This is a genomic window from Pedobacter sp. AC464, from assembly GCF_979253075.1.
Map to the genome: position 1 here is coordinate 785,164 of NZ_CEEDBV010000002.1, position 115,343 is coordinate 900,506.

General features: G+C 39.0%; 104 protein-coding genes, 1 tRNA gene and 1 riboswitch (1 of these 106 running past the window's edge). Of the genes, 42 read left to right on the forward strand and 63 right to left on the reverse strand.

All coding sequences use genetic code 11. From position 1 onward, the window contains the following. Window positions 1-292 precede the first annotated feature (292 nt). On the forward strand, window positions 293-1,405 hold the full coding sequence (locus AC0IWT_RS14145; RefSeq protein WP_471797645.1) for a sensor histidine kinase: 1,113 nt from the start codon (window positions 293-295) through the stop codon (window positions 1,403-1,405). A gap of 9 nt (window positions 1,406-1,414) precedes the next feature. On the opposite strand, the gene AC0IWT_RS14150 is transcribed toward AC0IWT_RS14145, so the two are convergent. From AC0IWT_RS14150 to AC0IWT_RS14250, 21 genes are all read right to left on the reverse strand, one after another. After that, window positions 1,415-4,204: a lantibiotic dehydratase gene (locus AC0IWT_RS14150; RefSeq protein WP_471797646.1), complete on the reverse strand. Its 2,790-nt coding sequence runs from the start codon at window positions 4,202-4,204 to the stop codon at window positions 1,415-1,417. Between the two features lie 149 nt (window positions 4,205-4,353). Then, a complete protein-coding gene (locus tag AC0IWT_RS14155; protein ID WP_471797647.1) occupies window positions 4,354-5,193 on the reverse strand; it encodes an OmpA/MotB family protein in 840 nt (279 codons plus the stop codon). A gap of 25 nt (window positions 5,194-5,218) precedes the next feature. Next, on the reverse strand, window positions 5,219-5,881 hold the full coding sequence (locus AC0IWT_RS14160) for a DUF2461 domain-containing protein (RefSeq protein ID WP_471797648.1): 663 nt from the start codon (window positions 5,879-5,881) through the stop codon (window positions 5,219-5,221). A 44-nt stretch (window positions 5,882-5,925) separates the two neighbouring features. Next, window positions 5,926-6,321, reverse strand: coding sequence for a hypothetical protein (locus tag AC0IWT_RS14165; RefSeq protein WP_056869634.1), 396 nt, complete (start codon window positions 6,319-6,321; stop codon window positions 5,926-5,928). A 1-nt stretch (window position 6,322) separates the two neighbouring features. Further along, window positions 6,323-6,595, reverse strand: a complete 273-nt coding sequence (locus tag AC0IWT_RS14170) for a hypothetical protein (protein ID WP_056869633.1) — start codon at window positions 6,593-6,595, stop codon at window positions 6,323-6,325. A 92-nt stretch (window positions 6,596-6,687) separates the two neighbouring features. Then, window positions 6,688-7,230, reverse strand: a complete 543-nt coding sequence (locus AC0IWT_RS14175) for a DUF420 domain-containing protein (protein WP_471797649.1) — start codon at window positions 7,228-7,230, stop codon at window positions 6,688-6,690. A gap of 38 nt (window positions 7,231-7,268) precedes the next feature. Continuing rightward, window positions 7,269-7,967: an SCO family protein gene (locus AC0IWT_RS14180; protein WP_056869631.1), complete on the reverse strand. Its 699-nt coding sequence runs from the start codon at window positions 7,965-7,967 to the stop codon at window positions 7,269-7,271. Further along, complete coding sequence (locus AC0IWT_RS14185; RefSeq protein WP_056869630.1) at window positions 7,964-8,320, reverse strand: cytochrome C oxidase subunit IV family protein; 357 nt, start codon at window positions 8,318-8,320, stop codon at window positions 7,964-7,966. The genes AC0IWT_RS14180 and AC0IWT_RS14185 overlap by 4 nt, the downstream gene beginning before the upstream one ends. A 23-nt stretch (window positions 8,321-8,343) precedes the next feature. After that, window positions 8,344-9,051: a cytochrome c oxidase subunit 3 gene (locus AC0IWT_RS14190; protein WP_056869629.1), complete on the reverse strand. Its 708-nt coding sequence runs from the start codon at window positions 9,049-9,051 to the stop codon at window positions 8,344-8,346. Window positions 9,052-9,082: 31 nt separating this feature from the next. Then, entirely contained in the window at window positions 9,083-9,649 is a 567-nt protein-coding gene (locus AC0IWT_RS14195; protein WP_082491398.1) for a cytochrome c oxidase subunit 3, read from the reverse strand. Between the two features lie 18 nt (window positions 9,650-9,667). Further along, window positions 9,668-10,576: a heme o synthase gene (cyoE, locus tag AC0IWT_RS14200; protein ID WP_471797650.1), complete on the reverse strand. Its 909-nt coding sequence runs from the start codon at window positions 10,574-10,576 to the stop codon at window positions 9,668-9,670. Window positions 10,577-10,587: 11 nt separating this feature from the next. Then, a complete protein-coding gene (locus tag AC0IWT_RS14205; RefSeq protein WP_471797651.1) occupies window positions 10,588-11,646 on the reverse strand; it encodes a COX15/CtaA family protein in 1,059 nt (352 codons plus the stop codon). An 81-nt stretch (window positions 11,647-11,727) separates the two neighbouring features. Next, the gene (locus tag AC0IWT_RS14210) at window positions 11,728-13,608 is read right to left on the reverse strand and encodes a cytochrome c oxidase subunit I (RefSeq protein WP_200940307.1); all 1,881 of its coding nucleotides are present in this window, start codon (window positions 13,606-13,608) and stop codon (window positions 11,728-11,730) included. A 23-nt stretch (window positions 13,609-13,631) separates the two neighbouring features. Then, window positions 13,632-14,864: a cytochrome c oxidase subunit II transmembrane domain-containing protein gene (locus AC0IWT_RS14215; RefSeq protein WP_471797652.1), complete on the reverse strand. Its 1,233-nt coding sequence runs from the start codon at window positions 14,862-14,864 to the stop codon at window positions 13,632-13,634. A gap of 67 nt (window positions 14,865-14,931) precedes the next feature. After that, window positions 14,932-16,185, reverse strand: a complete 1,254-nt coding sequence (locus AC0IWT_RS14220) for a hypothetical protein (RefSeq protein WP_056869623.1) — start codon at window positions 16,183-16,185, stop codon at window positions 14,932-14,934. A gap of 16 nt (window positions 16,186-16,201) precedes the next feature. Further along, complete coding sequence (locus tag AC0IWT_RS14225) at window positions 16,202-16,807, reverse strand: c-type cytochrome (protein ID WP_056869622.1); 606 nt, start codon at window positions 16,805-16,807, stop codon at window positions 16,202-16,204. Beyond that, window positions 16,779-17,315 (reverse strand): DUF3341 domain-containing protein, encoded by a 537-nt coding sequence (locus AC0IWT_RS14230; RefSeq protein ID WP_056869621.1) that lies wholly within the window; start codon window positions 17,313-17,315, stop codon window positions 16,779-16,781. The genes AC0IWT_RS14225 and AC0IWT_RS14230 overlap by 29 nt, the downstream gene beginning before the upstream one ends. Window positions 17,316-17,317: 2 nt before the next feature. After that, on the reverse strand, window positions 17,318-18,790 hold the full coding sequence (gene nrfD, locus AC0IWT_RS14235; protein ID WP_056869620.1) for an NrfD/PsrC family molybdoenzyme membrane anchor subunit: 1,473 nt from the start codon (window positions 18,788-18,790) through the stop codon (window positions 17,318-17,320). Between the two features lie 26 nt (window positions 18,791-18,816). Then, the gene (locus AC0IWT_RS14240) at window positions 18,817-21,852 is read right to left on the reverse strand and encodes a TAT-variant-translocated molybdopterin oxidoreductase (RefSeq protein ID WP_471797653.1); all 3,036 of its coding nucleotides are present in this window, start codon (window positions 21,850-21,852) and stop codon (window positions 18,817-18,819) included. A gap of 48 nt (window positions 21,853-21,900) precedes the next feature. Next, entirely contained in the window at window positions 21,901-23,202 is a 1,302-nt protein-coding gene (locus AC0IWT_RS14245) for a c-type cytochrome (RefSeq protein ID WP_056869618.1), read from the reverse strand. Between the two features lie 253 nt (window positions 23,203-23,455). After that, on the reverse strand, window positions 23,456-24,436 hold the full coding sequence (locus AC0IWT_RS14250; RefSeq protein WP_056869617.1) for a deoxyhypusine synthase family protein: 981 nt from the start codon (window positions 24,434-24,436) through the stop codon (window positions 23,456-23,458). 138 nt (window positions 24,437-24,574) lie between these two features. Between AC0IWT_RS14250 and AC0IWT_RS14255 the strand changes: the two genes are divergently transcribed. Continuing rightward, entirely contained in the window at window positions 24,575-25,705 is a 1,131-nt protein-coding gene (locus AC0IWT_RS14255; protein ID WP_471797654.1) for a BamA/TamA family outer membrane protein, read from the forward strand. 7 nt (window positions 25,706-25,712) lie between these two features. Here the strand turns inward: AC0IWT_RS14255 and AC0IWT_RS14260 are convergent, their stop codons facing one another. From AC0IWT_RS14260 to AC0IWT_RS14280, 5 genes are all read right to left on the reverse strand, one after another. Then, complete coding sequence (locus AC0IWT_RS14260) at window positions 25,713-28,088, reverse strand: TonB-dependent receptor domain-containing protein (RefSeq protein WP_471797655.1); 2,376 nt, start codon at window positions 28,086-28,088, stop codon at window positions 25,713-25,715. A 77-nt stretch (window positions 28,089-28,165) separates the two neighbouring features. Continuing rightward, a complete protein-coding gene (locus AC0IWT_RS14265; protein ID WP_471797656.1) occupies window positions 28,166-29,833 on the reverse strand; it encodes an N-acetylmuramoyl-L-alanine amidase in 1,668 nt (555 codons plus the stop codon). Beyond that, window positions 29,830-30,198, reverse strand: coding sequence for a BlaI/MecI/CopY family transcriptional regulator (locus tag AC0IWT_RS14270; RefSeq protein WP_471797657.1), 369 nt, complete (start codon window positions 30,196-30,198; stop codon window positions 29,830-29,832). The genes AC0IWT_RS14265 and AC0IWT_RS14270 overlap by 4 nt, the downstream gene beginning before the upstream one ends. A 115-nt stretch (window positions 30,199-30,313) precedes the next feature. Continuing rightward, window positions 30,314-30,970 (reverse strand): DUF1345 domain-containing protein, encoded by a 657-nt coding sequence (locus AC0IWT_RS14275; RefSeq protein WP_056869612.1) that lies wholly within the window; start codon window positions 30,968-30,970, stop codon window positions 30,314-30,316. Beyond that, a complete protein-coding gene (locus tag AC0IWT_RS14280) occupies window positions 30,970-31,758 on the reverse strand; it encodes an O-methyltransferase (protein WP_471797658.1) in 789 nt (262 codons plus the stop codon). The genes AC0IWT_RS14275 and AC0IWT_RS14280 overlap by 1 nt, the downstream gene beginning before the upstream one ends. Window positions 31,759-31,803: 45 nt before the next feature. On the opposite strand from AC0IWT_RS14280, the gene AC0IWT_RS14285 reads away from it, so the two are divergent. Beyond that, complete coding sequence (locus AC0IWT_RS14285; RefSeq protein WP_056869610.1) at window positions 31,804-32,679, forward strand: transglutaminase-like domain-containing protein; 876 nt, start codon at window positions 31,804-31,806, stop codon at window positions 32,677-32,679. 4 nt (window positions 32,680-32,683) lie between these two features. Continuing rightward, a complete protein-coding gene (locus AC0IWT_RS14290; protein WP_471797659.1) occupies window positions 32,684-33,808 on the forward strand; it encodes a glycoside hydrolase family 18 protein in 1,125 nt (374 codons plus the stop codon). 6 nt (window positions 33,809-33,814) lie between these two features. On the opposite strand, the gene AC0IWT_RS14295 is transcribed toward AC0IWT_RS14290, so the two are convergent. The 4 genes from AC0IWT_RS14295 to AC0IWT_RS14310 form a co-directional block, all read right to left on the reverse strand. Continuing rightward, a complete protein-coding gene (locus AC0IWT_RS14295; protein ID WP_471797660.1) occupies window positions 33,815-34,693 on the reverse strand; it encodes an alpha/beta hydrolase in 879 nt (292 codons plus the stop codon). A 46-nt stretch (window positions 34,694-34,739) separates the two neighbouring features. Further along, window positions 34,740-35,814 (reverse strand): peptide chain release factor 2 gene (gene prfB / locus AC0IWT_RS14300; RefSeq protein ID WP_157274816.1). Its coding sequence is split into 2 segments (ribosomal slippage): window positions 34,740-35,753 and window positions 35,755-35,814, totalling 1,074 coding nucleotides; the frame shifts between segments, so codons are not numbered across the junction. Between the two features lie 74 nt (window positions 35,815-35,888). Beyond that, window positions 35,889-37,193: an amidohydrolase gene (locus AC0IWT_RS14305; protein WP_471797661.1), complete on the reverse strand. Its 1,305-nt coding sequence runs from the start codon at window positions 37,191-37,193 to the stop codon at window positions 35,889-35,891. Between the two features lie 63 nt (window positions 37,194-37,256). Next, the gene (locus tag AC0IWT_RS14310; RefSeq protein WP_471797662.1) at window positions 37,257-37,769 is read right to left on the reverse strand and encodes a hypothetical protein; all 513 of its coding nucleotides are present in this window, start codon (window positions 37,767-37,769) and stop codon (window positions 37,257-37,259) included. Between the two features lie 157 nt (window positions 37,770-37,926). Between AC0IWT_RS14310 and pgi the strand changes: the two genes are divergently transcribed. The 7 genes from pgi (at window position 37,927) to AC0IWT_RS14345 (ending at window position 46,043) form a co-directional block, all read left to right on the forward strand. Beyond that, on the forward strand, window positions 37,927-39,573 hold the full coding sequence (gene pgi, locus AC0IWT_RS14315; protein WP_471797663.1) for a glucose-6-phosphate isomerase: 1,647 nt from the start codon (window positions 37,927-37,929) through the stop codon (window positions 39,571-39,573). A gap of 164 nt (window positions 39,574-39,737) precedes the next feature. Next, on the forward strand, window positions 39,738-41,051 hold the full coding sequence (locus tag AC0IWT_RS14320) for a M16 family metallopeptidase (RefSeq protein ID WP_471797664.1): 1,314 nt from the start codon (window positions 39,738-39,740) through the stop codon (window positions 41,049-41,051). Between the two features lie 30 nt (window positions 41,052-41,081). Continuing rightward, window positions 41,082-43,166 carry a M16 family metallopeptidase gene (locus tag AC0IWT_RS14325; protein ID WP_471797665.1) on the forward strand — a complete coding sequence of 695 codons (2,085 nt, stop codon included), beginning with the start codon at window positions 41,082-41,084 and terminating at the stop codon, window positions 43,164-43,166. 215 nt (window positions 43,167-43,381) lie between these two features. Further along, window positions 43,382-43,942 (forward strand): YceI family protein, encoded by a 561-nt coding sequence (locus AC0IWT_RS14330; protein ID WP_471797666.1) that lies wholly within the window; start codon window positions 43,382-43,384, stop codon window positions 43,940-43,942. Between the two features lie 4 nt (window positions 43,943-43,946). Beyond that, a complete protein-coding gene (locus AC0IWT_RS14335) occupies window positions 43,947-44,885 on the forward strand; it encodes a DUF5777 family beta-barrel protein (RefSeq protein ID WP_471797667.1) in 939 nt (312 codons plus the stop codon). Window positions 44,886-44,903: 18 nt separating this feature from the next. Then, entirely contained in the window at window positions 44,904-45,356 is a 453-nt protein-coding gene (locus tag AC0IWT_RS14340; RefSeq protein ID WP_471797668.1) for a QcrA and Rieske domain-containing protein, read from the forward strand. A 162-nt stretch (window positions 45,357-45,518) separates the two neighbouring features. After that, a complete protein-coding gene (locus tag AC0IWT_RS14345; protein ID WP_056869600.1) occupies window positions 45,519-46,043 on the forward strand; it encodes a DUF4251 domain-containing protein in 525 nt (174 codons plus the stop codon). Between the two features lie 90 nt (window positions 46,044-46,133). Here the strand turns inward: AC0IWT_RS14345 and AC0IWT_RS14350 are convergent, their stop codons facing one another. The 10 genes from AC0IWT_RS14350 to AC0IWT_RS14395 form a co-directional block, all read right to left on the reverse strand. After that, window positions 46,134-47,213 carry a glutaminyl-peptide cyclotransferase gene (locus AC0IWT_RS14350; protein WP_471797669.1) on the reverse strand — a complete coding sequence of 360 codons (1,080 nt, stop codon included), beginning with the start codon at window positions 47,211-47,213 and terminating at the stop codon, window positions 46,134-46,136. Further along, window positions 47,191-47,415: a YraN family protein gene (locus AC0IWT_RS14355; protein ID WP_471797670.1), complete on the reverse strand. Its 225-nt coding sequence runs from the start codon at window positions 47,413-47,415 to the stop codon at window positions 47,191-47,193. Before AC0IWT_RS14355 ends, AC0IWT_RS14350 begins: the two co-directional genes overlap by 23 nt. Further along, the gene (locus tag AC0IWT_RS14360; RefSeq protein WP_471797671.1) at window positions 47,415-47,555 is read right to left on the reverse strand and encodes a YraN family protein; all 141 of its coding nucleotides are present in this window, start codon (window positions 47,553-47,555) and stop codon (window positions 47,415-47,417) included. Before AC0IWT_RS14360 ends, AC0IWT_RS14355 begins: the two co-directional genes overlap by 1 nt. A gap of 102 nt (window positions 47,556-47,657) precedes the next feature. Then, window positions 47,658-49,628 carry a DNA primase gene (dnaG, locus tag AC0IWT_RS14365; protein ID WP_471797672.1) on the reverse strand — a complete coding sequence of 657 codons (1,971 nt, stop codon included), beginning with the start codon at window positions 49,626-49,628 and terminating at the stop codon, window positions 47,658-47,660. A gap of 129 nt (window positions 49,629-49,757) precedes the next feature. After that, window positions 49,758-50,417: an SGNH/GDSL hydrolase family protein gene (locus tag AC0IWT_RS14370; RefSeq protein ID WP_471797673.1), complete on the reverse strand. Its 660-nt coding sequence runs from the start codon at window positions 50,415-50,417 to the stop codon at window positions 49,758-49,760. A gap of 4 nt (window positions 50,418-50,421) precedes the next feature. After that, window positions 50,422-51,987 carry a serine hydrolase gene (locus tag AC0IWT_RS14375; RefSeq protein WP_471797674.1) on the reverse strand — a complete coding sequence of 522 codons (1,566 nt, stop codon included), beginning with the start codon at window positions 51,985-51,987 and terminating at the stop codon, window positions 50,422-50,424. Between the two features lie 56 nt (window positions 51,988-52,043). Next, window positions 52,044-52,985: a hypothetical protein gene (locus AC0IWT_RS14380; protein ID WP_056869594.1), complete on the reverse strand. Its 942-nt coding sequence runs from the start codon at window positions 52,983-52,985 to the stop codon at window positions 52,044-52,046. A 90-nt stretch (window positions 52,986-53,075) separates the two neighbouring features. After that, the gene (locus tag AC0IWT_RS14385; protein ID WP_471797675.1) at window positions 53,076-54,260 is read right to left on the reverse strand and encodes a M20 metallopeptidase family protein; all 1,185 of its coding nucleotides are present in this window, start codon (window positions 54,258-54,260) and stop codon (window positions 53,076-53,078) included. Then, window positions 54,247-54,693, reverse strand: coding sequence for an SPOR domain-containing protein (locus AC0IWT_RS14390; protein WP_056870219.1), 447 nt, complete (start codon window positions 54,691-54,693; stop codon window positions 54,247-54,249). The genes AC0IWT_RS14385 and AC0IWT_RS14390 overlap by 14 nt, the downstream gene beginning before the upstream one ends. A 144-nt stretch (window positions 54,694-54,837) precedes the next feature. Next, complete coding sequence (locus AC0IWT_RS14395; RefSeq protein WP_471797676.1) at window positions 54,838-56,538, reverse strand: glycoside hydrolase family 3 protein; 1,701 nt, start codon at window positions 56,536-56,538, stop codon at window positions 54,838-54,840. Between the two features lie 367 nt (window positions 56,539-56,905). Between AC0IWT_RS14395 and AC0IWT_RS14400 the strand changes: the two genes are divergently transcribed. Next, window positions 56,906-57,085, forward strand: a complete 180-nt coding sequence (locus AC0IWT_RS14400; protein WP_056869591.1) for a hypothetical protein — start codon at window positions 56,906-56,908, stop codon at window positions 57,083-57,085. Window positions 57,086-57,183: 98 nt separating this feature from the next. Here the strand turns inward: AC0IWT_RS14400 and AC0IWT_RS14405 are convergent, their stop codons facing one another. From AC0IWT_RS14405 to AC0IWT_RS14430, 6 genes are all read right to left on the reverse strand, one after another. Further along, window positions 57,184-57,861 carry a Rossmann-fold NAD(P)-binding domain-containing protein gene (locus tag AC0IWT_RS14405; RefSeq protein ID WP_471797677.1) on the reverse strand — a complete coding sequence of 226 codons (678 nt, stop codon included), beginning with the start codon at window positions 57,859-57,861 and terminating at the stop codon, window positions 57,184-57,186. A gap of 34 nt (window positions 57,862-57,895) precedes the next feature. Continuing rightward, a complete protein-coding gene (locus tag AC0IWT_RS14410) occupies window positions 57,896-58,648 on the reverse strand; it encodes a hypothetical protein (protein WP_471797678.1) in 753 nt (250 codons plus the stop codon). 138 nt (window positions 58,649-58,786) lie between these two features. Then, entirely contained in the window at window positions 58,787-60,928 is a 2,142-nt protein-coding gene (locus tag AC0IWT_RS14415) for a S9 family peptidase (RefSeq protein WP_471797679.1), read from the reverse strand. A 166-nt stretch (window positions 60,929-61,094) separates the two neighbouring features. Beyond that, window positions 61,095-61,179 (reverse strand) — tRNA-Ser (locus AC0IWT_RS14420). A gap of 88 nt (window positions 61,180-61,267) precedes the next feature. After that, window positions 61,268-62,698 carry a pyruvate kinase gene (gene pyk / locus AC0IWT_RS14425; protein WP_056869587.1) on the reverse strand — a complete coding sequence of 477 codons (1,431 nt, stop codon included), beginning with the start codon at window positions 62,696-62,698 and terminating at the stop codon, window positions 61,268-61,270. A 147-nt stretch (window positions 62,699-62,845) separates the two neighbouring features. After that, window positions 62,846-63,265 (reverse strand): IPExxxVDY family protein, encoded by a 420-nt coding sequence (locus tag AC0IWT_RS14430; protein WP_056869586.1) that lies wholly within the window; start codon window positions 63,263-63,265, stop codon window positions 62,846-62,848. A 157-nt stretch (window positions 63,266-63,422) separates the two neighbouring features. On the opposite strand from AC0IWT_RS14430, the gene AC0IWT_RS14435 reads away from it, so the two are divergent. From AC0IWT_RS14435 to rnc, 3 genes are all read left to right on the forward strand, one after another. After that, window positions 63,423-63,659, forward strand: coding sequence for an acyl carrier protein (locus tag AC0IWT_RS14435; protein WP_008508386.1), 237 nt, complete (start codon window positions 63,423-63,425; stop codon window positions 63,657-63,659). A 21-nt stretch (window positions 63,660-63,680) separates the two neighbouring features. After that, entirely contained in the window at window positions 63,681-64,934 is a 1,254-nt protein-coding gene (fabF, locus tag AC0IWT_RS14440; protein ID WP_471797680.1) for a beta-ketoacyl-ACP synthase II, read from the forward strand. A 92-nt stretch (window positions 64,935-65,026) separates the two neighbouring features. Beyond that, window positions 65,027-65,755: a ribonuclease III gene (gene rnc / locus AC0IWT_RS14445; RefSeq protein WP_056869584.1), complete on the forward strand. Its 729-nt coding sequence runs from the start codon at window positions 65,027-65,029 to the stop codon at window positions 65,753-65,755. A gap of 60 nt (window positions 65,756-65,815) precedes the next feature. Here rnc and AC0IWT_RS14450 read toward each other — a convergent pair whose 3' ends face one another. Next, complete coding sequence (locus AC0IWT_RS14450) at window positions 65,816-66,529, reverse strand: peptidase associated/transthyretin-like domain-containing protein (protein ID WP_471797681.1); 714 nt, start codon at window positions 66,527-66,529, stop codon at window positions 65,816-65,818. A 203-nt stretch (window positions 66,530-66,732) separates the two neighbouring features. Here AC0IWT_RS14450 and AC0IWT_RS14455 point away from each other — a divergent pair, with 203 nt between their 5' ends. From AC0IWT_RS14455 to nadD, 3 genes are all read left to right on the forward strand, one after another. Further along, window positions 66,733-67,596: a YicC/YloC family endoribonuclease gene (locus tag AC0IWT_RS14455; RefSeq protein ID WP_471797682.1), complete on the forward strand. Its 864-nt coding sequence runs from the start codon at window positions 66,733-66,735 to the stop codon at window positions 67,594-67,596. 67 nt (window positions 67,597-67,663) lie between these two features. Further along, a complete protein-coding gene (gene gmk / locus AC0IWT_RS14460) occupies window positions 67,664-68,233 on the forward strand; it encodes a guanylate kinase (protein ID WP_056869581.1) in 570 nt (189 codons plus the stop codon). An 11-nt stretch (window positions 68,234-68,244) separates the two neighbouring features. Continuing rightward, entirely contained in the window at window positions 68,245-68,817 is a 573-nt protein-coding gene (nadD, locus tag AC0IWT_RS14465; RefSeq protein WP_471797683.1) for a nicotinate (nicotinamide) nucleotide adenylyltransferase, read from the forward strand. Window positions 68,818-68,927: 110 nt separating this feature from the next. Here nadD and AC0IWT_RS14470 read toward each other — a convergent pair whose 3' ends face one another. Further along, window positions 68,928-69,629, reverse strand: a complete 702-nt coding sequence (locus AC0IWT_RS14470) for an SAM-dependent methyltransferase (RefSeq protein ID WP_056869579.1) — start codon at window positions 69,627-69,629, stop codon at window positions 68,928-68,930. A 280-nt stretch (window positions 69,630-69,909) separates the two neighbouring features. Here AC0IWT_RS14470 and AC0IWT_RS14475 point away from each other — a divergent pair, with 280 nt between their 5' ends. Beyond that, entirely contained in the window at window positions 69,910-71,469 is a 1,560-nt protein-coding gene (locus tag AC0IWT_RS14475) for a DUF6600 domain-containing protein (protein WP_471797684.1), read from the forward strand. 51 nt (window positions 71,470-71,520) lie between these two features. Here the strand turns inward: AC0IWT_RS14475 and AC0IWT_RS14480 are convergent, their stop codons facing one another. Beyond that, window positions 71,521-72,153 carry an HAD family hydrolase gene (locus AC0IWT_RS14480; RefSeq protein WP_471797685.1) on the reverse strand — a complete coding sequence of 211 codons (633 nt, stop codon included), beginning with the start codon at window positions 72,151-72,153 and terminating at the stop codon, window positions 71,521-71,523. 80 nt (window positions 72,154-72,233) lie between these two features. Between AC0IWT_RS14480 and AC0IWT_RS14485 the strand changes: the two genes are divergently transcribed. The 3 genes from AC0IWT_RS14485 (at window position 72,234) to AC0IWT_RS14495 (ending at window position 74,738) form a co-directional block, all read left to right on the forward strand. After that, window positions 72,234-72,461: a YtxH domain-containing protein gene (locus tag AC0IWT_RS14485; RefSeq protein ID WP_471797686.1), complete on the forward strand. Its 228-nt coding sequence runs from the start codon at window positions 72,234-72,236 to the stop codon at window positions 72,459-72,461. 62 nt (window positions 72,462-72,523) lie between these two features. Continuing rightward, window positions 72,524-73,924 carry an MBL fold metallo-hydrolase RNA specificity domain-containing protein gene (locus AC0IWT_RS14490; RefSeq protein ID WP_471797687.1) on the forward strand — a complete coding sequence of 467 codons (1,401 nt, stop codon included), beginning with the start codon at window positions 72,524-72,526 and terminating at the stop codon, window positions 73,922-73,924. 73 nt (window positions 73,925-73,997) lie between these two features. Continuing rightward, window positions 73,998-74,738 (forward strand): class I SAM-dependent methyltransferase, encoded by a 741-nt coding sequence (locus AC0IWT_RS14495; protein ID WP_471797688.1) that lies wholly within the window; start codon window positions 73,998-74,000, stop codon window positions 74,736-74,738. A 136-nt stretch (window positions 74,739-74,874) separates the two neighbouring features. On the opposite strand, the gene AC0IWT_RS14500 is transcribed toward AC0IWT_RS14495, so the two are convergent. The 6 genes from AC0IWT_RS14500 to AC0IWT_RS14525 all read right to left on the reverse strand — a co-directional run bounded on the left by AC0IWT_RS14500 (window position 74,875) and on the right by AC0IWT_RS14525 (window position 82,833). Beyond that, window positions 74,875-75,951 (reverse strand): DUF5694 domain-containing protein, encoded by a 1,077-nt coding sequence (locus AC0IWT_RS14500; protein WP_471797689.1) that lies wholly within the window; start codon window positions 75,949-75,951, stop codon window positions 74,875-74,877. Between the two features lie 171 nt (window positions 75,952-76,122). After that, window positions 76,123-77,280: a M28 family metallopeptidase gene (locus AC0IWT_RS14505; RefSeq protein WP_471797690.1), complete on the reverse strand. Its 1,158-nt coding sequence runs from the start codon at window positions 77,278-77,280 to the stop codon at window positions 76,123-76,125. A 95-nt stretch (window positions 77,281-77,375) separates the two neighbouring features. Next, window positions 77,376-78,293 carry a DUF6607 family protein gene (locus tag AC0IWT_RS14510; RefSeq protein ID WP_471797691.1) on the reverse strand — a complete coding sequence of 306 codons (918 nt, stop codon included), beginning with the start codon at window positions 78,291-78,293 and terminating at the stop codon, window positions 77,376-77,378. 6 nt (window positions 78,294-78,299) lie between these two features. After that, a complete protein-coding gene (locus AC0IWT_RS14515; RefSeq protein ID WP_471797692.1) occupies window positions 78,300-79,460 on the reverse strand; it encodes a PepSY-associated TM helix domain-containing protein in 1,161 nt (386 codons plus the stop codon). A gap of 9 nt (window positions 79,461-79,469) precedes the next feature. Then, window positions 79,470-81,857, reverse strand: coding sequence for a TonB-dependent siderophore receptor (locus AC0IWT_RS14520; RefSeq protein ID WP_471797693.1), 2,388 nt, complete (start codon window positions 81,855-81,857; stop codon window positions 79,470-79,472). Between the two features lie 265 nt (window positions 81,858-82,122). Next, window positions 82,123-82,833 (reverse strand): DUF4397 domain-containing protein, encoded by a 711-nt coding sequence (locus tag AC0IWT_RS14525; protein ID WP_471797694.1) that lies wholly within the window; start codon window positions 82,831-82,833, stop codon window positions 82,123-82,125. Window positions 82,834-83,092: 259 nt separating this feature from the next. Between AC0IWT_RS14525 and AC0IWT_RS14530 the strand changes: the two genes are divergently transcribed. The 18 genes from AC0IWT_RS14530 to AC0IWT_RS14615 all read left to right on the forward strand — a co-directional run bounded on the left by AC0IWT_RS14530 (window position 83,093) and on the right by AC0IWT_RS14615 (window position 102,998). After that, window positions 83,093-83,635: a hypothetical protein gene (locus AC0IWT_RS14530; RefSeq protein WP_471797695.1), complete on the forward strand. Its 543-nt coding sequence runs from the start codon at window positions 83,093-83,095 to the stop codon at window positions 83,633-83,635. A gap of 363 nt (window positions 83,636-83,998) precedes the next feature. Continuing rightward, on the forward strand, window positions 83,999-84,700 hold the full coding sequence (locus AC0IWT_RS14535) for an N-acetyltransferase (RefSeq protein WP_056869567.1): 702 nt from the start codon (window positions 83,999-84,001) through the stop codon (window positions 84,698-84,700). Window positions 84,701-84,784: 84 nt separating this feature from the next. Further along, window positions 84,785-85,981, forward strand: a complete 1,197-nt coding sequence (gene argG, locus AC0IWT_RS14540; RefSeq protein ID WP_471797696.1) for an argininosuccinate synthase — start codon at window positions 84,785-84,787, stop codon at window positions 85,979-85,981. Between the two features lie 63 nt (window positions 85,982-86,044). Continuing rightward, entirely contained in the window at window positions 86,045-86,395 is a 351-nt protein-coding gene (locus tag AC0IWT_RS14545) for a cupin domain-containing protein (protein WP_471797697.1), read from the forward strand. Beyond that, on the forward strand, window positions 86,373-86,849 hold the full coding sequence (locus AC0IWT_RS14550) for a GNAT family N-acetyltransferase (protein WP_471797698.1): 477 nt from the start codon (window positions 86,373-86,375) through the stop codon (window positions 86,847-86,849). The genes AC0IWT_RS14545 and AC0IWT_RS14550 overlap by 23 nt, the downstream gene beginning before the upstream one ends. A 2-nt stretch (window positions 86,850-86,851) precedes the next feature. Further along, entirely contained in the window at window positions 86,852-87,835 is a 984-nt protein-coding gene (argC, locus tag AC0IWT_RS14555; protein ID WP_471797699.1) for an N-acetyl-gamma-glutamyl-phosphate reductase, read from the forward strand. 31 nt (window positions 87,836-87,866) lie between these two features. Then, entirely contained in the window at window positions 87,867-88,244 is a 378-nt protein-coding gene (locus tag AC0IWT_RS14560) for a four helix bundle protein (RefSeq protein ID WP_471797700.1), read from the forward strand. A 26-nt stretch (window positions 88,245-88,270) separates the two neighbouring features. Then, entirely contained in the window at window positions 88,271-89,401 is a 1,131-nt protein-coding gene (locus tag AC0IWT_RS14565; RefSeq protein WP_471797701.1) for an aspartate aminotransferase family protein, read from the forward strand. Between the two features lie 116 nt (window positions 89,402-89,517). After that, complete coding sequence (locus AC0IWT_RS14570; protein ID WP_471797702.1) at window positions 89,518-90,489, forward strand: Rossmann-fold NAD(P)-binding domain-containing protein; 972 nt, start codon at window positions 89,518-89,520, stop codon at window positions 90,487-90,489. A gap of 234 nt (window positions 90,490-90,723) precedes the next feature. Continuing rightward, window positions 90,724-91,545 (forward strand): acetylglutamate kinase, encoded by an 822-nt coding sequence (gene argB / locus AC0IWT_RS14575; protein ID WP_471797703.1) that lies wholly within the window; start codon window positions 90,724-90,726, stop codon window positions 91,543-91,545. A 322-nt stretch (window positions 91,546-91,867) separates the two neighbouring features. After that, on the forward strand, window positions 91,868-92,677 hold the full coding sequence (gene proC / locus AC0IWT_RS14580) for a pyrroline-5-carboxylate reductase (protein ID WP_056869559.1): 810 nt from the start codon (window positions 91,868-91,870) through the stop codon (window positions 92,675-92,677). Window positions 92,678-92,740: 63 nt separating this feature from the next. Further along, window positions 92,741-93,805, forward strand: coding sequence for a M20 family metallo-hydrolase (locus AC0IWT_RS14585; RefSeq protein ID WP_471797704.1), 1,065 nt, complete (start codon window positions 92,741-92,743; stop codon window positions 93,803-93,805). A gap of 113 nt (window positions 93,806-93,918) precedes the next feature. Then, window positions 93,919-95,250 (forward strand): argininosuccinate lyase, encoded by a 1,332-nt coding sequence (gene argH, locus AC0IWT_RS14590; protein ID WP_471797705.1) that lies wholly within the window; start codon window positions 93,919-93,921, stop codon window positions 95,248-95,250. A 103-nt stretch (window positions 95,251-95,353) separates the two neighbouring features. Continuing rightward, entirely contained in the window at window positions 95,354-96,607 is a 1,254-nt protein-coding gene (locus AC0IWT_RS14595; RefSeq protein WP_471797706.1) for a pyridoxal phosphate-dependent aminotransferase, read from the forward strand. A 495-nt stretch (window positions 96,608-97,102) separates the two neighbouring features. Next, entirely contained in the window at window positions 97,103-99,553 is a 2,451-nt protein-coding gene (gene thrA, locus AC0IWT_RS14600) for a bifunctional aspartate kinase/homoserine dehydrogenase I (protein WP_471797707.1), read from the forward strand. Between the two features lie 86 nt (window positions 99,554-99,639). After that, window positions 99,640-100,647 (forward strand): homoserine kinase, encoded by a 1,008-nt coding sequence (locus tag AC0IWT_RS14605; RefSeq protein ID WP_471797708.1) that lies wholly within the window; start codon window positions 99,640-99,642, stop codon window positions 100,645-100,647. A gap of 55 nt (window positions 100,648-100,702) precedes the next feature. After that, on the forward strand, window positions 100,703-102,013 hold the full coding sequence (gene thrC / locus AC0IWT_RS14610) for a threonine synthase (protein WP_471797709.1): 1,311 nt from the start codon (window positions 100,703-100,705) through the stop codon (window positions 102,011-102,013). A 127-nt stretch (window positions 102,014-102,140) separates the two neighbouring features. Next, window positions 102,141-102,998: a cupin-like domain-containing protein gene (locus AC0IWT_RS14615; RefSeq protein WP_471797710.1), complete on the forward strand. Its 858-nt coding sequence runs from the start codon at window positions 102,141-102,143 to the stop codon at window positions 102,996-102,998. 66 nt (window positions 102,999-103,064) lie between these two features. On the opposite strand, the gene AC0IWT_RS14620 is transcribed toward AC0IWT_RS14615, so the two are convergent. The 8 genes from AC0IWT_RS14620 to murQ all read right to left on the reverse strand — a co-directional run bounded on the left by AC0IWT_RS14620 (window position 103,065) and on the right by murQ (window position 113,249). Further along, window positions 103,065-104,588: a glycoside hydrolase family 10-like protein gene (locus tag AC0IWT_RS14620; RefSeq protein WP_471797711.1), complete on the reverse strand. Its 1,524-nt coding sequence runs from the start codon at window positions 104,586-104,588 to the stop codon at window positions 103,065-103,067. Window positions 104,589-104,706: 118 nt separating this feature from the next. Next, entirely contained in the window at window positions 104,707-105,126 is a 420-nt protein-coding gene (locus tag AC0IWT_RS14625; RefSeq protein ID WP_471797712.1) for a tail fiber domain-containing protein, read from the reverse strand. Between the two features lie 64 nt (window positions 105,127-105,190). Next, on the reverse strand, window positions 105,191-105,502 hold the full coding sequence (locus AC0IWT_RS14630; protein ID WP_471797713.1) for a hypothetical protein: 312 nt from the start codon (window positions 105,500-105,502) through the stop codon (window positions 105,191-105,193). A gap of 119 nt (window positions 105,503-105,621) precedes the next feature. Next, the gene (locus tag AC0IWT_RS14635; protein ID WP_471797714.1) at window positions 105,622-106,575 is read right to left on the reverse strand and encodes a methylenetetrahydrofolate reductase; all 954 of its coding nucleotides are present in this window, start codon (window positions 106,573-106,575) and stop codon (window positions 105,622-105,624) included. A gap of 262 nt (window positions 106,576-106,837) precedes the next feature. Next, window positions 106,838-110,536 carry a methionine synthase gene (gene metH / locus AC0IWT_RS14640; protein ID WP_471797715.1) on the reverse strand — a complete coding sequence of 1,233 codons (3,699 nt, stop codon included), beginning with the start codon at window positions 110,534-110,536 and terminating at the stop codon, window positions 106,838-106,840. Window positions 110,537-110,699: 163 nt separating this feature from the next. Continuing rightward, a riboswitch (SAM riboswitch) is annotated at window positions 110,700-110,803 on the reverse strand. Window positions 110,804-110,917: 114 nt separating this feature from the next. Continuing rightward, the gene (locus tag AC0IWT_RS14645; RefSeq protein ID WP_471797716.1) at window positions 110,918-111,673 is read right to left on the reverse strand and encodes a Bax inhibitor-1/YccA family protein; all 756 of its coding nucleotides are present in this window, start codon (window positions 111,671-111,673) and stop codon (window positions 110,918-110,920) included. A 39-nt stretch (window positions 111,674-111,712) separates the two neighbouring features. Next, complete coding sequence (locus AC0IWT_RS14650; protein WP_471797717.1) at window positions 111,713-112,279, reverse strand: hypothetical protein; 567 nt, start codon at window positions 112,277-112,279, stop codon at window positions 111,713-111,715. Between the two features lie 163 nt (window positions 112,280-112,442). Beyond that, a complete protein-coding gene (gene murQ / locus AC0IWT_RS14655; protein WP_471797718.1) occupies window positions 112,443-113,249 on the reverse strand; it encodes an N-acetylmuramic acid 6-phosphate etherase in 807 nt (268 codons plus the stop codon). A 177-nt stretch (window positions 113,250-113,426) separates the two neighbouring features. Between murQ and AC0IWT_RS14660 the strand changes: the two genes are divergently transcribed. Together AC0IWT_RS14660 and AC0IWT_RS14665 are read left to right on the forward strand one after the other, a co-directional pair. Further along, complete coding sequence (locus tag AC0IWT_RS14660; protein ID WP_471797719.1) at window positions 113,427-115,034, forward strand: S41 family peptidase; 1,608 nt, start codon at window positions 113,427-113,429, stop codon at window positions 115,032-115,034. A 90-nt stretch (window positions 115,035-115,124) separates the two neighbouring features. Next, on the forward strand, window positions 115,125-115,343 hold the beginning of the coding sequence (locus AC0IWT_RS14665) for a GNAT family N-acetyltransferase (RefSeq protein ID WP_471797720.1). 288 nt of this gene lie beyond the right edge of the window; the window shows 219 of its 507 coding nt (coding positions 1-219); its start codon is at window positions 115,125-115,127; the stop codon falls past the right edge of the window.

Sequence of the window (115,343 nt, forward strand, 5' to 3'; positions counted from 1 at the left end):
GCGAAAATGTTAGACATTGAAGAGTTAGTCATTAAGATTGTGTTTGCAGTTGGGTCGGTGCTGAAGTTGTTTTGACCCTTTACATTTTTATAAACAAATGCAGTATTCTTTTTTAATTTTGTTGTGTTTTGCGCTTTCATATTATATATTTTATTGCTCTATTAACTAAATTGTTGTTGTTTTGATTAACTGTTGTAAAGGTGCGGCGAAAAAGGAGGCACTCCGAAATTTTTACACAAACCCGCTATTTTAACAGATAAAACCCCTGTTTTAGTAGATAAAACCCATTTAAATGAACATTCTTAAAATAAAAAACTGGTATAACCGAAATCACATCCATGTAAAAGCATGGGCTTTTTTTATCATTTATGAAGTTTCGATAACCAGTATTGTGAACAAAGGCCTCGGTGATGTTGGTACCTGGCTCTTTCACTACTCACTCAACATTATATTATTTTATGTTAATGCTGTAGTATTAAGAAGAGTGATGAATTTGAATAGTAATTGGAAAAATTGGTTATATGCGCCTATCGTAATAATTGAAATTCTTCTTTGTATGGCTATTGCTTACCCAATTGATTACATTCTGTCTACAACGATATATTACAATGCACTTAGACCTAAGTTAGAGTTCAATGACATTTACATGATTAGAACAACTTGGAGGTCTTTGTACTTTATTGGCTTCAGTACGGGTTATGTATTCTTGCTAAATTCCATTAAAGAACGTCGCCGGGTTCAGAAACTTGAGCGCCAAAATCTTGTTAATACCATCGAAAAGCAGGCTTTAGAGAATGATCTCGTTCAATCTCAAAACAATTTTCTGCGAAGCCAGATTAATCCTCATTTCCTGTTTAATACGCTTAACTTTATTTATAACGATGCAAGGAAAAAAGCACCGTTAGCGGCAGATGCCATTATGAATCTTTCAGAAATGATGCGCTATGCTTTGAAAAGACCTGAGGCATCAGAATTGGTACCTTTAAGTGAAGAGGTTGAGCAGATAGAACACTTGATTAACCTGCATAAATTGCGTACTGCAAATACAATTAATTTCGATTTAATTATAAATGGCGACTTGTTCGGGCTTCGTTTTCCGCCGCTGATTTTGCTTACCCTGGTAGAAAATATGTTCAAACATGGAAACATTGCACACTCTACGCAACCATCAATCGTTCAAATTGATTATGACAGGAAAAGCTTAACGCTTACAACCATCAACATGATTAATGAAGTGAAAAAGAAGGAATCTGAAAGTCATCACGTTGGATTAGAAAATATTGATAAGCGACTGAATAATTTCTATAAAGATAAATACGCTTTCAAATTTTATAAAGATCCACTTAATAGATACTTTACTGAAATTAAAGTTGATATAGACAATCCGATGGCTGGCCTTAATTAGTATTTTATGCTAGCCCACTGCATTTCTTCGTTGTACATCTTTTAATAAAAAATAGTAGATAACCATTTCGTGGGTGCGCTGGTCTTTATTAAAAAGGCGGTTTACATGCATGTGCAATAAATCACTAAACAACTGCACCTTTCTACCAGCACTGCAGATTTTTAGAATATTTGCGAATGAATTGGAGAATAACGTAAATTTTGCCAGCTGCATTTCGTTTAGTTCGACGTAGGCACATTTACGATAAACCTGATATTGAGCATTAATCTTCTTAAAATCAGTAGGCTCAAGATTATGTTCCAAATTGAAGGAATCCGACATCATTTTAATAGTCTCTGCCAGTTCTTTATCGTCGAATATTGCAGCTTGTTGGATATTTTCAATCAGCGCTGCGCAATAACTGTATCTACTTAAAGCATCCGGATTAGTGTCAAACAGAGATAACACAAACTGACTGTCAACCGAAAAATGTTCTTCCACCCGCTCAATCAGTTCATTTCCATATCGCTGAGTTTCCCGCTTGTATGTTCGAAGTTGTAAATCAGAAACCAGGCCGGCTGCTAAATCTTCTTCGAGGTAGCTTGAAAATGCTGCTGTCAACTCTTGTCCTCGGCTTGCATCCACAAGCAGAATTCTTAATCTTAAATGATATCCATTTTCATTGTAACGAATGAAGAACCAAGATTTTATGTGCGATTGATAAGCGTTCAAAAAATGGGCGATTGGGCCTCCTAAAAGCAAATCAGACCTTTGTTGGTGGCAGTAAATCTCAAAATAAAGCCACTCGGTTCCGGGCGCAAATACCTGTTTTACGGCACTTTCATGGATTTCCAGTTTGCTGTAGCCATTATAAATTTTATCTTGATGGTAAATATTCAAAATAAACTGGGCAAAATATGGCTTACCCTCTTCATCAACAACTACACTTTCATCAGGAACAATTACTTCCTCCAGATAAACTTTATCCTGCTTTTGCATGTACTGGATAAAAGCAGTCATATCCAGGTCTGCATTTTTATCGAAACAAAGCGTTTGGTCTGAAAGTCCTGCTTTAAAATAATTAGAAACGCCTAATTGATCCAAAAAAACCCTTAATTCATGTAAACTTAAGAATGAAACATCTGCCTTTTTAACTTGCCATTTTTGTTGAGCTAAAACGATATTTTGATATTGAAGCCTTGGATAGTAAGGCAATTCCGGATAGAGGTTTTCTAAAAAGAGTGTTAAATTCGTTTGGATATTCTGATGCTGTAGATCACACAAAAGCCTGAAAACTGACAAATCAGACCTCGAATAGTTATATGCAGAAGCCATCCTGGGAATGATGCGCCTATTCAACTTTTTAGAACGTAAAATTACTTCCCCAGCATACACAGAAATCATAATATCATCCAGCGTAAGCGGGTTTTCAGATGTATCGAAATTAAGAATAGAAAGCTGACGCTCGTAAACTAGCTTTCTCCGGTTAATGTTATCTACATTGGTTTCAACCATGTAAGCAACATCAAAAAATAACACGTCAGGGTTTGCAGCCTTTTCAATTTGGCCGATGTTTTTGCAATGCTGAAAAACATTTTCATTTGCAATGGTAAAGCGACCACTTAATGCATTTGCGGTGCTACCGCCAGTTTGATCTACACAAATCATATCATCAGCAACTGACATAAGCATGCTGAATGAATTTGGTATTGTTGCCGGCTTATCACTTAAAGATAGACCAAGCTGCTCTAAGCGAATTGTATCTCTAGAACTAAAAGATTCATGATGAATTAATTTTTTGAAATCTTGTTTTAGTTTATCCGTTAAATCTTCCGGTTTCCTACTCTGTTTTCCATGAAACTGTGCAATAAAGTCGTCTCCCAAACCCGCTTGCTCCAATTCATCGTAACCAACGCCCATTTCGGGGTCCAAAGCAACAGATAAAGGGATTTCCTTCTGTTCAAATTTTCGCTGAAATTTATTTACGAACTGCTTTAAAGCATCACGACCATCAACAGGCAAAATTCGCTGCATCATATTGATAAGGCCCGGAACTGCATGAAACATTCGCTCATCTAAACCGCCAGAAACCGCTTTCCGCTCAGATATCAGGTATTTTGGAGTATCGTGAGCAGACTTTACATTTATGCGGTTAAAATAATCTTCGCCAATAATGTTAGGGTCGGTGTCGCTTAACAAAAGCTGTAAAGAGAGCATGTCTTCGAGTAAAGAAAGCACCTCGTCTTTTCTTGCAGCCTCAATTCCAAGGCGCACAATTAAATCGTTCACGCTAACAGGTTTAGAACAAGTTTGCAAAATTTGCACCACAAACTCGTCGGTATCAATCTCGGCCAACTCGAATAATCCTTCGGTACAGGCAATGTACCTTATACTGCCATTGGTAAAATAGTAACTGCTATTTGCAAACAACATGCAATTATTGCCAAGCAATTCTGCAATTGAAAATTTGAGGCTGTTTCTAAAAGGCCAATCGATAAATTCATGAACAGTTTGCTTTTCCTCAATTGTAATCTTGTTTTCCGTTGAGCTCAAGGCACTTTTCAACATACTAAAACCTGCAAAAGTTCCATAGGGTGTTGACCTGAATTTAGCCCTATTGTAGTATTTCCAAATCGTGAATAGCACTTTAGGATTCAGCTTTTCAAGTTCCGCTGCTTGTACATCCTTTATTGTTTGATAAAAGGTATCAGAAGAAATTGCAATAGAAGCTTTTAACGCTTCCCAGCAATCTGCCAATCCAGATTGGTAAGAAAGCCTTGGTGTACGGAAAATTACGTCTTGATGGATAGCTACTTTCATGAAGGTATTTAGTGCATGAAAATTACAAACATTTTAGTTAAAGTGGGGATTAATGCAAAAATTAAAATTATCGTAAAACCCGGATAAGTTAGACAAACAAAAAAGCCCTGCGAATTTAAATTCACAGGGCTTAGGCAATTACGTTTCACTTATTTTATTAGGTTGTACAACTCGTCTAACTTCGGCGAAAGTACAATTTCAATTCTTCGGTTTTTACTCCGCCCATCAGCACCTGTATTGGGGCCAAGTGGCTGAAATTCACCTTTACCGGTGGCAGTCATTCTTACGCTTTCTACTTTTTCAATATCTGTTAAGTACCTAACAACAGAAGTAGATCTTAGCACGCTCAAATCCCAATTGTCTTTAATCTGACCTAAATTGTTAACTTTCTGATTGTCAGTATGTCCTTCAACTGCAATGTTAATCTCTGGCTGTTCTTTTAAAACCTTAGCTAGCTGAGCAAGTGCTTTCTTACCATTTTCATCTATTATTATACTGCCAGATGGAAATAAAAGTTTATCCATAAGGGACACATAAACCTTACCGTTTTTAATTTCTACAGTTAAACCGCTTTTAGTAAAACCAAGCAATGCTTGCTGCAATTTTTCTTTTAGCTGGTTTGTGGCTTCGTCGCGTTTTCGCAGAACTTCTTCCACTTCTTTTAAACGTTTCTCTCTGGCGGCAAGATTCTCCGACAACTTGGATATTTCGGTCGAACTATTGTTTTTCAGTTTGTTGAAACTTGCATTCACATCATTAAATCTGGTCTGTAAATCGCGTAAATCCTCTCCCAAAAGTGATGTATCTTTCCTTAATTTTTTGGCTTCGTCTTCCAAATTTTCAACCTTAACCTGACTTTCATTAAAGGCAGTGTATAAAGAATCTTTACTTCCTAAAAGGGCTTTATATTTTTTAGGCGATAAAATAACGCATGATGTAACCGACGTGGCAAAAAGCAAAATTGCAAAGGCAAAAAAAATATTTTTCATGTTTAAACTGAGTTTTATGAGCTAACTATGCTTCTAAAGCATTTCGTAAAAATGCAACTAATGGATTAACAGTTCTAAAAGAACTTATCAACTTATTAACGAGGGTAGGCTTAAAAAACTCTTCATCATCCAGTTGCATCGAAGCCTCAAAGCTTTTCAATTTCAAATATTCTATATTCGGATCGGCCGGATCATATCCTTTTGGGGCATTTTTCAACGCTGATGCCATGCCAAGTTTAAAACTCTTTTTAAAATCCCTGTCATCAATAATCGCTTTAAAATCGCCGATATTGTAATCTATTTCCTGTCGGATGACTTTAACGTGGGCGGGTTCGGGCATCCAATAACCACCAGCAATAAAACTTTTACCTGGCTGGATGTGTAAATAATAACCCGGTTCATTGCCACCTTTGCTTTTAGCAGAAAACCACATTCCAAAGTTATTTTTATAAGGATCTTTATTTTTACTGAAGCGAACGTCGCGGTAAATTCGCATCAGGCATTTTTTCGGATCGAGCTCCGGAGATATTAATGGATCTATCTTTGCCAGTTCGGGAATTAAAAAGGTTACAAGTTCGAGCACATCCGCCCTGGCCTCTTCATATTTATGTTTATTATCTGCAAACCATTCTCTGTTATTATTTTCAGCAACGTTTTTAATAAAAACGAGGGTGTCTTTTTTCAGCATATTTGGAATTTGTAATTTGGTGTGCGCTACCTGAGTTAAACAGATTATTTATCGTAATACGATTTATACTTAATATTGGGCGATAACACATGGAGCAATATTAGCCTCGAATACCTATAATTAATAGGATAGAACAAAAAACAGCCGGCAAAAATTACAATCAGGTAGGTCCAAAAAGTGTTGTCTTCTAATGGCCCCACAATTTGGAAGGTGATGAACGTGGCCAACAGCATTTCCAGCACGTTCATGGCATAACTTACGTACATAGCCGCGTAAAAGTAGCCAGGTTCAATTTCAACACGCTGCCCGCAGTAATTGCAAATCTCCTTTGTGTGTTGTATGTTCCACCCATACATGCTTCCTGTAAAAATATCTCCCCGACGGCAATGCGGACATTTAGCATGTAAGATTGCATAAAACTTGGAAGTTTTTCCAGGCATGCTAGTTCAAATTTATGCGATCTGATTTCATATCGAGGTGCACATTTTTTTTACGATATTTTTTATACCAGATAATGCCAACAGCAGTTGCCAGGATGTAAGGAATGACCAAAAGATAAATAACACCAGTATTTAACCCTGCAGCCTGAGTGTTTCCATTTTTTACCCCCTGCTCTGCATTTATGGTACACATGGCGCATTGTGCCATCACCTTTGGTGGCATAGTGAAAGCAAAAAGGAATAAAATTAAGATTAAAAATGCCTTGTTTTTCATTATAACAAATATACAGATAAACGAATGCAGAGCGTTAAAAATTGTGTCATAAAAAAAGGTTCAACTTTTCTGGTGAACCTCAATTTGTAGGGTTAGTACTGGTAGTAGGGCGATATCATTAAATAAACAACTACGCCGGTAATTGCCACATAAAGCCAAAGCGGAAATGTGATTCTGGCAATCTTTCTATGTTTATCAAACTTTTCTGCCAGTGCCCTAACATAGGTAACCAGCACCAATGGAATGATTATTATAGAAAGTAGAATGTGTGTAAGCAAAATAAAGAAATAAACGTATTTTATGGTGCCTTCTCCCCCGAACTTTGTTGAGGGCGTCGTCATATGATAGGCGATATACATGACCAAAAATAGTAATGAACAACCAATTGCAGCTTTCATTAAGTTCTGGTGCAATTGTACCTTCCCATTTTTTATGGCCCTAACCGCAATAACCAGAAGTATGGCCGTTATGCCATTTATCGTTGCGTAGATTGGGGGTAAAAATGGCAGCGGACTAACATCTATACCTAAATCTTTCAACTTAACCATAAATAAAACAGCAACTGCTACCGGTATAACAATCGATAAAATGATTATCCAAATGTTATATTTTTTTTCTATTGAATTATTTTCCATTACACTAAATACCTTTCGGAGTTGACTTGTTTTCTAGCTTACCTTCCGTCTTTGAGGTTTCTTAAATCCTCCGCAACCAAAACCTTAATTTCATCGTCGAGCTTAGCTAATGCATCTGCGTTTGTTGCTTCGTAATACCCACGTATCCTATGCATATTATCAAGCAAGATAATCTGGTTTCCGTAAATAAATTTCGCTTTGCCGTTCTCTTCGTGATGGATTATATCAAGCAGTAACCCTTTTCTGATAAAAGGATAAACCTGTAAAGTATCACCACTTAAAAAATCCCACTTTCCCGCTTTAGCACCGAGCGCATCTGTTAGAGCTTTTAAATTGTAAGGATAATCTTGAGGATCTACCGAGAGGCTTAAAAATCTGATTAGCGGATTTTTTTCATAGCCTTCAGCAATCTTTTTAACATTGATGTTAACCTCCTTAATTGGGCTGGCTTTATAAAATAGATTTATCACCACTATTTTGCCTTTCAAAGCAGACCAGTTGAGGGTTTCATTAACCTGATTAACAAAACTAAAATCCGGAACCGTGTGGTAAATGGTATCTGGAATTTTTTTCCCTTTTACTGAATGGAAAGTTGTGGCAACAATCTTTTCGCCAAAAATTGGAAGACTTTTATACCGGTTCTTGGCGAAGTGTGGCAATAAGTAAAAAAACAAAAATCCTGGTATAGCCAATATGCTTACCAGGATTAAAGATTTCTTTATCGAGAATGATCTCATGAATGCGTTGCCATGTGCAGATGTAAAAATCCGCCTTCGATAAGCATTAATACTATAAAGTAGATGATGAAAATGAACGATACCGTTAGTGCCAATTGTAGACCTAATTTTTCGAACTTTAAGTGCATAAAATAAGCAACGATGTAAAATGCTTTAACCAATGTTAGTGCAATGTAGATGTAATTGCCTATATGCTGAGGAATATGACCTCCGGGAATTGCCCATAACGCTATGATGAATTCGATACCGGTGATTAAAGATAAAATTCCAGCAACTTTCCAGATTTTAGCTTTATTCATTCCTGCATGGTCATCGTGTTCGTGACCTTCGGCTGTATGTGAATGTTCTGACATGTTAAATATTTTTATTGATTAAATTAAACTAAATAGAAGAAGGTAAATACAAATACCCAAACTAAATCCACGAAGTGCCAGTATAAACCAACTTTCTCAACCATTAGGTAATGACCTCTTCTCTCAAATGTACCATTTATCGTCATCACTAAAATGATGATATTAATCATAACACCACTAAAAACGTGGAAACCATGAAAACCAGTGATTGTAAAGAACAAATTAGCAAACTGCTGGGCCGCCACTAAAGAAACATCACCAACAAACAGATGTTTTAATTCTTCAGTACTTGGAATCTGACCCCACCAAAAACCTTCGTGGTGTAAGTGACTCCATTCTAAAGCCTGACAGCCTAAAAACATGAATCCACCGATAATAGTTGCTATCATCCATCCAATAACTTCTTTTTTTGCACGGCGGTGACCAGCTTCTACTGCCATAACCATGGTTACAGAGCTCAAAATTAGGATAAAGGTCATAATCCCCACAAAAACCAATGGAGCGCCACTATCCTTTAATCCTGGAATTGATTGGAAAACCAAATCCGGATCAGGCCAGGCTGATTTAGAAAAGCGCTGAGCGCCATAATAGATCAACAAAGATGAAAATGTGAAAGCATCTGATAAAAGGAAAAACCACATCATGATTTTACCATATTCTACCGACCAGGGAGAACGACCACCATTCCATGGTCCGGTTTTAACTTGATCTAATTGTGATACTGAATTCATTTGGAAATAGTATAATAGTTTGTTAACAAATTTAACGGTTCAAAAGTAAAAAAACATACAGATATATCCATAATATATCTATAAAATGCCAAAAAATAGAGGTTATTTCCATACGGAACTTATTTTTTGCAATGGTAATTTTTTTGTAGCTACCAACTAAGCTGCTGGTTATAAAGCCTAACCCGGCAATAATGTGGAATAAGTGCATTAACGGAACCACATATATAAAAGAAATTGCGGCATTGTTACCTACAAGGGTTGCACCGGTTTTAACCATGCTGCCCCATGCTACAAACTGCATAAAACCAAACCCGAATGCCAAAATGATGGTTGCCCAAAGCATTTTACGTTGCAAACTAAAATTTAGTTTTCTTAGCGCCCTTGATGCCAGTGTTAATGTTACGCTACTGGCAATTATTAATAATGTACTATAAATAAAAGCATCGGGTAAAACCAACCCATGCCCCTTACCTTTCGATGCCGCAAAAACCAGATAGTAACTGGTAAAACCGCCAAACATAATGGTAGATGATACAACAAAAAGCCATACTATAAACTTCTTAGGCTTTGGGTCGAATATATCTTGTGTATTTTCCATTGTTAAAACCATAAATAATTATTTTGCTATAAAATCAAACATTAATACCAACTGTACTGCTGGTATGTAAAAAAAAGAGCAGAACATCACCTTTTTCGCATCGATGAGTTCGCGGTTTTTCAATAATTTAAAAGCTAACCAGCTAAATATTACACCTGCAATAATGGATAAGGCGCCTATGTAATAACCTCCAAAACCGTAAAATGTTGGAAGCAAACTAACGGGTATCAAAATCAGGGTTGCAACAAAAGTGAACAACGCTGAAGTTTTATCTTTCTTTTTTGTTGGCAACAGCCTGAAACCTGCCTTTTTATAATCCTCGTCCAATACCCAGGCTATGGCCCAGAAATGTGGAAATTGCCAAACAAATTGTATCAGGAATAATATTACTGCAATTTTGTAATCAATATCTAAAAACAAATCCGACTTTAAACTGCCAAATGCAGCCAAATAACCGATTAATGGTGGTAAAGCGCCAGGTATTGCGCCAACAAAAACAGCAATCGGCGATTTTCTTTTTAATGGCGTATATGCAAATGCATATAGCAAAATAGAGAAAACCGAAAGCAATCCTGTCTCAAGATTTAACTGTCCTAAAAGCCAGGTTCCAAGAAAAGCCATAAACACGCCAAGAACCAATCCTTGCCCTGTTGTCATCCTGCCAGCTGGCATCGGCCGGTCTTTAGTTCTGGTCATCAATTTATCCAAATCGACTTCTATGATTTCATTAAAGCAATTCGCTGCAGCCGTAACCAAAAAGCCACCTGCTATCAAAATAAGCCAATTTCCCCAATCTATTGAAGGTATGTGCCCTCTTCCAACCTGCATCTTCTGACCAATCAAAAATGAAATCGATGCAGAAAACACGACCGTAAAAGACAGCCTGAACTTAACTAGTTTAGAAAAATCTGAAAAAAAGTGTTTCAATTCTCTTATTATTATTGTCTGTATGTTCTTGTTCTGTAAACGAGCAAGTACAAGTAAAACTGTAAACTAAATAGCATTGTCGAAAATAAAATATGCAATGCCTGTGCAACCGGTGGCAAGGAAAGATAAGCCAATGCAAAGCCACTAATGAGTTGTATAAATAACGTTAGCAAAATAAATCTTGCGGTTAATAATGGGGCAGCCTTACCGCTAAATCTATCGATAACCATTTTATAAATAATACCGTTACAAATGATTACCAAAATGGCCATATCTCTGTGGTAACTAAAAACCTCGCCGATTCTTGATACCCAAGTTGCCCTGTTTCCAAAAGACAGGGACTTGGCAATCACATCAATGGCTTCCCTTACCTCCGTACCCAACACAATTTGTGCAATGCTAACGATAAGCGTAAAAAATAAAAATCCTTTCAGCCATAAAATCCGGTACATAATTACCGAAGGTTCCTTATGCAGCTGTTTAGCATAGTTATAGGTGTAAATTGAGATCACCAATATAACAAGCGCAAGGAGCATATGTACGGTTACTACCCACTGCGCTAAATTTGTTGATACAACAATAGAACCTAACCATGCCTGATAACCAACAACGAGTATATTTAAAATACTTAAAATAATTATTCTTTTGGCTGTTTTCCGATAAGTGAAAGAGAAAACAGCGGTTAACAGTAAAAATATTCCTGCTAAAACGCCCGCTAACCTATTCAAATATTCAGTCCAGGTTTTTGCAGGGTTAAACTCCTCAGGAACGGTAATGCTTTTATCGTTTCTGATACTATCTGCCAAAGCCTTTTTTCCCATACTTTCGAGGTATCGGGCAAATTTTTCATTTTTCTTAAGCCTGCTGGCAACATATTTTTGCTGGTAGCCTGGAGGCAGCTGAGAGACATGAGTCGGCGGTATGTACCTGTCGAAACATTTTGGCCAATCAGGACAACCCATCCCGGAGCCTGTACTGCGAACAATACCGCCTGCAAGTATAACTAATAGCGTAACTATTATTGTTATAAGGTTAATGCTGATAAAACGTTTCTCTGATCTGCTGATCATATATCTATTAAGATGAAAAGGGTATCCGGATAAGCAGAAACTTAATCAGATACCCCTTTAAAATTTGTTAAAGCTATGTAACTAGCCCTTATTTTCTGTCACAGGATTGGCGATTTCCCAATCTTGTTGAATTTTTTCCGCTTCAGCATTTCCTTCAAAATCATGAGGCAAGTTAGAACTCATTGTTTGTGAGAATGGAACAGTTTGTGGAATAAAGTCGGCATCATGGCCTGGTTTGCTATAGTCATATGGCCATCTGTATACTGTAGGAATTTCGCCCGGCCAGTTTCCATGTAAGTGCTCAACAGGTGCAGTCCATTCCAGGGTATTCGATTCCCATGGGTTTTGCGGTGCCTTTTTCCCTTTGTAGATAGAATAAAAGAAGTTGAACAAGAATGCTACCTGCGCTAAAGCGGCCATGATGGCAGCCCAGGTTACAAACACATTTACAGTTAACCACTTTTTCATGAATTCGAATTCAGTAAAAGCATAGTAACGACGCGGAACGCCATCCAAACCTAAAAAGTGTAATGGGAAGAAAACCAGGTAAGCGGCAATAAATGTTAGCCAAAAATGCAGATAACCTAATTTAGCGTTCATCATGCGTCCGAACATTTTAGGATACCAGTGATAAACACCGGCAAGCATTCCGAAAATGGCTGCAGAGCCCATTACCAGGTGAAAGTGAGCAACAACGAAATATGTATCGTGTAAGTTAATATCTAATGATGCATTTCCTAAAAATATACCGGTTAAACCACCAGAAATGAAGAATGAAACTAAACCAATAGCAAACAACATAGCAGGGGTGAAACGAATGTTACCTCTCCAAAGCGTTGCCAGATAGTTAAATGTTTTCACGGCCGACGGAACTGCGATAATCAACGTGGTAATCATAAATACACCACCTAATAAAGGATTCATACCCGTTACAAACATATGGTGACCCCACACGATGAACGAAAGTACTGTAATACCAATTAAAGAGTAAACCATGGCGTGGTAACCAAAAATTGGTTTGCGGGAATTTACAGATATTACTTCTGATGAAATACCCAACGCCGGCATAATTACAATGTAAACCTCAGGGTGACCCAAGAACCAGAATAAGTGTTGCCAAAGAATCGGCGAACCACCTTCATTAGGTAAAATATTGGTACCCATTACGATATCAGACAAGTAGAAACTCGTTCCGAAACTTCTATCAAATACTAATAAAACCACACCAGCTACCAAAACCGGGAACGATAAAATACCTAAAATAGCGGTTAAGAAGAAAGCCCATATTGTTAAAGGCATTTTCCAAAGGTCCATACCTTTTGTACGCATGTTTAAAATAGTACTCACATAGTTAATACCACCCATTAATGATGAAGCAACAAAAAGCACCATACTGATTAACCAAAGGGTCATACCCATACCAGAACCAGGAATTGCTGTTGGCAATGCCGATAACGGAGGATAAACTGTCCAACCACCAGATGCAGGACCTGTTTGGATGAAAAATGAGGCCATCATTACCACACAGGCGGTAAAGAAGAACCAGTAAGAAAGCATATTCAAAAACGGCGATGCCATATCTCGAGCTCCGATCTGCAACGGAATCAGAAGATTACTAAAAGTACCACTCAGCCCTGCTGTCAATACGAAAAATACCATGATGGTACCGTGAATAGTAACCAATGCAAGGTAAAAGTCAGATTTAATACGACCACCTTCAGCCCATTTTCCTAAAAAGGTTTCTAAGAAAGGGAAATTCTTGTCGGGCCATGCCAGCTGGATACGGAATAAAATTGATAGACCCATTGCAATAACCGCCATAATGATACCGGTTATCAAAAATTGCTTCGCAATCATTTTGTGGTCCATGCTGAAGATGTACTTTGAAATCAAAGTCTCCTTATGGTGCCCGTGATCAGCGTGATCGTGATTGTGTTCGTCGTGTAATGCTATTGTTGACATAATTCTTTTCGCTCTTCGGTATATTATTTATTTAAAGCCATTTGGTTTGTTTTTACAGCTGCAGAATCTGTAGCTGCTGAGTCTGTTCCTGATTGTGCAGGCGCAGGTGCCACTGGCAAATTAAATTGTTTTCTTAAATCGTCGTTTAAGTAGGTTTTTTGTTCGGCTAACCAGGTTTTGTATTCTTCCATCGAAACAACCCGAACTACTTTTTGCATGTTGTAGTGACCAGAACCACAGATTTTAGCACAGTAAAAAAGATACTTAAAATTAGGATCGTTGGTTTTTTGCTGCATCTCTGCAGTTGTAATGGTTGGTGTAAACTCAAATATGGTTTGCATACCAGGTACAGTATTCAATTGTACTCTAAAGTGTGGCATGTAAAAACTGTGGATTACATCTTTACTTGTTAGTATCAATTTAACCGGCTTTCCAACAGGGAGAACCATTTCATCCGCCATTTGATCATCACGAGATTTCAAATCTTTAAAGTCGATACCCAAAGTATTTGAAGCAGTTGTTAACTTGTAGTTTTTATGACCTACAACACCATCGGCTCCAGGATAACGTATAGACCATTTGAACTGCTCTGAAGTTACCTCGATTTGAATTGGCATATTTTTAGGATCATCTACTTTGAAGAATATTGATCTCCAGGTTAAGAATCCCATTAATACCAAAACTGTAAGAACCAAGGCTGGTAAAATAGTCCAGATCTTTTCTATTAAATTGTTATGAGGATAGTAGTAAGCTTTTCTTTTTGCCGAATATCTGTAAATGTAAGAAAAACCGAACAATAAGATGTGTGTTACAACGAAAACGATAGTGGTAATGATTAACGTAAGGTTGAACATCTCATCGATACGCTTTCCATGCACCGAAGCTGCATCAGGCAGTAACATTGCTCCGTGAACCGTGTATTCCCAATAAACACCATATAAACCTAAAACCAGGAACAAAGCAAATAAACTTGCATGTACCCTGTTCCAGTTAATGCCAACTGGTTTACCTTGTGCTTCGCGGCTTAACTCATATACCCTTATGGCTTTACCCACAATAGCAATGAATAAACATATTGCGAGAAATACCAGAATATAAAATATTACTGATTTATAAACCTCGCCCATATCAACTTTCGTTGCCGCGGCAGCACCTGCAGCTGCATCTTGTGCAAATACGCTCGTGTTTGCAAAAACAGTAAGTATTACTGCTAAAGCTGCGGTCGTTTTATTCGTGATAAACTTTCTTAAACTCATTTTCTTAAAAGTAGTACGCTGTACTTCTATAATAATAATTAAATATTTGCCTTTATAAAAACATCAATTAAAGTTGATGATGCAAACTTTCTTGTAATAAAGGGTGATTTTTCGCTATTAAAGGCTTTTTACTTAAAGCACCTAAAACGGTAAAGGTAAACAATCCTACAAAACCCGCTGCAATTCCTATTTCGATAAAGCTAAACCCATTGGTGCCTTCTTCTACCGCTCCTGGCATAATCATTTGATAATAATCTACCCAGTGACCTAACAATACAACAACAGAAACAAACAATAACCTAACATCTGTTCTTTTGTTATCTCTATCCATTAACAATAACACTGGTGCCAGGAAGTTCATTGCTAAGTTAAGGAAGAACCAAAACTTATAGTATTCAAAGCGTTTGTAGAAATAAACGGTTTCCTCTGGCATGTTAGCATAGTAAATCAATAAGAACTGTGCAAACCATACGTAAGTCCAGAAGATAGAGAAACCAAAAATAAACTGACCTAAGTTATGTAAGTGGCTATTGTTAACCCATTGCATGTAACCAGCTCTTCTTAATAAGATAATGATGATTGCAATTGTTGCTAAACTACTAACCCACATTGCTGCAAAGTTATACCAGCCAAACATTGTTGAAAACCAGTGCGCTTCTAATGACATGATTGTATCGAAGGCGAAAATCGGTGTAGTGAAACCGTAAATTACAAGGAAGATACAAGCGTTCTTGAAGCTTTTTCTGTATGAATTTAAACCACCAGCCAAATCTTCATTGTATGAAAACTTAACAAACATCATTGCGAAGATACTGTAAACACCTAAAAACAATAACTGACGGCCTAAAAAGAAAGGCTTGTTTAAGAAGACAGATTTCCCTGCGATGATTGCATCATAATGTTCAGACCCTTGTTCCGCTAAACCATGAGTTGCCCAGTGTTTATAAAGATACGGAACGCTAACGCTCTGCCCGTGTTCGATAATGGTATGTTCCATAAACAAACCAGCAGAAACAATTGCGATAAGTATTACAGCGGCAATTGGCAACGTTTTGGCCATTGCCTGCGGTACGCGTAAAATTGATGCAGACCAGCCTGCCTGTGCCACAAATTGAACAGCTAAGAAAAACATTCCCGACATACATACGCATGCAAAGTAATATCCCATAAGCAACAGGTTGGCAAAAGTGCGCTCTTGGTGGCCACTTAAAAAACCGTAAACAATTGCTGCAATACCTATTACGATACCAACTATGCTTAAAGTTTTTACTTTTCCTGTAAACTCAAATTGTTCACTAAAATTAATATTGTGAGTTCCCATTTATATTCTGCTTTACTTATTGTCCTTTTTGTAATTGTTGAACATACATCACAATTTTCCAACGATCGATTGGTAAAATTTGCGAAGCATGCGAGCCCATGTTATTTACACCATACGTAATGGTATGATAGATTTTTCCAGGAGTCAAATCTGCCATATTACCACCTCTGGATGAAGCGCCGCTTGAGTATGATGGAACACCTGTAAACTTTTCAATTTTAACCAAGTGACCTTGACCATCTCCTTTTTCACCATGACATGGTGCGCAGAACACAACAAATGAATGTTTTCCCTGTTCTAGGTTTACGCTGTCAGCAGGTAATGGATTTACCATTTTTGCACCGGCTTCATTATATCCTTCTAAAGTATTAGGATAGTCATCATATTCTTCAAAACCTACTGGTTTTGTATTTGCTGGAGGTAACTGCGCAGTTTTACCATCCTTAAAGTTTTTATTTGGCTGGTCAGGGTTGTAAGCAATCGGATCATACATGTTCCTTGCATACTCTAGTCCTGTACTGCGTTTATCTCTACAAGCCGAAAAAGTAGCTGCAAAAGCGATAGCTAAAAACGCGGCATAAACAATCTTATTCTTATTCATAGCTAATGTACTTCCTTTCATTATACTTTACTTCTAAAGCACCGGCATCTTTTAATAATCCATCAATTACGGTGTGTGCTGCATTTTCGTGCGCATCTACCGCGATAACAAAACGATCATCTGTAGCACGAAGATCCATTACGCGTGGTGCTCTTCCCGGAAATAAATGCGTTGAAGCATAATAGGTTAAAACCATACCGAAAGCACAGAAAAGAACTGTTAATTCGAACATTATCGGAATAAAATCCGGCAATGCAAATGATGGTTTACCACCGATGTTTACCCGCCAATCAATAACTGCGCAAAAATAAATCAAAGCGAAAGCTGCGCAGGTACCTGTAATACCGAAGCAAAATGCTGCGATGTCTATTCTTGATCTTTTAATGCCTAATTTGGCTTCTATCCCGTGTATAGGCATCGGCGTATATACATCAAAAATACTGATGTTATTTTCCTGAAGTTTTTCGATGCCATGCATCATTTCATCAGGGTCACCAAAGCTGCCTAAAATATATTTGATATCACTCATTGTTATATTTTTGCGTATTCTTCTTGTTTAACACTATCAAATTTCTCTAAAGATTCTATGTATTCAGCTACATACTCTTTATTCTCATGTCCTTCTTTAATCTGTTTTAGTTTCGCTTGCTCACTCGCAGATTTTAATAATAATTTAACCTCTGCTATCGCGATGGATGGCAATACTCTTAAGAATAATAAGAATAAAGTAAAGAACAATCCGATTGAACCTACGAATACACTTACATCAACCCAGGTAGGATAAAACATTGCCCAACTTGATGGAATATAATCGCGGTGTAATGAAGTAACAATAATTACGAAACGTTCAAACCACATACCTACGTTTACCACGATTGATAAAATCCAGGTCGCTTTAATACTTAAACGAATCTTTTTGAACCACAACAGCTGTGGTGAGATCACATTACAGGTCATCATCATCCAGTAAGACCACCAGTAAGGACCGGTCGATCTGTTGATGAAGGCATATTGCTCATATTCCGAACCTGAATACCATGCAATGAAGAACTCTGTTAAATAAGCTACACCAACAATCGACCCTGTTAGGATGATGATTTTATTCATCGATTCGATGTGGAACATGGTGATGTAGTTTTCCAAACCTAAAACCTTACGCGCAACCAATAATAAAGTTAATACCATCGCGAAGCCTGAGAAAATAGCACCGGCAACGAAGTAAGGAGGGAAAATAGTTGTGTGCCATCCCGGAATTACTGAAGTCGCAAAGTCCATCGATACAATTGTGTGTACCGAAAGTACCAGTGGCGTAGAAATACCAGCTAAGATTAAGGATACGGCTTCGAAACGCTGCCAGGTTTTAACACTTCCACTCCATCCGAAAGAGAAGATAGAATAGATTTTTCTGCGTGTTCCAACTGCACGGTCGCGAATGGTTGCAATATCTGGTAATAAACCTGTGTACCAGAATAATAATGATACTGAGAAGTAAGTTGAGATTGCAAACATATCCCAAACCAATGGTGAGTTAAAGTTTACCCAAAGTGAACCGAACTGATTTGGTAAAGGTAAAACCCAGTACGCTAGCCATGGGCGGCCCATGTGTGATACAACATATGTTGCTGCACAGATAACCGCAAAGATTGTCATTGCCTCTGCCGACCGGTTAATTGAGTTACGCCAGTTTTGACGGAAGAGTAAAAGTACCGCAGAAATAAGTGTACCTGCGTGACCAATACCAACCCACCACACGAAACCGGTGATATCCCATGCCCATCCAACTGTTTTATTTAAACCCCAAGATCCGATACCGTTCCAGAAGGTATAGCTTACCGCTACAACCCAAAGTAAGGCACCTAAAGAGGCAAAGATGAAACCAATCCACCAGGCTTTATTTGGCTTATTTTCTACCGGGCCTAAAATATCATCCGTAATTTTTGCATACGTGATGTTATCGCCGGTAATTAATGGTTCTCTAAGTATTGATTCGTTATGTCCTGACATAATTTGTATTTTCTTTATACTAAAGCTTACGCTTGTACTGTTGTATCTGTATTTCTAATTTTTGTCATATATCCGATACCCGGTTTCACGTTAATTTCCTCTAATACGTAGTAGATACGCTCAGAACGTAAAGCTTTTGAAACCTCAGAATTAGGATCATTTGCATCACCAAAGATGATTGCATTTGCTGCACAAGCTTCCTGACAAGCCATTTTAATATCTCCGTCTTTTAACGGACGTTTCTCAATTTTAGCTTTCAATTTACCACCTTGTATACGTTGGATACACATAGAGCATTTCTCCATAACACCACGTGAACGTGTAGTTACGTCAGGATTTAAAACCAATTGAGTAAACTCGTTATTTAAATAGTTATCGAAACGAGAATCGTTCCAGTAATTAAACCAGTTAAAGCGACGAACTTTGTATGGGCAGTTATTTGCACAGTAACGGGTACCTACACAACGGTTATAAGCCATGTGGTTTAAACCATCAGATGAGTGTACTGTTGCCAATACCGGACAAACTGTTTCGCATGGTGCGTGGTCGCAGTGCTGACATAACATTGGCTGGTGAACAACAGAAACATGATCTAAATTTTCCAACTTAGCAATTTCTTTTTCTCTTGTTACATCACCTGTTGGTGTTTCGTAGCTATAATAACGGTCGATACGAATCCAGTGCATTTCACGACGACGGCGAACCTCATCACGACCTACAACAGGAATGTTGTTTTCTACGTTACAGGCAACAACACACGAACCGCAACCCGTACAAGCGTTTAAGTCTATGGCCATAACCCAGCTATTGCCCGGCTGCTCCCATTTATCCCAAAGGTCATAATTTTTATGGCCCTCTTCGCTTTTACCTGTACCCGCTGCAGGGTTTTTTAAATATTCTTTAAATGTAGCCTCGCGGATTACATTACGTCCTTCAAATGAATGGTGAGTTTGCGTTTGCGCAAGTTCGTAATAACCACCTGTAGGGGTAATTGTAACGTTGCTGGCGTATTGCATTGTTCCATTTACAAAAGAAATGAAAGGGAAAGCATTTTTACCTACACCATTACCCGCTTTACCAACTTTCTCACGACCGTAACCCAAAGCGATTGAAGCTGTACCTTGCGCTTGTCCTGGTTGGATAAGTACTGGTAAGTCTATCGAATATCCATTGCCGCCTTTTACAGTTACAACATCAAATTCTTTAACTTTTAATTTTTCAGCAAATTTCGGGGCTAAAGCAACATAGTTATCCCAGGTAACTTTCGACACCGGATCAGGCAATTCCTGTAAGAATGCATTATTTGCATTTTTACCATCACGCATCGGTATGTTTTCGTACACCTGAAGTTCTACCTGGTCGCCACCTTTTGCCAGCGATTTACTGCTGTTTAAAACTGATGAAGCGACTGCTGCTAAAGATAAAGAGAATGAATATGCTGCAGCTGGCTTAGCAGTAACTGTTACAACACCTTTTTCTAAAACATCATTCCATTTTAAGCCAAGTGCAGGCAACATTTTAGTTTCCCAGTTGTTGCGAACAAATTGGTAATAATCTTTAACAGGAGCATCTGCCCATGTTAATAAACTTTCTTCTGCCTGACGGCTGTTGAAAACCGGATTAATGGTTGGCTGTACGATTGAGTAATATCCTTCGTAAGCGTTTGCATCACCCCACGATTCTAAATAGTTATGGTTAATTGCAATTGCATCACAAAGTGAAGCCGTTTCATCTGCTCTATCTGCAAATGAAATTTTTGCAGGAACTTTTGCCAATGCATCAGTAAAGGCCTTTGAATTCATGAAATCGTAAACCGGATTGCTGTTTAAAAATAGAACAGCACCAACTTCTCCACGACCCATTTCAGCTACGAAGCCACTAAACTCAGCATCGTTTCCAGCGTATAAATAGCAAGGATTATCTAAATCGATAGTTGTACCATAGCTACCAAGAGCAGCGTTTATGGCATTTACTAAAATTTGAGTAGAAACATCATTAGAACCACAAACAACAAGCGATTTGCCTTTTGCCTGCATCAGTTCTTTAGCGGCTAATTTAATTACTTTATCAGCTGTGCTGTTGTTAGGCAAAGTTCCGCCCGGTAGAGATTGACCGGTTATTGCATTATATAAAGCAATTAAAGCAGGACCTTCTTCCGACAATTTAACCGGAACACGGGTATCTGCATTAGTACCTGTTAAGCTCATGCCACTTTCAAACTGAATGTGGCGACTCATTTTCTTATTTTCTAATGATTTATAGTTACGATTTGCAGTGTATTGGGCGGTGAATGTTTCCCCGCTAATCCAGGTACCTAAGAAATCGGCACCAAAACTCACAATTAAATCTGCTTTATCGAAATTATATTTAGGCAAAACCGCTTTACCAAAACTATTCTGATTGGCTTGAATAATACCTGTGTAAGAAACAGCATCATACTGAATTAATTTTGCTGCAGGATATTTTGTTATAAACTGCGCAATTACAGCGTTGGTAGATGGACTGTTTACTGTTGAAGCAACAACACGAATTTTCTTTCCACCTGCCTGTGCTTTAGCCAACTCTCCTTTAACAAAGCTGTCTATTTTTGCCCAGGTAGTTTCTTGATTTTTAAGAACCGGTGCTTTTAATTTAGATACATCGTATAAATCTAACACTGAAGCCTGCGCTCTTGCGTCTGTACCCCAATTGAATTCACCTGCATTAGGATTTGGCTCAATTTTGATAGGACGACCTTCTCTTGTTTTAACTAAAATACTTTGGCCGTTAAAGCTCGAAGTATAATAGTTAGGAATACCAGGTGTTACCTCTTCAGGTTTTACCAGGTAAGGAATAGATTTATGAACAGGCGCACTTTGACATGCTGCTAAAGTTACTGCACCTAAACCAAAACCTAACGCTTTTAAAAAGTCGCGGCGTGGGGTAACAGTGCTTAACCCTGCTTCATTTAAAACATCTTCTATTGGAAGTGGCTCGGCGAATTCGTTTTTGTTATTTTTAACAAAATCGGGTGTATTGTTATACTCCTCTAAGCCTTTCCAGTATTTTTTATTGCTTTCCATTTAAGCTATATTACTGTTTATCGAACGTTCTTACTAAAACTCTTACTATTAATAGTGGCATTTACCACACTCTAAACCACCCAATAAAGCCGGTGTGATTTTTTCTCCCTTTTTAATTTTTTCGTGCGCTTCGATTACCTTAGCGTAGAAAGCATTGTTTTTCTGCCCTGAAATATCTGTTTCTTTATGGCAGTTGATACACCATTTCATGGTAAGTGGAGAATATTGATAAATTTCTTCCATGGTGTTAACCGGACCATGACATGCAAAACATACTGGCTCTGTAGGCTGTAAACCTTTCGCTTTACGAATTGCATCTTCTGCAACTACTACGTGCTGAGAGTGATTGAAGTAAGCAAAATCCGGAAGGTTGTGAACACGGACCCACTCCATTGGTTTTTCTTTACTCTTATCGTATTTCTGCGTTTCAGGGTCGTAACCTAAAGCATTGTAAATCTTTTTGATTTCAGGAGAAATTTCACCTTCATAATTATCTCTTGCCTGTACCGCTTTATGGCAGTTCATACAAACATTTAACGAAGGAATTGTAGCATTTTTAGATTTAAACGCACCGTTGTGGCAATACTGACAATCGATTTGATTGATACCAGCGTGCAACTCGTGAGAGAATTTAATTGGCTGCACTGGTTGGTAACCTGTATGAACACCAGTGTTCCACATGCCCATCCAGCCCCATGAACCCAAAGCGATGATTAAACACAAAATAAAGAACATCACAAATTTTTTGTTCTTGAACATTTTGCGAACACCAACCTTTAAAGGCACATCTTCTTCAATCTCGATACCTTGCTTTTGTAAAATTAAGCGTTCTAACAACTTAGAAGCACGACCTAATATTACTAATACTACGATAGCAATAGCTACAATTGCAACAATACCTGCAATTGATAAACCTGAAGTTCCTTCACTTTTAGCAGCTTCGGATGATGCAACAGTAGCATCACCTTTTGGTTTTGGCTCACCTTCTTTGATGTATGCTAAAATGCTTTTTACTTTCGCTTCATCCAATTCAGGAAAAGAAGTCATCGCAATTTTACCATTCTCATTGAAAAGCTTTACCGCAGCAGGGTCTCCCGAAGCAATTAAAGCCTGCGAATTTGGAATCCATTTTAAAAGGAACGATTCCGGGTGACGATCGCTTACGCCAGTTAAGGCAGGGCCAACCATTTTAGCATCTAACGCGTGACATGCGGTACATTTTGCCTTGAAAAGCGTTCTTCCTTCTGCAGCATCTTGCGCACTAACGGTAGAAACCGCTATAACGGAAATAGCTGAAAACACGAATAACGATTTCCAAACGCTTTTTAAAATCATCGAGATATCTCTCATAATGAACACTTTATACTTATTTAATTTACTTTTAGTTGTGAAATTGATGCCTGAGATGAAATACTCCCACCAAAACTTGAACAAAAGTATAACTTATTAATAAATCCCATGACATAATACTGACTTGAAATACAATTTATAATCATTCTAAACAAATGCGATTTCAAGCCAATCAGCTAATAAAAAAGCCCATTTTCGAAGTTTTTCTCCAATGGGCATTAAAAGAACTGTTTGGTTTTATAAAAATTTCTAATTATTGTTTTAATATCCAGGCAAACATTAAAGGCGCTACAATAGTTGCATCACTTTCTACAATAAATTTAGGCGTATGGATGTCTAATTTGCCCCAGGTAATTTTTTCGTTTGGAACTGCTCCTGAATATGAGCCGTAAGAGGTAGTAGAATCTGAAATCTGGCAGAAATAACTCCAGAACGGTATGTTTTCCATTTCCATATCCTGATAAAGCATTGGAACCACGCAAATTGGAAAATCGCCGGCTATACCACCGCCAATTTGAAAGAAACCTATTCCTTTACCATCGCTGTTTGCAATATACCAATCGGCCAGCCAACCCATATATTCGATACCACTTTTCATTGTAGTTGCTTGCAATTCCTTTTTCATAACATAAGAAGCAAAAATGTTTCCCATTGTTGAATCTTCCCATCCCGGAACAACAATTGGTAAATTCTTTTCTGCCGCAGCCAGCATCCATGAATTTTTGGGATCGATTTCATAGTACTGCTCTAAATCGCCGCTTAAAAGCATTTTGTACATAAATTCATGTGGAAAATATCTTTCACCAGCCTCATCAGCATCTTTCCATATTTTATGGATGTGTTTTTGCAAACGACGGAAAGCTTCCTCTTCAGGAATACAAGTATCGGTAACGCGGTTGTAATGGTTTTCTAATAAATCCCACTCATCCTGCGGACTTAAATCTCTGTAATTTGGCACACGTTTATAATGTGAATGTGCAACCAGGTTCATTATATCTTCTTCAAGGTTGGCGCCGGTACATGAAATTATGGCTACCTTATCCTGACGAATCATTTCTGCAAGCGAAATACCCAATTCGGCCGTACTCATTGCCCCAGCCAAAGTAATCATCATTTTCCCGCCTTCATCCAAATGTGTTTCATAGCCTTTAGCTGCATCCATCATTGCCGCAGCATTAAAATGGAGGTAATTACGCTCCATAAACTGAGAAATTGGTCCTCTTGTATTGCTCATCTTGTTTTGTCTTATTTGGCGCAAAAATAGGCAAACAATCTCCAAATAGCAATAAACAGTTTACACTTATCGGTTTACATTTCAAAATCACATAATTTACACAGCCAAGGTTTGGTGTAATTTTCTTTTCTTTGCGCCATGAAAAAACTGGGACTAATACTTTCTCTATTTGCAATTTCGTTTTCAGGTTTTGCTCAAATGAAGCTGATCAAAAAGATGCTTTCGAATGAAAAAGACACCACACGAAAAGCAAGTTTTTTACCTATCCCCTCTTTCGGCTACTCACAGGAAACCGGACTGGAATTTGGAGTCGGTGCGATCTACTCCTATTATTCAGATAGGAAAGACACAATTACCAGAAGCTCCAACTTTTCAGTAAATGCTACATATTCAACAAAAAAAACATATAACATTGCGTTAAAAGGTGATGCCTGGTCGCCAGGTAACAAATATCATTTTATTGGGGATGTTCGTTTTAAAAAAATGCCATTTAACTTTTATGGAATAGGAAACAATGCCCAAAAAGCTGATGAGGACAAGCTGGTAATGAACCAGGTTAAGGCACTTTTTGATGCGGAACAGAGTTTTCTTAAAAACGCTTACACTGGTGTTTCATTAGGTTTTGAAAACTATAAATTTACCGATCAAATCCCGGGTGGAATTTTTACCAGCAACCCAAATATTTTCGATAAAGATGGCGGCTCTGTGGTGTATGTTGGCGTGAGTCAGAGTTACGATACCAGAAATTCAAATAACTATCCTTCTAAAGGTTTTTTTGGCCGTGTTACCTATCAATTTGCACCGCACTTTTTTGATGCCGAAAGTTTCACCGGAAGTCAGGTTAAAGTTGATATTCGAAACTTTTGGCCAATCGCTAAAAAACTTGTACTCGGTGTACAGGGAATCTATTATACCATACAAGGCTCAAATACGCCTTTCTATTTATTGCAGCAAATGGGTAACGACCAGATTATGCGGGGCTATTATGGCGGGCGCTATCGCGATGAAAACCTGATTGCCTCGCAGCTGGAATTAAGATATCGATTTATGAACAGATTCGGAATCGTTGCATTTGCCGGGGCAGGTAAAGTTTTTAATAACGACAATGCCAACCTAAAAAGCTTAAAACCCAATTTTGGTTTCGGCGGAAGGTATTTCTTCGATACAGCTAAAGGCCTGAGCGTGCGTGTTGATTACGGTGCAGGCGAAAAGCTTGCGAATGAAAAACGGCAAAGCGGCTTTTACATCAGTTTAGCAGAAGCTTTTTAACAAATAACTAATTGCTCCGCTTACGTTCTTCCTCGTTTCCTGTTTTTCTATCTGATTGTTTTATTTTTTCATTCCCAAAATTAAAACGAATGCTGATACGAAGCTGGCGACTATCGTAATAGTTATTGTAAGCTTGCGGAATGTTATTTACAACACTGGTGAATTGATATTTATTTGATTTGAATACATCCGAAACGTTTAACGCAACCTGAAGTTTTTTATTTAACAGCAAAGTTTTAAGACCCAAATCGAGGTTATACTGGCTTCTATTTTTATTCAAACCATCAACGGACGGAAACTGATACCAAAAACTCAGGTCGCCTAAAATTGTTTTAGATTGATTTAATACGAATTGATTAACAGTGGAAAAATATGCGCCAAAACCCTTTAAATTACTGAGGGTTTGAGGCAAGGTCGAGTTCGAGACATTATAAAAAACATCGATTTGATTTATACTTTCCAGCCACTTTAGCCTATTATAAACAAAGGAGTTGCCGAGCTGATAACTGCTTCCCGTTACAAAATTTAGTGGTTTAGTAACCTGGGTATTTGTATTTCCATCGACAAAGTTGACGTCATTATATCCATTGGTTAACCTTCCGAAAGATAAAGTTGTTGTGAAAATGTTTTTATAGGTGTGCGCAACTTCGATATTGTTATTGTAGGAAGGTTGCAAGAAAGGATTTCCTTCAGTGTAAGCATATTGATTGCTATACCAACGAAATGGATTTAATTTTTTATAAGCCGGCCGGTTAATCCTTCGACCATAATTTGCGGAGAACACACTATTTCCATTGGCCTTGTAAGTAATAAATAGCGTTGGAAACAACTGGAAATATTTCGTCTTGGTAATTTGGTTAACCGATAGGCCATTTATCTGGGAATATTCACCTCTCAAGCCAGCCTGAAAATCAATCTTTTTAAATTTTCTGCTCAGATTTACGTATCCCGCCTGCGTACTTTCCCGATAAACAAAGTTGTTTACCTGACTTTGATCCAGTTGATAAAGCCCGTTTTGCTTTATAAAGAAAGCAAGGTTACTGCTACTCTGAATAAAACTAAGTTTGGCGCCGAACGAGAAATTATAGACCTTCGACGGCATATCAACATCAGCTTTCAACGTGTATAAATTTATATGCTGGGCACTTTCTGATAAATATTCTGCATAAGATAGTGGAATAACTTCCCCGTTTTGCCTGTAACTTGTGTTATTGAAAAACCTGCTTTTATCATCCATATATTTAAACCAGTCGGCCGTAAATGTAAGCCGCTTACCCGCCGAATCTAAAGCCTGTTTAAGGTAGAAGTTTGCCGCATGAAAATGCGATTTTATGCTGGCGTTTGCATCTGAGTTCAAGATTGAATCGATAAGTCCGGATTTGTTTAAAATATTGGTTTTAATATTTTCCTCAGACCGAAAGTTCGTCAAACTGCCATTATAAGATGCCCCAAGGATGGTTTTTTGAGAAAGTTCATAATCCAGGCCGATTTGGCCGCCTGGCACAGTTCTAAAATTTCTGTCTCTGTTAACCGTGTTCCAGGTTTGGTTTTCATAAAAAATGCTGCTCTTTTCTAGCGGAACTAATGATCCTTTCCTAATGTTGAAGTTTGTGTACAACGAGATTTTATCTTTTTTGAAACTGAGATTACCACCAGCAGCACCAGTCGCATAAGTTGCCTTCGAAAACGTCGAATTTACAGCGCCACGAAAGCCTTCGGGCATGTTCTTTTTTAGTACAATGTTGATCAGTCCGTTATTGCCTTGTGCATCATAATTTGAGGGAGGATTCGTAATTACCTCAATTTTAGAAATGTTATCGGAAGAAATCGATTTCAAGTAATTTGACAAATCATCATCCATTAATTGAATCAGCTTGTCATTAACCATAACATTTACACTACCTTTTCCTACCAACGAAAGTCTGTCATTTAACACCCGTACCCCAGGCACTTTTGCGAGCAATTCCAAGGCATCCGTCCCGATTGCTGCCGTGCTGTTTTCGGCATTAAAAACAATCCTGTCGACTTTTTTTTCGATGAGTTGTTTCTTAAAATTAACATCTACCTCTCTCAACTGTTTTGTAAAATCCTCCAGGCTTATGCGGATCGTGGTGTCGCCTTTTAACAAAACCGAGAGCTCTTTTGGTTTAAAATTTAGAGATGAAAAATGAACTTTATAGGTTCCTGCCTGTAGGTTTTTGAAAAAAAAGTAGCCTAAAGTATCGCTTTGCGTTACGCTACGAAATTTAAGTGTATTTGAAACTGATACAGTTACTCCCGAAACAGCCCTTCCGCTTTGCGAGATAGTTCCATGAATTTTAAATTGAGCATTTAAAGTTGAGGTAATGCAAATTAGAATTGCAACTGATAAAAATCTGAGCATTTCAATCGAATTGGATTAAGGCACATAGTTTGGCACTTACTTTCAAAAGGTAGCCTAGTAATTCCATGATCAAAATTTTATGATTTTGTGAAGGCCGTAAATCCGTCTAATACCAGGTTACATATTTGCCTTAAGTTTTTCTCATCGCTAAAATATGCAAGGCTTTTTTCGCTGCTAATGTTTCCTAATTCTATAACAATTGCAGGAACTTTCGATTCTCTCAACAACAGCAGACTTGCATCCTTTAATGAATCGCGTACGGACAGTCCATCGAATTGCCTTAAACTTTTTAAAACATTAAAACCGAATTTTTCTGCATCCTTTATGTTTGGGTTTTGCTTAGATACAATAACTTCTAACCCTTCGAAAGGCACATGCATGTTCGGTTTTGGCGTAGAATTGTGGTGTATGGAAATGAAAGCAGTAGCACCTTCATCCGGCAAACGGTCTCTCAGTGGAATCATCTTATCACGCTCACGGGTGAGGATAACTTTTATATTTCGCTTAGTCGCTTCTTCTTTCAAAATTTGCGCCGCACGTAAATTAAGGTCCTTTTCGGCAATGCCAGATGCACTTTTTGAAGCCCCATCCCGGCCGCCGTGTCCGGCATCAACAACTAAAACCAATTCCCTGCCTGTAGCTAAATGGTTAATTTCAGAAGTAACTATTTTATGTTGTGAAGCATCTTCTAAAGAAAGGTTGCCGACTGGAAAAATCGAGCCCAGTAAAATTTGATTTTTGCTGGAAATTGTATCAGTGGCAACAGGCTTTTTATTGGCATCCGTAGCATGCTTTGGCGAAACAACGACTGATTCTTCAACTGCTTTCGGGCGGTAATCAACTTTATTATGCTCAGCAATGAATTTCCTTATGACCACCTCCTTTTTATTTACAAAAGCCAAACAGCAGAAAGAAATAATTGGAATTGTAATTAAATAAGACATCTTTCGGACAGCAGAATCAGGTTTTTTGTACAACATAAAAATTCTGTTTTTTAGTGGAAGCCTGCTAAAAGTATTAATGATTAAACTACCAGCTGGCATGGCGAGCTTTAAAAGTAAAGTTGCATAAGAACCTTTGTCGGTAGTTTTGGTGGTGGCTTCGTCTGCTAAAAACTCGTGGTTATTATCTATTTCCTGTTTCCAGAGGTAAATAACAGGATTCAACCATAAAATACAGCTCGCGAGATTCACAATTAACTTATCGAAGATATGAATCTGATTAACATGGATTGATTCATGCTTAATAATCAGTGCTTTTGCATGCTCCGAAAGTGATGCATCAACAACTATTTTGTTAAAAAAAGAGCAATTCTTGATTTTGGAATTGGCCGAAACAAATATTATAGAATCGCTTTCGATGATGGTATATTTTTTTAAGCGTTGCCTGATATGCACTATGGTGATAACGCATTTTAGGAGCAAAACAAAGGCAACAAAAACGTAAGCATATGCCCCAATATCAAGCCAATTGAAGTTAAAAATATTCGAGCCTCCCTGATTCAGTTCACGCTCAACTGAATGATCGGTGCTGTAAACTATTTCGGAATTTAAAACAGGATGATGTACCGCTACTTCTCGCTTTTGCTCGATAGTTAACACCGGAATGAGGAAGCAGATTAGTAAGCCTGATAACAGATAAAGCCTGTTAAGTTTAAAAAAGGTAAGTTTCCCCAGTAAAAATTTATAAGCTGCAAAAAACACCAGCAAACAAACCGAAACCTTCAACAGATAAATTAAAATCATAGTTTGGAATTTTCATTAATGAGTTGTTTGATTTCTTCTATATCTTTTTCACTCAACTTTTCTTCTTTAACCATGAAGGATAAAAGACTGGCAGGCGAACTATCGAAATAGCTCGAAAACATTTTGGAGAAAGTTGTTTTGGCGTATTCATCTTTGGAAATTGCAGGAAAATACTCGTAGGTTTTACCGTAAGCTTTATAGTTTAGGTAACCCTTTTTCTCCAGCAAGCGAACAATGGACGAAATGGTGTTATATGGTGGTTTAGGCTCTTCATCCAATTCGTCGATAATATCTTTAACAAAAGCCTTTTGCAGTTTCCAAAAAACGTGCATAATGCGCTCTTCTGTTTTGGTAAGTTCTTCCATACCCAAACTTATAACTTATTTTTCAGTTATACAACTATAAGTTACGTTATATAACTGAATAAACCGTTTTTAAATTTAAGTATTTGATAAACAGTATGATAAAATTGTAGAAAAGTTATTTACTTAAGCCGGCCAGTGCATTAATTGTTAACGCAACAATAACGGTATTAAAGATAAAGGAGATTATACTATGTAGCAGAGTAAGCCTTCTAATCCGTCTTGAGGAGATTTCGACATCAGAAACCTGAAAAGTCATTCCGATTACAAAAGAGAAGTAGGCAAAATCTATAAAATCGGGTTCCTCATTTCCCGGAAAATCGAGTCCGCCATTTTTACTGTTACTATTACCATAAAATAAGTGCGCATAACGCATGGTAAATGTTGTGTGAACCAGCCCCCAGGATAAAAACATCCCGGAAATTGCGGTAACCAAATCAAGTGTTTTAATTTCCTTATCTAACAGCAGAAGAATAACTGCTAGTAAGCCGGCGAAGGTAGATACCACAACTATTGCAAATATTTCTCCTCTGGTTTCATCCTGCATTTTTGCTTTTAAGTGTGTTTGTACTGCAGAGGTATGGTAAAACATATACCAATGAAGGCCAATTAAAGAAACACAAAAAAAATCCCAGCCGAGCATTAAATGGGTTAGCAGAGTGGTGTGAATAAATAATGAACCTAAGTACGCTAAAACGCCGGCAAGAAAACTAAGCAGCAAAACATATAAGGCTGTTAACTTCTGGATTCCGTTTAATTTAGGTTCGATTTTCATTATTGTTTAAATTTCAGTTTGAAGTGTTCTTTTGCCTGACCTTTTTTAAAATAAACCAATCCGATCCAAAACAAATCTATAGTAACAGTTACATCAGGATGGCTTTTAATTTCCTCCCAGGCTTCCTTCATCCCCTGGCTCCAGTAAATATCATCAAAAATGAGCAAAGAATTTTCGGTAACCTTTGGTAGGCACCATTTAAAATAATTTAAGGTAGCATCTTTTCGGTGGTTGCCATCAATGTAAACAAAATCGAGGGTTGGTTGCCTTGAAATAATATCAGGAAGAATTTCATCGAAATTTCCTATATGCAATTCTATATTATTTGAATCTAGATCTTTGAAATTTTTTCTGGCTACATTGGCTGTTTCAGGGCAGCCTTCGATGGTAATTATTTGAGCTCCGGGACTAGCTTTTGAAAGGTATGCAGTTGTAATGCCTAAACAGGTACCGAGTTCTATGGCTGTTCTGGGCTTCGTATTTTCTGCTAAACGGTAAATAAGCTTAGCCAAACGCGGACTTTTCAGCGCATTTTTAGCAATCTGACTAACTTTCTTTGTCCGGTTCTTGTTTAGCTGAGAGCCCGCTCCCAGGTCGGTGACAGTAATTACAGAATCGTCATTAAAAAGTTTTTTTCGCTGAGCTTCAATATTTTTGTATTCAAATTTGTCGCTAAAATCGTAAATTACCTCGTCTGCTAGCTTGTAAACGAATGGCGAGTGCGTTCCATGTCTGGTTTTAGCAGTTAAACGGTGTTTAAGGTAATCGGTAATAAATTGAATTATCATAACTGTTGCAAAAGTAATTAAACCCCGCAAACGTATGTATGTTTTATGGAAAATAACACAGAGATAAGCGCTTTAGTAAAATTGCTTGATGATCCTGATGAAGAAGTTTATCAGCATGTAGAGCAAAGACTACTTGAATATGGTGGAGAGGTAATTCATTTTCTTGAAAATGCATGGGAGCAGTCTTTTGATGGCCTACTTCAGGAACGTATTGAAAATATTGTTCACCAAATTCAGTTCAAAACCGTTAAGGAAGATCTAAACCTATGGTATTTAAGCGGTGCCTTCGATTTGCTTCAGGGCGCTTTAATCATTAACAGATATCAATACCCTGATTTAGACGAGCAAAAAGTTATTAATCAGCTCGAGGAAATTAAGCGTGAAATCTGGCTGGGTCTTCAATATGAGATGAGTTCGGTAGAGAAAGTGAAACTGATAAACCATGTTTTATACCAACAATTCGGTTTTGGCGGCAACACTAAAAACCATCACGATCCGCAGAATTCTTACTTAAATCAGGTTTTAGAAAGTAAAAAAGGAAATCAAATTTCTCTGGCAATCATATATTCTACGCTGGCTCAAAAACTAGATATGCCAATTTATGGAATCAATTTACCCCAGCATTTCATATTAGGCTTTATTGATGAAAGTAAGCAGGAAGGCACAGAATACGGTGTTTTGTTCTACATAAATGCATTTAACAAAGGTAACATCTTTGGAAAACACGATGTAGATCAGTTTCTGCGACAGCTAAACCTGGAGGCTTTACCAGAATATTATAGGCCTTGCAGTAATACTGACATTATTCGCCGGGTAATTAGAAATTTGATTTCTGCATATGAAAATGCCGGCGCTACGGAAAAAGTCGCCGAACTTAACGAACTTCAAAAAATTATTTCAGAACAAGATACATCCCAATAGCTAAATGCCTGAATCATCATTCCGAACGAACAACTTTTATAGAGTAGCCGCAGTAATTTTGCTTTCTATCTTTTGTGGATTAACTTCAAATGCACAGCAAAAATATAAGCCTAACGTTATTGCTTATTATACCGGCGGCGGAGGCACCCTTATAGATAGTTTTCCGATTGAAAAAATAAGCCATTTAATTTACAGTTTCGGACATCTGAAAGGCGACAGCATGAACATTCATTCTGCTAAAGATTCGGCGTTGATTTTAAAAATGGTCGACCTAAAGAAGCGAAACCCAGATTTAAAAGTGATGATGGCAATGGGTGGCTGGAGTGCATGCGCAAATTGTTCGGAAGTATTTAGCCGGGCCGATGGCCGTAAAACTTTTGCAAAAACAACAAAAGAATTACTCAATTTTTTTAAGGCTGATGGTATTGATATCGATTGGGAATATCCAGCGGTGGCCGGCTTTCCGGGACACCGATACACCGAAGACGACAAACATAATTTTACCCTGTTAATTAAAGAACTGCGGAAAAAGCTAGGCAAAAAAGCGGAAATAAGTTTTGCCGCCGGTGGAACAAAAAACTGTATCGATTCTTGTTTCGAATGGAATGAAATTATGCCATTGGTTGACCGTGTTAACCTGATGACTTATGATTTAGTTAGCGGTTACGCAACAGTAAGTGGTCACCATACACCGCTTTACTCAACTACACAACTGCCACTCTCGGGCGATTATGCTGTTTCAGAGCTAATTAAAATGGGCGTACCTGCTCATAAAATCGCTTTAGGCGCTGCGTTTTATGCCAGAATTTTCGAGAACTCAACCGATGCTAACCAGGGATTATACCAACCAACGAAATTTGTTAATGGTGTATCGTTCAAAAACTTTAGCAAAGAGTTTTCAGTAGATAAAGGCTACAAATATTACTGGGACGAAATTGCAAAAGCGCCATATTATTACAATGCCGAAACCAAAAGGCTTGCAACATTTGATGACCCGAAATCAATTTCACTGAAAACGAAATACGTTATCAATAAAAAACTTAATGGAATTATGTTTTGGGAATTAACAGACGATGCCTATACGGATGGTTTGTTAAGTGTAATTGATAAAACCATTAAGGAGCAATAGTTTCTTCTAAAATTTCTCTTTTTTTAACCAGGCCGAAAGTAAATTAAACCAGTCAACATCTGAAGTTTTGTTTACCAGGCCAAAGCCATGACCGCCATTTTCGTAAAGATAAATTTCTGAATTGACGCCGTTTTGGTGCAACGCCTCGTTTAAAAGAATGCTGTTTGCTACCGGAACAGTTTTATCGTCTTTCGCATGAACCAAAAACACAGGCGAAGTTTTCTTGGTTACATTTTTATTTGCTGAAAAATATTGTTTCAAATTTTCCGGAGGATTGGGCCCGAGCAGGTTCTTCATTGTACCGGTGTGCACAGACTCTTCGAAACTGATTACTGGATAAATCAACGCAGCAAAAGCTGGCTTTAAACTTATTTTTTCCCGATTAGAAATCTTCAAATCGTTATAATGTACCAATAACGTTGATGCTAAGTGGCCGCCCGCAGAAAATCCCATTATCCCAATTTTGTTCGGTTTGATGTTGTATTTTTTCGCGTCTTTTCTTACCAGGTACATTGCCTGCTCAATATCCTGCAACAGGGCGTAAGTTTTATCAGTCATTATCTCATCACTGGGCAACCTGTACTTTAAAACAAAAGCCGTTATTCCGATTGCGTTAAAACGTTTTGCAACATCAGTGCCTTCGTGACTAAAAGCCAGCGCAGCATAGCCTCCACCCGGACAAATAATCACCGCAGTTCCGTTGGCAACATCTTTTGGTGCTTCAAAAACCGTTAGCGTTGGTATCGAAACCTTTGTGATGCTCAGTGTACCGTTGGCACGAACCGCGGTATTTTCAACGTATGTGGCAGGTGTTGGCTTTGCTCCAGGAATCGAGTCGGCGTATAGTGGCACAACCTGCTGTGCATTCGATGAATATGTTGCCATAGAAAATGCAATTAAGAGAAAAAACGATTTTACCATAAGTATTCAGTTAAAATTCCATTAAGTATGCTTTCAAAAATTCATCAATATCTCCATCGAGCACAGCCTGAGGATTGGATGTTTGGTAGTTTGTACGATGATCCTTAACTCTTCTATCATCTAAAACGTAACTCCTGATTTGCGAGCCCCACTCAATTTTCTTTTTTGAACCTTCGATTGCAGCAATTTCTTCATTACGCTTACGCTGTTCAATTTCATAAAGCTGAGATTTCAGAAGCCTTAAGGCGTTTTCTTTGTTTTGAAGCTGCGACCTTGATTCCTGGTTTTTAATGATTATACCTGACGGTTTGTGGTACAAACGAACAGCAGTTTCCACTTTGTTCACATTTTGTCCACCGGCACCACCCGCCCGGAATGTTTCAAACTCAACATCAGCAGGATTAATGTAAATCTCTATGGTTTCATCAACCAGCGGATATACGTAAACAGAAGCAAAAGATGTGTGGCGGCGTGCATTAGAATCAAATGGAGATATGCGCACCAAACGATGGACACCATTTTCACCTTTCAGATATCCGTAAGAAAAATCACCGTCAAACTGAAGCGTAACCGATTTAATGCCCGCAATATCACCCTCCTGGCTATCCTGTTCGGTGATTTTGTAGCCATTTTTTTCTCCCCACATCATATACATACGCATAAGCATATAGGCCCAGTCGCAACTCTCGGTACCCCCGGCACCTGCGGTAATTTGCATCACTGCAGAAAGCTGATCTTCTTTATTGCGGAGCATATTTTTGAGCTCCAAATCTGCAACGGCTTGTTTACTGGTATCGAATTGCTCTTGTAATTCTTCTTCCGAAGCATCTCCAGATTGAAAAAAATCAAACATCACCGCGGCATCTTCTACAGCGTTATGCGTTTTCTCAAAACCATCTGTCCACTTTTTTTTGGAACTTATTTCGGCAAGAATTTTTTCTGCTTTTTTAGGGTCGTCCCAGAAATTGGGAGCCATCGTTAATTTTTCCTCTTCGCGAATAGCGTAAAGTAGCTCATCAACGTCAAAGATGCCTCCTCAGAGATGTTACTCTATCTCTTAAATCCTGTATTTGTTCTTTGGTCATAATGGCAAATGTAGTTAATTAAAAATTTTTTGCCTTTTAATTTATTCGTTTGTCCATTTTTTTTGAGGTGCAGTCTACTTTTTCATGGCCATGTAATCCAACGTTAAATTAGCCAACAGCTTTACACCTAAAACAAATCCACTTTCATCCAGGTAAAAATCAGGTGTATGGTGTGATGGCGCTTTCATGGGGTCTTTTCCTTTTGGCATGCCACCCAAAAACACAAATAAACCCGGCACTTTCTCCTGGAAGAAAGAAAAATCTTCGGCACCGGTAACTGGTGGCCTTAACTTTACATGGGCGGCGCCTGCTGTGGCTTGCATGCTCGGTAACATCTTCTCTGTTAAGGCAACATTGTTATAAGTTACCGGATAATGGTTACTGTAAGGAATTTTAACCTCGGCTTTTCCACCCCCAGCCTCTGCGGTTTTTGTCGCAATTGTTTTTATCCGTTCGATAAACATAGCTTCATCTTCCTTACTAAAATTACGAACGGTTCCAAGCATTTCTACTTTTTCGGGGATGATGTTTGAGCGAACACCGCCATTAACGGCACCAATGGTTACCACACCAGGGTTCTCCGTAACATTCAAATTGCGGCTAACTATAGTTTGAAGGTTGTTAATGATTTGGGCAGAAATAACAACCGGGTCTATACTGCTCCACGGATATGCGCCATGCGCCTGCCGGCCTGTAACCGTAATTTTCATATCATTTACGGCTGCCATTGTTCCTCCGGGTTTGTAAGTTACATCGCCTACTTCAGTTTGCGAGTTAATGTGCAAACCGAAAATTACATCCACCTTGGGGCTTTCGAGTACACCTTCCTTAATCATCAAGGCAGCACCACCCTCTTCCCCTGCAGAAACGCCTTCTTCTGCGGGTTGAAAAATGAATTTCACCGTGCCGGAAATATCTTTTTGCATGGAAGCCAGAACCTCTGCCACGCCCATTAGAATTGCAACATGGCTATCATGTCCGCAGGCATGCATAACCCCAACCTCTTGCCCGTTATATTGTGCCTTAACCTTCGAAGCAAACGGCACATCAACCCTTTCGGTAACTGGCAACCCATCCATATCTGCCCTTAATGCTACAACAGGACCAGATTTACCGCCTTTTAAAATGCCAACTACGCCTGTTTTAGCAACCCCGGTATTTACCTTAATCCCTAAAGACGCTAAGTGCTTCGCGATTATACCTGCAGTCCGAATTTCGTTATTCCCTAATTCCGGATGCTCATGAAAGTCGCGACGCCAAGTGATAACTTTTTGTTCGATAGCGTCAGCTTTTTTGGAAACTGCAACATTCAAAACTGATTTTTGAGCAAAAGCACCAGAACAAATCGTTAGCAAAAACAGAATGTAGATTTTTTTCATACAGGGATTAAATTTACTTATTAATAAAAAAGGCTTTATGCGTAACATAAAGCCTTATAAAGTTTAGTTAAAGAAGCCTTTCAGCTTATCCATAATGCCACCAGAAGCGGTTGTTCCACCGGCCTGTGCCTGGCCGCCTCCGTTAAACATGCCAATAACATCGCTTACATCAAATTTGCCATCGGCACCGCCAGCTAAACTCCCCAATATGTCTTTTATATTGAAAGCACTATTGTTTGGATCTGCGGTTTTCTGCGTAAGCTTACTTAAGATTGTAGGAATTATTGTGGCAGCCAGTCCTTTTGCAGTCTCCGCATTGATACCCAACCCGGCTAACTTATCGGTAAAACTGCCAGCGGCTTGTTGGGTTACAGCAGAACCTTCAGCATTGCCCGAGTTGAAAATTTCTGCCAAACCGCTAACATTGCCTGAAGTAAGCTGATCTTTCAAGCTATCAAAAATAGAACCCGATGCAGCCTGAATAACGGCTTCGTTGTGTTCATTTGGTACATTGTTATTGTTAACAACGCTCTCCTGTACGTTTTCACGCACTAATTCATTTAAGTTTTCTAACATAATGTTTTTGTTTAATGAATACAAAATAGGATGTATGGAAACACACGGGATATACCTCTAAGTTACTTGTTTAAAATAAATAATGAAATGTAATTTTTGAACATTAAAAAGACTGTTTTAAATATTTGCTTTATTACTTTTACAAAAAGAAAGAATTATGTTACCGAAAATAAACTTTACAGAAACCGCAGCTTATAAGTACCTGGCTGATCATTTCATAGATATCAATCAAAAAAGCATTAAAGATCTTTTTGCTGAGGATGACAGTCGTTTCGAAAAATTTTCTGTTTTTTTTGAAGACATTTTACTGGATTACAGTAAAAACCGAATAAATGATGAAACTTTGGCTTTGCTGATGCAACTGGCCCGCGAATGCAAATTGGATGAAGCAATAAAATCTATGTATGCCGGCGATAAAATCAATGAGACTGAAGATCGCTCGGTGTTACACATCGCCTTACGCAACCTAAGCAATACGCCAATTTTGGTTGATGGCAAAGATGTAATGCCGGAAGTAAATGCTGTTTTAGCCAAAATGGAACAATTCAGCAACAGCATTATCAGCGGACAATGGAAAGGATATACCGGAAAAGCAATAACAGACATCGTAAACATTGGCATTGGCGGATCCGATTTAGGTCCGGTGATGGTAACTGAGGCGCTAAAACACTATAAAAATCACCTCAATATACATTTCGTTTCAAACATTGATGGAACACATATTGCAGAAACTTTAGCCGCTTTAAATGCAGAAACAACCTTGTTTCTTGTGGCTTCTAAAACATTTACCACACAAGAAACTATGACGAATGCGCATTCTGCACGTTCGTGGTTCTTAGAAAAAGGTGGTAAAGAGAACGATATTGCGAAGCATTTTGCGGCACTTTCAACAAATGCCAAAGATGTGTCTGCTTTCGGAATTGATACCGAGAACATGTTTGAGTTTTGGGATTGGGTTGGCGGACGCTATTCACTTTGGAGCGCAATTGGTCTTTCGATTTCATTAAGTCTCGGTTTCGATAACTTTAAGGAGTTATTGGCTGGGGCCCACGCTACCGATAACCATTTCAAAACAGCCGAATTTGAAAGTAACTTGCCCGTTATTTTAGGTTTGCTTGGTGTTTGGTACATCAATTTCTACAACGCAGAAACGCAGGTTATTTTACCTTACGATCAATATATGCATCGCTTTGCCGCTTATTTTCAACAAGGTGATATGGAAAGCAATGGAAAGCATGTAGATAGAAATGGCAATGAAGTTGACTATGAAACAGGCCCGATAATTTGGGGAGAACCAGGTACAAATGGTCAACACGCATTCTATCAGCTAATTCATCAGGGTACCAGAATTATACCGGCAGATTTTATTGCTCCTGCGCAAAGTTTAAATCCTTTGGGCGAGCATCACCCGATTCTTTTATCGAACTTCTTTGCACAAACTGAAGCTTTAATGAATGGCAAGACACTTGCTGAGGTTTCGGCTGAACTGGAAAAGGATGGCAAATCGGAAGAAGAGATTTCCAAACTTGCTCCTTTCAAAGTTTTTGAAGGCAACAGACCAACGAATTCTATTTTACTGAAAAAAGTTACACCATATACGCTTGGAAGCCTTGTTGCGATGTATGAGCATAAAATATTTGTTCAGGGCGTAATCTGGAATATTTTTAGTTTCGACCAGTGGGGCGTAGAACTGGGTAAGCAACTGGCTAAAAAGATTTTACCAGAATTAGAAGGCGATGGGCAAGTTTCAAGCCATGATAGTTCTACAAATGGTCTCATTAACCAATACAAAAACTGGAGATAGTTAAATCATTTGAAAAAAGCGGGTTAATCACTCGCTTTTTTTGTTTGAAATATATATTTTAGTAAACCCCTAGTTGTTTAGTTACAACCAAAACCAAATTAACTTATTATTAAAAAAATTGAAGTCGGTCTTTGTTAACTGATTCAAAACAAACAAATTATCTAATGAAAAAAAGAATTATTTTTGCTCTGGCCATTTCCGGTCTGTGCTTGAGTGTGTCTGCTCAAAAAGTGCAGTTTACCGAATTTGATTTAGACAATGGTCTCCATGTTATTCTACACCAGGATAAAACGGCGCCTGTTGTTGCGGTTTCAGTTATGTATCATGTGGGTTCTAAAGATGAAGACACAACGCGTACCGGATTTGCTCACTTTTTTGAGCATTTACTTTTTGAAGGCTCCAAAAACATAAAGAAAGGAGAATTTATGAAGCTGGTTAGCAGTAATGGCGGCCAGAATAATGCAAATACTTCTCAAGATCGTACTTTTTATTACGAAGTTTTTCCCTCAAACCAGTTAGAATTAGGTTTGTGGCTGGAAAGCGAACGCATGCTTCACCCTGTGATAAATGAACAAGGCGTAAAAACACAGAATGAAGTTGTAAAAGAAGAAAAGCGTTTACGAATCGATAATTCTCCTTACGGTAAATTTACCGAGAAAATATTTTCGCACCTTTTCGACGGGCATCCTTACCGCTGGCAGCCGATTGGCTCTCTGGCACATTTAGATGCGGCCAGGCTTGATGAATTTATCGCCTTCAACAAAAAATATTACGTTCCTAATAATGCCGTTTTAACCATTGCCGGCGATATCGACGTGGAGAAAACAAGAGGTTTGGTTAAAGCATACTTCGCAGAAGTTCCGAAAGGAAAAGAGGTGGTTAGAAAAGACTATAAGCTACCGGAAATTACAAAAGAAATTATTGATACGGCTTACGATGCAAACATCCAGATTCCGGCAATTTTTGCTGCATACCGCGTACCTGGCATGAAAAGCAGAGAAAGTAAAGTGTTGGGTATGATTAGCTCCATTTTGTCAGCCGGCGGCAGTTCTAGGCTTAGTACTAAAATGGTTGATGAAAAGAAAACTGCATTACAAGTTGCGGCTTTCAATTACTCATTGGAAGATTATGGAGCATACATTACCCTTGCCTTACCAAATAAAAACACACCACTTAACGATTTATTGAAAGATATTGATGAAGAAGTTTTACGTCTGCAAACAGAGTTAATCAGCGAAAGCGATTATAAAAAACTTCAAAACCAATTCGAAAACAGTTATGTGAGTGCGAACAGCAGAATGCTTGGTGTTGCAGAAAACCTGGCTAATGGTTACACCTTTCACAATAAGGATACAAATGATATTAACGAAGAGTTGAATGTTATTAAATCGATAACCCGTGAAGAAATCAGGGATGTAGCGAAAAAATACCTCAACAAAAACCAAAGAGTTGTTTTGTACTATTTACCAAAAAAATAACCGCTTTTCATCTTACAATATTTAGAAAACATGAAGAAGATATTCATTATAGCCGCAATTTCCTTATTGGCTCAAGGTATTTCGGCACAAACAATAGATCGTAGTAAAAAACCAAAACCAGGACCAGCGCCTGTAATTACCGTTGCCGACCCAGTTATTTATAAGTTAGCCAATGGAATTACCGTGCTGGTTGTAGAAAACCATAAATTGCCAAAGGTATCGGCGAGTTACAGTATTGATGCTGGTCCGATTACGGAAGGCGCAAAAGCTGGCGTTATTAGTTTAATGGGCAGCATGTTAAACGAAGGCACCACCACAAAAACAAAGGCACAGTTCGACGAGGCTGTTGACCAGCTTGGTGCAGATGTAAATGCCGGCGCATCTGGTGGAACGGTTTCTGCGCTAACCCGCTACTTTGAACCGGCATTTATGCTAATGGCCGAAAGTTTGCGTCAACCGGCATTTCCTGTTGCTTCATTCGAGAAAATTAAATCGCAAACCTTAACAGGCTTAAAATCCAACGAGAAGAGCGCTAAAGCGATATCTGCACGCGTTGTAAATGCCTTGGCTTACGGAAAATCAAACCCTTATGGAGAATTTACGACTGAAGCATCCATCAACGGACTTACTTTAGATGACGTTAAAACAGCTTACAAAAAGTACGTTACGCCATCAAGAGGTTACCTCACTTTTGTGGGCGACATAAAACCGGAAGCAGCTAAAGCATTAGCAGAAAAAGCCTTTGGCGATTGGAAAGGTAACCCATTAACGCTCCCTGTTTTGGCAAAAGTAAGCAACCCGGCTAAAACCGAAGTTGACGTGGTTAATGTTAGTAATGCCGTTCAATCTGAAATTACAGTAACCAATCTTTTAGATTTACCTTTAAGCAGCCCTGACTACTTTGCCGTGCTTTTGGCAAATCAGATTTTGGGCGGTGGTGCAGAATCCAGGTTATTTATGAACTTGCGGGAGAAACACGGTTTCACCTACGGTGCGTATGCAAGCACAGGCTCGGGCCGTTTTCAATCGAAATTTTCGGCAACTGCAGCTGTTCGAAACGAAAAAGTAGATAGCGCTGTTGTAGAATTTTTAAGAGAAATAAATACAATTCGTACTGTAAAAGTATCAGCAGAAGAACTACAGAATGCAAAAAACCTTTACAATGGTTCGTTTGCACTGGGTTTAGAAAACCCGGCACGCACGGCTGGCTTTGCGAGTAGCATTCTAATAAACAACTTACCAAAGGATTTTTATCGTACTTATCTACAAAAGTTAAATGCCGTAACAACTGATGATATTTTACGGGTTTCGAAAAAATATTTTAATCACGATAATACGCGTGTAGTCGTTGTTGGTAAAACAGATGCTTTTGTACCGGGCTTAACCAAAGCTGGTTTCGCTGTGAAGCAATTTGACAACTATGCCGCACCCGTTAAGGCAGAAACTACCGCAGCGGCAGGCGCTGGGTCTAAGTCGCCTAAAGAAATAATAAGCAACTACATTAATGCAATTGGTGGCGAAGCTGCGCTAAAAAAGGTAACAGCTTACCAACAGACTGGCGAGATGGACATGCAAGGCAGTAAGTTGGGCGTAACTTTTAAAAAAATGGCACCGAATTTAAATACAATGGAAATTGCAATGATGGGCCAAACGGTTATGAAACAAGCTTTTAATGGAACCACAGGCTACGCAATGCAAATGGGCAAAAAAGCCGAAATGAGTGCCGAAGAACTGGCTGAGGCAAAGGCGGATAAAAGTTTGTTTAACCAGCTAACCTATGCTACCGACGGCAGCAAAATGGAACTTGCCGGAACAGAAAAAGTTGGCGCCGCCAACGCTTATAAACTTGTTGTAACTTCAGCCACGGGCAAAAAGAAAACCGAATATTACGATGTAAACTCCGGTTTGCTGTTGAAAGAAGAAAATACATTAACCAAAAACGGCACGAATATAACGCAGATAACAGAATATGCCGATTATAAAAAAGTTGGTGATGTTCTATTTCCTCACACATTGATGCAAACTGTTCAATCGCCGCAAGGCAGTCAGGAATTTAATATTTCTATAAAAGAGATTAAAGTTAATCCTGCTCTGCAAACAGCTGATTTTAATTAAACCAATCTTATTTCTTTTTAACCGCTTCGTATTAATTTACGAAGCGGTTTTTTTTGCGATCTAATTTTTTTCTACTGCAAAGCAACCCAAAAGGTTTAGCATCCGTAATGATTATGATTTTCGAAAGAAAAGAGATTTTTACCTCATCAAAGCACCCTCTTTAATGGATGGGTTGGCTCGTGAGGTTTAGTTAAACTAACAAAATCATCCTCACAATGACCAAACTAAAACAACTCGGCTATTTACTTTTCGGTATAGCAATTGCTTACGCACCGTTTTCATCCAAAGCACAAAATTACATCGCCAGCAATATACAAGCTAATCTTTTCTCATCTACACCGGTAGAAGATATTAAGGCGCAAAGCAATAAAACCAATGGCGTTATTGTTTCGAAAACCGGAGAAGTTGCCTTTCAAATTCCAATAAAAAGTTTCGAATTCGGAAAGAAATTGATGCAGGAACACTTTAATGAAAATTACCTGGAAGGCGATAAATATCCTGTTGCGACCTTCAAAGGCAATATTGAACCAAACATCAACTGGGCTAAAGACGGCGAATACACCGTGAATGTTAAAGGAACCTTAACCGTTCATGGGGAAAGTAAGGCCAGAACCATAGCTGGTAAAATCACATTGAAAAATGGTAAGGCTTCCGTTTACACAAGTTTCGATGTTGCCTGCGCAGACCATAATATTGAGATACCAACGCTCGTGTTCACCAAAATAGCGAAGGTTATTAATGTAAAGATAAGTGGAACGCTAAACCCTAAAAACTAAATATATGATGAAAATAGCTACTATCATTACTTTATCTGTTCTGGTTACCAACCTAGCGCAGGCCCAATCTGCAGATTCGCTGATGAAAACAATGACAGATACTGCGAGGATTCGCTCAGTAAATCCAACTTTTAAATCGACACACATTGTACTCTCGCACTCTACTGAAACCCAAAAAAAGCATGATTTAGATTTACGAATAAGACATCATTTCGGCGACATTGGTGGCGAGTTCGGCAGTGCGCATACTTTATACGGACTTGATGTGGCAACTGACCTTTTTATCGGTCTGGATTATGGAATTACAGATAAATTGACCGTTAGCATTGGCAGAAGTAAACATGATGAGTTATTTAACGGCTATTTAAAGTATAAACTTATTGAACAGGGCGGCGGCAAAAACGGCAACATGCCGTTAAACATTACGGTTTTAGGGCAAATGGGATGGATTGCCAGACAACCGTTCACAACCACCGAATTTGCGACTTACGCAAACCGCTTCAGCTACTTCCTGCAACCCATTTTTTCGAGGAAGTTTTCGCAGCGATTATCCCTACAGGTAGCACCGGCGGTTCTTTTCCGAAAAAACGTGGTCGATGTTCGTGACCCTGATAACCTGCTTAGCATCGGCTTTGCCGGAAGATTTAAGTTAAGCAAACGTTTATCATTTATTGCCGATTATACCTTAATTAATGGCCTGAACAGGCCATCAAATTTACCGCAGCAGTTTTACAACCCACTCGGGGTTGGCTTAGAAATTGAAACCGGCGGCCATGTTTTTTCTTTAAATTTTATGAATTCGGAATATATAGCAGAAAACAGCTTTGTTGCCGATACGCAAAAATCATGGAAACACGGCGGCGTTCGTTTCGGCTTCACCATATCCCGCAACTTTACACTTTTCAAATCAAAAAATAAAGACATCCAAACTAAAATTTATTAAAACTAAACATCAAAGATTATGGAACGTAACGATTTTATCAAGTCATTAGGATTGGGAATTGCGCTTTTTTGCACAGGTTCCTGCTTATCAGGCTGCGGAAGTAAAGGCAGCGACCCTCAACCGAATAATCCGGCAGGCGGTGGTCCACCTACCGGAACTACGGCAAGCGTTGATTTAAACAGCCAGCTCTTATCGGTGGGCGCAGCAACTACGGTTAATGGTATTTTGTTTATCCGCACAGCAGCTGGCAACAGCGCAAGTTCATTTGCAGCCACCCAGGCGGTTTGCCCACATCAGGGCGGTGCCTTAAACTGGATTCAGGCAAGTAATTACATTCAATGTGGATTGCATGCATCAAGATATACTTCTTCTGGAGCCATTTTAGCACAGCCAAATGATGGTGGCACCACGTCAGCATTAAAAGTTTACACACCTACAGTTTCTGGAAACACACTGTCAGTTACGGTTTAAACCATTTTTTTGAGTAGGGTTGGCGGCACCAATAATTGGTGCCGCTTTTTAATGTTCATTATTGGTTATATTTATGTATTCTTTTTGAAATATCAATTTGGTTTATGGAATTACCTAAACTTCAACATCTTTTAATTGTTATACATTCAAAAAACACACAAAATGAAACATTTAAAACTTTTGAGCATTTTGTTTTTTGCTTCAATTGCTCAAGCATTTGCACAAACAGATAAACAAACCACCGCAAGCTTAATGGCTGATAAAAATTATGTTTTTATGGCCAATACGGCAATACCATTGTCTAATCAGGATATTAGTCAGGTATTGCGGAGTATGCCTGGCTCGCAAGGCGGTGGCACAATTAACCTTACCGGTTCATCTTACGATTTCACAGTTACGCCAGATAGCATTGTTGCATATTTACCCTATTACGGACGGGCATATTCTGCACCATATAATCCAACTGAGGGAGGGATTAAATTTAAATCGAAGAATTTTAGTTACGTACAGAGCAGGAACAAAAAAGGCTCTTACTCAATTAGCATCAAAACAAAAGATTTGAAATCCGAAAACTACCAAATGATGTTAACTGTCTCGGAAAAAGGTTATGCTACGCTGATGGTAAACAGCAATAACAAACAGCCAATTAATTTTAACGGTGTTTTGAGCGAACCGAAAGCAAAATAATCAATAACGGGCATTTTGATAAAGTTGTAACTTTAAAAACGGCCATAGATTTGACCTGTTGTTTGACGCGACAGACAGTTAATTTATGGCTTAGTTATTTTTCTGAATTTTGATCTCGTAAATAAATGGCCATTTTTTTCCGGTAACGAAAAGTCGCTTGGTTTGTTTGTCGTAAGCTATTCCATTTAATACGTTGTTCGATTTATCCGAATCGGTTTTAAAGTTATCTGATGAATACAGACCCGTTAAATCTATCTTCCCTTCAATAGCGCCCGTTTTTGGGTTAATGATGATGATGTTGTTGGTAAGGTAAACGTTGGCGTAAATTTTACCGTCTATATATTCGAGTTCATTGATATTATCTCTCGCACCTTTATCATCAAAGACGTCAATAGAACCCGTTTTCTGGTAGGTATTTTTATCTAAAAAATAAATGGCATTCGTGCCATCAGAAGCATAAATTTGTTCGCCATCGAAGGTCATTCCCCAACCGTCTCTTGTGTAAGGAAGTTCTGCCAGTTGTTTAAAAGATTTTTTATCGTACACAAAAGCTTTTTTATCCTGCCAGGTTAGTTGAAGAATTTTGTTGTCGATAAGTGCTATTCCTTCTCCAAATAAAGCCGTGTCTAATTTCGCTCTTTGTAAAACTTTTCCAGTTTGAACATCCACTTTTCTTAAATCCGACTTACCTTTTTCTCCGGTTCCCTCGTAGAAGAAACCATCGTTGTATTCAAGCCCTTCTACGTAAGCCGCCGTATCGTGCGGCAGTTTGGTAACAACCTTGTAGCCGTACAAATCTGGTGATTTAGAAGCCAGAATAATAATGTTGGACGTTATCTCATCAGGCTTATCACCGCCAAAGATTTTTGCCGTAATTAGATGGTTTCCAAGTTTTATGCCGTCGGTTTTAATCTTTATCGAAAGCGTATCTTTAGCTAAAGCAACCTGTGTAGAATCTAACAAATATACAACAGAATCGATTTTCTTGCCTTTTGCAAAATCTATTTTCAACTGCAAAGGAGTGCCTGATGAGACACTCGCACCCGCGGCCGGCTCTATGAAAGTGCTGTAACCTGATGCCGGATCATCTTTACAAGAACTGGCGAAACTTATTGCGGCAGCAATAAATAAAGGAAATTGAATACGGTTAATCTTCAGGCCAAAAAGCATCTTCTATGTGTTTTAATTTGTAACTGTTATCTTTTTTAAATACTATAGCAATGATATCGAAGCGGATGTCGTTCTGATGGTTCATGATCTCAATATACTGAAGCGAAGCCAGTTCCATCTGTTTTTGTTTTGCCTTTTGAACAAATTCTTCGGGCATGCCAAAGGCTGTGGATGTACGGGTTTTAACTTCTACAAATACCATTATCCCATCCCTGTAGGCATTAAATCGACTTCAGCCTTACCATAAATCCAGTTTTCATCGAGAATCTCGTAACCATTTTCTTCAAGATAAATTTTGGCAATTCCCTCACCTTTAACACCTAAATCATTGTGGAGCGCCATTGATGGATTTTTTTAATTGGTTTTTTATTACAACTCTCAAATTTGAAGGTCCGGAACACAACTGTTAAGGTTGAACATAACAAACTTTTAGCAAGTCTATATCTATTTCACAATTACCGAGCCCAGGAATTTTGATATTTCTCTTTCAACCCCTTTTATCACTCCATAACGTTGCATCAAAATCATTTGATTATCGCTATCCTTTTCATCTTTTATTTCTTTCAGAAGATTTGTGAGGATTCTATCTACCTTGCGTTTTTTAAGGTGAAAAATTCCGCCAAGAATGGTTGCTTTCAAATGCATCGTTTCGTCTTTAACGTAAATTTGATGCTTATTAAGCCAGTTTTCACTCAAAGCATACTCCGAGGTAGACAGTGTAATTGCTAAATCCGCAATATCCCGGTCCTGGTGCTTAATAAAGTGATTTGCCGTTGGCAATCTACCATTGTCAATTTCTGATTTATAGTAATCAACGATTCTTTTACAAAGTGGGTTTTCGAATTCAACATCGGCTAAATTCTGCATCACAAAAGAGCCAATAACCATGTCGTCGATGTTATCCCAGTTTACAAACTCATGTCCGTAGGCCAATAGCAGGCGAATAATTTCCTTTTCCTGGTGCTCATCGTTTTCCGCTTGTTGTGTTGTCGAACCGGCGTTATCGTCCCATAAATCAGCCGGTGGACCAAGTGGCTCCGGTGGCCCGGAAGAATAAGGATTTTGATTTAAGTTAGCAGTTCTTTGATTGCTTTCGAACGATTTTTTACTCTTGGCCGAGCGCATTTTATTCAGTTCGGAAAGTAGAATCCGCTCTTCAATTTCTAACAAACTACTGCTCTCTCTAATGAAGACAGAAGCCTTTATCGGATCTGGAATTTTTGCAATACTCTCCACAATGTCTCGAATGATTCCGGCTCGCTTTATGGGGTCATCACCAGCGTCTTTTAATAATACGTTGGCTTTGTAGAGGATAAAATCTTTTCTATTGTTTTCTAAATACGTTTTGAAAGCACCTGCGCCAACGTGATGCATGTACGAATCTGGGTCGTGCCCATCCGGGAAAGAAACTATTTTAACATTTAAGCCTTCCTCCAGAATCATATCCAAACCACGTAAAGAGGCCTTGATACCTGCTGCATCGCCATCAAAAAGAATGGTTACATTTTGGGTGAATCGCCCGATAAGTTTTATTTGTTCTACGGTTAAAGAAGTACCGGATGACGCGACAACATTCTCTATACCAGCCTGATGAACGGAAAGAACATCGGCGTAGCCTTCGGCAAGATAGCAGTTATCTAAATCTCTAATTGCTTTTTTGGCATGAAATAAACCATACAGCACATTGGATTTATGATAAATTTCACTCTCCGGCGAGTTTACATATTTAGGAACATTTTTATCGGTTTTTAAAGTACGGCCGCCAAAGCCGATAATTCTACCGGTAAAATTATGAATTGGAAACATTACACGGCCGCGGAAACGGTCGTAGATTTTGCCATTGTCATTTTTAATCGACAAGCCTGTTTGCTCCAGAAACTCGAGTTTATGACCAGCGTTTATAGCACTTTGAGTCATGGCATCCCAAACATCGGGCGAGTAACCCACCTCGAATTTCTTTAAGATATCTTCTCTAAAACCACGCTCTTTAAAATAACTCAAACCAATTCCGTGGCCTTCATCAGTTTCCCAAAGTTGTTTAACGAAAAAAGCAGCTGCAAACTGAGAAACGATGTATAAACTTTCCTTCGCATTTTGAGCTTCGGTATCCTGTGGCGTTAGCTCGGTTTCCTCAACCTCAATGTTGTATTTGTTTGCTAAAAATTTTAACGCTTCAGGATAATTATACTTTTCATGGTCCATTATAAAACGAACCGAATCGCCACCTTTACCACATCCAAAGCATTTATAGATTCCTTTGGTTACAGAAACGTGAAAAGAAGGTGTTTTTTCGCCATGAAAGGGGCAATTTCCGATTAAACTTGTTCCGCGTTTTTTTAATTGCACAAAATCCCCTACTACCTCCTCAATGCGGGCGGTATCCATTATCTTATCTATCGTTTCGCGGTTTATCATTTTGATTGCACTGTAAGTTATCGCTTAAAGGTTTCTCACCCCAAACTTATAACCTTCATCTTTTTAACTTTATTTTATTGTGCTCTTAATTTTGAAACCTGTAGCCCAAAACATGCAACCTGTAACTGTTTATCTCACCAGTGGCAATAATTGATCGGCAACAAGCTTGTTTCCGGTTACGTTCAGGTGAACGCGGTCTACAGTTAAAATCCCTTTTTCTTTATCTTCAGGATTGTTTTTCGCTTCGTAATCAGCGAAGATTTTCCGTAAATCGCAAACAGGCAAGTTGTTTTTAGCCGCTAACTGTCTAATTCCTTCGGCATACTTATTTAAATCGGCATCAAGTTCATTAGTTCCGTCTTTTTTCTCGCCAACTACCGACGGGGTTACCAACACAACCTTGCTCCCAACACCCTGAATTTTATTAATTAATGCCTGATAAAACTTTAAATATTTGTCGTAATCTGTTCCCGTATGAGAAGATTGTTTATGCCAAACATCGTTGATGCCAACGTAAATAACTACTAAGTCGGGTTTCTTATTTAAAACATCATCTTCTAAACGCAGGTATAAATCATATACTTTGTTACCGCCAATTCCTGCGCCCATTACGGTGTATTTGGTAGAATCTAACGCTTTTTTTATCAAAGTGACGTAACCGTTGGCTGATACTCCTTGTTGTGTAATCGAATCGCCAAAAAAGATAATTCGTTTCGGTTTAAATGTCATTGAAGTTAAAAATAGAATACAAACTGAAAAAAGCAGGGTGATTTTTAATGTAGTTTTCATGGTATTATTTTATCGTTTTCTTAAAGTCTAAATCCTGAAAGTCGAAACTAAAATCTGTTAAAGGTGAGATTGCCGACATTTTAAATCCATTCGCGGTTGCGGTATTATCTAATGTAAAACTCACGAAAGCATCTGCATCTAAGCTTCTGTCGTACCATTTTACAATAAAAGTGTTCCCTTTATAAAAAGTCATGTCGCCACGCAACTTCGGGGCATTTTTAGCCTCGAAATGCATTTTTCCATTTGCTTCGCTAATGTTTACTTCGCCGAACCAGGCATCGTTAAAAGTACCAAGATAAGTTTTAAGGTTAGGTGTTACGGCGCTGTTTTTTTGTTGTGCGTCAATGTCTGCCCACACCTTTTTTACCAATTCATCGGCCTGGCTTTCGTTTCTTAACCTGTTATCATTATAGGCTTTGATCCGGTCCTGGCCTTTAATGCCCAGATAACCATCTTTTATAGAATTGGTAATGGCGTTAAAAGCAGCACCAGATTGCTGATTGGTTAAAACGATAATGCCAAGCTTTAAATCAGGTAAAATGGTAACCTGCGTAACTATGCCTGATAAACCTCCGGTATGTGTAGCCTGGAAATTTCCGTTAACATTGCTTAAAAACCAACCTAAACCGTAACTGCTAAAACTTTCAGGGTTGCCGCCCGCTATGATGGTTTGGGGCGTCCACAACTCTTTATGAACTGCCGGACTGAACAACTTACTACTCAAATTTTCGCCGTATTTCCCGCCGTTGATCATGGCAGTTACCCACTTACTCATATCCGTAACGCTCGAATAAATTCCGCCTGCAGCATTTGCAACTTCTCCAAAGCTTAAACCAACCGGAAGCAATTTCCCCTGATATGGTGCATGGCCATCGATAACGTTCGATTTATCTTTCAAGCGGTACCAGGAAGCAGCAGTTTTAGTCATTCCGAGTGGCTTGAAAAATCTCGTCTCAATAAAATCTTCATATTTTTCACCAGAAACCCTTGCAACTACATCACCAGCCACAATATACATCAGGTTGTCGTAATCGTATTTTGTACGGAAAGAAGAAACTGGCTTTAAAAACCGAAGGTTATGAATCAGTTTTTTCTTGTCAACTGTTGACGAATCGGGCCAAATCATTAAGTCGCCGGCACCTAAGCCTAAACCACTGCGGTGGGTTAACAAATCCCGAATTGTAAATTCTGAGGTTACATATGCCTCGTACATTTTAAACTCCGGGATAACATCAGTTACTTTGGTATCCCAGGTAATTTTCTTCTCATCCACAAGCATGCCTAGCGCAGCTGCAGTAAATGCTTTGGTGTTTGAGGCAACGCCGAAAAGCGTGTTTTCATCAACCTTTTTATTCGTTTTTATCGAACTTACGCCATAGCCTTTGAGGTGCACAACTTTTCCATCCTTAATAACTGAAACCGCAATTCCGGGCACATTGAAGGTGCTTAAGGTTTTTTCTACAACGCTGTCAATTTGCTTCGACGTTAAAACCTGAGCCTGTAAAGCAAACGCAGAAAAGAATAAGGAGAGGAAAAGTAGTTTGAATTTAGGTGAAAAAATTGGTTGCATTATATCGGTTATTTTAAAGGCTAAAGATACTAAATCTTTTGATCCGATAGATGCAGTTACTTACCCTTTTCCAGCTTGTAATCTTTGTGGAGAATTAAAAAACTTGCCCGTTCCTCTTTTTTAAAAGGGTAATCCCAGTTACCCTGATAGGTAATTTTTGTAGGTAATTTATCGTCGCCGAAATAGCCCATTTCAATATTCATCTGAACATCGAAATCGAAAAGCATGTTGCTGTATTTCATATCAACATAACGACCTAAAATATTGAAATTCCGCTTATCAAAAATGGTTACAAGGTCTTTTATCATCAGCCCGTCTTTGGTCCAACTACTTAAATCAGGCTTAACGGAAACCTTAAAACGATAAACTGGAATTGAATCCAGGTAGGTTCCGCTGCTAAAAGCGTAATCATAATACTGGCGCATATTTGCCGAAAATATTTCAGTTTTACTGCCAATAAAAGGAACCTTAACAGGCCTTCCAGGATTAAAAATGAGCGTTTTTAATTTCGTTTTATAGCTTTCATTTGTACCGCCTTTGCCGTCTCCGGCAGGTGCGTTTGGCATAAAATCAGTATTGTAAGCATTCATAAAAATGTAATCGAACATTTCTACAGTGTACAGTTGATATTTGCCATTCTTTTTGTACATATTTCCCTCATCTTCTTTAACGAGGTATTCCATTTTGTATGGCCCACTGTTATTGTGTCTTATTTTCCGGTAAATTTTACCATCTACTTTATTTTTCTTATCGTAACTGTAAATGCGGTTTTCGGCAATAAAACTGTAACGTTTCATATCGCGGAAAGATTGGTAAAACGAAGTATCATTCATTACTGCTTTAATAAATGTTTCTACGTTTAATCTTTCTGCTTTAATATTTACCGAAGAATCCAGGGTAATTGTTTTAACCGTGTCGGGATTAAAACGGTCGATAATCTGGCTATAGCCTTCGAAGAAAAATAGTGAAAGTATTGCTAAAAGAAGTATTTTTTTCATGTAATGCTTTATATTCAAAAATGATGCCCTTTTGCCAGATGAGTAAATGAGCAACGGACATTGCATTATTTAATTCAGATGATCTGAATGTTAATTACCCAGCTGCTTAACGGCAATGTAGGCCATCAAGCCTGTGGACAGTTTCAAGGCATCTTCGTCAATATCGAATCTTGGCGTATGTACAGAATAACAGGTATCCTTTTTGGCATTGCCGGTTCCCAAACGATAAAAACAAGCATCAGTAACCTGAGAATAGAATGAAAAGTCTTCTGCGGCCATCCAGATGTCTAAATCGACTACGTTTTCCTTCCCTAAAAAATCTTCGGCGAAAGCCCTTGCATTGGCCGTTAAATTTTCTTCGTTAATTAAAAAAGGATAGCCCCTGTGGATGTCGAAATTGCAGCTACCGCCCATACTTTCTGCTATTCCTTCGGCCATTTTCTTCATTCTTTTATGTGCCTCATTTCTCCAGTCTTCATCCAAAGTTCTAAATGTGCCTTCAATTTTAACTTCGTTGGGAATGATGTTTGTTGCCCCATTTGCAATCACTTTGCCGAATGATAGTACGGATGGCAGACGAGGATCGGCATTTCGACTAACAATTTGTTGTAAGGCAATAATGATATGAGATGCAATTAGAACCGGATCTATATTTTGATGTGGCTGAGCACCGTGGCCGCCCTTGCCAGTTACTGTTACATAAAGTTCGTCAGTTGATGCCATGTAAATACCCGAGCGAAACCCTACCTTACCAGCTTCTATTAAAGGCATAACATGCTGACCAACAATAGCCTGAGGTTTTGGGTTTTCGAGCACGCCTTCTTTAATCATAATGCTGGCACCGCCGGGAAGCAACTCTTCTGCAGGTTGAAAAATTAATTTTATTGTGCCACCAAAATCGTCTTTTAATTGATTTAAAATAAATGCCGTGCCTAGTAAAGATGACGTATGCACATCATGACCACATGCATGCATTACGCCATGGTTTTTTGAAATATAGGGCTTATCATTTGCTTCATGAATAGGCAAAGCATCCATATCGCCCCTTAAGGCAATCACATTTTCGGAAGGAAGATTACCTTTAATCAATCCGACAACACCCGTATTGGCACAATCGGTAAACTCAATTCCCCATTTGCTAAGCTTTTCTTTAATGAATAAGGAGGTTTCGAATTCTTTAAAGGATAACTCCGGGTTAGCGTGTATATGGCGACGATAGCCTACAACATCGTTAAAAATATGCCCGGCTAAATCTTTAATTTTATCTTTGATCATCAGTGGTCGTTTCTAAAATTGGTGCGTTAATTTTCTCCCTGAAAATAAATAATGTTGGGAAAGTTGCCCTAAGTTCGCTCATCAAGCGCTGAGCTTCGAGTCTTGTTCTAAAATCACCTACGCGTAAGTAATAGTTTGGTTCCTTATAAACGATGTATGTGTTTATTTTCGGGTAGCTGCTTTTAAACCGGGCTTGCTGGTTAAACATTTCCCGCCGGTCTGAGCCGTAAAAAACCTGTACCCGGTAACCATAGTCGGATACCACAGGCTTGTTTGGCTTCAGGGTCACATCGCCCGTAGAGCGGTAAACCTCCATTCTTTTCGCTATCAAGCTATCAATCAGCGGGTCCTTTATAACCGTTACCTCACCTTTCTGTGCAAAAGAAATTTTAAATAACATGAGCAGGAAGGCAAAGATGTAAATTGGTTTCATATAATTAAATGCAAATAGGCTTAAAAACAAGAATGCCGAATTCCTGGCAAAATTCGGCATTCTTTATGGGTTGTGCAAATCCATTAATTTAACGATAAATTGAAGTGCGGCTTTTATCGCCAGATGTTTTGGTACAGAATGAAACTACAGTCCGTCGCCGTATTTAAAATTTGGTAAAATGCTAACCGGCAACTTGCCACTTGGCACCAAACGGTTATTAATTACAGCAGCTGCTGAAATTTGCATATAATCTTCTTTCTGGTATCCAATTACTAAGCCTTTGCTGTTTTCCAGTCCAGGTAAACCTGCAAGATTGTAGGGATTTGCAAACAAGGCAAAAACAGCGTTCTTACCACAAAGTTCTTTAACAAAATTTTTAACGCCCGCATTAAGTGGAATGTTATTTCCCGGCCTCGAGCGGCTATCATGTATGCCAACAATGACCTGATCAAACGCACCAATTTCTCGTGCTACATTGGAAATTTGCGTAGCAGATGCATCCTTGTCTAAAACATAATAAACAGAGTTGTAAAATCCTTTCGAAACTTCTTTCTGGAATTTAGTTACCGTTGGCACGCCGATGCTAATAATCGCGGTTCTTCTTATCGGAACAAGATTTTTAATGTACTCCTTACCCTTTAATAAAGTAACCGAAGCATTGGCCAGTTCTTGCACTAATGCATTGCTGGCGTTCCTGTTTACGCCCGCAATAATGCCTTGGGTAACAACTGTATCTTTTCGATTTAGGCCGGCCCAGTATTTAGCAGTTAGAATTTTCCGCACACTAACATCAACATCTGCCATATTAATTCTTCCTTGCCTAATTGCTTTTCTAATCAGTTTCACCGCTCTGTCGCTGTTCTCTGATAGCTCTAAAATATCGTTACCGGCAACAATACCCAAAACATCTGCTTCGCCATTTTTAAAAAATTTAACTACGCCCTTCATATCCATCGCATCAGAAATTACCAAACCCTTAAAGCCAAGTTTATCTTTCAGAATTCCGGTAACAATCGGTTTCGATAAGGTAGAAGGTAAATTCGGCGTATTATCCAAAGCCGGAATGTTCATGTGGGCAATCATAATTCCCGAAGCACCTTGTTTAATTAATTCTTTAAAAGGGTACATCTCTAAACTATCCAGCCGGGCCGCACTAAAGGTAAGTTGTGGTAAATCATAATGCGAATCTACGTCTGTATCGCCGTGGCCGGGAAAGTGTTTTAATGTCGTTAACAATCCTCCATCCTGCATTCCTTTCATATAAGTGGCTGTTTTCGTGGCCACATTATATTTGTTTTCTCCAAACGAACGGTAGTTGATAACAGGATTCTTTGCATTGTTATTAATATCAGCATCGGGCGCCAGATTCATTTGCATGCCCATGCGTTTAAAATCTTTGGCAACTTCCTGCCCCATTCTATAAATTAAATCTTTGTTTTGGATGGCTCCCAAAGTCATCTGGTAAGGATAAGCTATTGTGCTATCCAAACGCATACCCAAACCCCATTCGCCATCATTTGCAATAATTAAGGGCACGCGACTTACCTTTTGATAAGCGTTTGTTGCTCTTGCCTGCCTTACGGGGCCGCCCTGAAAGAAAATCACCCCGCCCAGTTGTTCTTTTTTTATCACCAGCTCCACCGAGTCAATATATTTCTGACCCAAATTTGTGTGCGCCCTAACAAAAAACATCTGCGCAATTTTTTCCCTCCGATTCAATTTTTTGAAGACCGAATCAACCCATTTTGGTTGATTGACTAACATGTCGAGGTAAGCTTGTTTTTGGGCGTTTGCAGTAAAAACCGCAGCGCAAAATAAGATAATGAAGAATAAATTTTTTTTCACTTTGTTTTGTTGTAATCCGTTTCGGCTAAATTAATAAGTAATAACCGAATTAAACAAAAACCAATCCAAGTAATCGATTTAATACAAAAAGTTGTAGATGATTTAATAAGCAAACATTATATAAATATTTTTTTGGAAATGTACAGTCAGTAACATTTGGATAGTGTAGCCCCACTGTTCGCTGTAGCCGTTCCCGATTAAAAATATCGGAAACGGGCTGCCGCTGCCATTGGGTTTATAAGAAAAGGTACTACACAAACCTTTTCCAAACGCAGGTTAAAGGCATTAAAAAAATAAAAACATAATTGCTTGTCATCCGTTATTATTACAACGCTTTCTTATCATGTTAAACTAAAAATTTTTACCTATGAAAAATGTAAGCACACCGAAGAATAACCCTACAGGACAGGGAAGTTCTATAGCAGACAGAGCAAACCACGATGTAAAAGTCGACAAGAAGATGCAAGGCATTACAAATGGTGGCGGTCAGCGTTCAGACCAAACGTCTAACAAAGATAACCAACGCAAAGTTGACAATAAAAAGTAAGTTATTAAGATGATGTTTAATGTTGGAAGATACAAACCAACATTAAACATCTTCTTTTTTTTCGGTTAATCCCAACTTCGAAAACATCATTTGCAGGGCTAAACCGGTTCGTTAGCCAACGCAATAATCTCTTTTCCCTCAAAAGTCTTTCTTTCGTTATTGTGGCTTAATGTATTAATCATCGCTTGGGCAAGTTCAGTCATTTTACAAAAACCATTTGGAAACAAAGAGCGCCCAATCGGAAACATCCAATTGATGTAGTTATAAAATTTATGCGCAAATTTCTGCTCCTTCATTGGCTTAATAAATCCCGGCCTAAAGTTGAACACCTGGTCAAAAGGTAGCTTCATTAAATCATTTTCAGTTTTCCCCTTTACCTTCTGCCAGTTTAAACGCCCGTTTTCGTTCGTGCCACTACCAGAAACATAACAAAACGTCATGTTTTCGTTCAGTCTACTTAAAGTTTGAGCCACATGCATGGTAAGTGTGTAGGTCATTTTGTAATAAACCTCATCACTGGCGCCAACTGAAGTTATCCCCAAACAAAAAAAACAGGCATTATAACGAGTTAACTCGTTCTCGATTTTTGAGAAGTCAAAAAAATCCTGATGGATTATCTCTATAAGTTTTGGGTGAGTGTAACCGCAGCTTTTACGGTTTACAACCAAAATAGAATCAATTTCCGGGCTGTTTAAACATTGTATCAATACCCCTTCGCCAACCATTCCCGTAGTTCCGGTTATGATTACGTTGATTGCCGGCCTTTTCTTTCCCATAGTAAAATCTTAAACACTAAATTTCCAGTTAAAGTTAATCTTTGTTTGGTTTAATAAACAAACTGTAACTCCTTTTTACATACATGAGGATTTGATAATCGTTCATCTTTCTAATTTCAGCAGCAGTTGGGCGGTATTTTCGAATAAAAGCTTGCAGAGAATCGCCTTCCAACTTCGTTATAACTGAAATCTTTTCGGCGTCAAAACGGTGGTTGACATAATTATTTTCTTCTTCCTTTAACTGTACTTTTTGCAATTTCGATATTGAAGATTTATTTTTTGTAAGTAAGCCAATGGTTTTTAAAACATCCAGACTAATAATTGAAGAGGTTGAGTTTGATACTAAATTAGACCCAAAAGTTGGATAGCGCAATCCTTTTTTAACAAGCATATCTTTCACACTTGGTGCCTTGTAGGCAAAAACATTGGCATAATCCTGTCGCATTTTTAAAGAATCAGCAAGGTAATCCCGCTTAGGCAATACCAGCACGTCATTCAAATTTATAGCAATTGGTTTCAGGTAAATGGTTAGATCTTTAAAGTTATTTTTCAAGTTTAGGCGGTAATTTTCGTAACCCAATTTATTTAGCTGAACAGTTTCGTCTGAACCATTTCTTTGAAACGAAAATTTACCCGTAGCCGTGGTTATAATGGTTTGCTTTCCATAGGCTATAACCACATTATCCACAGGTAATTTCGATGTATAATCCAGAACTTGCCCGTTTATTTGCTGCGCCTGGGTTTTTCCAAGAATAAACAGGAGTATTAAGGTGGTAAAGAATTTCATGGGATGATTAGCTTATCGCTAAAATAGCCTTTTCAATCTTCCTTCATTAAAATTTAACACAACTTAACCATCATCCTCTCTTAATTACAAAAAAAGGCCCCGATTTTACATCGAGACCTTTCTAAACAATTTAACGAATTACCGCATCGTTGGAGGCTTCATTTGGTAATCGTATGGCGGCTGAACGCCAAGTAAATTTTGAACAAAGTAGTCCCATCTTCTTCGCATCATATAAGGCGAATAAGCGCCGTAACCATGTGCACTATTTGGAAAAATAACTAAATCGAAAGATTTATTTGCTTTCTCGAGTGCTTCTACAACCAATAAAGTGTTGTATGGCGGCACGTTATCATCCATCATTCCATGTACAAGCATCAATTTCCCTTTTAGGTTTTTAGCATAGTTTTGATTAGCCTGTGCATCGTAATTTGCATTTTCTACCAAACCATTGTAACGTTCGCCCCAATCATCCTCATAATTTCGGTTTTCGTGGTTACCTGATTCGGAAATGCCAACTTTGAAAAAATCCGGGTAGCGAAACATTGCCGCGGCAGTTGCAAAACCTCCGCCAGAGTGGCCCCAAATACCAACTTTTGTGGTATCAATTGGATATTTTGTGGCAAGCTGCCTAATGGAAGTGATTTGATCGGGAAGCGTATTTTCTGCCATGTTGCCGTAGTTCATGTCGTGAAAACTTTTAGAACGGTCTGGATTGCTCGTACCTTCCATCACCACTACAATAAAGCCCAATTCTGCCAGGCATTGATTATCACCACGTGATGCTGCAAAAGACCAGCTGCCAACACTTCCGCCCTGCGGCCCGGGATAAATGTAATCGATTACAGGATATTTTTTGCTCGCATCCATTTTGGTTGGAGTGAAAACCAATCCATAGATGTCAGTTTTACCATCAGCAGCCTTAACCGATACCGGTGTTGGTGCTTTCCAGCCTGTAGCCACCAGCCGCGAAACATCGGTTTTTTCCAATTCTGTAATTAGCTTTCCATCCATACTACGGAAAACACTAACAGCAGGAACATCGGGTTGAGAATAGGTATCAATAAAATAATTGCCCGAAGGTGATATTGAAACCATGTGGTTTCCGACTTCTGGCGTTAAGTCGACCAGTTTTTTACCGTCGAAACCAATTTTGTAGAAATGCCCGAAATATGGGTTCTTTTTGTCCTGACCGTTGGCAATAAAATATAACGTACGTGTTTTTTCGTCTACTTTTAACAAGCGGGTAACTACCCAGTCTCCTTTAGTTATCTGGTTTTTTACCTTTCCTGAAGTTGCATCATACAAATATAAATGCCCCCAGTTATCACGCTCCGAATACCATAAGATTTCTTTGCTTGCAGGCAAATATCTCCAGTTAATGGCGCCCTGACCAGACTCAAACTGCGTTTTAACAGTTTCTTCAAATACTTCGCGTACTGCGCCGGTTTGTGCATTTGCAATACGGAATTTTTCATTTTTATGATCGCGGGATGTTGATACAAATGCAACTTCAGAACCATCTGCTTTCCAATCTATATCGTCAAATGTGCCACTGCTCGAAATGTCGTCACTTAAAGTTGCACGGTGCGGATCTGGCGGAACATTTAGTGAAATAACCTTCGGTGTTTCCACATCTATAATAACCCTTCTTATGGTTGCAATCTCTTTATCGCCAGGCAGGGGATACTTCCAGGCGCTAAGTTTTGGAGCGCCAACATTTGTCGATACCAGGTACATATCTTTAGATTTGCGTTGGTCTTGCTGAAAGGTTGCAATTTTTTTCGAGTCTGGCGACCAACGCAGAATTGCGCCATCGCTATGCTTCCAGCCCGCATTGTCTGTTGCATAGCCGTAATCTTTAACGCCATCTGTAGTTAACTGCGTTAGTTTTCCAGATGCGATATCCTTCACAAAAAGATTGTAATCCTTAATTAGGATGGATTTTTTCCCATCTGGAGAAACAACTTCTCCGCGGCCACCGCGACGAACGTTTTGCGCCCCACTTCCTCCGCTCTTAAATTCGGTAGTTAAAGTCTTGCTTTTTTTCAAAGGATCAACCAAAAATGTTTGCTCTCCATCAGCAGTCCTTGTGGTATACCAGAATTTATCTCCCTCAAGCCAATTTGGCTGCGAAAAACTGTGGTCGATGTATTTTGCAGTGTTGTAACTCAGAAAACTTTCGGCATGCTCATAGTCTTTAGCAGTTAGGGGGCTACCCTGCTGGGCATTTGCTGTAGCCGCAACTATGCATACGGTTACAGAAAGTAAATATTTATTCATATTAAAGTTTGTTCTTGCGATAAAATTAATACTGTTTTCGATTTCGGAATTAATTTATCAATAATAATACAAAGAGAAAATGAACGCAACTAATAAAAGTTGGTTAAAATGAGGCAGGTTGTACGATTTAGATTTATGAAGTTGCCAGTATGCTTATGATAAAAAGCGGAGAGGGCGGGATTCGAACCCGCGGTACCTTGCAGTACACACGCTTTCCAAGCGTGCTCGATCGACCACTCTGACACCTCTCCGTGTGGGATTGCAAAAGTATATTTTTTATTGATAAAAAAAATGCTCCGGAAATTATTCCGGAGCATTTTTTCATCGAAAGTTTAAAACTTAATCGATAACAGTAATTTTTAGCATATTGGTTTTACCTTTTGCCTCCATCGGGATAGCGGCAGTGTTAATAACAATATCACCTTGTTTAACCAGTTTTTTGCTTTTCAAGAATTCGTTAACTTCAATAATTGTGTTATCGGTGCTCTCCCATTTATCGTAATAGAAGCCTCTTACACCCCAAAGTAAACTTACAGCGTTTAGCAAAGCCCTGTTGCTTGTAAAAATAAAAGTTAATGCTTCCGGGCGGTGACTCGAAATTTCGAAAGCAGTGTAACCGCTTAACGTCATAGAAACGATGCCTACTGCATTTGTTTGTTTAGCTAGAAAACATGCTGAATCACAAATTGCATCACTTAAAAAAGAAGCAGATTTTGGTTTCAAGAACTTATCAGGATTAAACGGATAATTGTTTTCTTCTATGTTTTGAATAATTTTCTGCATCGTTTCGATAACGATTAAAGGAAATTCACCAACCGAAGTTTCGCCACTTAGCATCACTGCATCAGCACCATCCAATACAGAGTTTGCAACGTCGTTTACCTCAGCACGTGTAGGCCTAGGGGTTGTAATCATGCTTTCGAGCATTTGCGTTGCTACGATAACAGGTTTAGATGCAGCTCTACATTTTGCAACAATCATTTTTTGCAATAACGGAACTTCCTCCATCGGACACTCAACACCCAAATCTCCACGAGCAACCATAATACCATCGGTAACGGCTATAATTTCATCGATGTTGGCAATGGCTTCAGGTTTTTCAATTTTTGCAATTACGCGGGCAGTTTTACCACGCTCAGCGATTATTTTTTTAAGCTCGATAATATCTTCCGCCTTACGAACAAAAGATAAGCCGATCCATTCAACATCGTTTTCAAGAACAAATTCCAGGTTTTCGCGGTCTTCCGGCGTTAATGATGGAATAGAAACCTTTGTATTTGGAAGGTTTACACCCTTTCTTGATGTTAAAATCCCGCCATGAACAATTTCGCACACAACTTCATCTTTCAAGTTGGTCGAAATAACTTTCATCTGAAGTTTTCCGTCATCTAATAAGATAATCTCTCCAGCCTGAACATCCTGAGGAAAGTTTTGATACGTAATGTAAATGCGTTCTTCGTTACCGATACATTCATTTGTAGTAATTACGGTGGTTGCGCCATTGATAAGGTTAATACCACCCTCTTTAACCAAGCCGATACGAATTTTCGGACCTTGTAAATCGGCTAAAATACCAACGTTGTAATCATATTTTTTATTCAGTTCGCGGATGGTGTCCAAAACCGCCTGATGATCTGCCTGAGAACCGTGAGAGAAATTTAAACGACAAACATCTAAACCGGCATTAAACATACTATATAATACATCTGGTTTAGCTGAAGCGGGGCCGAGTGTGGCTACAATTTTTGTTCTGGAATGAAAAGGTTTCATTTAATATTTGATTTAGCAATGCTGTTTGTTGTCTCAATTAATTAGCTAAAATTAATTAAACCGCATTAAATTTTATATTTATTTTGTTTTGTACAGTGTTTTATAACCCTCAAATATAGTGTATTTAATACACCAAGTATATAATTTTTATATTACCAAATTCTCTTTCGATTTCAGTTTAGTGGGTTCAATTTTTGCAGCTACCTGTATATCAGGCAGTTTGTTTAATCCGTTTATCAGATAATTTAAATCTTCTTTATCAATAAATTCTTTTATTATGATGAAAAAATCTACATTACTCATTTCCGGAACCAACACGCCATCACTGCTTTTATTACTAATCAGGTAATACTCAACCTCGCCCTGTTCTACAAAAAAGTAGTATTTAGAGAAAGACCAGGCCGGCTCATCAACGTTGAAAAAAATTTCATGATCTTCAACTTTAACAAAGTGTGTGTTTAAACGCGTATTAATTTTGTGGCACAAAACATAATCTTTAAGCGGCGCAGTTATTGCAATCAGTATGAAATCAAGGTCTAAGGTTAATTTTAGATAAGTTTTATTCAAAGCGAAATAAATTATTTACAGAACGAAATTAAAAAACTAATTCTATATTCGCTTGTTATTTGAGAGCCAAAATTTCGGTTCGAAATAAAAACATTTGAAAATTGTAAGAATTTATTTTTCTTTGCACAGAATTATTTAACCATTAAATTATAAAATTATGTCTGATATTGCTTCAAGAGTTAAGGCTATTATCGTAGAAAAACTAGGTGTTGACGAAAGCGAAGTTACGCCAGAGGCTTCATTCACCAACGATTTGGGTGCAGATTCTTTAGATACCGTAGAATTAATTATGGAATTTGAAAAAGAATTTAATGTAGCTATTCCTGATGATCAGGCTGAAACCATCGGTACAGTTGGTCAAGCGATTGCTTATTTGGAAAAAAACGTTAAATAGAATTACGCTTTTTCAGTATAAATGGAATTAAAAAGAGTAGTAGTAACAGGGTTGGGTGCGCTCACTCCTATAGGCAATAATGTTCCTGGTTTTTGGGAAGGATTGACTAATGGGGTGAGTGGCGCTGCTCCTATTGTAGGTTTTGACACTGAAAAGTTTAAAACCAAATTCGCTTGTGAGGTTAAAAACTTTAATCCTGAAGATTTTCTGGAGAAAAAAGAAGCCCGCAAATTAGATCCGTTTGTACAATATGCTCTTGTAGCAACAGATGAGGCTGTTAAAGATGGTGGTTTCGAATTTGAGAAATTAGATACCAACAGAATCGGCGTTATCTGGGGTGCAGGCATAGGTGGATTGAAAACTTTTTTGGATGAAATTTCTAATTTCGCCAAAGGAGATGGTACGCCAAGATACAATCCATTTTTTATCCCTAAAATGATTATTGATATTGCTCCAGGGCATATCTCAATCAAATATGGCTTGCGTGGGCCAAATTTTGCAACTGTTTCGGCATGTGCTTCTTCTACCAACGCAATGATTGATGCATTTAACTATATCCGTTTGGGTATGGCAGATGTTATCATCAGCGGAGGTTCTGAAGCAATTATTAACGAAGCGGGAATGGGTGGTTTTAACGCCATGCATGCATTGTCTACACGTAATGATGATCCTCAAACAGCTTCCCGCCCTTTCGATAAGGACAGAGATGGTTTTGTTGCAGGTGAAGGCGCAGGTACAATTATTCTGGAAGAACTTGAACATGCAAAAGCAAGAGGTGCAAAAATTTATGCAGAACTTGTTGGCGGTGGTATGAGTGCGGATGCTAATCACATTACAGCGCCACACCCCGAAGGTTTAGGTGCCAGGATGGTGATGACAAACGCTTTAAGAGATGCCGGTTTAACAACTGCGGACATAGATTATATCAATGTGCATGGAACTTCTACACCACTTGGTGATATTAGCGAAACCAAAGCCATTGCTGATTTGTTCGGGGAAGATGCCTATCGCTTAAACATTAGCTCAACAAAATCAATGACTGGGCACCTTTTAGGTGCAGCCGGAGCCATCGAAGCAATCGCTGCAATTCTTGCTGTTAAGAATGACATTGTTCCTCCAACAATTAACCACTTTACAGATGATCCTGCATTCGATCCTAAATTGAATTTTACTTTTAATAAAGCGCAAAAACGTGAAGTTAGAGCCGCTTTAAGTAATACATTCGGTTTTGGAGGTCACAATGCTTCAGTAATTTTCAAGAAATACGAAGATTAACAAAAACCCCTGCTATATAATTTTGTATGCTAATTAAAAATAGATAACTTAGTTAAATATGCTGATTAGCCGTTAATTGTGTTATTTATTTAATGCCGATATTAAAATTATATAAACTTTACCTTTCTCCCCAGAAGGAGTTTGTAAAAAAGCTTAAGAACATTCTTGGCTTTATTCCGGGAAATGTAACGCTCTACCAAATGGCGTTCAGACACCGATCTGTGGCTAAAGTTTTAAAGAACGGCACACGCAGCAGCAACGAACGCTTAGAATTTCTTGGTGATGCCGTGCTGGGTTCAGTTATAGCCGAATTGCTTTTTAAACATTATCCGTATAAAGAGGAAGGTTTTTTAACGGAAATGCGTTCTAAAATTGTAAACCGGGCCAATTTAAATCAGTTGGCAAAAAAGATGGGCTTTGATAAGTTAATCCAGTTCGACCAACGTTCGGTTAGCATTCAAACTAAGCATAACTCCATGCTCGGCGATGCGTTCGAAGCCATTATCGGCGCCATTTACATGGATAAAGGCTACAATTTTACTAAAGAATTCCTCTTGCGGAGAATTGTTAAACCGCACATCGACATTCATACACTGGAACTTACTGAAACGAACTTTAAAAGTAAGCTAATTGAATGGTGCCAACGCCATGGCAAAGATGTTTTATTCGAACTCGCTGAAAACGGCGAGGGAGAAAGCACAAAGCTTTTTACAATTAGCGCAATGGTTGAAGGTGAAAAAGTTGGAACAGGCAGAGATTACAATAAGAAAAATGCGGAAAAACTAGCTGCCGAAAAGGCATGCGAAGCGCTTGCTATCTAATTTCTGATTCACGCATTGAGCTAACAAAATATTCGATTACTCCGAAAAAAATCTACAAAGCTACTTTCCTTTTCCAAGTGTATCGGTAAACTTTTTCGACGATTCCTTTATGTATTTGATGTAATCGTAACTGTTCCAATGTTGTGCTTTTTGGAAATCAGGCCGGTAATTTATCATATAGTTTTCAAGGGTATCGCCACGTAATGTTGTATTATTTTTTATGATACTTGGATTAAAGTATACATCAATCTGCGATTGTTTTATTTCATTATCAGCATAGCGACTAAAGCGCCGGGCGTTTTTAGGATCTTTACCAACCAGGTTGTATAAACCGTTTAAAGGGTTAAATACTGCCGACAGAAACGAAGATTTACCACCATTGTAAACACCTTTGTTCTGAAATTCTCTTTTAATATCCGCTAAGTCTTGCTTTTTTGTGTTACCAATAATGGTTACTTCATTTAGCATTGTGCTGCTTCTAACCAGGTAGATAAGAATATCCTGCGTACCATGCACAATAATCCGCTGATCATTGAGATAAGTTTTTGCAATTAATAAGGTATCTCCAACAGCCGCCTTTAGTTGGAACATACCTAAATCGTTACTCGTAACACCAATTTTAGTGCGCTGGTTTTGAATGTTCGCTAACGCAACCCGGGCATTTGCACCCTTTTCAAAAACTACTCCTTTCAAAATAAATTCCTGAGCATTAACAGAAAATGAAGCAGCTGAAATGCAAAGGATAATTAATAAAAGGCGATAGCGAAACTTCATTGCGTGAACTTATTTTTTTGTAAAATTAACAATTGTTAACCATGTAAACTGTTAAAGGAACGTTAATAACTACAGAATGTTTGTATTTCTGCACCAATAAATGTATCGCTTTAGCCGCCTTAATGCTTTAGTACGCACGATTACTGAACAACCGCCTGCGAACCGTAAATTTATTTTTTCTATCTTTGCGCATGATAAAATCCATGACAGGATACGGTTTAGCAACAGCCGATTATGCAAATGCAAAATATAGTGTCGAAATCAAATCGCTCAACAGCAAATTTCTGGAGCTAAATTTAAAATATCCAAAAGCTTTTTCTGATAAAGAACTGATTCTCCGAAACGTTTGCAGCAAAGATATTGAACGTGGAAAAGTTAGTTTAAGCATCACCGTAGAACGTAATTCGGGCGAAATTACTGGCGCAACCATTAATACAGCTTTGCTTGCGCATTATTACAATCAATTAATTTCGGTAAACGAAGAATTAAAGGCGAATAGCTCAAACTTATTGCAAATTGCTTTAACTTTTCCTGAAGTTATCAGCTATAAGGAAGAAAGCGTTAGTGAAGATGAATGGAATCAGTTGTACAAAATTTTCACCGAAGCCTTAGCGAATTTCAACAGTTTCAGAGCAGATGAAGGTGCCGTTTTAAAAGCGGACCTGGAACTGAGAATCAAAAAAATCCTTTCTTACTTCAAATCTGTTGAGGAATTAGAACCGAAAAGACTTTCGGCCATCCGCGATAAATTTACGCAGTTTTTGGATGATGCCGTTGGCAAAGTTAATATCGACCAAAACCGTTTCGAGCAAGAGTTGATTTATTACATCGATAAGATTGACATTACTGAAGAAAAAACGCGATTGAAAAGTCACTGCGATTACTTTGTTCAAACCTTATCAAGTAAAGAGGCAAATGGAAAAAAACTTGGTTTTATCTCGCAGGAAATCGGCAGGGAAATAAATACCATGGGTGCAAAAGCAAACGATGCTCAAATGCAGCAATTTGTTGTTGGCATGAAAGAAGAATTGGAAAAGATAAAAGAACAGTTATTAAACGTATTATAGAATTCTAAAAACTAAAAATCAAAGCTTAGACTTTCGATTTTTAGCCTTTAGTTTTTAGTCGAAAAAAATGAAGCAAGGCAAATTAATCATATTTTCAGCGCCTTCAGGAGCAGGAAAAACCACAATCGTACACCATTTATTAAGTAAGTTTCCTGAACTGAGCTTTTCTATTTCTGCCACAACCCGCGAACTTCGTGGTGCTGAACAGCATGAAAACGACTACTATTTCATCACAAAAGAAGAGTTTTTGCACAAAGTTGCCCGCCAGGAATTTGTTGAGTTTGAAGAAGTTTATAACGGAACTTTTTATGGAACATTACGTTCAGAAATTGAGCGCATTTGGAACGAAGGCAAGCACGTAATTTTTGATATTGATGTAGAAGGTGGCATTCGTTTGAAAAGAAAATATGAAGAAGATGCTTTAGCAATTTTCGTTCAGCCGCCATCTTTAGAGGTACTTAAACAGCGCTTAAGTGGCCGTGGAACAGATAGTGCAGAAAAACTGCAGGAACGTTTTATTAAGGCTGAAAAGGAATTGCTTTATGCAGATAAATTCGATGTGATTTTGAAAAACTACGACCTCACAACCGCTTGTACAGAAGCAGAAAAATTGGTTGGAGATTTTTTGAATGGTTAGCAAAAACTAAATTGAAAACTGGTTTATTCTTCGGCTCGTATAACCCGATTCATACCGGGCACTTAATTATTGCCAATTATATGGCTAACCATACGCAACTCGATGAAGTTTGGCTGGTGGTTTCTCCACATAATCCTCTAAAAGATAAAAGCGGACTAACCAACATGTACGACCGCCTGGAGATGGCGAAGCTTGCAACTGAGCATGCCGAAAATATTCGCGTAAGCGACATAGAATTTGCCCTGCCGCAACCCTCATATACCATTGATACCTTAACTTATCTCCATGAGAAATATCCTGAGAAAGAGTTTGTTTTGATTATGGGTGCTGATAATTTAGTTTCTTTTAAGAAATGGAAAAATTATGAGGTCTTGCTAAAAAGTTATCAAATATATGTTTACCCCCGCCCCGGTGCCGATGTTTCGGAATGGGAAAATCATCCATCAATAACTTTTACAAACACGCCTTTGATGGAAATTTCATCAACATTTATCCGCAAAGCGATAAAGGAAAAGAAGAATGTACAGTTTTTTTTACCCGATAAAGTCGTCGATTTTATAGACGGAAAAGGGATGTACAGGTAATTGCACGAGAATTTCCATCTATATCATCATGGTGCATTCAACTTCAAACCCACGATCGTAAGTAAGCTGGGATTTACTTCAAAATCTGTTTCTAAAAATTAAACCAGAAGCTAATACAACAAAAATATTGTTGGTTTTTTGTGCAGGTCTATTTCTTCTTTACGCCAATTGTAGATGCTTTGGGTTTTGATAAACTCATCGGCTCCGGTCAAATTACTTGCAATGCAAAGTTGCGTATTTGGTTTACAACTCTTTAAAACTTCTTCAAGCATCTGGTTATTGCGGAAAGGAGTTTCGATAAAAATCTGTGTTTGCTTGTAGCGGCTGGCGGACAAATCCAAGTCTTTTATACGCTTGGTGCGTTGTTCCTTATCAATAGGTAAATAACCCCAAAAGGCGAAACTTTGTCCGTTAAAGCCTGATGCCATTAACGCTAACAGGATCGAACTTGGCCCAACCAATGGAACTACTGTAATGCCACGTTTGTGCGCTTCAGCCACAATATCGGCACCAGGATCTGCAATACCCGGGCATCCGGCTTCACTCATTAAACCAACATTTTTGCCAGCTTTAAGTTCGGTAAAAAATTGGCCTAAATCTGTACGGTTGTGTTTGCCATAGTCATGAACAATCAAATCTTTCTGAGGTGTTTTTAACCCGGCTTCTTTCAAAAATCTTCTGGCAGTTTTACTGTTTTCTACAATGTAGGTATCTATTTGATTTATAGTATCGACAAGATAAGGCGTAAAAGTTTTGTGAGCGACCTCCTCGGCCAGAGGAACAGGAATCAGATATAATGTACCGTTTTGCATGATGCAAAAATACTCACAATAAATAGAATTTAAGTTTTAAAGTTTTCGCATTGTACAATATAATGTCTGCCTAAATTCGTGGTGTAGCAAATTTTATTTCTAACTGACTTATTTTCTGCACAATTATACCATGTTTAAAACGTTAAATAATAGTTAAATATGCCCTGCAACGCAATATATCGAAGAAAAAATAAAAACTATGCTTGCATATTAAACCAATAACGTTTTTGGTTCTCTAATTGATACACACACATTAGGTTATTAAAATATAAACACACAAATGAAAACACTGAAAACTACGGCACTTGTGCTGGGGCTGTTTGCGCTCCTTGCCGGAACCACCACCCTCGCCAGGGCACAGGGCTACGAAGAAAGTTACCAGGATGATGGTTACAGCACTGGTAATGTTTCGCTTCAAACGTTTTACGACGAATTGTCTCCTTACGGAACCTGGATTCAAGACCCACAGTATGGTTATGTGTGGCGCCCTGATGTAGATCAAAACGAATTTCGCCCTTATTACACAAACGGGCGTTGGGCGATGACAGAATACGGCAACACATGGGTTTCCAATTACGATTGGGGCTGGGCGCCTTTCCACTATGGCCGTTGGGTAATTAATAGCTACAGACAATGGATTTGGTTGCCGGATACCAACTGGGGACCTGCATGGGTTGATTGGAGAAGCGGAGAAGGTTACTATGGATGGGCACCAATGGCACCGAGCATCAATATAAATTTAAGTTTTGGCCGCCGATACAGTGTACCTGAATTTTGCTGGAATTTTATTCCTCAGGCAAACATATACATTAACACTTTCCCAAGGTATGATTACGGACGCAACAATGTTTACATCCGCAACACCACAATTATTAATAACACTTATGTTTACAACAGAAGAAGTTATTATGGTGGACCAAGACTGGAAGATATCAGACGGGCAACAAACAGAAATGTAACCGTTTACAGATACGCACAAAGCAACAGACCCGGCGCCAGCAGGATAGACAACAGATCGGTTTCTATTTACAGACCAAGACCAGAGCGTGGAGCAGTTGACAACCGAAGTGCTGCGCCAAGGAAATTTGAGCAAGGAAATGCAGGTTTCAGCAGAAATGGAAGAAACGACAACAATTACTCAAATCGCGATCAGCGAGGTGGAAATAATAACGACAACCGGTTTGGGCAGCGCAATGATAATAGAATGTCTCAACCTAATCGTGGGGAAAACGGAAATTTAGATAATCGCAGAGATAATAATAACCAACAAAATAACAGAGCTGGTGTTTATAATCGCGATGCGAATGGAAGAACTGAACGTGCGAATCAGGATTTTGGTAATGCAGAGCAACGAAACAGGCAATCTGCCGACCGTACGCAGGCACAAGGAAAACGCGATCAGCAACGTATCCAGCAGATGCAACAAAGAAATCAGCAGGATAGAATGAATCAGGATCAGCAACGTGGTCAGCGGGATGTGCAAATGCAACAACGTAATGAGCAGATGCAGCAACGTTCTCAGCAGGCAGAGCAACAAAGAGCGCAACGCGATCAGCAAATGCAACAACGAAATGAGCAGATGCAACAACAGCGTTCTCAGCAGGCAGATCAACAAAGAGCGCAACGCGATCAGCAAATGCAACAACGCAATGAGCAGATGCAACAGCAACGTTCTCAGCAGGCAGATCAACAAAGAGCGCAACGAGATCAGCAAATGCAACAACGAAATGAGCAAATGCAGCAACAGCGCCAACAGCAAGCTCAACCGCAACAGCAAAGTCGCGGGGGTGGTGAAAGAGGCTCAGAAGGCGGAAGGCCTGGCAGAGGTGGAAGAGGATAAAATTTTGAAAGCCCCGATGAGCATCGGGGCTTTTTTTTTTGCAAGGGTTAGCTACGCTTGCCCCGCTGCTTCGTGGAGATTACTAAAATCAATTCCTCTAAAAGTGGTTTTTGCATCTGGATGCAGATTTTCGGGATCTAATAAAAATGTTGTTAACCCCAATTCCAAACCAAACCTGATTTCAGAATCAGCGTCATCGCCAATCACCATAATATCATTAGTGTTAAGGTTGTGTTTGCGAATTAAAGCTTCGAAAGCATCTTTTTTAGTTTGATCTGAAGTGGTGACATCAACAACATAAACTTCTTCAAAATCATCTGCTATACCAAGCATTTTCACTTTTGTAGTTTGTTTTTTGTAAAACCCGGCTGTAACTATGAATTTTCTGCCTTTAAGCGATTTTATAAAATGATAATCTTCACCCGGTGTTAATGGGGATGTCACTTCACCATTAACCAGGTATTTAATTGCATTATCAATAGCCTCTTTTTTAAATCCGAATTTCAGCGCTACCTTTTGAAATGGTACCCTAAGCATTTCTTTCTTTGCCCGCTGATATTCTTCGTCAGAAACACCTAAATCCTGCTCCTCCAACACCTTGTACAAGCCGCTCATCAACTGTTCCTCGTTGGGTTTGGTGAAATAAATTGTATTGTCCAGATCGATAAAAAATATGCTTTTCATTGTGGTTTGGTTTTTGCGTTGTTAAAAAAAATAAAAACAGCAAGAGCTAATTTATGTTTAATAATTAAAGAACTACAATTATGACAAAGGAAACAAAAATTATAGTAGGCGTTTTAGCCGGCGCAGCATTAGGTGCAACAATCGCATTAGCATTATCATCTGATTCTTCAGACGAATTGAAAGGAAAAGTATCTGATTGGTTTAGCGATTTATTGGATTCATCAAAAGATAAACTCGCGGGCCTGGCTGACAAGGCATCAGGTGTAGCAGATAAGGTTAAAGATAAAATGGCTGATATAAAAGCTTAAATAATTGGAGATGCCGGATAATTCCGGCATTTTTATTCAATTATAATTTCTAACCATAAACAATGAAGATAACTTTTCATGGTGCAGCACGTACAGTTACGGGCAGTAAGCACCTAATTACGCTTAAAAATAACACGCAAATACTATTAGATTGCGGCCTTTTCCAAGGCATGGGCCAAGTTACCGATAAACTTAATGGCTACTTCGGTTTCGACCCAAAACAAATCACATATCTTATTCTTTCGCATGCACATATCGACCATTGTGGTTTGTTACCGCGATTGGTGGGCGAAGGATTTGAAGGAAAAATTTTCTGCACATCGGCTACAATGGATTTAGCCAGAATATTAATGATGGATTCTGCAAAAATCCAAACGCAGGATGCTGAATTTGCCAACCGACATTTAAAACCGGGGCAGGAAAAAGAAGAGCCATTGTACACAGAAGATGATGTTGTGAAAACTGTAGGCAATATGAAGATTGTTGAATATGAGGAAGATTTCGAGATTGAGCCGGGCATTCGCCTGAAATTTACCGACGCCGGACATATTCTGGGAAGTGCCGCAGTTCATTTAACAATTGCCGAAGATGGAAAATCAACAAGGATAACCTTTAGCGGTGATGTAGGCCGCTATGGCGACTTACTTTTAAAAAGCCCGCAACAGTTCGATCAGGCAGATTTTATTTTGATGGAATCTACCTATGGCGACTCTTTACACAAAGATTTAGAGCCGATAGAAAATATGCTGCTTGAGGTTATCAATAATACCTGCAATATAAAAAAAGGAAAAGTTATCATTCCTGCATTCAGTGTAGGGCGTACGCAGGAATTGCTTTATGCCTTAAACGGACTGGAGTTAAAAGGTAAACTTCCAGATGTTGCTTATTATGTTGATAGTCCACTATCGTCAAAGGCAACAGAAATTTTAAAAAATCATCCTGAGGTTTACAATAACGGTGTTAAAGAAACACTGAAAATTGACCACGATATTTTTGGTTTCAAAGGGCTCCGGTTTATTGAGTCTGTTGAGGAATCTAAGGCGCTGAATCAAGATCCTCGGCCTTGTGTAATCATATCAGCATCAGGCATGGCCGAAGCTGGCAGAGTAAAACATCACATCAGAAACAACATAGGCAACCAAAAAAATACAATTTTAATGGTTGGATATTGTGAACCGTCATCGCTAGGTGGCCGGTTAATTGCCGGACAAAAAGTTGTAGACATTTTTCATGATGATTACGAGGTTCGGGCCGAAGTTCGTTCAATTAAATCTATGAGTGCCCATGGGGATTATGAAGATTTATTGAAATTTTTATCCGGTCAGGACCCCGAAAAGGTAAAACAACTTTTTTTAGTACATGGCGAATACGAAGTGCAGCAAAATTTTGCAACGAGATTGAGAGAACACGGATTTAAACATGTTGCAATTCCTGATTACCATCAGGAGTTTGAACTTGAATAAGTATCCGGAGATATAAATCAAAATTTTTACAGGCGGATAAATTTCGAAGCTTTACTAACGAAAACTTCGAAATTTGTCCGCTTTTTTATGGTTTTCGCTTCTTAAGCTTTCTGGTTATCTTTGCTGCATGGATGTTTTTGGTAAAGCGCTAACAGATTTTTACAAAACCGGTAAAGCCGATGTGCTTTGGCTTCACAACTCTTACGATGAACCGGAAGAAATGCCCATAGATTTTTTCTTTCGTGATGATGAGGAAATGCCGGTTATGGAACTTCAGGCATTACAAATGTGCAGCGGAAGGGTTTTAGATATCGGCGCTGGCGTGGGCAGTCATGCCCTGGTTTTACAAGCTTTCAATATTGATGTAACCGCAATTGATATATCCGAAGCCGCAGTGCGCATTATGGAAGAACGCGGGGTAAAAAACCCGCTGTTGCAAGATGTATTCGGTTACGAAGAAAAATTCGATACACTTTTAATGCTTATGAACGGCATCGGATTAACAGGAACATTAATAGGTTTTAAAAATTTTCTAATGAAGTTGAAAAGCCTGCTTAATCCGGGCGGACAAGTGCTTTTCGACACCTCAGATATTGCTTACCTCTACGAAGATGCAGCCAAACCTGAAAACCAATATTACGGAGAGGTTTCTTACCAATACGAATATCAGGAAGAAAAAGGCAGCTGGTTTAACTGGCTCTATATCGACCCTAGAACGGCAGTGTTAATTGCCGAAGAAACGGGCTGGTTGAGTGAAATTATTTTCGATGATGGCGAAGACCAGTACCTAATTAAACTAACACTGCCTGGATAAGCTGAAATTTATTATTGAAGCCGGTTAAATTTGTGTGTTGCAGTTTTAATTTAAAGAGCGCACAAGAAATTAAAAAGGCTAAAACAAAAATCCTCCTCCAGGTTGCTGGAGAAGGATTATGAGCGTTTAAGAACACTTAGCGTAAATCGTTGTAGTTTATTATTTTCACGTCAGGGTTTTTAGCTAAAATTTCTTCCATCCAGGTTCTGTGCGCTGCTCCTACCCCAACCACAACTCGTTTTGCGTTTTTTATTCTCGCCTGGTTTATAATGTTTTTGCACATACCTGCATTTCTGTTTGTCCACTCTGCCACCATTTCTTTCAGCGCTTCAGTCGGGAAACCATGGTATCCGTAAAACTTACGTCCGCCGTAAAAATTCCACGCTTCAATTAAGTCGCCATATTTTGAACTATTCATGCCGGCATATTCGTCGGCGTTAAATTGTTTTGCCTCAGCAGGTGCATAGGTCCAGTATTTTTCTATTGCAGTCATTGTTTTTGCTTCGGGCGATAAGGAATCTGCTTTGGCTTTCGAGTCCATTATTTTATACAGGGAATCTGTTTTTCCCCATGCCATGCCCCATGGTTTATCATATGTCTGGCAATCCATATTGTAAATCTGGTTTTGGCCAAGTTGGAAAATCAGCGGAAAATAAATCTTGTTGTACTCGCTTCCTGGCCTGATAACACCCAATTTCTTTAAAGAATCTATACTGCCGAACATTTTTGAGTATTCAGCCAATTCTTCCTTACCAAATTTAGGTTTCATATAATTTTCCAGCACAAACATCTGGTAATCGAAGTTTCCCCTATCCCACATTTTAGCATATTCTACAGCCAAATTCATTCTGGTTTTGTGGTAATAAGGAAAGGAAGCCAGTGCCTTTTGATTTCGTGCTATTTCTTTGGCAATATTTTTCGGTGTTTCAGGGTTAAGCTTATTAATGTAATCTACTTTTTTCGCAAATGCTTTTTTTGCCCAGTTATCGTCTTCCAGTTTTGCATAATCTTCGGCAGGCAAATATTCTCCAAAAACCATATCTGGTTTAAAGTTTTTTAGCTTATCAATAACTGCTGTAAAGTTTTGAACTGATTTTGAATTATCGTGGCTGGATGCAACTACAACAATTTCAATTTGATTTTGAGCATTTGATTTGAATGCAGTTGCGATTAGAATTAACAATGCAAGGCTGATTTTCTGTATCGTTTTCATGATGACTTTGGTTTTGATTTGTTGATTCAAAGATGCGCACAGAATAAAAAGTGGCATATTTTATTATCCCAAAAGGTTAAAACTTTATCCAAATCGGGAAAAAGCTAAAAACGTATTTCATAACGAAAAAAAGGTAACTCGAATTGGGTTTGGGTATGTTCGTCCAAAAAATCAGTTGTTAAGTATGATTTTGTTGAAGTTTACTATCAACCTAAACAAATCATTATACTCAGTTAGTGGCAAAGTTTCGGGTTTATCAAATACATCATGGTACGCCGCGATTCCGCCTTGCGTGTAAAAGAAAAAAGCAGGAACGCCTTTTTCGGTAAAAAAATAATGGTCACTATTTGCCGCTTTTCCTCTCGAATTTATTTTAGAAATGAAGCCGCTTTCCTGGCTAACCTGATTTAAAATTGAAAAGGCTTTCGGATAAATGCTTGCATTAACAACGGTCATTCCACTTTCTCCCGTTCCCACCAAATCCAGGTTAATAAGAAATTTTATTTTACCCAGGGGGATAAGCGGATTTTCGGTAAAATACCTGGAACCTAACAAGCCTGCTTCTTCTCCGGCAAAACAAATAAATCCGATTGAATAAGGTTGCGCATTTGCAGCATAAAATTTGGCGAGGCTTAATAAAGTTGCAACACCTGCTGCGTTATCATTTGCACCGGGGAAAAAAGTTTCCGCTCCCATACCACCCAAATGGTCGTAATGGGCGGTTATCAAGAGCATCGAATCGGGGTATTTTGTTCCTTTTACGTATCCGATAATATTACTTGCTTTAAAATCAGAAACAAATTTATTCTCGATATCCACCTGAATTAATTCAGGGTTCTCTTTGAAGAAATTCCTGTTGATCTCAATTTTAGCTATTGAAGAAACCTGGGATGCAACCGACCAGGTTAACTTATCTTTCAAAAAGACCTGTAAGTTTGAGCCGCCATCATATAGAGCTGAATCAATTTTCGTCAGTTTTATCTTTTGATTTAAGGATGGGCTTTCATTATTTACGATAAAATCTTTTCCGGGTGTTAGTTTTTTACCATTAACTTCTACAAACATTTTACCGGGAAAAGTATTAACGGGATAGGTAAATTCCTGCTTATAGTTTTTGCCGATGGGCAGCAAGCCAATTTTTTCGTACTCAGCAGCCAAAAAATCTGAGGCCTTTCCCATGCCATCTTTAGTGTAACCCCTGCCCCAAAACTTTTTTGAGGTTAATTGATTAATGGTTTTACGCACATAAGCCGAATCCTGACTATAAACCTTGGCAAAAGTGAACAAAAAAAATATTATGAAAAGATGCTTCAACGTAGAATATTTCATGCTGGCAATTTAAACATTGTAAACAATTCAATAGTAGGATAAATAGAAAAGGCAGCTAAATTTTTAGCTGCCTTTTCGGAAACATATAAGTCAAACTAATTTACAAGATATGCTTGCAATGCCGCTTTAACTTTTTCTTTATTCTGATTTGCTGACCATTTTTCTTTAATCGATTGGTCGCCGAGGGTAAACAGCGTTTCGTAAAGTAATTTCCCGTTGGCCATCGTTTTCACTTTAAACGTATCGCTTCTGCCGATAATGTCGGCCCAAACGCTCCGAACGTCTTCCCAATAGTTTTTCTGAATCTGCCACCACTTCTTCGCATAGTCGAACTTTTTCGGGTCTGTTTTAGTAAATTCTTCATAGCCTTTTTCCACAGCCAGAAGTTTATCTCCATTCACTGTACGGAGCACTTTCTTATTGTCCTGCTCAAACATCCAACCCTCTTTGGTAATGGTAATTCTGCTACCGCGATTTAATACATTGTAATCTTTTCGAACAGTCGATTCTCTTCTGGGAAGTGGAGAATCGGTTTCGCTAGACCAGGAATCATGGCCACCAACGTGGCTCCAGGTTCCGTAACCCTGGTACCGCGGACTATCATCAACCTGATAAACTTTTTGAGTCCATTTTCCTTTAACATCTGCAGCAGTTAAATTCCCTTTTTTCCATGCATTATCTTGCGTGTATAGCATAATGTTGGCGTCTTCATAAGTCCAATCTTGCCGCCAATGCTTAATTACTGTGCTGTCATCAATGGCTAACATATGTTGGATAACGATTCTTTTAGGCTCATCAACAATAATTTCAGCCCATTCGTTACCATGACTTCGGTAAGGTTTACTAAATGTGTAATCCGGATTTGGAGAAGTTACTTCGCCGTAATTGAAGTTCACTTTGTAAAAACCTGCTAAAGATTTAATCGCCTTTCTGTCTTGCTCTAATTTCTCCTGAGCGTTAGCACCGGCTGTTAAAAGTACGGTAAGTAAAAGGAACAGATTTAAGATTTTCATAACGGTTTATTTGATTGTTGTGGTCATTTTCTTCTTTTTCTTATTTCTTCCGATCCAGATTAAAACACCTGTAACTGGCATGCTTGCCGCAATCAGGCTTGCGAAGAAAGCAATTATCTTACCTGGCAAACCAGCTATTGAGCCAACGTGTATATCATAGTTCATGCGGTAAATTTTGTCGGCAGCACTTGTATTTTTAAATTTCCCAAAAGCATGCTTAACTTCAATTTCTTTAAAAGTATGCTGATCAAAATACCTGTAATCTGTTTTCCAATACGTTTCAGGATCAGGGTTTTTGGCAACCTCTATGGAAGCCTTTTCATTTTCAGGCACATGAACATCAAGGCTTCCCTGAAATTTTGGGTCGGCTTTTACATACGATTCCCAAATTTTATCGGCCGCCGGTGCATTAACTTTTAAACTGGAATTTTTTGTGGTATCAGAAAAGGCTTCGCTAAATTCGGTTAAAGATTTCCCGCCGGAGGTTACAAAATACACCGATTTTGAAAACCATTGAAAACCCATTACCATTCCAGTTAAGGCGATAAAAATTATTATCCAGGTGATGTAAAAACCCAGTACGTTATGAAAATCGTAATTTACGCGGCGCCACTTTGCATTCCATTTAACTGTAAAACGTTGTTTTGATGCTGCTTTATTTTTGGGCCACCAAAGAATTAATCCCGATATCAACAGCAAAACAAAAACTAAGGTTGCGGTGGTTAAAATTGGCTGCCCGATGTTCGGCGGCAGCCATAGATAGTAATGGCCCATGATAACAATTCTAAAAAAATCATCATCCATGTTTTTCACCTTTAGCACTTTACCCGTGTATTGATTAACAAAAACGATGTAATAATATTCGGGTTCGAAATTGTAGTAAACAACTTGTGCGCTATTTCCAGGCTGATAATTAATGCTGTGCGCATGTTTACCAGGTAAGGCCTTATCTGCAATTTCCTTCAGTTTTGTTGGTGGCAACAAGGCTTTGTTTTGCACTTCGAGCTTTCGGTAAGGCTGACTAACGTTTTCAATTTCCCTTTCGAAAGCAAGAATACATCCCGTAATCCCTAAAAAGCAAACAAATAGCCCGGATGTTAATCCGAGCCAGAGGTGGATTCTGCCCACCCAATATTTAAAGGTTTTATTTTTCTTTTTTTCAGACATCGATGCTGATTAAAATTTATAAGCAACACTTACTCGGTAGTTTCTAGGTGCTTCTGCTTGATAGTAATAAGCGTTTAAATACTGGTAATACGAGCCGCTAAATAAATATTTGTTCAGGATATTAAAGGCATTACCTGTAATTTTGAATTTCGAATGTTCGTAAAACAATCCGCCATCAAGCTTAAAATAGTTTGGCAGCTTTTGAAGCCCGACACTCCACGTGTCTGTTGCGCGGCCGGCCAGGTAGGTAAATCCAGCAGAAACGCCAGAGCCTTTGAGTGCACCATTTTGAAGCGTGTAAGTTAGCCAGGCATTTGATACATGTTTGGCGAAACCCGGGATAACATCGCCAACATTAATTCCTGTAACGCCCGGCGTAACTTCGGTAACTTTCGAATCTGTATAAGCATAGTTTGCAATCAAGGTTAAACCATCTGTAATTTTACCTCTTATATCGAACTCAATGCCCTGCGATTTTTTTTCACCTAAAACTACGCTGAAATTTTGCCCTGGCGAGTTTGTTGGGTCGGCAGTTAATACATTTTGTTTAAGTATTCTGTAAGCTGATAAAGTTGTGTTCCACTTTCCATCGAACCAGTCTTTCTTAATTCCGACTTCATTATTCGTTCCGGTAATTGGCTCAACTTTACCGCCATTGCGGATTAAGCCGCTTTGAGGTGTAAAGGCTTCATCATGAACTGCATAAATTGCGGTGTTTTTATCTACCGAGAAACTTAAACCAACTCGAGGCGTAACTTTTTTAGCTTTATCTGGCGCAGCTCCCCAAGCCGACTGACTTACAAAAGTATAGCGACCGGCTAACGTTAAACGCAGTTTATTATCAAAAAAGCCTAATTCATCCTGAGCATAAGCACTCAAATACTTCGAATCCATTAAGCCGCCGGCATTAATTGCCCGCTGTTGTAAAGATGTAATTCTGTCGAAATTCGGGAAACCATTTGCCGGGAAACCGAAATCTGGATTATTCAAATCAAAAGGCGAAGAAGGCAGGTCTAAATCATGCGACTGACCCCAATCGGCCATATAATTTTTCTTACCCCCATCAAATCCAGCCAAAATTCTGTGGTTGACACCGCCTGTTTTAACCTGGCCATTAATAAATAGTTGGGCAAGTTTCATGCTGCTGGCCGCATCCCAGATGGCAACATTTCTGATAATTGTTCCATTTGCATTAACCGCAGATGGCCAGGAACTGTAACCTACCTGGCTATAGTTGAAATACGCAGCCTGAGCCGTTAATTTCCAGTTTTCGTCGAAATTATGTTGTAAGTTTAGAAATAAGCTTTGGTCGTTAATACGTGTTGGAGGCAAGTCGGGCTGGGTCATGGTTGCCTCACGGGGATAAGTTGCATATCCCTTCGGAGAAAAAATATAGTACGAACCAACTTCAGTCATCTTTGCATTTTGGAAAGTATATTCGGCAGTAATTTTGGTTTTATCTGTAAGCTGATAACTTAACACAGGTGCAACACTATAACGGTCATTTTGCTCATAAGGGCGGAAAGAACCTTTATTTTGCACCGCGGTATTTAGCCTGAACAATAATTTTCCATCACTGGTTAATTTATGATCAAAATCTACAGTTGTTCTGTACAAATCGAAGCTGCCAAGCGTAAAAGACACTTCGCCCCTGTTAAATCCGGTTGGCTTTTTTGTTACTACGTTATACAAACCGCTTGGGTCGCCGTTACCGAGCATAAAACCAGCAGGCCCTTTAACAAATTCAATATGATCTACAAAACTCATATCTTCGGTAAGCGGGCCCCAAAACGAGGAAACAACATTAAATCCATTGCGCATTGCCTGAATTTGAGAACCACGCATCGTAATATTTGTATACATATCGCCCCAATGTTCTACCCGAACGGCGCCGCTAACATTTCTAATTAAACCATCGCTCATACTAATAATCTGCTGGTCTTTTATTACCTGATCACTTACTGTTTGAATGTTTTGAGGCGCTTCGAGCAGTGGCTCGTTTAAGCGCAGCGATGCCGATGGCAGACTAATTTTATATCGGTTATTTTTTCCCGCGATTGTAACCTCTTCTAAAGCCTGGTCATTTTCAGATAATACAAAGTCGATGGTTTTAGTTTCACCGGCCGCAACGGTTACTGGTTTCTCCGAAGCATTTATGCCAACCGCCGAAGCTTTAATGGTGTAGCTTCCCGCCTTAACCCGATGAATCGTAAACTTACCGTTATCATCAGTTAATGTACCATTTCCATTTCCTTTCAAACCAACCGAAATGTAGGCCGCGGGCTTGCCGTTAGCAGTTGTAATGGTACCCTTTATAGTCGAAAATTGCTGTGAAAAAGCGCCGAGGCTGAGAAACGAAATAAAAACTGAGAAACTGAATAGTCTAATTGTATGCATCTTAAATTTATTTGGATTAATTCTAAACAGACGCAAAATAACGATAGAAAATTTTATTATCCAAATTATTTTGAATAATTCTAAATAAGAGTGTGTAATTGATACAATAAGCCTGGCTTAATACGTCTGTATTTTAGAACTATAGGAGATTTTAAAGAATTTTTGTATTTCAAATTATTGCTTTGTATAATTTTCGACATAAAAAAAAGGTTGCCTTATTGTAAGGCAACCGCAAAATATTGTTGTTTATGGTGGAGAAATCAGGCTATTTCACAGCTAAAACCTGTAAGTTCAAACTTCTTTCAGTATCATTTGCAGGTGTAATCAACCCTCCACAAATAACATCATAATAAGTTCCTGCCGAAAAAGTTGCCTCGGTTTTAGTTGTTCTAACTATTCCGGAGGCGGTTTCTTTAGCATCCAATGAGTAAGTACCCGGGGCTACTTCTACAAAACTGCCCGCAGTTTTGAAGGCTTTGTTTGCGCCATAAGAAGTGGTAGTTCCGGTTTTTATCAGGTCTAACGCCGGTGCATCGGCCGACAGATTAATAAACCTGATGTAGGATTTATCCGCAGAGCCACCATTAAGGGACTCATTAATCAGAAAGCCGTCTAGTTGCCCGGGTTTATTGATTAAATAGTATGAATAACTTGCACCGGCATTCATTGAAATGTCTTTGCTAAGCAAACTTTCTATCGAACTTCCACTGGTAAATTTTAAATTATAAGTGCCGGCCGGCCTGGAAACGTAAGAAATTGAACCTGCAAATGGCAGAGCTGCCGAATTGAGTGCGTTACCGCTTAAATAAACGTTATAGGTTGCTAAGGATGGAGATGCGTTTATAATTCTTAAATACGACATTGTGATATCGGCATTTTCCGTTTTGCCGCATGAGGTTAATGCAGCCACTGCTGAGCATATTAAAAGTACACGAAAAGAGATTGCTTTGAGATAACTGAAAGTAGAAGTCTTCATAAATTTAGGGATTACATTAAGTTTCTATTAAAACGGATGTGCTCATATATTCGCTACAGCCGAACAAATATCAGTGTTAAATACCAATGAGAATGTTAAATCTTGTTAAGCACATGTTAAAATTTATTAAGGATTTTCTTCCCCGAAAAACAAAACAAACAATTGCCTGTTCATATAAAGTTTACTTAATCGTTTACTAACCTTAATGTTAAATAACGATTATAATTTTATTTTTGCCAAACCACTTAACCATTTAAAAATGATAAAAAACATCTCAACACTAACACTTATTTGTACAGCAGTAATTGCAATTTCATCGTGCAGCAGTTCAACAAAAGACAAACCAGCTGATACTACAATTACTAAAACGGAAACAACTGTAACCGTACCGGCTAAATCGGAAAATGCGCCAGAAACTGTTGATTATTCAGTAATGCCAGACAGTGCAATTTTAGGTAAAGCACGAGAAGCGTTGGTAAAAGTTACTTCAGCATCATCAATGGAGTTGAAAGATGCAGAAGGCAAAGCGACCGGTTCGGAACTTACATTAAACTTACAGGTAACGAACAAGAGCACATTAGAGGCTAAAAAGTTTTTCTCGGTATCGAGTTCAGACGCTAGATTGGAGTTGGATAACGGAACTTCAATTACCGGACGAGAAAGCTCAGGAAACACAAATCCGGAGCCGGAAGCATCATCGCAAGCAGTTTGGTCTTTCCAGCTGCCACCAAACGCGAGCCCTAAAAAGTTAAATTTCTTCTTAGATGGAACTAGGGTCTCAGTTGGCCTTTCCAAAAAATAAAAGAAAAAGCCCCGGAAAAATTTCGGGGCTTTTTCTTTTATTAAAATTATAAAAAATGTAAAAAAGTTAAAAAATATTGTGTAACTCAATTATTATTTAAACCTTTGCACCTCAATAGAGTTAAAGCCGTTTAAATACGCGAGAAATGATTAAAATATTTTTACATAAACTTTCTGTTATTACAGCGCAATTAGCGCTCGGAAAGACTATGTTTATTAATCAGTTTCAGCCCGTATTTCACTATCCCAGCAGCCGGCAAAATTTCACTCCACGTATTTAGTACTCAACTAAACGTAATGAGGAATTGATCCTCTCTAAAAACCCAATTAACAAGAATACTTATAATTTTTCGTTAGAAAACGAATGGATATTAACGAATTTATAGTGCAGGTTGCACTTCCTGAACATCGTGTATTTGCAGAACAAATCGTAACCGAGATGGCCGAATCTGCGAAAGCACGCGGCACGGGTATTGCAAAACGTTCTCCTGACTATGTTGCAAATAAAATGCAGGAAGGCAAAGCGGTTATTGCATTCCACAACGATGGACGATGGGCCGGCTTTTGCTACATCGAAACCTGGAGCCACGGGCAATTTGTAGCCAACTCTGGCTTAATCGTTTCTCCCGAATTTAGAAAAGCCGGGTTAGCGCATGCCATTAAAGAAAAGGTTTTCGAACTTTCCAGAACGCTGTACCCAAAGGCGAAGATTTTTGGCTTAACCACGGGTTTGGCCGTAATGAAAATAAATTCTGATTTAGGGTACGAGCCCGTTACCTACTCCGAATTAACACAGGATGAGGAATTTTGGAAAGGCTGCCAAAGTTGTGTAAACTTCGAAATTTTGAAAATGAAGGAGCGTAAAAACTGTATGTGTACAGCTATGCTTTATGATCCGGCAACTCAAAAACATGATGCTGCCAAAAAATTTGCCGAAGAGTTACAGAAAAAACCCAAATTATACGAGCGCTTTATGCGCATTAAACAGCGTTTAGTTGTAAAGCCGAAGCCAAAATCAGGCTTTAAAGTATTGATGTTTTTATTTACCCTTTTATTTAATAAGTAGTGATGAGTTGCTTGTGGATGGCTTAAGAAAAAAGTGATTACCCCGCAAGCTTAACCCCTTACATTAAAATTAATTATAACTCAGATGAACAAAGTAGTTTTAGCTTTTAGCGGAGGTCTTGATACCTCATTTTGTTGTATTTATCTTGCTCAAGACCGTGGACTGGAAGTTCACTCGGTAATTGTGAATACCGGTGGTTTTTCTGACGAAGAGTTACAGGAAATTGAAAAAAGAGCCTATGCTTTAGGTGTGAAATCTCACGCCGTAGTAGATGAAACTAAAAGTTATTACGATGAATGCATTAAATATTTAATTTTTGGTAATGTATTAAAAAACGCAACCTACCCACTTTCCGTTAGTGCAGAACGTGTTAGTCAGGCCACTGCAATTGCAAACTACGTAAAAAAAATCGGTGCTGATTATGTAGCTCATGGCAGTACAGGTGCAGGCAACGACCAGGTACGATTTGACATGATTTTCAATATTCTGATACCGGAAGTTGAAATTATTACCCCGATTAGAGATCTGAAATTATCCCGCGAAGCGGAAATAGAATACTTAGCCGAACATGGAGTCGAATACAGTGCTGCAAAAGCACAATATTCCATTAACAAAGGTTTATGGGGAACATCGGTTGGTGGAAAAGAAACGCTAACATCAAACGAAACTTTGCCTGAAAGTGCCTGGCCAACCCAGGTTACAGAAACTGAATCGCGTAAGCTAGAGTTAACCTTTGAAAAAGGAGAACTTGTTGCCATTGATGGAGAAACTTTGGAGCCAGTTAGGGCGATTCAAAAATTGCAAGCCATTGCGCAGCCTTTTGGTATTGGTCGCGATATCCATGTTGGCGATACCATTATTGGTATTAAAGGGCGTGTTGGTTTCGAGGCAGCCGGACCTATTATCATTATCAAAGCACACCATACTTTAGAGAAACACACTTTAACCAAATGGCAATTAAGCTGGAAGGAACAATTATCATCTTTCTACGGAAACTGGTTGCACGAAGGTCAATTCCACGACCCGATAATGCGGAACATAGAAGCTTTCCTAAGCGATACGCAAAAGGTTGTGAGCGGTAAAGTGTTTGTAGAGTTGATGCCTTACCGCTTCCAAATTATTGGTATTGAATCTAACCATGATTTGATGAGCAATAAATTTGGCAGCTATGGCGAAATGAACAATGCCTGGAGTGGTGAAGATGTTAAGGGTTTCTCGAAGATTTTTGGTAACCAGGTGATGATTTGGCATAAAGTAAATGGAGCAGAAGCAGAAAGCTAAAAGGCTAAAGCAAAGCTTTTTTACATTGTCATCCTCAGCTTGTCGAAGGACAAGAAATAAAGTATGAATAAAATCCTTTCAAAAAATAAGTGTTTAAGCCATTACAAGTGGGGTGACAATTGCGATGGATGGAATTTCGTAATTAAGCCTGATGCAACCATTAAGCAAGAGTTAATGCCCGCTCAAACTGCTGAAAGATTACATTTTCACACTTATGCAGAGCAATTTTTCTACATTTTGAAAGGGCAGGCCACATTTTTTATTGAGAATGAAGCTGTTTTAGTCAATGCAAATACGGGCATACAAATTAAAGCAGGTGACAAGCATAAAATCTCGAATGAAACAAATCAAGATTTAGAATTTATCCTTTTCTCCTATCCATCAACTCAAAATGACAGAACAGATTGTGAGTAAAATAGAAATTAAACGTATTGAACTAAATGAAGCTAACTTAGTAGTTGGTCTATTCAATCAATACAGAATTTTTTACGGAAAGTTTTCTGATTTGGGAATGGCGAAGGGTTTTATTGATGCCCGCTTAGAAAATAATGAATCAGTAATTTTTGTCGCATTAGACGGAAATAAGCCTGTGGGCTTTACGCAATTGTATCCCAAATATTCATCTGCCAGATTGACTAAAAACTGGATTTTGAATGATTTATTTGTTGTAACTGACTACCGCAAGCAGGGAATTGGTGAGCAGTTGATCAAAACAGTTATGGATTTCGCAAAAACAGAGGGTTCTACTTTTGTGCAATTGGAAACGGCAGTAGATAACTACATAGCACAAAGCTTATATGAAACCATTGGCTTTAAAAAACAGGAGCCAGACAACGAATTTTTTCTTTACAGAATTGATATAATTTAATAATGAACAAAATTAAAGCAGGAATTATTGGTGGTGCCGGGTACACAGGTGGCGAAATGCTCCGTATTCTGGTGAATCACCCCAACGTAGAAATCGCTTTCGTAAATAGTACGAGCAATGCAGGAAATTTAATCTCTGATGTGCATACAGACTTATTCGGCGAAACTGATTTAAAGTTTGTAGGTGATGTTCCACAAGATATTGATGTACTTTTTCTTTGCGTTGGACACGGCGATGCGAAGAAGTTTTTAGCTGCCAACCCAGTTAACGATAAAATTAAAATCATCGATTTGTCGCAGGACTTTAGGTTAACTGCGAATGGTAAATTTGAAAGCCGTGACTTTATTTATGGTTTGCCGGAGTTAAATCGCGATAAAATAAAATCAGCACAAAATATTGCTAATCCAGGATGTTTCGCAACGTGTATTCAATTGGGGTTGTTGCCTTTGGCTGCAAAAGGCTTAATTAAAAGTGAGGTTCACATCAATGCAACAACAGGTTCGACCGGAGCCGGACAAAGCCTCGCAGCAACTTCACATTTTAGCTGGAGAAACAACAACCTTTCCATTTACAAGGCCTTTGAACATCAACACCTGAATGAAATTGGAGAAAGTTTATTGCAGTTGCAACCGAGTCTTTCAGATTCACTGAGTTTCATCCCGCAACGCGGCGCTTTTACCCGGGGGATTTTGGCTGCAATGTATTTAGAAAGTGAATTAACGCTTGAAGAGGCACAAAACCTTTACCAGGATTACTACAGCACACACCCGTTTACACACGTTAGCGGGAAAAATATCGATTTAAAGCAAGTTGTAAACACCAATAAAGCGTTGGTTCATTTAGAAAAACACGGAAATAGATTGTTCATTATCAGCATTATAGACAACCTTTTAAAAGGTGCAAGCGGCCAGGCCGTGCAAAATATGAACTTAATGTTTGGCCTTGCAGAAACAGCAGGCTTGAAGTTGAAAGCAGCTAATTTTTAGTGGTACGTTATAAGTTTTAAGTAATAAGTGTATGCAGAATTTCGAAGAGTTAAAAGTGTGGGAAAAAGCCCATCAAATTACACTTAGTATTTATAAAGCTAGTGCCAGGTTTCCAAAAGAAGAAATTTATAGCTTAACAAATCAACTGCGGCGAGCTGCTTCATCAATACCAGCTAATATTGCAGAAGGATGTGGTAAAAATACCCAGGCAGATTTAGCTAATTTTTTAAATATATCTTTAGGTTCAGCTAATGAAACAGAATATTTTTTGATTTTATCTAAAGATTTAGATTATTTAACAGAAGAACAGTTTTCAATTTTATCAAACAGTATTAATGAAGTTAAGGCAATGCTTATCAGCTTGATTGGAAGAGTGAGAAGTAAATATGCATCCAAACCTACAACTTAAAACGTACTACTTATAACTTAAATACAATGCAATTATTCGACGTTTATCCTCTTAATGATATAGAAATTACAAAAGCATCTGGCAGCAATGTTTGGGATGCGAATGAACAAAAATACTTAGATTTATATGGCGGTCATGCGGTAATTTCTATTGGCCACACCAATCCGCATTATGTAAATCGTTTAACGGATCAATTAAACAAAGTGGGTTTTTATTCCAACTCTGTTAAAATTCCTCTTCAAACCCAATTGGCAGAGAAATTGGGTCAGGTTTCCGGTAAAAAAGATTTCCAATTATTTTTGGTTAACTCTGGTGCAGAAGCCAATGAAAACGCATTAAAACTTGCCTCGTTTTACAATGGCAGAAAAAAAGTAATTGCTTTTACAGGGGCTTTCCACGGCAGAACTTCTTTAGCTGTTGCAGTAACCGACAACCCCAAAATCGTCGCTCCTGTAAATCAAAATGAGCATGTAATATTCCTGCCTTTTAACAATGAAGTAGCATTGGAAGATACCTTCAAGGCACAGGGAAACGAAATTTCGGCTGTAATTATTGAGGGTATTCAGGGCGTGGGCGGAATTAAGGAAGCGTCGAAAAGCTTTTTGCAGAAAATCCGCACTCTTTGTGATGAATATAATTCGGTATACATCGCCGATTCGGTTCAATGCGGCTACGGAAGAACAGGGCTGTTTTACTCACACGACTATTCGGGCGTTGAGGCTGATGTTTATACCATGGCGAAAGGAATGGGTAATGGCTTTCCTGTTGCAGGAATTTCAATAGCGCCTAAATTTAAACCGTGGCATGGCGAATTAGGAACCACTTTCGGCGGTAACCATTTGGCATGCGCTGCCGCTCTGGCGGTGTTAGAAGTTATGGAAAACGATAACCTGATGAAAAATGCAGAAGAAATTGGCGAGTATTTAATCACTGAGCTGAAGAAATTTGAGCAGGTTATCGAAGTTCGCGGCCGTGGATTGATGATTGGAATTGAATTGCCAGCGGAGCTTACTCATGTTAAAAAAGAACTGTTATTTACGCATCACATTTTTACTGGCGAAGCAAAGCCGAACGTTATTCGTTTATTGCCGGCTTTAAATTTAACCAAGGCGCATGCTGATGAATTTCTGGCGGCCTTTGGGGAGTTGGTAAAATAATACACTCGTCATTGCGAGGCACGAGTTAGAGCAATGCTAATTGCTTTTTTGAAATTTTTAAGAGGTGGTGCAGGAAAACCTTAAACCCTACACCTCAAACCTTAAACCCTAAAACTATGAAGTTATTTACTTCCGTACACGATGTTTCGAGCATCAAAGAATTTGTAAAAGATGCGCTCGATTTAAAAGCGAATCCTTATTCACATCAAAGTTTGGGTAAAAACAAAACCTTGGGTTTAGTTTTTATGAATCCGAGTTTACGCACCCGTTTAAGCACTCAAAAAGCAGCCTTAAACTTAGGTATGAATGTGATGGTAATGAATTTGGATAAAGAAGGTTGGGCCCTGGAAACGCAGGATGGCGTAGTAATGAACGGCTCTACCGTTGAACACATCCGCGAAGCGGCGGCGGTGATGGGCCAGTATTGTGATATTTTGGGCTTACGTTCTTTTCCAAAATTAAACAACCGGGAGGAAGATTACTCGGAAGATTTCTTTAATAAATTTGTGAACTACTGCGCTGTGCCTGTAGTAAGTTTGGAAAGCGCAACACGCCATCCGTTACAAAGTTTTGCTGATATTATTACCATCCACGAAACATGGACGAAACATCCTGACGGCAAAAAGCCGAAAGTAGTTTTGGCCTGGGCGCCACACGTAAAAGCTTTACCGCAAGCGGTTCCGAATTCATTTGCCGAGTGGATGTGTAAGGCACAGGTAGAAGGAATGATCGATTTTACAATTGCGCAACCTGAAGGTTACGAACTTGCCGAAGAATTTACACCAGGCGCAAACATTCAATACAATATAGAAGAGGCTTTGGCAGGCGCTGATTATGTTTATGTAAAAAACTGGAGCAGTTATAAAGAGTATGGCAAGGTTTTAACCTATCCTGATGGCTGGATGATGAACAACCAGAAACTGAAGCTTACCAACGACGCCAAAGTAATGCACTGTTTGCCTGTTCGCCGCGATTTGGAATTATCTTCGGAAATTCTGGACGGACCAAATTCGCTGGTCATTCATGAAGCTGGAAACCGTTTATGGGCGGCGCAGGCGGTAATTAAAGCAATGTTGGAAGAAATGTAAAAAACACTTCGTCAATAAGAGTACGAAGCACCAACTTTATGACGATTTTTTCAAATATAGAAGACGCAATTGCCGAGAAGAAACGTGTTAAAAGCGGCAATAGGAAACGAATAATAGAATTGATCAGGAAGTTAAATCCTGCTTGGCTAGATTTGTTTGAAACTTTGGATTAGTTTAATATAGCTGGGGCATTAAGATTGCTTCGTGCCCCGCAATGATGATACTCAAAAAACTATGAAGCAACTTACAATTATAAAAATTGGTGGAAACGTAATCGACAACTCTGAGAATTTACATCAGTTTTTGCTGGATTTTACGGCTTTACCCGGCGATAAGATTTTGGTTCATGGCGGTGGTAAAATTGCAACTGAACTTGGCGAAAGTTTAGGCATTGAAGCAAAAATGGTTGAAGGGCGCCGCATTACTGATATCGAAACTTTGCGGATTGTGACCATGGTTTACGCAGGTTTAATTAACAAAAACATGGTTGCTCAGTTACAAGCGAAAGGAAGCAATGCCATTGGTTTAACTGGTGCTGATGGAAATATTATCAGGGCAAAAAAACGTCCGGTTCAAAAAGTGCTGTCTGCCGGAAAAGATTTAGGCGAGACAATTGATTACGGCTTTGTTGGTGATTTAGATGAAAATTCGGTTTCTACAGAAACTTTAGATAATTTACTAAATGCGGGTTTAGTGCCCGTTTTATGCGCAATTACACACGATGGCGATACACAGTTGCTAAACACCAATGCAGATACAATTGCTTCATCAGTAGCTGTAGCCATGGCTGCTAAATATGAAACGCGTTTGGTATATTGCTTTGAAAAAAAAGGTGTTTTAAAAGATGTGAACGACGATGATTCGGTGGTTAGGGAAATTAAAGCCGATGAGTTCGATGCATTAAAAGCAGATGGAACCGTTCAGGGTGGAATGATTCCTAAATTGCATAACGCTTTTGAGGCAATTAAGAAAGGTGTTTCTGCAGTATATATTGGCAAAGCAAACGAACTTGGAGAACTTGCCAATGGCAGTTTCGGAACTAAGATGCTAAAATAAGGCGAAAGCTTTTAAGGTACTTATATTGGCAGTGAGCAGATTGGCCGCGGTGCCAGCTTTTCTTTTAGGTACAGTTTGAAGTTAGCTAAACCTGATAGAAACGGAAATACTTTTTTAGCAGCAACCCTTAATAAACGGTGATGCTGAGGCACGAAGCATTTGCAGCCGAAGATATAGTTGTTTCGTACCTGAGCATAGCAAGCAGTTTAAAAAGATTGCAGTGCATAGCAGGACTAACATTAACTGGAATGCTGCAATTGCTTTTCAAAGAAAATGGCGAGTCAAAAATCGGTATTATTAACCCGAAGAAAATATAATTAACATGAAAAAAATTGCCATAATTGGAAGCGGGAATATTGGTTTATCTTTAGCAAAAGGCTTAGTGAAAGCAGATTTTGCAAGCGCGGGCGATATCACGCTAACGCGAAGAAACATTAGCCACCTTAACGCTTTCGCAGCTGCCGGATTTATGGTGACCAATGATAATAAACAAGCCATTACGGATGCAGATGTTGTAATTCTTGCGGTTTTGCCCCAACAATTAAATACGGTTTTGGAGGAAATAAGCAGCTCGATTAACGCAGCAAAACATCTGGTTATTTCGGTAATTTCTGGTGTAAGTTGCGCCGCGGTTCGGGCAAAATTAGGCGATGATGTTGAGGTGGTACGCGTGATGCCAAACACGGCGATTGCGATTGGCCAATCGATGACTTGCATGGCGAGCGATAATGCATCTGCAGAAAATATGGCCGAAGTGACTAAAATGTTTGAAACGGTAGGCTCGGTTGTAAAAATAAATGAAGACTTGATGACCTCAGCAACGGCGCTTTGTGCCTGTGGTATCGCATTCTTTCTACGGGCGATAAGGGCGGCGTCACAGGGTGGTGTAGAAATCGGTTTCCATGCAGATGAAGCCCTGAAAATGGCGGTACAAACCGCAAAAGGAGCGGCAGATTTGCTTTTATTGCATGGCACACACCCGGAATCAGAAATAGATAAGGTAACTTCGCCGAAAGGCTGTACCATTGCTGGTTTAAACGAAATGGAACACAATGGTTTTAGCTCATCATTGATAAAAGGCATTAAATTATCAGCCTTAAAGGCAGGAAACTTATATACAAAAGAAGGTTAAAAGTATCAGGGAATAATTTAGGTTATAGGCACAAATTGTTCCCTGATACAACTACTCGATACTATGTTATTAGAAAATATACAAAAAGAAAGTCTGGATTTGTTGCGGCAGCTTATCCGCATCCAGTCTTTTAGCAAAGAAGAAGACAGAACAGCAAATTTAATTGCCCAGTTTTTAGAAGAGCGGGGAATTAAAACGCAGCGAAAAATGAATAATGTTTGGGCTTACAACAAGCATTTCGACGCCAGCAAACCAACCGTTTTGTTAAACTCGCACCACGATACGGTTAAGCCAAATTCTGGTTATACCCGCGACCCATACGATGCAGCCATTGAGGGCGATAAGCTATTCGGCCTGGGCAGTAACGATGCCGGTGGCTGTTTGGTTTCCTTAATTGGTACATTTTTGTATTACTACCAACAGGAAAATTTAAAATATAATATTTGCCTTGCCGCAACTGCGGAAGAAGAAATTTCTGGCAATAATGGCTTGGAGTTAGTTTTACCGGATTTAGGTGCACTTGAATTTGGTATTGTTGGCGAACCAACAGAAATGAATCTTGCCATTGCCGAACGTGGATTGCTCGTTTTGGATTGTGTTTCGCATGGTAAAGCGGGCCACGCAGCACGCGAAGAAGGCGAAAATGCGATCTATAAAGCACTTAAAGATATCGAGTGGTTCAGGAATTATCAGTTTCCAAAGGTATCAGAAGTTTTCGGGCCACTTAAAATGACGGTTACCATTATAAATGCCGGTTCGCAACACAATGTTGTACCCGCAAACTGTACTTTTACCGTTGATGTTCGGGTTACTGACGCTTACTCTAACGAGGAAGTTTTAGAGATTATCAGGGCAAATGTAGACTGTGATGTTACGCCACGCTCGATTCGTTTAAAGCCATCATCAATTGATAAAAACCATCCGGTTGTTCAGGCTGGTGTTGCATTGGGTAAAACAACTTATGGCTCACCAACCACATCAGACCAGGCTTTACTAGATATTCCATCGGTTAAATGTGGACCAGGATTTTCTGGTCGCTCGCACATGGCCGACGAATTTTTGTACGTTAGAGAGGTTGCAGAAGGTGTTGAAGGCTACGTGAACATGTTGAAACCGGTGATAAGTTAGACTGAAATAACGGCTATCGCGAAGCATGAAGCAATTGATTTGCAAATGTTGCGCTTTGCATTTTGAAAACCAAAGAGGATTGCTTCGCTCCTCGAAACTGACGAAGTTTAGATATGAAAATTTGGCAAAAAAATATAGATGTAAACAAATTTGTAGAATCGTTTACCGTTGGTAAAGACCGCGAACTTGATTTACAAATGGCAAAATTTGATGTGCTGGGTTCTTTAGCACATACTCAAATGCTTGAAACCATTAATTTGCTTACTGCTGATGAACTAAAAAATATTCAGCAAGAGCTTAAGAATATTTATGTTGAAATTGAAGCAGGAAATTTCACTATTGAGAACACTGTTGAAGACGTGCATTCTCAGGTGGAATGGTTGCTTACCAAGCGTATTGGCGAGGCTGGCAAAAAAATTCACAGTGGCCGTTCCCGTAACGACCAGGTTCTGGTTGATTTGAAACTCTTCTTCCGGGCCTGTATCGAGGATATGGTTAACCAAACATCTACTTTGTTTACTCAGCTCATCGATTTAAGCAATACCCATAAAGAAAAATTAATGCCGGGCTACACCCATTTGCAAATTGCAATGCCATCGTCTTTCGGGCTATGGTTTGGTGCCTACGCTGAAAGTCTTGCCGATGATATGGAACTGATGCTTGCTGCATGGAAAATTACCAATAAAAATCCTTTAGGTTCTGCCGCAGGTTATGGCTCTTCATTTCCTTTAAACAGAACACTAACCACTGAATTACTTGGCTTCGAAAGTTTAAATTACAATGTGGTTTATGCGCAAATGGGCCGCGGTAAAACAGAAAGGATTTTAGCGCAGGCAATGAGTGCTGTTGCCGCAACTTTAGCCAAAATGGCGATGGATGTTTGCCTGTTTATCAATCAGAATTTTGGCTTTATCAGCTTCCCGCCAGAATTAACAACAGGTTCGAGCATTATGCCCCATAAAAAGAACCCGGATGTTTTCGAGCTGATTCGTTCGCGTTGCAATAAAATTCAGGCTTTGCCAAATGAAATTGCAATGATGATAACGAACCTTCCTTCAGGCTACCACCGCGATTTACAGCTATTAAAAGAAAACCTTTTTCCGGCAATAACTTCATTAAACGAATGCCTTGAAATTGCAAGTTTTATGTTCGAGAACATTACCATAAAGGAGCAAATTTTAGAAGACAAAAAGTACGACTATTTATTTAGCGTAGAGGTAGTTAATGATTTAGCCCTGCAAGGCGTTCCATTTAGAGAGGCTTACAAAATTGTTGGAGAACAGATAGAAAATGGTACTTTTGCACCATCGGGCCAAATACATCATACACACGAGGGGAGCATTGGCAACCTTTGTAACGAGCAAATTTCTGCATCAATGCAGGCTGTTTTGTCTCAGTTCGGTTTCGAAAAAGTAAATAAAGCAATTGAAAAATTAGTAAGCTAGGCCGTTACTGCAAGAAATGGGCAATCTGGAAGCATGTGCTCCACAATTGCCAAGGTTTTAAGTAGTATAACTTTGCAATTACATTTAAGGTAAAAAAATAATTATGAAAGTTTCCGTATTAGCCAGTGCATTAATTGGCTCAGAAATTATAAAAATTGGTAATGAAGTTAACGAAATGAAGCGGAAAGGTGCATCAATCGCTAACTTAACCATTGGCGATTTCGATGCTAACATCTATCCTATTCCAACAGAGTTAAAAGCAGGAATTGTTGAAGCATACCATGCAAATCAAACTAATTATCCACCTGCTGATGGCGTGTTACAACTAAGGGAAACAGTTTCCGAATTATTGAAAGACAGATTCGGCTTAGATTATAATGCAAGCAGTATTCTGGTTTCCGGTGGATCACGGCCCTTAATTTACGCAACTTACCTTGCCTTAATTGACCCGGGAGATACGGTTGTATTCCCTGCCCCATCCTGGAATAATAACCACTATTGCCATTTAACTTCGGCTAAAGCAATTGCCGTAGAAACCGATGCGGCTCATAATTTTATGCCTACCGCTGCGCAATTAAAGCCGCATTTAAAAGGCGCAACTTTACTAGCACTATGTTCGCCGTTAAACCCAACGGGAACCATGTTTGATGCGGATTCTTTAGCCGAAATCTGCGATGTAGTTCTGGAAGAAAACGCCAGTCGCGGTGCGGATGAAAAGCCATTGTACCTGATGTACGATCAGATTTATTCGCTTTTAACTTTTGGTAAGGAACACGTAAATCCGGTTTCTTTACGCCCGGCAATGCGGGAATTTACCGTTTTTGTAGATGGAAGTTCTAAATGCCTTGCTGCAACAGGTGTACGTGTGGGATGGGGTTTTGGACCAGAAGATATCGTAAACAGAATGAAAGCGTTGGTAGGCCACATGGGCGCCTGGGCCCCGAAAGCTGAACAAGTCGCGATGTCGAACTATTTTAACAATAAAGGGCAGGTTGATACTTTCTTAACGAACTTTAAAGGCCAGATTCAGGAAAGTTTAAATGCACTTTACAATGGTTTTAACGATTTGAAAAACGAAGGATTTAACGTTGACGCAGTTGAACCAATGGGCGCTATTTACTTAACCATCAAAATAGATTATATAGGAAAAAGTACCCAGGAGGGTAAAATTCTGAAGGATAGTGCTGATGTAAACTTTTATCTAATAAATGAAGCTGGAGCAGCATTGGTACCGTTTTCTGCATTTGGAAATGAACACAATATGCCTTGGTTCAGGGCATCAGTGGGTGCCTGTACCTTGCAGGACATTAAAGATATGTTGCCGAGAATTAAGGCTGCTTTAAGTAAGCTGAAATAATAGCATAAGCGCAGAGCTGTTAAAATTATTTCAGCTCTGCTTTCTTTAAATTTATCAAGTCTAGAAAAACCTCACAGCGCTCTTTTGCTAGCATTCTTTTAACTCCGCAATCCAAAAAAAAAATTAACATTCCAGAATAGTTTTTGGTTCAAAAAATGCGGCTATTTCATTTGATTAAACGTTTTATTAAAATATTTTCAGTTATTTTTGAAAATTGTTTGCAATTAAGAAAAATATTCTGCTACTTTACGGTGTACAAAATACACCTAGTCAAATGATTTTTAATACTTCAATTATTACAACAATTATTATTACCACGGGATAAACCCGCGGGGCTAATTTGTTGTAAATTGATTAACATACAAAACACAGAAAGCGTCCCGATACAATCGGGACGCTTTTTTTTTAAACCCAAACTGAATGAATTGCCAGGGCTGAAGACCACACAATTTTGTAAAAGCCAAGGCAATATTTCGGTTAAAATAAAATAGACTAATGAAAGTATTAAAATTCGGCGGCACATCCGTAGGTTCGGCCGAGAACATTAAAACGCTACTCACGATAGTGGCCAAAGAAAAATTAGAAAGCAATCCGGTAGTTGTATTATCGGCAATGAGTGGCGTAACCAATTTGTTAACAGATATGGCCGAAAGGGCCGAGCGTGGCGAAGATTACGACTCAAGTTTAAAAGAAATTGAGGCTAAACATTTTGCTGTTATCCGTTCACTCCTACCAGCAGCTGCGCAAAATCCGGTGTTTACCCGCTTAAAAATCTTCTTTAACGAATTAGAAGATCTGTTGCAGGCAGTCACAAATCTTCGGGAGCTGAGCATGCAAACCAAAGACCAGATCTTGAGCTACGGCGAACGCTGCTCATCTTTTATGATTGCGCACATCGCAGCGCAACAATTTGCAGAAGCACTTTATGTAAATGGATCGGAACTAATTAAAACCGACAATAATTTCGGGCAGGCAAAAGTTGAAACTGAACTAACGGAAATGCTTATCAATGATTTCTATCAGACTAACCAGAGCAAGGTTTTGTTTGTAACCGGTTTCATCGCCAGCAATGCCGATGGTAGAATAACGACCTTAGGTCGGGGCGGCTCTGATTACACCGCAGCAGTTTGGGGCGCAGCTTTAAATGCAGAAGAAATCGAAATCTGGACGGATGTAAACGGTATGATGACCGCTGATCCACGCATCGTAAAAAAGGCTTTTTCACTGCCAGAATTGAGTTATACAGAGGCAATGGAGTTGAGCTATTTTGGGGCGAAAGTGATTTATCCGCCCACGATGATTCCAGCTTTTATGAAGAAAATTCCAATCGTAATTAAGAATACTTTCGAACCGGACTTTTCAGGAACATACATAAAAAGCGATGTTAAAACATCAAATCTGCCAATTAAAGGCATCTCATCCATAGATCGCATTAGCATTATAAACCTTACCGGAAGCGGCATGGTGGGCAAAGCCGGTTTTAGCGGAAGATTATTTTCGCTGCTATCGCGAGAGCAGATAAATGTGGTGCTGATTACACAATCTTCATCAGAGCACAGCATTACATTTGCTGTTAAACCTACCGATGCAGGCCAGGCAATTGCTTTGATTAAAAAAGAGTTTGAACTGGAACTTGATGCAAATAAACTGGCTTTACCAGAAATTGAAAATGACCTAGCGGTGCTGGCAATTGTCGGCGAAAACATGAAGCGTACCCCTGGCATGAGTGGAAGACTATTTAACGCCTTGGGTAGGAACGGAATAAATGTTCGGGCAATCGCTCAGGGTTCATCAGAATACAATATTTCGGTAATTATAAGCGCAGCTGATTTGTCTAAAGCCGTAAATGCAGTTCATGATGCTTTCTTTACCGATTTAAAACGTACGCTGAATATTTTTTGCCTGGGTACAGGAAATATCGGCAAAACACTTTTTAACCAACTCAAAGAACAGATGCCTTTTCTGGCAGCAAATAATGATTTGCAAGTTAAGGTAACCGGAATAAGCAACACCCGCAAAATGGTGTTCAATGCTGACGGTTTATCGCTTGAAGACTGGGAAACAGAGTTGAATTTAAACGGGGAAAGTGCAGATTTGGCTGGTTTTGTGGCACACATGAAATCGCTTAATTTACCGAACTGCGTTTTTGTAGATAACACAGCCTCAGAATCGCCTATTGAATTTTATCAGGGCATCTTTGAAAGCAGCATTTCGGTAGTTACCTGCAATAAAAAAGGCAATTCGGCAGATTTCGTGCAATACAAATCATTTAAAGATACTGCCCGTAAGTTCGGCGTCGATTTTTATTATGAAACCAATGTTGGAGCAGGCTTGCCCATTATCCGCACCCTAAGGGAACTGATGATGAGTGGCGATAAAGTTGCCAGGATTGAAGCTATTTTATCCGGAACAATTTCTTACATCTTCAATAACTTTAAAGGCGATGCCGGTTTTTACGAAACGGTAAAAGAAGCGCAGGATTTAGGCTATACCGAACCCGACCCACGCGATGATTTGAATGGAAAGGATTTTATGCGTAAGATGTTAATCCTCGCCCGCGATGCTGGTTATCCATTAGAGGCCGCTGATGTAAAAATAGACAATATCCTACCAGAAGCATGTTTAAATGCAACATCTGTAGAAGACTTCTACTCAGAACTTCAAAAAAATGCGGCCTATTTTGAAGATTTAAAAAATCAGGCAGCAAAGGATGGTAAGGTGTTGCGATATATTGGTAAGCTGGAGGATGGAAATGTAGAAATTAGTTTGCAAATGGTTGATGACAGTCATCCGTTTTACATGCTTTCTGGAAGTGATAACATTATTTCTTTCACTACAGACAGATATAAATCTCGCCCTTTAGTAGTAAAAGGACCTGGCGCCGGTGCCGAAGTTACCGCGGCTGGTGTTTTTGCCGATATTATAAATGTTGGTAGTTTAAGCTAAAAAGCGAAGAGATTAAGCTAAAGCAAGAAACCATTAAATAATTAATAGCACCACCGGATTTTTATCCCGGGAAATATAAAATTACAATGCCAAATAACGATTTAAACTTTGCGGATAAGGTAGAGATAGCTGCTAACAACACGAAAGCCCCCTTAAACGGGTTGAGGGTAATTCGCGTTTTTGCTCCTGCAACCGTTGCTAATGTAGTTTGCGGTTTCGATGTATTAGGTTTCGCCGTGAACGAGCCTGGCGATGAGGTTGAAATGCGTTTGACGGAGACGCCCGGAGTAGTTATTAAAAGCATCTCGGGCGATGATGGCCGCTTACCTTTGGATGCCGCTAAAAATACTGTAAGTGCGAGCGTTCAGCATTATTTACAACACATTAACCGCTTAGATGTCGGCGTGGAAATAAAACTGCATAAGAAAATGCCAATCGGCAGCGGCCTGGGTTCAAGTTCGGCTAGTACTGTTGCCGGTTTATTCGCCATCAATAAGTTAATGGGCGATTTATTATCACCAAAAGAACTGGTTCCTTTCGCAATGAAAGGTGAGGAACTGGCATGCGGCTACGGACATGCAGATAACGTGGCGCCGGCAATTTTAGGCGGCTTTGTTTTGGTGAGAAGCTACGACCCTTTAGACGTAATTTCCCTGCCAACACCTGCCGGAATGTATGCAGCAATTGTTTATCCTGAAGTTGATGTACCTACAAAAGATGCCCGCCAAATGATTAGAAGTAAGGTTTTGTTAAAGGATGCCGTTACGCAATGGGGAAATGTGGCGGGTTTGGTGAGTGGTTTATTTATGAACGACCTCGATCTCATCGGCCGGAGCATGAAAGACGTTCTTGTTGAACCGACACGCTCAATCCTGATACCTGGCTTTGAAGAAATGAGGGCCATTGCTATGGAAAATGGCGCTATCGGTTTTGGGATATCCGGGTCTGGACCTTCTGTTTTCGCCCTCGCAAAGGATGAAGAAACTGCGAGAAAAATAACTAAAGCCCAACAACAACATTTGCATAAAATTAATATCAACAGCAAAGCGTATGTATCTTCCGTTAATGCCCAGGGACCAATCGTAATCGAGTAAATATTATTTGACAACAGCTGATGTAATCTTATCAGGTAGAACTGAAAACTTAAACATGAAACTATATTCAACCAATAATAAAGATTTACGTGTTTCTTTTAAAGAGGCCGTTTTTAACAGTATGCCACAGGATAAAGGCTTATACATGCCTGTGGATATTCCACAAATAGACGCAGACTTCATCGAAAATATCCACCAATACACTCTGCCAGAAATTGCTTATAGAATAGCCTCTACGCTGTTAAAAGATGAAATTCCTGCTCAGGATTTAAAAACGCTTGTTGAAGATGCCATCAACTTTGAAGCCCCGGCTGTAAAATTAGATGACAATACTTTTGTGTTGGAGCTTTTCCACGGTCCATCATTGGCTTTTAAAGATTTTGGCGCTCGTTTTATGAGCAGAGTAATGGCTTACTTTTTAAAAGATGGTGAGCAGTTGTTGGATGTTCTGGTAGCAACTTCGGGCGATACCGGCGGTGCAGTGGCGCTTGGCTTTTTAGGCGTACCGAACACACGGGTAACAATACTCTATCCAGAGGGAAAAGTTAGTCCGATACAAGAATTGCAATTAACCACAAACGGTAAAAATATTAGGGCTATCGAGATAAAGGGTACTTTTGATGATTGTCAGGCGCTAGTTAAACTGGCTTTCGCTGATGAGGAACTGAACGCAAAGTTCCGCCTTACATCTGCCAATTCTATCAATATATCGAGGTTAATTCCGCAGACATTTTACTATTTTAACACGTACGCACAACTAAAAAAACAAGGCTTTAAAGAAGTTGTATTTTCAGTTCCAAGTGGAAACTTTGGCAACATCGGCGCTGGCTTACTTGCCTATAAACTAGGTTTGCCCGTTAAACAATTTATCGCCGCAACCAATGTAAACGATACGGTACCAAGATTTCTGGAGACAGGCGTATATGAGACGAGGCCATCTACACAAACGTTCTCAAACGCGATGGACGTTGGTGCGCCAAGCAACTGGATACGCATCATGGATTTATTTGCGGGTGATGTTCAGAACCTCAAAAAACTGGTAACTTCTTATCGGTTTACGGATGATGAAACGTTAGCTGGCATCGAAGAAATTGATTCGAAATATGATTATGTGGCTTGCCCGCATACTGCAATTGCCTACTTAGCGATTGAAAAGTTTAGAGCAGAAAATCCCCAGGATAAAAGTGCGGCGGTATTTTTATCTACGGCTCACGCCTGCAAATTCCCTGATATCTTCCCCGAAAATATCGCTGCAAAGATCGAAATCCCAGAGCAAGTTAAAGCTTTGGAAACCCTGCCGAAATATGCAGATAAGCTTGGTGCAGATTTTAAAGGCTTTAAAAGTTACCTGATGGATAAGGCCTAGATTTTCAGATATTTAACATAATTATATTTCGTTCTGAGTAAAAAAAATATAGATTTGAATGTCGCCTTCTACTGAAATAATTTTCAAGCTATGGTGAACACTTTTGCAATCCCTAATCGCTCTAAAAATGACGACAGTTGATAGAAGATACGATCTTTCTCACCAGGAATTCATCGAAAAATATCAGAACACTGGCACTCCGGTGATCCTCGAAAACGCGACAGATGCATGGGGAAGAGACAAAATGTTTACACCCGATTTTTTTAGAAAAAACTTTGGAGATAGAACAACAACTTTTGCTACCGAGCAATACTCTATCTCCGAAATTCTCGACTTAACGGAAAAAAGCACACTGGAAAACCCAGCACCTTACCCTGTTAAGTTTAATATTCTAAAACAGTTGCCAGAATTGTTATCTTACTTCGACCCGCTGCACATGAATTTGTGTACGCCAAACTGGTTAAAAGCTAAAGCATTAAAGAACAAACTTTCCAACGGAATGGACTTACACATTGGTGGAGTTGGAAATGCTTACGAAATTCATAAAGACACCTACCACGTTCATGCGTGGCTTATTCAGCTTTACGGTGAAAAGGAAATTATTGTTTTCCCGAGAGAACAGCAAGAGCTGATGTATCCGGGAAAAAGTGGTTTACTGGCCTCGAGGTCTCCAATAAACATCATGAATCCTGATTATGAAAAGTACCCAAATTTCAAGAATGCGACACCAATTAAATCAATTATAAAAGCGGGCGAGGTTTTCTACATACCCAGCGGTGTTTGGCATACAACCAAAGCATATGGCCAAAACATTTCAACAATAATGGACCAGATGAATGCCACAAACTTTAAGGCTTGGCGAAACGATGTTTACAGCTACAAGGCTTTCTACGATAAAAAAAGGGCAATGATTGATTATCTGGCCGCAAGCTGCATTGGCGCCGGTTGCAAAATTGCAGACAAAATTGGTGTCAAAATAGAATAATGCTTTAAGCTTACTTTTTATTGAAATGCCGGTTGAGCTGAATTATTTCGCTCTAGCTTTCAAAACTCACTTATTTTCAAATTCTTTTAACACATCTTCAATCCGTACCTCACTTTCATTACCCGTCCTATCTACCGCGGTGACGGCTATCGATTGTAAATTTTGCTTGATTAATTTAGCTTGGTCTGCAAAGATTGATTTTTGAACCAGCAAAAACCTGCTCTTGTAATTAAGAATGGTATAGTTCCACTTTCCGCCATAATTAGTGTATACGATGTATTTAAAGTCATCACTTTTATTAGCAGGTTTCCATTTAATGTATAAGTCTGCTTCCCTGTTTTCAACCTCTACTTTAGGTGATAGAGGCTTTTCGTTATCCAGCCAGGGTGAAGCTGGAACCAAAGCTTCCTCCTTGTAAGGACCCTTTAGCAAATCATTTCTTAAACTTTCGTGTGTTAGCAATGCGGCAATACTCCAATGTGCAGCACCAGGTGATTTCGGTAAAATACCCCTCGTAATCATAATCTGATTTATAATTTCATCGCTGTTTTTTTCACCACCGCCAATGCCGCTGTTCATTCCGGGCCAAAGATGCCGCTGTTTTGTATTTTCAGATTGCCACCAGCCCAGCAAAACGGGAAAACTTTGTGGAATATTATTGACCTGCCAATAGAGTTGCGGCATAAAATAGTCAATCCAACCTTCGTTAAGCCAAAGTTTTGCATCAGCATAGAGTTTATCATACTGATCAAAACCTTTTATAGATGCCGGGAAGCCTGGCCTCCAGATCCCAAACGGACTAACGCCGAATTTCACATATTTCTTTTCTTCTTTTATCGTTTTGTAAATTCTTTGAATAAATACGTTTACCTGCTCGCGGCGCCAGTCGCCACGTGCCAGCTTACCACCGGCCGCCTGGTATTCGGCATAACTTTCAGCATCCGGAAAATCTTCACCGCCATTATATTCCGCATATGGATAAAAATAATCATCGAAATGAACTCCATCTATATCATAGCGCCGCACAATATCTTTAACCACCGCTGCAGATAAATCTTGCGTTCCTTTTTTCGATGGATCAAGCCACCAATAACCTTGTTTAAGTTTATAAACGAGTTCGGGGTGTTTTTTTACCACTGAGAATTCTGATGGTTCGCCACCGGATATGTGATGTGCTCGGTAGGGATTTAACCAAACATGCAGTTCTAAGCCTCTTTCGTGTGCTGCTTCTACCCAAAATTCTAACGGATCATAATACGGTTTCGGCGCCTGCCCTTGCACGCCGGTTAAGAAATACGACCAGGGTTCCAAATTACTCTTGTACAAGGCATCTGCTTGTGGCCTAACCTGAAAAATAACGGCATTGAAATTATTTTTCTTCAGTATGTCTAGTAAAGCAATTGCTTCGTCTTGCTGTTGCTGAGTAGACAAGCCAGGCTTACTCGGCCAGTTTATATTAGCAACTGATGCAACCCAGGCAGCACGAAATTCTCGCTGTGGCTTCGGTATTTCTGGTTGAACGATCTGTTGACCTGTTGAACGAAGTGCAAAACAGATCAATACAAGTAAAAAGACTAAATTATTTCTCATAACAAATAAAGGAAAATAAACGTAAGTCAATTATTTCGCTTTGAATGTAACAATTTATTTGTTTTTGAAATAAAAAAGGCCGGAATTTGATGTTCCGGCCTCATAATCAGCTTAAAATTTATCTGGTATTTTTTTCTTTTAAAGCATTCAGCTCTCGCTTCAGCTCTTCAATTTGCGCTTGCTGTTCTTTTATGCTACCAACCAAAAGCGGTATTAAGCTTTCATAATCTACAGTTGAAACTGTGGCAGTTCTGGAAGCATTTTTTCCAACTGTGTAATCTTTAGCTTGCCTTTTAATCAGTTCTGGAAAAATTTTTTGAACGTCTGCCGCTACAAATCCGTAATATTCTTTATCGGGTATTGCCAGCTTGCCTACCCATTTCGCATCGTAATTGAAGCTTACCGGCTGTAGCTTAGAAACCAGAGAAATCGAATTATTTATGGGCTGGATATTGGTTTGCGCAACTTCTTGTGCGCCGACTTTTATAGATGCGGAAATTAAAAATACCGCAAAATAGAATGAAATTGCTCGTTTCATATCTTCAGAATTTATTAAAATGAAAAAATGGATAATTGACTTCCTTTAACAGAAGTATGGTTTTTTAACTAAACGGGGCGGACGGCGGAGGGGTTAATACCTCTGGAAAATAAGCTAGTTTATTAAAATATTGGAGGATATTTATTCGCTTTGTATTTGCCGCAACCGCTGCAATATTTTCAACCGTGAAGAAGTCATGATTAACACATTCCAATTCCACCTTCTTCTCCTCCTTTTCAGTTGCATCGTCTGTGGAAGATGTATTTTCAATAGGAGCGGCAGAAAACTTCAGGCAAGATGAGAGATTGCCGGCCTTGATAAAAATGGCGAGCGTGACAACAAAAATCAATAATAATTTAAGTTTAATCAACTTCATGCTAACAAAGATAGGCTATAACACTTAGTAAACAGCCAAGCCTTCGTTAAATTTCTGTAAGAAAAAATAAACGAGATGCACAAAATTTTTGCAACGTCATCCTGCGTTGCAACGTTATATTAAAAAATAGCCTTTGCAATTCTTTTTGTTTGCTCAGGTTTACCCATAGTGTAAAAATGCAACACGGGTACTCCAAAATCCATAAGTTCTTTACATTGTTTAATCATAGCTTCTGTACCAATTTCCTTAGCCTCCGCATTACTTTTCGCATGGCTTAAGGCATCAGTTAAGTCTTCCGGTAAATCGATGTGAAATATTTTAGGCAGAACATTAAGTTGGCTGAGTGTACTAATAGGCTTTAAACCCGGTATAATTGGCACATTAATATCGTTTTCCCTGCATTTCTTCACAAAATCGAAATACTTTTGGTTATCAAAAAACATCTGAGTTACAATAAACTCTGCACCCATATCTACCTTTTTCTTCAGAAACCTGAAATCTGTATTTAGGTTTGGCGCTTCAAAATGTTTTTCAGGGTAACCGGCAACGCCGATGCAAAAATCACTCTTAAAAGTTTCTACATCCTCATGGAGAAATTTGCCGTCGTTATGGTTTTTGATGTGTTCAATTAAATCTGTAGCATAGCAATGGCCGCCTTTTGTTGGTATAAATGCCGAATCTGCCGCACGTGCATCGCCTCGTAGCGCCAAAACATTATCTATGCCTAAAAACTGCAAATCAATTAATGCATTTTCCGTTTCTTCTTTCGTAAAACCGCCACAAATTAAATGCGGCACAGCATCGATTTTATATTTATGAATTATTGCTGCGCAAATTGCAATTGTACCAGGGCGTTTTCTGTAAGAAACTTTTTGCAATAAACCGTTATCCTGTTCTTTGTAAATGTAATCTTCTCTTAAAGAGGTAACATCAATAAAAGGTGGATTAAACTCCAGCAAGGGGTCTATCGCATCATAAATCCACTGAATACTTTGCCCTTTTATTGGTGGTAAAAGTTCGAAAGAGAACAAGGTTTTACCTTTTGCATTTTTTATATGTTCTGTAATTTTCAATTTGGTAAAAGGTTTTGGGTTAAAAGTCTGGATGATTATTTAGCCAACTTTTGATAATAATTTATAAATCCGTTAAGTAATTTTCTAATCGTTGCAAGTTAGAGCGTCAATTTCATATTCACATCATTCAAAAAACCTAATTTAAACAATGGTATAAGTTCGTTTCAATTTCGTGAATAATGCCTCTTTCGAGATAAAAAGACGGTATATTCATTCTCTATTTCCAGTTTAACTTGCAACCTTTAACGCACAACTTGTAAAACTAATAAGCTAAGTTAGGCGATAGCCATCGCTCTGCTTCCTCAATAGTCATCCCTTTTCTGGTTGCATAATCATCCACCTGGTCTTTCGTAATCTTACCCAGGCCGAAATACCTCGATTCGGGATTTGCGAAATAAAAACCACTTACCGCGGCAGTAGGGTACATGGCGTAGCTTTCGGTTAGGCGCAGGCCAATCTGGTTTTCAGCATCAAGCAAAGCAAATAAAGTTCCCTTTTCGGTGTGCTCCGGACATGCCGGGTAACCTGGCGCCGGACGAATGCCAGCATATTCCTCTTTAATTAATTCCTGATTACTTAAATTTTCATCCTGAGCGTAGCCCCAGAATTCTTTTCGCACACGTTCGTGCATGCGCTCGGCAAAGGCTTCGGCTAACCTGTCAGCAAGGGCTTTTGCCATGATGCTATTGTAATCGTCATGGTTATCCTCAAAAGCTTTCACAAGTTCATCTATACCGATACCAGTAGTTACCGCAAAGCAACCAAAATAATCCTGAATGCCGGATTCTTTTGGCGCAATGAAATCTGACAAGGCGTGATAAGGCTGTCCGTCGACTTTTTCGGCCTGCTGACGGAGGGTATGTATTTTAACCGATTGCCCTTCGGCACCAGAAATTTGCTGGCCTTGCGCATCGTAATCGGACACCCGCAGCTCGATATCATCTCCTACCGCATTTGCCGGCCAAAAACCGATTACGCCTCTTGCGGTTAGCAATTTTTCATCTAAAATCCGTTTCAGCAAAAGCTGCGCATCATCAAAAAGCTTTCTAGCTTCGTCGCCAACATTCTTATCCTCAAAAATCTTTGGGTAGCTGCCCCGAAGTTCCCAGGTGTGGAAAAATGGTGTCCAATCGATATACGGAACCAGTTCTTCCAATGAATAGTTATCAAAAACTCTCGTGCCAATAAATTCAGGCACGGGTAAGTCTGGCTTAAAGTCTATCTTAAATTTATTAGTCCTTGCTTCTTCCAAGGTTTTAAAGCGTTTATCAGAACGCTTATTCAAATGTGCTTCGCGTGCTTTTTCATACTCAGCTTTAATGCCAGCAACATAATCATCTTTTGTTTCAGGATTCATCAAAGTGCTGCAAACCGTTACGCTACGAGATGCATCTAAAACGTGTATCGCCGGACCAGAATAATTAGGAGCAACCTTAACGGCCGCATGTATACGCGATGTTGTTGCGCCACCAATTATCAATGGAATCGTAAATCCCTCCCGCTCCATTTCTTTCGCGAAATGAACCATTTCATCTAAAGAAGGCGTAATTAAGCCACTAAGGCCAATAATATCTGCATTTATTTCTTTGGCTTTTTTGATGATTTCCTGTGCCGGAACCATCACGCCCATATCTACAATTTCAAAGTTGTTACAGGCGAGCACAACGCCCACAATATTTTTCCCAATATCATGAACATCACCTTTAACAGTTGCCATCAAAACTCTTCCTGCTGATGAATTCTGGTCTTGATCAGGATTATCTAGCTTCTCCTGCTCAATGAAGGGCAGCAGGTAAGCCACCGCTTTTTTCATCACCCGGGCCGACTTTACAACCTGAGGCAGGAACATTTTTCCAGCTCCGAACAAGTCGCCGACAATGTTCATTCCATCCATCAGCGGACCTTCAATAACCTGAATTGGCCGGGGATATTTCTGACGTGCCTCTTCGACATCATCATCCAGATATTCAACAATACCTTTAACCAAGGCATGGGATAATCTTTCCTCTACCGGAGCCTTTCGCCACTCTTCATCTTTAACAATCTCTTTTCCTTTGGATTTTACGGTTTCGGCGTACTCAACCAATCGCTCGGTTGCATCTTCCCTGCGATTTAAAAGCACATCTTCTACACGTTCTAAAAGTTCTGGCGGAATCTCCTGGTAAACTTCGAGCATACCTGCATTTACAATGCCCATATCTAAACCCGCCTGGATGGCATGGTAAAGAAATGCGGAGTGCATCGCTTCGCGGACGACATTGTTACCTCTAAAAGAAAACGAAATATTTGAAACGCCACCACTTACTTTAGCGTGAGGGAGGTTTTCTTTTATCCACCGGGTTGCATTTATGAAATCGACAGCGTAGTTATTATGCTCCTCTAAACCTGTTGCTACAGTTAATATGTTTGGGTCAAAAATAATATCCTCTGCAGGGAAGCCAATTTCGTGTACCAAAATATCATAACTTCTTTTGCAAATTTCTTTTCTGCGCTCGTAATTATCTGCCTGGCCCTGCTCATCGAAAGCCATTACAACAACGGCAGCACCATATTGCATAATTTTGCGGGCACTTTCGCGAAATTTATCTTCGCCCTCCTTTAATGAAATGGAATTTACAATTCCTTTGCCCTGCAGGCACTTTAACCCATTCTCAATTACCGACCATTTAGACGAATCGACCATAATAGGCAGCTTTGCAATATCAGGTTCGGAAGCAATTAGGTTCAGGAATTTAGTCATCGCAGCTTCCGAGTCGAGCATTCCCTCATCCATGTTTACGTCGATAACCTGGGCGCCACCTTCAACCTGCTGCAAGGCAACAGCAAGGGCGGCCTCATAATCGCCACCTAAAATCAGTTTCGAGAATTTTGGCGAACCTGTTATGTTTGTTCTTTCGCCGATGTTTACAAAAATACTTTCAGGTGTTATGGTAACGGGCTCTAAACCGCTTAAACGCATGAAAGGCTCAATTTTGGGTATTTTTCTTGGCGATGCCTTACGGGCGTTTGCAGCAATACAGCCAATATGGTCTGGCGTGGTGCCGCAGCAACCGCCAACAATGTTCACAAATCCAGAGGCTATAAAATCATCAACAAGATGGGCAGTTTCGTGGGGTTGTTCATCGTAAGCACCAAACTCGTTTGGCAAGCCGGCATTTGGATAAGCTGATACATAACATCCTGCCTTAGCAGCCAGTTCTTCAATATGGGGGCGCATTTCTTTGGCCCCAAGTGCGCAGTTAAAACCAATACTTAAGGGTTTTGCATGCATTACAGAGTTTAAAAAAGCTTCAGCTGTTTGTCCGGAAAGTGTTCTCCCTGACGCATCGGTAATGGTTCCCGAAATCATAATTTCGAGTTTTCGACCAATTACCTCTTCGTATTTTTTAATGGCAACTATAGCCACCTTAGCGTTTAGGGTATCGAAAATGGTTTCAATTAGCAGCACATCAGAACCGCCATCTACCAAACCACGAACCTGCTCGTAATAGGCAGCTTCCAATTCGTCGAAATAAACAGCTCTAAAACCAGGGTCGTTTACATTTGGCGACATAGAAAGGGTGCGGTTCGTTGGGCCAATTGCACCAGCAACAAAGCATTTCCTGTCCGGATTTGCTGCCATAAATTCTTCGACCGCCTGTTTAGCAACACGAGCACCCTCGAAACTCATTTCGTAGGATAGATCTTCCATCTGGTAATCGGCCATGGAAATGCGTTGCGTACTGAAGGTGTTTGTTTCGATAATATCTGCGCCAGCATCAAGGTACTCTAAATGTATGGCTTTAATAATATCGGGGCGGGTAATGTTAAGCAAATCATTGTTGCCCTTTACATCACAGGGATGGTTTTTAAACCGTTCGCCCCGAAAATCTTCTTCGGTTAAAGTATAGCGCTGAATCATAGTGCCCATCGCACCATCAATCACCAAAATACGCTTTTCTAATTCTTCTCTAATGCTCATACTAGTATTTAGTAGTTAGTATCGAGTATCAATACATTCGACACGAGATGTAACTACGTTTCGACCCAATATGCAATCTGGAATTTATCGAAAAATACCCTAGATTATATACTAAGTACCAAAAAAAGCTTATTTAAAAAGTTGGCAATTAATTACCTTCCAAAACTTATCTTCTCTCGCTACTGCTGAGATTAGAATTTAGCACCTTGTTGGCACAGGTTGCTAAGACATCGTTGGGTCTAATCCCTCCGTCTTTCTTAATAAGCGTACAAAAATGCAACAAAGCAACATCAATTCCAAAAATTATCGTTTAGCAACCAAATAAAATTACAAAGGCCACGCAAAGTTGCATGGCCTAAAGAATATTGTTTTGTGTTAGACTTATTTTCTACTTCCAAAAATGCGAAGTAAGAAAAGGAATATGTTCAAGAAATCAAGGTATAAAGACAACGCGGCTACGATTGCCATTTTTTTCGACTCTACAGCTAATACTTGTTCGCCACTAGCCTCAATTCCTTCGCCAATACGCTTAATTTTTTGAACATCATAAGCAGTTAAAGCAGTAAAGATTGCTATACCAATGAAAGCCATTATCAAACTAAACTGCTCGCTTTGAATAAACATGTTTACCACGCTTGCTATTACCAAACCGATTACGCCCACCATCAAAATCGGGCCGAACTTACTCAAATCGATGTTTGTAGTGTAGCCCATTATCGCCATAATACCAAAAATACCTGCTGCACCTGCGAAACAGCTCACAACCGACCCTGAAGTATATGCAAGCAAAATAAAGCTTAAGCTTATACCTGTTAGCACTGAATAAAGTACAAAAACACCTACTAAAGCCGGTAAAGATAGTCTGCTTAAACCAAAGCCCATTAGCAAAACCAACCCAAGCGGTGCAAACATGGCAACGTAGCCGAAGATGGACATTCCAACTTTTCCGGTTTCTGGATTGATAGTCATTAGGTACTGCATTAACTGTTCGTTAGTGCCGAAAAGATAAGCAGCCACAGTTGATAAACTCAATGCTACAAACATCCATAAAAAGACATTTGCAAAGAATTTTTTGGAAACAGAGCCTTCTTGTACGAAAACACTGTTGTCCTGATATTGATAATTTTGTTGATCCATTTTTGTTTTGTGTATTTAAATTATATAAAAATAAATATTTTAATTCAATCTTTTTGTCAGCAATTCTTCAACTTTTTTAAAGAATTGAAGTGGTTTCAAAGTGCGCCAGGGCATATTATCGAAGGCACCTCCAAAGTTAATGTAATAATCGATACTGTTTTCCTTAAACTCTCTTATTACATGTTCCTGAAAGTTTACCCCAACAATCCAGCCGTCTTCAACTTCCTGAAACCATTCTTCGTAATAGCTATCATCTGAAGCGTGGAAATTTAAAATATTTTCACCTATCAGGATAAATTTATTGATGCCTTCATCCATCATCAGTTCCAGAATGTCCCGCTTCAAAAGCATTATATCGTTGTTAATGGCGTCGTTCCATTCCCCGATAAATTCGATAACAGCATAGCTCCTGTCGTAATCGGTAAAAAGCACTTTCATGTAAAGTGTATTAGAGCCAAATTCATCCCACTGTGGATGTAACAAAAAATTATATATCTGTTTATCGAAATATAATTCAGAATACTCGGTATTGTAGAAAGGTGAACGATCGTCTTCTGCCGAAATGTATTCATCTCTCCACTGGTAATAAGGCTCTATTTCGTGCATTTTCTATCTTTATTGAATAAGTGATTTTTGCATGAAAAAGTTTTAATTGAGCGAATCGTATTCACAACCGGCCAATAAAATTCGGGCTTATGTGCGTACACTTATTGAACAATTTTATAACCCAATCATTATAAATTTATCACCTAATCTTTCCCTAATAAGGTTACTTTTGCCCCGCTTCTACCGCCTTGCGAACGCTTCCATAACGGTTCAGTAAATCTGCAGCATTTTCATATTCAATGTTCAATTCATCGGCTACCATTTGCGTTCCGCGATCTACAAGCTTATTATTGGTTAACTGCATATCAACCATTTTATTGCCAACCACACGGCCCAGCTGAACCATAACTGTGGTACTCAGCATATTTAAAACCAATTTTTGCGCTGTTCCTGATTTCATTCTGGTAGAGCCGGTAATAAACTCCGGGCCAACTACAACTTCAACAGGGAAATCAGATTCTGCCGCTATCGGCCCACCTGTATTACAAACAATGCAGCCGGTTAAAACGCCAATTTTGCGGGCCGTATTTAAGCCGCCAATTACGTACGGCGTTGTGCCTGAAGCCGCTAAGCCAACCAGGCAGTCTTTTTCATTAATGTTGAATTCCTGCAAATCTTTCCAGGCTTGTTCGGCATCATCTTCTGCAAATTCTACAGCTTTTCTAATCGCTGTATCTCCACCCGCAATAATACCCACAACCCAATCGAAAGGAACGCCATAAGTTGGCGGACATTCAGATGCATCCACAACACCTAAACGGCCGCTGGTACCCGCACCAATATAAAACAAACGCCCACCTTTTTTCATTCTTTCGGCAACTGCCGATGTAAGTTTTTCAATCTGAGGCAAACATTTTTCAACTGCAAAAGCAACAGTTTTATCTTCATTATTTATGCCTTGCAGCACTTCCAAAACAGACATTTTCTCTATGTTGTTATAATTGGATTCGTGCTCAGTAACTCTGTCCATAATTTTAATTTTGATAAAATTCGGTAATTTCTTTTTAAAATCTACCCTAAAAATCCAAAAATATCGATACCTGAATTTTGCTGCGTTAATAATTGTTAAATATTAGAAACAAAAGACGATAAAAAGCAGTTAAAAAATTAATCAACCCGCTAATTTTCATAAATTTGCACAACGTCGATGAAAAAAAATACCCGCAATAACATCCTGATTGCTTTGAGCTATTCATTAATTTTGATAGTCGGGATGTTTTTGGGTATAAAATTTATTAAAGACCAGGGATTTGGCGTTGAGAGAAGTCCGGCCTTAACTGCAAAAAATTCTGACAAGCTCGACGAAATTCTTCATATTATCAATGGCAACTACGTAGATGATATCAATACTGATTCGTTACAAAATTTGCCTATAGACAGTGTTCTGCATCAGCTGGATCCGCACAGCGTTTACCTCCCGCCGGCTAATGCTCAAGACATGCAAAATGATTTGGAGGGTAACTTTGAAGGTGTAGGCATTGAATATTATATGCTAAACGATACCATGATGGTTACCGGCGTTATTAAAGACGGACCTGCTTATCAGGCTGGTATAAAACTCGGCGATAAGATTTTAAGTATTGATACAGCAGTTGTTAGTGGCCGCAAATTACCTAAAGACCAACTCAGCGGCCGTTTTAGAGGTAAAGCAGGCAGCGGTGTAAACGTACTTTTAATGCACAGCGGAAGCCAGTTGCCTAACCGCGTAATGGTAACAAGAGGCAAAGTAAATATTAGCAGTATCGATGCCGCTTACATGATTAATCCAGAAACCGGCTATGTACGCATCAGCAAATTTGGCGCAAATACCGACAGTGATTTTTCTAGTGCTGCAGCAAGCTTGAAGGCAAGAGGAATGAAAAAACTTATCCTCGATTTACGGGATAACGGCGGAGGTTACTTTAGTGCCGCCACAGGCCTCGCCGATCAGTTTTTGCCAGAAAACAAACTTATTGTTTACACGCAGGGTAAGCATGAACCACGTACAGATTATTTCTCGACCGGCACCGGAGCCTTTCAACAAGGAAAACTTGCTATTTTAATAAATGAAAATACAGCTTCGGCAAGCGAAATTGTTGCCGGCGCAATACAGGATTTAGGTCGCGGAATAATTGTTGGCCGCCGTTCTTTTGGTAAAGGGCTTGTACAGGAACAATTCTCTTTTGAAGATGGTTCTGCCTTAAACTTAACAATTGCCAGATATTATACTCCATCCGGAAAAAGCATCCAAAAATCTTATAAAAAAGGTTACGATGCGTACAAACATGAATTAGATGAAAGAATGACAGATGGAGAACTAACCGGCGACTTAACATCTTTCAGAGATTCTGTAGAAAAAAACGGGGGAATAAATTTGTCGCAGCCCAGAAAACCTAAAACAAGTGGTGGCATACAGCCCGACGTTTTTGTGAAGCTGGATACAATGGGTTACAACAAATTTTACAGTTCGTTAGTTAGTAAAAGAGTCCTTTCCGATTACGTATTTAATGTACTCACAAGTAAATATACCGGTGCTTACATCGAACAAAATATTAATGTATTTAACTTAAACGACACGGACTTTAAAGATTTTATCGGCTTTCTGCAACGGAAAAATGTGCCGTTAGACCGCTTTCAGCTGTATAATTCCAAAACAGTGATACTTAACGACTTGAAAGCACTTCTATGCAGATACTACCTTGGCGATGTTGGTTATTACCGTGCCGCCAATCAGAATGACAATGCGGTAAAGCAAGCACTTGCAAACCTACAGTAATTGCTGATTTGCAGTAATTTTAGCTCTTATTAATTCAACCTGCGGGATTTGGAAACTCGAAAATCTATCCTCCCAAATTCGAACTTAAACATGATAGAAACGGAAAGACTCATACTTCACCCGCTTACACACAACCAACTTTTAAAATATATTGCTAATGATAATTCGCTCGAGCAAGAATTGCAATTGCTTCCTTCTGAAAAGAAGATTTCTACTGAGTTGAAAGAGGCTTTGGAGCAGACAATTTTACCCAATGTGCACAATAAGGACAAAAACTACCTGTACAATACTTTGTGGGCATTGATTTCA

Excerpts from the sequence above, each read along its gene's own strand:
- AC0IWT_RS14475 (WP_471797684.1), top strand. The coding sequence starts at position 69,910 with ATGAAAACACTGAAAACTACGGCACTTGTGCTGGGGCTGTTTGCGCTC.
- AC0IWT_RS14620 (WP_471797711.1), bottom strand. The coding sequence starts at position 104,588 with ATGAGAAATAATTTAGTCTTTTTACTTGTATTGATCTGTTTTGCACTT.
- AC0IWT_RS14290 (WP_471797659.1), top strand. The coding sequence starts at position 32,684 with ATGCCTGAATCATCATTCCGAACGAACAACTTTTATAGAGTAGCCGCA.
- AC0IWT_RS14270 (WP_471797657.1), bottom strand. The coding sequence starts at position 30,198 with ATGGAAGAACTTACCAAAACAGAAGAGCGCATTATGCACGTTTTTTGG.
- AC0IWT_RS14210 (WP_200940307.1), bottom strand. The coding sequence starts at position 13,608 with ATGTCAACAATAGCATTACACGACGAACACAATCACGATCACGCTGAT.
- AC0IWT_RS14485 (WP_471797686.1), top strand. The coding sequence starts at position 72,234 with ATGACAAAGGAAACAAAAATTATAGTAGGCGTTTTAGCCGGCGCAGCA.
- AC0IWT_RS14155 (WP_471797647.1), bottom strand. The coding sequence starts at position 5,193 with ATGAAAAATATTTTTTTTGCCTTTGCAATTTTGCTTTTTGCCACGTCG.
- AC0IWT_RS14260 (WP_471797655.1), bottom strand. The coding sequence starts at position 28,088 with ATGCTCAGATTTTTATCAGTTGCAATTCTAATTTGCATTACCTCAACT.
- AC0IWT_RS14500 (WP_471797689.1), bottom strand. The coding sequence starts at position 75,951 with ATGAAAACGATACAGAAAATCAGCCTTGCATTGTTAATTCTAATCGCA.
- rnc (WP_056869584.1), top strand. The coding sequence starts at position 65,027 with ATGCCGATATTAAAATTATATAAACTTTACCTTTCTCCCCAGAAGGAG.
- AC0IWT_RS14520 (WP_471797693.1), bottom strand. The coding sequence starts at position 81,857 with ATGCATACAATTAGACTATTCAGTTTCTCAGTTTTTATTTCGTTTCTC.
- AC0IWT_RS14195 (WP_082491398.1), bottom strand. The coding sequence starts at position 9,649 with ATGGAAAATACACAAGATATATTCGACCCAAAGCCTAAGAAGTTTATA.
- AC0IWT_RS14360 (WP_471797671.1), bottom strand. The coding sequence starts at position 47,555 with ATGGCGCTCCACAATGATTTAGGTGTTAAAGGTGAGGGAATTGCCAAA.
- AC0IWT_RS14205 (WP_471797651.1), bottom strand. The coding sequence starts at position 11,646 with ATGATCAGCAGATCAGAGAAACGTTTTATCAGCATTAACCTTATAACA.
- AC0IWT_RS14295 (WP_471797660.1), bottom strand. The coding sequence starts at position 34,693 with ATGGCAACATATTCATCGAATGCACAGCAGGTTGTGCCACTATACGCC.
- AC0IWT_RS14325 (WP_471797665.1), top strand. The coding sequence starts at position 41,082 with ATGAAGAAGATATTCATTATAGCCGCAATTTCCTTATTGGCTCAAGGT.
- pgi (WP_471797663.1), top strand. The coding sequence starts at position 37,927 with ATGTTACCGAAAATAAACTTTACAGAAACCGCAGCTTATAAGTACCTG.
- AC0IWT_RS14305 (WP_471797661.1), bottom strand. The coding sequence starts at position 37,193 with ATGAAAAAAATCTACATTCTGTTTTTGCTAACGATTTGTTCTGGTGCT.
- AC0IWT_RS14630 (WP_471797713.1), bottom strand. The coding sequence starts at position 105,502 with ATGAAGTTGATTAAACTTAAATTATTATTGATTTTTGTTGTCACGCTC.
- AC0IWT_RS14650 (WP_471797717.1), bottom strand. The coding sequence starts at position 112,279 with ATGCACGAAATAGAGCCTTATTACCAGTGGAGAGATGAATACATTTCG.
- AC0IWT_RS14240 (WP_471797653.1), bottom strand. The coding sequence starts at position 21,852 with ATGGAAAGCAATAAAAAATACTGGAAAGGCTTAGAGGAGTATAACAAT.
- thrC (WP_471797709.1), top strand. The coding sequence starts at position 100,703 with ATGAAACTATATTCAACCAATAATAAAGATTTACGTGTTTCTTTTAAA.
- AC0IWT_RS14405 (WP_471797677.1), bottom strand. The coding sequence starts at position 57,861 with ATGGGAAAGAAAAGGCCGGCAATCAACGTAATCATAACCGGAACTACG.
- AC0IWT_RS14350 (WP_471797669.1), bottom strand. The coding sequence starts at position 47,213 with ATGCTTTTTGGCCTGAAGATTAACCGTATTCAATTTCCTTTATTTATT.
- pyk (WP_056869587.1), bottom strand. The coding sequence starts at position 62,698 with ATGAAACCTTTTCATTCCAGAACAAAAATTGTAGCCACACTCGGCCCC.
- AC0IWT_RS14470 (WP_056869579.1), bottom strand. The coding sequence starts at position 69,629 with ATGCAAAACGGTACATTATATCTGATTCCTGTTCCTCTGGCCGAGGAG.
- dnaG (WP_471797672.1), bottom strand. The coding sequence starts at position 49,628 with ATGATAAACCGCGAAACGATAGATAAGATAATGGATACCGCCCGCATT.
- argB (WP_471797703.1), top strand. The coding sequence starts at position 90,724 with ATGAAGCAACTTACAATTATAAAAATTGGTGGAAACGTAATCGACAAC.
- AC0IWT_RS14150 (WP_471797646.1), bottom strand. The coding sequence starts at position 4,204 with ATGAAAGTAGCTATCCATCAAGACGTAATTTTCCGTACACCAAGGCTT.
- AC0IWT_RS14490 (WP_471797687.1), top strand. The coding sequence starts at position 72,524 with ATGAAGATAACTTTTCATGGTGCAGCACGTACAGTTACGGGCAGTAAG.
- AC0IWT_RS14280 (WP_471797658.1), bottom strand. The coding sequence starts at position 31,758 with ATGATAATTCAATTTATTACCGATTACCTTAAACACCGTTTAACTGCT.
- AC0IWT_RS14180 (WP_056869631.1), bottom strand. The coding sequence starts at position 7,967 with ATGAGATCATTCTCGATAAAGAAATCTTTAATCCTGGTAAGCATATTG.
- AC0IWT_RS14275 (WP_056869612.1), bottom strand. The coding sequence starts at position 30,970 with ATGAAAATCGAACCTAAATTAAACGGAATCCAGAAGTTAACAGCCTTA.
- AC0IWT_RS14345 (WP_056869600.1), top strand. The coding sequence starts at position 45,519 with ATGAAACATTTAAAACTTTTGAGCATTTTGTTTTTTGCTTCAATTGCT.
- AC0IWT_RS14170 (WP_056869633.1), bottom strand. The coding sequence starts at position 6,595 with ATGAAAAACAAGGCATTTTTAATCTTAATTTTATTCCTTTTTGCTTTC.
- AC0IWT_RS14415 (WP_471797679.1), bottom strand. The coding sequence starts at position 60,928 with ATGAATAAATATTTACTTTCTGTAACCGTATGCATAGTTGCGGCTACA.
- AC0IWT_RS14145 (WP_471797645.1), top strand. The coding sequence starts at position 293 with ATGAACATTCTTAAAATAAAAAACTGGTATAACCGAAATCACATCCAT.
- argC (WP_471797699.1), top strand. The coding sequence starts at position 86,852 with ATGAACAAAATTAAAGCAGGAATTATTGGTGGTGCCGGGTACACAGGT.
- AC0IWT_RS14220 (WP_056869623.1), bottom strand. The coding sequence starts at position 16,185 with ATGGGAACTCACAATATTAATTTTAGTGAACAATTTGAGTTTACAGGA.
- AC0IWT_RS14585 (WP_471797704.1), top strand. The coding sequence starts at position 92,741 with ATGTTATTAGAAAATATACAAAAAGAAAGTCTGGATTTGTTGCGGCAG.
- AC0IWT_RS14340 (WP_471797668.1), top strand. The coding sequence starts at position 44,904 with ATGGAACGTAACGATTTTATCAAGTCATTAGGATTGGGAATTGCGCTT.
- AC0IWT_RS14215 (WP_471797652.1), bottom strand. The coding sequence starts at position 14,864 with ATGAGTTTAAGAAAGTTTATCACGAATAAAACGACCGCAGCTTTAGCA.
- AC0IWT_RS14330 (WP_471797666.1), top strand. The coding sequence starts at position 43,382 with ATGACCAAACTAAAACAACTCGGCTATTTACTTTTCGGTATAGCAATT.
- murQ (WP_471797718.1), bottom strand. The coding sequence starts at position 113,249 with ATGGACAGAGTTACTGAGCACGAATCCAATTATAACAACATAGAGAAA.
- gmk (WP_056869581.1), top strand. The coding sequence starts at position 67,664 with ATGAAGCAAGGCAAATTAATCATATTTTCAGCGCCTTCAGGAGCAGGA.
- AC0IWT_RS14505 (WP_471797690.1), bottom strand. The coding sequence starts at position 77,280 with ATGAAATATTCTACGTTGAAGCATCTTTTCATAATATTTTTTTTGTTC.
- thrA (WP_471797707.1), top strand. The coding sequence starts at position 97,103 with ATGAAAGTATTAAAATTCGGCGGCACATCCGTAGGTTCGGCCGAGAAC.
- AC0IWT_RS14545 (WP_471797697.1), top strand. The coding sequence starts at position 86,045 with ATGAATAAAATCCTTTCAAAAAATAAGTGTTTAAGCCATTACAAGTGG.
- argG (WP_471797696.1), top strand. The coding sequence starts at position 84,785 with ATGAACAAAGTAGTTTTAGCTTTTAGCGGAGGTCTTGATACCTCATTT.
- AC0IWT_RS14380 (WP_056869594.1), bottom strand. The coding sequence starts at position 52,985 with ATGAAAAAAATACTTCTTTTAGCAATACTTTCACTATTTTTCTTCGAA.
- AC0IWT_RS14615 (WP_471797710.1), top strand. The coding sequence starts at position 102,141 with ATGACGACAGTTGATAGAAGATACGATCTTTCTCACCAGGAATTCATC.
- AC0IWT_RS14525 (WP_471797694.1), bottom strand. The coding sequence starts at position 82,833 with ATGAAGACTTCTACTTTCAGTTATCTCAAAGCAATCTCTTTTCGTGTA.
- AC0IWT_RS14625 (WP_471797712.1), bottom strand. The coding sequence starts at position 105,126 with ATGAAACGAGCAATTTCATTCTATTTTGCGGTATTTTTAATTTCCGCA.
- AC0IWT_RS14550 (WP_471797698.1), top strand. The coding sequence starts at position 86,373 with ATGACAGAACAGATTGTGAGTAAAATAGAAATTAAACGTATTGAACTA.
- AC0IWT_RS14250 (WP_056869617.1), bottom strand. The coding sequence starts at position 24,436 with ATGAGCAATACAAGAGGACCAATTTCTCAGTTTATGGAGCGTAATTAC.
- AC0IWT_RS14450 (WP_471797681.1), bottom strand. The coding sequence starts at position 66,529 with ATGAAGTTTCGCTATCGCCTTTTATTAATTATCCTTTGCATTTCAGCT.
- AC0IWT_RS14375 (WP_471797674.1), bottom strand. The coding sequence starts at position 51,987 with ATGCAACCAATTTTTTCACCTAAATTCAAACTACTTTTCCTCTCCTTA.
- AC0IWT_RS14385 (WP_471797675.1), bottom strand. The coding sequence starts at position 54,260 with ATGATCAAAGATAAAATTAAAGATTTAGCCGGGCATATTTTTAACGAT.
- AC0IWT_RS14285 (WP_056869610.1), top strand. The coding sequence starts at position 31,804 with ATGGAAAATAACACAGAGATAAGCGCTTTAGTAAAATTGCTTGATGAT.
- AC0IWT_RS14410 (WP_471797678.1), bottom strand. The coding sequence starts at position 58,648 with ATGAAATTCTTTACCACCTTAATACTCCTGTTTATTCTTGGAAAAACC.
- fabF (WP_471797680.1), top strand. The coding sequence starts at position 63,681 with ATGGAATTAAAAAGAGTAGTAGTAACAGGGTTGGGTGCGCTCACTCCT.
- AC0IWT_RS14560 (WP_471797700.1), top strand. The coding sequence starts at position 87,867 with ATGCAGAATTTCGAAGAGTTAAAAGTGTGGGAAAAAGCCCATCAAATT.
- AC0IWT_RS14230 (WP_056869621.1), bottom strand. The coding sequence starts at position 17,315 with ATGAGTGATATCAAATATATTTTAGGCAGCTTTGGTGACCCTGATGAA.
- AC0IWT_RS14570 (WP_471797702.1), top strand. The coding sequence starts at position 89,518 with ATGAAGTTATTTACTTCCGTACACGATGTTTCGAGCATCAAAGAATTT.
- AC0IWT_RS14510 (WP_471797691.1), bottom strand. The coding sequence starts at position 78,293 with ATGAAAATCTTAAATCTGTTCCTTTTACTTACCGTACTTTTAACAGCC.
- AC0IWT_RS14185 (WP_056869630.1), bottom strand. The coding sequence starts at position 8,320 with ATGTCAGAACATTCACATACAGCCGAAGGTCACGAACACGATGACCAT.
- AC0IWT_RS14320 (WP_471797664.1), top strand. The coding sequence starts at position 39,738 with ATGAAAAAAAGAATTATTTTTGCTCTGGCCATTTCCGGTCTGTGCTTG.
- AC0IWT_RS14255 (WP_471797654.1), top strand. The coding sequence starts at position 24,575 with ATGAAAAAACTGGGACTAATACTTTCTCTATTTGCAATTTCGTTTTCA.
- AC0IWT_RS14310 (WP_471797662.1), bottom strand. The coding sequence starts at position 37,769 with ATGTTAGAAAACTTAAATGAATTAGTGCGTGAAAACGTACAGGAGAGC.
- AC0IWT_RS14265 (WP_471797656.1), bottom strand. The coding sequence starts at position 29,833 with ATGATTTTAATTTATCTGTTGAAGGTTTCGGTTTGTTTGCTGGTGTTT.
- AC0IWT_RS14515 (WP_471797692.1), bottom strand. The coding sequence starts at position 79,460 with ATGTCTGAAAAAAAGAAAAATAAAACCTTTAAATATTGGGTGGGCAGA.
- AC0IWT_RS14225 (WP_056869622.1), bottom strand. The coding sequence starts at position 16,807 with ATGAAAGGAAGTACATTAGCTATGAATAAGAATAAGATTGTTTATGCC.
- AC0IWT_RS14605 (WP_471797708.1), top strand. The coding sequence starts at position 99,640 with ATGCCAAATAACGATTTAAACTTTGCGGATAAGGTAGAGATAGCTGCT.
- AC0IWT_RS14390 (WP_056870219.1), bottom strand. The coding sequence starts at position 54,693 with ATGAAACCAATTTACATCTTTGCCTTCCTGCTCATGTTATTTAAAATT.
- AC0IWT_RS14595 (WP_471797706.1), top strand. The coding sequence starts at position 95,354 with ATGAAAGTTTCCGTATTAGCCAGTGCATTAATTGGCTCAGAAATTATA.
- proC (WP_056869559.1), top strand. The coding sequence starts at position 91,868 with ATGAAAAAAATTGCCATAATTGGAAGCGGGAATATTGGTTTATCTTTA.
- AC0IWT_RS14245 (WP_056869618.1), bottom strand. The coding sequence starts at position 23,202 with ATGAGAGATATCTCGATGATTTTAAAAAGCGTTTGGAAATCGTTATTC.
- AC0IWT_RS14160 (WP_471797648.1), bottom strand. The coding sequence starts at position 5,881 with ATGCTGAAAAAAGACACCCTCGTTTTTATTAAAAACGTTGCTGAAAAT.
- argH (WP_471797705.1), top strand. The coding sequence starts at position 93,919 with ATGAAAATTTGGCAAAAAAATATAGATGTAAACAAATTTGTAGAATCG.
- AC0IWT_RS14565 (WP_471797701.1), top strand. The coding sequence starts at position 88,271 with ATGCAATTATTCGACGTTTATCCTCTTAATGATATAGAAATTACAAAA.
- AC0IWT_RS14400 (WP_056869591.1), top strand. The coding sequence starts at position 56,906 with ATGAAAAATGTAAGCACACCGAAGAATAACCCTACAGGACAGGGAAGT.
- AC0IWT_RS14335 (WP_471797667.1), top strand. The coding sequence starts at position 43,947 with ATGATGAAAATAGCTACTATCATTACTTTATCTGTTCTGGTTACCAAC.
- nrfD (WP_056869620.1), bottom strand. The coding sequence starts at position 18,790 with ATGTCAGGACATAACGAATCAATACTTAGAGAACCATTAATTACCGGC.
- AC0IWT_RS14435 (WP_008508386.1), top strand. The coding sequence starts at position 63,423 with ATGTCTGATATTGCTTCAAGAGTTAAGGCTATTATCGTAGAAAAACTA.
- AC0IWT_RS14175 (WP_471797649.1), bottom strand. The coding sequence starts at position 7,230 with ATGGAAAATAATTCAATAGAAAAAAAATATAACATTTGGATAATCATT.
- AC0IWT_RS14165 (WP_056869634.1), bottom strand. The coding sequence starts at position 6,321 with ATGCCTGGAAAAACTTCCAAGTTTTATGCAATCTTACATGCTAAATGT.
- AC0IWT_RS14370 (WP_471797673.1), bottom strand. The coding sequence starts at position 50,417 with ATGAAAACTACATTAAAAATCACCCTGCTTTTTTCAGTTTGTATTCTA.
- AC0IWT_RS14355 (WP_471797670.1), bottom strand. The coding sequence starts at position 47,415 with ATGGTATTTGTAGAAGTTAAAACCCGTACATCCACAGCCTTTGGCATG.
- AC0IWT_RS14190 (WP_056869629.1), bottom strand. The coding sequence starts at position 9,051 with ATGAATTCAGTATCACAATTAGATCAAGTTAAAACCGGACCATGGAAT.
- AC0IWT_RS14645 (WP_471797716.1), bottom strand. The coding sequence starts at position 111,673 with ATGGATCAACAAAATTATCAATATCAGGACAACAGTGTTTTCGTACAA.
- metH (WP_471797715.1), bottom strand. The coding sequence starts at position 110,536 with ATGAGCATTAGAGAAGAATTAGAAAAGCGTATTTTGGTGATTGATGGT.
- AC0IWT_RS14535 (WP_056869567.1), top strand. The coding sequence starts at position 83,999 with ATGGATATTAACGAATTTATAGTGCAGGTTGCACTTCCTGAACATCGT.
- AC0IWT_RS14455 (WP_471797682.1), top strand. The coding sequence starts at position 66,733 with ATGACAGGATACGGTTTAGCAACAGCCGATTATGCAAATGCAAAATAT.
- AC0IWT_RS14480 (WP_471797685.1), bottom strand. The coding sequence starts at position 72,153 with ATGAAAAGCATATTTTTTATCGATCTGGACAATACAATTTATTTCACC.
- AC0IWT_RS14660 (WP_471797719.1), top strand. The coding sequence starts at position 113,427 with ATGAAAAAAAATACCCGCAATAACATCCTGATTGCTTTGAGCTATTCA.
- AC0IWT_RS14530 (WP_471797695.1), top strand. The coding sequence starts at position 83,093 with ATGATAAAAAACATCTCAACACTAACACTTATTTGTACAGCAGTAATT.